This window comes from Duganella sp. Root1480D1 (assembly GCF_001427305.1).
GTDB lineage: Bacteria > Pseudomonadota > Gammaproteobacteria > Burkholderiales > Burkholderiaceae_D > Rugamonas.
In genome coordinates this window covers 112964-225226 of the sequence record NZ_LMFZ01000034.1, presented here as the reverse complement: position 1 = coordinate 225226, position 112263 = coordinate 112964, and the positions used below count along the sequence as shown (strand labels likewise).

Here is a 112263-nt window from a genome sequence, read left to right as displayed (position 1 = left end):
ATGAGGTGACGGTGACGGCAAGTATCGGTATTTCCGTGTTCCCCGAGGATGGCAGCGACCCCGATACCCTGATCCAATATGCCGACACGGCGATGTACCGCGCCAAGGAGGCCGGCCGCGACGCATTCCGCTTCTTCACCGCGGAGATGAACGCACAATCGCTGGCGCGGCTCGACATGGAAAATGCCTTGCGCCGGGCGATCGACAACAGCGAATTCCGGCTGTTCTACCAGCCCAAGGTGCATATCGCTTCCGGGCGCATCAGCGGCGCCGAGGTATTGCTGCGCTGGGAGCGGCCCGGCCACGGCATGGTGTCGCCGGCGCTGTTCATCCCATTGCTGGAGGAGACTGGCCTGATCGTGCGGGTGGGAAGCTGGGTGATCCACGAATCCTGCCGCAAGATCGCGGAGTGGGCCAAGGGCGATGTCGGACCGGTGCACTTGTCGGTCAACGTGTCCGGCATCCAGTTCTTTGTCGGCGGGCTGGAAGAGGAGGTGATGCGGGCCATCAAGGAGAACGATATCTCGCCGGAGCTGCTGGAGCTGGAACTGACCGAAAGCTCGCTGATGTCCAACGCCGAAGAAACCATCACCGTGCTGCAGAACCTGAAGGCGCTGGGAGTAAAGATTTCGATCGACGATTTCGGCACCGGTTACTCCTCGCTGGCTTACCTGAAGCGCTTCCCGATCGATAAGCTGAAAATCGACATTGCCTTCGTGCGCGAAGTGACCAGCAACCCGGACGATGCGGCGATTGTGCTGGCCATTATCAATATGGCGCACAGCCTGAAGTTGAAGGTGATTGCGGAGGGGGTGGAAAAGGACGCGCAACTTTCCTACCTGCGGCGCCACGATTGCGACGAGATGCAGGGTTATTATTTCAGCCGGCCCTTGCCGGAGATCGACTTCGTGCAGATGCTGCGCGAAGGCCGTCACCTGCAAACGCCGTCCGACGAAAATATCGTCGACCAGCAAACCTTGCTGATTGTCGATGATGATGCCTTCATGCTCGATGTGCTGAGCGACTTCCTGGCGCAGGACGGCTACCGGATCCTGACGGCGCAGACAGCGGCTGAAGGCTTTGACGTGCTGGCACGGCACCGCGTGCAGGTGATTCTGTGCGACCAGTGCATGCCGATGATGACCGGCACCGAATTCATGGAACGGGTGAAGAACCTGGCGCCGGACACCTTCCGGATCATGCTGTCGGCCTATGCCGACCTGACGCCGATCATGGCGGCCATCAACCACGGCGCAATCGACCGCTTCTACACCAAGCCGTGGAAGGGGGCTGTGCTGCGCGAGAATATCCGCGAAGGCTTCCGGCTGCACTCCCAGATCAGGGCGCCGCAATACCTGAATTGACCTGCCTTTAGAATCCAGGTTCTAGAGTGCCCGCCGTACAATGGCTCCAGAATAATTACAGGAGCCACCGCCATGGGTAAAAAGACGAAATCGTTTGAGGAAAGCGAAGAACGGCTGACCAAGGCAGTACGCGAATCGGCGCAGGAAATCTGGAAGGCGGGGCTGGGGGCTTTCACCGACCTTCAAAAACGTGCCCGTGCCGGTGAAGGCGACCGCGCCGGCCATGTTCAGGAAACGGTCAACTCGCTGGAAAAGGTGTTCGAGGAGCGGGTTACCCGGGCACTGGACTCGATTGGCGTGCCGATGCGGCAGGATATCAACGCCCTGATCGACCGGATGGACGAATTGAGCCGCCAGGTCGAAGAATTGAAGGCTTTGGTGAAAAAGCCAGTCAAAAAGGCGACAACGAAAAAAGCGTAACTTCTGGAAAACTTCTAATAGTGATATCCTTGCAGGGGAAACAATAGAGCCCCCCTGTTATGCTACAAAAAGCGCCAAGACGAACCCGCGAACGCATCCTGGAACTCTCGCTGCGCTTGTTTAACGAGTTCGGCGAGCCCAATATCACGACCACTGTCATTGCCGAGGAGATGAATATCTCCCCGGGGAACCTCTATTACCATTTCAGGAACAAGGACGACATCGTCAATTCCATCTTCGTCCAGTTCAAGGCCGAAGCAGAGCGCATGCTGCAGGTGCCAAGCGGCCGCCGCTCGAACGTGGAGGATGTGTGGCTGTACCTGCACCTGATGTTTGAGCTGATCTGGCGCTACCGCTTCTTCTACCGCGACCTGAACGACCTGCTGTCGCGCAACCGCAAGCTGGAACTGGAGTTCAAGGAACTGCTGGCCCACAAGATCAAGGTGGCGCGCAACCTGTGCCTGGACCTGCGCAGCGAAGGTTCGCTGGAGGCCAGCGACATGGCAATCGATGCCATGTCTGTAAACATGGTGGTGGTGGCGACTTATTGGCTGTCCTACGAATACGTGCGCAACCCGCGCAAATACTCGGAGCAGCAATCGATGGCCGATGCGCTGGCGCGCGGCTGCTACCAGGTGCTGTCCCAGATCGGGCCTTACCTGCGCGGCGAAACCCATCTGCTGTTCCAGAAACTGTCCGAAGAATACCTGAAGAAGCTCAAATGAAATCGATTTGCGTGTATTGCGGCGCCAATGCCGGCGCTTCCCCTCGTTACGCCGAACAGGCGCGCGCGCTGGCAGAAGCGCTGGTGGAGCAGAACCTGTCGCTGGTGTATGGCGGCGGCAATGTGGGCTTGATGGGCGTGATCGCTGACGAAGTACTGCGCCTTGGCGGCGAGGTGACCGGCGTGATCCCGACTGCGCTGGTGGAGCGCGAAGTGGGGCACACGGGCCTGACGCGCCAGTTCATCGTCAAGGACATGCACGAGCGCAAAGCCATGATGGCGCAGTTGTCGGATGGCTTTATCGCCATGCCGGGCGGCATGGGCACGCTGGAAGAACTGTTCGAGATGCTGACCTGGTCGCAGCTTGGCATCCACAGCAAGCCGGTTGGCCTGTTGAACGTGGATGGCTTTTACGACAAGCTGGTTGGCTTCATCGAACATGCCCGCGACGAGGGCTTCATCAAGCCGCAGCATGCGGCCCTGGTGCGCGTGAATGCGTCGCCAGCGGCGCTGGTCCATAGCCTCAAATGCTGAACAAGGACGAAGCCGAGCGGTTGGCGGCGCAAGTCCTGGCGACTGAGCGCGGCAGGCGGCCGCCACGCCGGCAGCGCATCGTATGGTGCATGTGGCTGTGGCGCGTCCTTTCCCCCGACTTGCGCCGGCTGCCCTCAGAAGCGGGGCGCGACCTGGCTTATGACGCGGTGGCTGAAGCCAATGGCCACTGGACGTTCAAGGTGCTGTCCGCGCTGATGCCGCTGGTGGTGATCATCGTCTTGGACAGGATGCGGCTGCCGCTGGGAGTGGGACTGTCTGCCTGTCTGGCAGTTCCGGCGTTGCACACCTGGCTGGCGTGGCGCGGCATCGAGCACCGCCTACCAGAGTCGCTCGCCGCTCGCGTCGAGGTGGGTGAGGTATAGGCGGGTGTCGAACTCGTACTGGTGGTAGTTCGGCTCCATATAGGTGCACAGCTTATAGAACGCCTTGTCGTGTTGTTTTTCTTTTACGTGGGCCAGCTCGTGCACCGCAATCATCCGCAGGAATTCCAGCGGTACCTCCCTGAACATCGTCGCGACGCGGATTTCGTGCTTTGCTTTCAGCTTTCCGCCCTGGACGCGTGACACGGAGGTGTGCAGGCCGAGCGCGTGGTTGATCACGTGGATCTTGCTGTCGAATGCCACTTTGTCGATCGGCGCCGCATTGCGCAGGAACTCGTTGCGCAACTCCTGGACGTAGTCGTACAGTGCACGGTCATTGCGGATGTCGTGGGCTTTTGGATAACGTTGCAGCAGCACTTCGCCAAGGCGGCCCTGGTCCATCACCTGGCGGACCTGGGAAAGTGTCTGTTCTGAGTATGCGCTGAGGTATTTCATGGCGGGCCGAATGGTATCATGCCCGCATGCGCACCCACGTCAATTCGGTGGGACTGCTGGTGGTCAGCGACCCCGTATTGAACTTCAGCTATCCCGCCCACATCCCACGAGAATGCATCGATGCCTTGCCGTCGCTGCCGGGCATTTACATCTTCCGCGATGCTGCCGGCAAGCCGGTGTATATCGGCAAGAGCGTGAATATCCGCACTCGGGTGCTATCGCATATGCGCACCGCGGAGGAAATGCAAATGCTGGCGCGCGCCGCCACCATCGACTTCGAGCGCACTGGCGGCGAGATTGGCGCCTTGCTGCGCGAATCGGAGCTGGTGAAACGGCACCAGCCGGTGTTCAATTCCAAGCTGCGCCGGTTGCGCGAGATGTGTTCGATCAGCATGGCGGGCGAGGTTCCCGAAATCGTGTTCGCGCGTGAGCTGGATTTTGCGCTGGCCGAGCAGCTTTATGGGCTGTTTGGCAGCAAGAAGGCCGCCATCGAAACGCTGCGCGACGTGGTCCATGCGCGTGGCTTGTGCTCGGTCGCGGCGGGGTTGGAGAAGGGCGTGCCGGGAAGGCCGTGCTTTGCGCGGCAAGTGGCACGCTGCAAAGGCGCTTGCACTGGCGAGGAGTCGGCGGCGAACCATGCGGTGCGCGTGCGGCTGGCATTGGAACCGCTACGCGTGACGCGCTGGCCGTTCGCCGGTGCGGTGGCAATCGTCGAAGAATCGGCCGGCCTGCACCAGCGCGCGATCGTCGACCGCTGGTGCTACCTGGGCGTCGACAAGCCGCGGGCAGCCGCTGCGAGCTTCGATATCGATGTGTACAATATTCTGGTGCGCCCGCTGCAGTCGGGCAGCTTACGCATCGAGGAGCTTTGAATGGCGTTGAAGTTCAATGTATTCGGCACGCGCATCCATATCGAGCGCCAGGGCAGCCAGTGGGCTGCTTTCTATCCCGGTTCGGACGGCAAGCGCCGCCCGGCCGATTTCGTCATCCCGCATGACGTGGAGGAGGCCGACCTGGCGCTCTATCTCGGCGATCTTTTCCACGAAGAGGCGCGGCCGGCTTATCCAGAAGTGGTCAGGGTAGCCTGATCGAGCCGTCAATGCAGGTGATCGCGTTGCCGCCGACGCGGATTACGTCATCGCTGATCGATAGCCTTATTTTCCCTGACCGGCCAACGCGAACGCCTTGCGATGCCAGGAACTCTCGGCCAGAGAGGTCGGCCTGGCCAGTGTGGCGCAAGTAAGCGGCGAGGCTGCCGTTGCCACTGCCGCAGACCGGGTCTTCGCTGACGCCATGCGCCGGCGCGAAGGCTCGCACTTCTATCTGTGCCTCGGTGCGCGCTGCATGCGGGCCGAAAATCACGACGCCGGTATGACGGCCTTTGATGTCCTGCACTTTCATTCGTGCCAGGTCCGGCACGCAATCCAGTACGGCCGTTGCGCTTGGTAATTGGGCGATCACCCAGCGTGCACCGACGTCGACCAGGTGAGGTGCGATGCCTTGTGCCAGCGGTGTCTTGAGAATGGCATGCAGTTCATCGGCCTGCGCGGCATCGAGGGCCGTGCAGCTCGGCTTGGGAAGGTCGAAGGAAATCCACCGCGCGCCGTCCGTCGCCGTTTCCACTGTCAGACGAACCAGCCCGGCAGGGCATTGCTGGAGCAGGGCGCCATCGCGCGCAGCAATCGTGCCGGCTTCCAGCAATGCGTGTGCGGTGCCGATGGTGGGATGCCCGGCGAAGGGCATTTCGCCGCCGGGCGTGAAAATGCGCACGTTGTAGTCTGCGCCCAGGGCCGTGGCAGGTAGCACGAAGGCGGTCTCGGACAGGTTGGTCCAGCTGGCGATTTGCTGCATCTGCGCCGTGGATAGCCCGGTCCCGTCCAGCACGACGGCGACTGGATTGCCCTTGAACGGTGTACTGGTGAACACGTCAACAGTTTTGATGGGAACGGTTTTCATGCATCCAGTGTACGTGCCGCTTGCCGCGCGCTAAAGCGACACTTGGGTAATCCCGGGCCAATACTGTATCGGCCCGGCGCCCGCTACACCTCCGCGTCGCGGGCGGATTCGAAGCGGCTGCGGGTCAGGTCTTCATTGCGTTCGCCGAAGGCATAGTTGGCTTCCAGCCACATCACATTGATGATGGCGGCAAAGACGGCGACGCAGATGCCCAGGATCCAGGTGAAGTACCACATGGCTGATTCCTTTCAATAAGCAGTATGTTCGTTTTCGTGGATGTGGGCGCTGGTCACCTTGCCGCGCACCACGCGGTAGACCCAGCTTGTGTACATCACGATGATCGGCAGCATGACCACTACCACCCAGAACATCACGGCCAGCGTCTTGTGGCTGGAAGTGGCGTCCCACGCAGTCAGGCTGTGCGAGGGCACCAGCGAAGACGGCAGAACGAAGGGGAACATGGCGCCGCCGGCCGTCAGCAGGATGCCGGCGACGCTCATGCCGCTGGCAAGGAAGGCTGCAAGCGTGCGGCGTGCGGCGCTAAGCGCCAACACCAGTACAGCACCGAGGACTGCGGCGGCGGGGAAGGCCAGCGTGAGCGGCCAGCGCGAATAATTGTCCATCCAGGCGCCGGCAGCAACGACCACGGTTTTCGCCGGTGGCATGAAAGCGGTGCCGGCATCGGGCATGGCGGTGATGCGGTAGCCCGGCAAGCCAGTGGCGACCCATATGCCAGCGGCGGCGAACAGTACGATGGTCAGCACGGCGGCGGCCATTGCCATGCGGCGCGCGCGGTCGGCAATCACGCCTTCCGTTTTCTGGTGCAGGAAAGTGGCGCCGTGCATGGCCAGCATGGCGACGGCCAGTAGGCCGGACAGCAAGCCGAACGGATTGAGCAACTGGAAGAAATTGCCGGTGTATTCAAGGCGCAGCAGGTCGTCGTAGCGGAACGGTATGCCTTGCAGCACATTGCCCATGCCAACGCCCAGGATCAGCGGCGGCACAAAGCCACCGATGAACAGGCCCCAGTCCCAGGTGTTGCGCCAGCGCGGGTCGGCGATCTTGCTGCGGTAGTCAAAGCCCACAGGCCGGAAGAACAGGGCGAACAGCGCCACGATCAGCGCAATGTACAGGCTGGAGAAAGCGGCAGCATAGACCAGCGGCCAGGCGGCGAACAGCGTGCCGCCGGCGGCGATGAACCAGGTCTGGTTGCCTTCCCAGGTCGGGCCGATGGTGTTGATGATGACGCGGCGTTCGGTGTCGTCCTTGCCGAGGAAGGGCAGGGACATGCCGACGCCGAAATCAAAGCCGTCGGTCAGCGCAAAGCCCAGCAGCAGCACGGCGACGAAGCACCACCAGATTACTTTGTAAGTCTCGTAATCGAAGATCATGATTGTTGCTCCCAGTGGTATTTGCCGGTGTGCAGGGCGCTTGGCCCGAGGCGGGCGTACTTGAACATCAGCTTCAACTCAATCACCAGCAACACCGTATAGAACAGCGCGAAGCCGGCGAGGCTGAAATACAGGTTCGATGGCTGGATGCTGGAGGCCGACAGGTGAGTCGGCAGGATGCCGGCAATCGTCCACGGCTGGCGACCGTATTCCGCCACGATCCAGCCCAGCTCCGCGGCAATCCACGGCAGCGGAATCGCAAACACGGCCAGCTTGAGCAGCCAGCGCTGGGGCGCCAGGCGTTGGCGGATCAGGAAGTAGAACGAAGCGCTGAAGATGAACAGGAAAGTCAGCCCCAGGCCCACCATGCCGCGGAAGGCCCAGAACAACGGTGCTACTTTAGGGATGGTGTCGTCCACCGCCATCTTGATTTGCACGTCCGTGGCGTCGATCACGTTTGGCGTGTATTTCTTCAGCAGCAAGCCGTACCCCAGGTCTTCCTGCAAGGCCTGGAAGGCGGCCACGGCTTCCGGCGACTTGTCGCCTGATTTGAGGCGGGTCAGTGCGGCATAGGCTTTCATGCCGTTGCGGATACGGATTTCGTGTTCGTCTTTAAGATCCTTGATGCCGGTGACTTGCTTGTCGACCGAGCGGGTGGCGATCAGGCCCAGCACGTAAGGAATCTTCACCGCGTAGTCGGTGCGCTGCTCCTTATCATTGGGCAGGCCGAAGACGGTGATGCCGGCAGGGGCGGGGACTGTATGCCATTCGGCCTCAATCGCCGCCAGCTTGACCTTGTTCACTTCGCCCGCCGTGTAGCCCGATTCGTCGCCCAGCACAATCACGGACAGCGTCGACGCCAGGCCGAAACCGGCGGCGATCGCGAACGAGCGCAGCGCAAAGGCCACGTCGCGCGCCTTCAGCAAGTACCAGGCCGAAACGCCAAGCACGAACATCGAGGCTGTCACATAGCCTGCCGCCACGGTATGCACGAACTTCACCTGCGCCACCGGATTGAAGATCACGTCGGCGATGCTGGTCAGCTCCATGCGCATGGTTTCGTAATTGAACTGCGCACCGACCGGGTGGTTCATCCAGCCGTTGGCGATCAGGATCCACAGCGCGGACAGGCTGGAGCCCAGCGCCACCAGGAAGGTGACGAACAAATGCTGGCGCCGGGACAGCTTGTTCCAACCGAAGAAGAACAGGCCGACAAAGGTCGATTCAAGGAAGAAGGCCATCATGCCTTCAATCGCCAGCGGCGTGCCGAAGATATCGCCCACGTAGTGCGAGTAGTAGGCCCAGTTGGTGCCGAACTGGAATTCCAGCGTGATGCCGGTGGTGACGCCCATGGCAAAGTTGATGCCGAACAGCTTGCCCCAGAACTTGGTCATGTCGCGATAAATTTCGCGGCCGGTCATCACATAGACCGACTCCATGATCACCAGGATCCAGGACAATCCCAGCGTGAGGGGGACAAACAGGAAATGGTAGAGAGCCGTGAGCCCGAACTGCAGCCGGGACAAGGCAACAACTTCATCGACGGGTGCCATTATTCACCTTTTCGGTAAGGGTTGGCGCGGGGGCCGCGAGCAGGTGCTTCTCCACTTGCCCGGTCGGCAGCCGCATTTTCTTGGTTTGGGGATGCGAGAAAAAGGCGTACCACAGGCCATACAACAGCAAGGCCTTGACGGCCAGCGCGATCGTGATTGACAGTGCCAGGCTGCGGCGGCCGGGGGGCTTCATTTGGTGTCCTCTTCGGCCTCGCTGCGGCTGGAGCGGAATTTGCCGCGCACCACGTCGCCCACATCGAGCAGCTTCTTGACGGTGGAGCCCATTTTCATCAGCGAGACCAGTGTGTCCGGCGAGAGCCTCTGTACGTCATCGAACCAGGAGCTGGAAAGCTCGATCAGTTCATACATTTCACGCATGCGTTCCTGGGCGTAGCGGTCTTCAGCCGTGGAGGCGGATTCCAGCATGGCGTCGCGCAGCATCGACAAGGTCGGTTCGACCTCGCGGCGGCGGCGCTCTTCCAGCAGGGCCTTGAAGATGTCCCAGACGTCTTTCGGCGGTTCGAAATATTCGCGGCGGTCGTTCGGCTGGTGCAGCAGCTTGACCAGGCGCCAGGATTGCAGCTCCTTCAAGCCCATGGAGACGTTGGAGCGCGAAAATTCCAGGTGTTCGGCGATTTCGTCGGCGTTCAGCGGGCGGTTGCTGACGTAAAGCAGGGCATAGATTTGCCCGACAGTGCGGTTGATCCCCCAGCGGCTACCCATTTCGCCAAAGTGGAGGATGAATTTCTGTGCGAGAGGGCTCAGGTTTACCATTTCTTGATCTTCTTCCTTGAGTTTTTGAATTTTCAGTATTTCCTGAAATTATAAAACGATCCAAAAAACTTTGCGCTGTATAATCTTGTATATTGCGCTTTTGGAAAGGAAAGCTGATGAAACGTATCACTGCTGTCTTGCTGTTGAGCGCCGCTGGCGCCGCCTTTGCTGCAGATATCACTGTATCCGCCGCAGCCAGTCTCAACAACGCTTTCCGTGAGGCAGCAGCCGCGTTCGAGGCAGCCCACCCCGGCAACAAGGTCCTGTTGAATTTTGCCGCTTCCGATGCACTGGTCGCCCAGATTGCGAAGGGTGCGCCGGTCGACGTGTTCGCATCCGCCGACCAGGAGGCCATGGACAAGGCACAGCCGCATGTGGCACCCGGCAGCCGCCGCGACTTCGCCAGCAACCGGCTGGTGGTGGCAGTACCATTCGGCAGCAAGCTGGACTTGCGTGTGCTGGCCGATTTGCGCCAGCCGGCGCTGCAGCGCCTGACCACGGGTAACCCAGCCAGCGTGCCGGTAGGCCGTTATACCAAAGCTGCATTGGAGAAGGTGGGCCTGTGGGGCGAACTGGGACCGAAGTTCGTGTTCGGCACCAATGTGCGCCAGAGCCTTGATTACATCGCACGCGGCGAGGTCGAGGCGGGGCTGGTGTACCAGACCGACGTCGCTTCGCAGCCGGAAAAGGTGCGCACGGCGATGGTGGTGCCGACCGCGACGCCAATCACTTATCCGCTGGCCGTGATCAAGGATGGGCCGAATGCAGCTGGCGGCCGCGCCTTTGCGGAATTCATCATGTCGCCGGGCGGCCAGTCCATCCTGGCCCGCTTCGGATTCGGGAAACCATAAAACATGGATGCTGCGTTGATTGCCCTTGGCTTGTCACTGAAGGTGGCGTTGTGGGCTACCTTGATCGACCTGGTACTGGGCGTCGGCTTTGGCTACCTGTTGGCGCGCGGCCGCTTTCCCGGTCGCGATGTGCTGGACGCCTTGCTTACGCTGCCGATGGTGATGCCGCCGACGGTTCTGGGTTATTACCTGCTGGTGCTGATCGGCCGCAATGGCCCGATCGGGCATTGGCTGCAGCAGCATTTCGGCATCAACCTGATCTTCACCTGGCAGGGCGCGGTCATTGCGGCGGCGGTGGTGGCGTTCCCGCTGGTGTTGAAAGGCGCACGCTCGGCGTTTGAAGCAGTGGACGTGCAACTGGAGCAGGCCGCCCGCGTGCTTGGCGTGCCGCCGCTAGCCGTGTTCCTGCGCGTCAGCTTGCCGCTGGCGTGGCGCGGTGTGCTGGCAGGCACCTTGCTGGCGTTCGCGCGTTCGATGGGCGAATTCGGCGCCACGCTGATGGTGGCAGGCAGTATTCCCGGCAAGACGCAGACCCTGTCGATTGCCGTGTATGAGGCGGTGCAGGCCGGCCAGGACGATACGGCCAACCTGTTGGTGATCATCACGTCGCTCACCTGCATCATCGTGCTGGTGGCGGCCAACCGGTTGGTGCCGAACCGCGCGCAGGGGGCGGCATGACAATCAGCGTGAACATCCGCAAGGCCCTGCGTGCCGGACCACGCAGCTTCCAGTTGGATGCGCAGTTCGAATCGGCCAGCAAGCGCGTAGTCATCTACGGCGCTTCGGGCGCGGGCAAGAGCCAGATGCTGAAGGCGATTGCCGGCTTGTCGCAGCCGGACAGCGGCATGATCGAACTGGACGGGCGAAAGCTGTTCGATAGCAGCGCAGGCATCGATGTGCCGGCGCGCAAACGGCGCGTGGGTTACCTGTTCCAGGACTATGCGCTGTTCCCGCACTTGAACGTGCGGCAGAACATCGGCTTCGGCCTGAATCGCGGCTGGTTCAATCCGGCGCCGCGGGGTGAACCGGAAGCGGTGCGCTATTGGCTGGAAGCTTTCGGCCTGGCCGATGTGGCGCACCAGCGGCCCATGGAATTGTCCGGGGGGCAGCGGCAGCGCGTGGCGCTGGCGCGTGCGCTGGTGGCGGAGCCGAGCGCCTTGCTGCTCGATGAACCATTCGCCGCGCTGGACCCGGCCCTGCGCGTGCGCATGCGCGCCGAGCTCGATAGCCTGCAACGGCGGCTCGATATCCCGATGCTGCTGATTACGCACGATCCTGACGATGCCGCTACTTTCGGCGGCCATGTACTGACGATGTCGGACGGCCGTGTGGCCGGGGAGGGCACGAATGGTTAAGCAGGTCGCACTGCAAGGCGAAGTATGGATCACGCTCGATGGCCAGGACTTTGGCGGGCACCAGCGCGTGGAGCTGCTGGCAAGCATCGCGCAACATGGCTCGATCACGCAAGGCGCCAAGGCCATCGGCATGAGCTACAAGGCTGCCTGGGATGCGATCGACGCGATGAACAACCTGGCAGGCGAGCCGCTGCTGGAGCGTTCCGCCGGCGGCAAGGGCGGCGGCGGAACGCGGCTCACGCATCGGGGTGCGCAACTGGTGGCGAACTTCCGCCGCATCGAATACGAACACACCGTGTTCATGAAACACCTGAGCCGCCAATCGCAAGGGTTGGCAGATGATTACCTCCTGTTGCAATCAATGAAAATGAAAACCAGCGCGCGCAATCAATTCTCGGGCACCGTGGCCAGCATCAAGCCGGGCGCGGTCAATGATGAAATCATCCTGCGCATTGTTGGAGGGCAGGAGATTGTTGCAATCATCACACACGAGAGCACGGAAAGCCTGTGTTTGCAAGAAGGAACTGAAGCTTTCGCTTTAGTTAAGGCTTCTTCGATCATTCTGGCGACCGGCGAAACCGGCAAACTGTCGGCGCGAAATCAACTGCGCGGCACGGTATGCCGCGTGCAGCCTGGCGCCGTTAATTCCGAGGTGACCATTGCCTTGCCTGGCGGAGGCACCATCGCCGCCACCGTCACGCGCGACAGCGAACTGTCGATGGAGCTTGAAGTCGGCATCGAAGCGACGGCCCTGTTCAAGGCATCCAGCGTAATCATAGGTGTTCCGATATGAATTCCGTTATGCAACTTTATTAGGATTTGCTAAGCTAGTCCACTTTTCGGGCCCGCCCCGTCCTTTGTGGGAAATGAAATGGAACTGCTAGCAAAATATTTCCGATGCCAGGGGCGCATCAATCGTCGCACCTGGCTGACACGCATCGTCGCACTTGCCCTGGTCTGCCTGGCCTTCGGCATGCTTGCCAATGAGTTGCTGGGCGACCCCGGCGCCGCCGTGTTTGCGCTGGCCTTCACCTGGGGCGCGCTGGCCGTGTCCACCCAGCGCCTGCACGATATCGGCCGCTCCGGCCCGAGCCTTCTTTTGCTGTTGATCCCTGTCCTGGGCCCGCTCTGGGTACTGCTCCTGCTTTGCCGCCGCGGCGGTGAAGGCAAGAACCGTTACGGCGATGACCCGCTGTCGCGCCACGATTACCTGCAAGTGAACATCGCAAAGTAAGACTATGCCAACCGTAAACGACGTTACCCAGCTCAACCCGATCAATGTCTACGCCGTAGCGACACCAAGCACCACGGCGGACCTGCAGGATGCACTGCGCAAGACCAGCCTGCCGATTTCCATCGGCGGCGGCCATTTCAGCATGGGCGGCCACACGGCCAGCCCGGGCAGCCTGCACCTTGATTTGCGCGGCATGAACCGCGTGCTCGAATTCTCGCCGGCGGACCGCCTGATCCGCGTGCAGGCCGGCATTCGCTGGTGCGATATCCAGCGCTTCATCGACCCGCACGGTCTGTCGGTGAAGATCATGCAGACCTATGCCAACTTCACCGTCGGCGGTGCGCTGTCGGTCAATGCCCACGGGCGTTATATGGGCCTGGGGCCGGTGGTGTTGTCGGTGCGTTCGATTACGCTGGTGCTGGCCAGCGGCGAAGTGCGCGAGGCAAGCCCGCAGCAGAACAGCGAACTGTTTTACGCAGCCATCGGCGGCTATGGCGCGATCGGCATCATCGCCGAGGCGGAGCTGGAACTGGTGCCGAACACGCGCGTTCAGCGCGGCAGCGTGAAGATGGCGACCAAGGATTATCCTGCCTGGTTCGACGTGAATGTGCGCGGCCGCAAGGAAATCACCTTCCATAACGCCGACCTGTATCCGCCGTATTACAACCGGGCGCGCGCCGTGACCTGGACCGTGACCGACCTGCCGGCCGACAAGCCGCGCCTGCAGCCGTTGAACCGCGCCTACCTGGCGGAACTGTATTTCCTGTGGTCGGTCTCCGAATCGCCGTTCGGCAAATGGCGCCGCGAATACCTGCTCGACCCGCTGCTATACCGCAAGAAGAAGGTCCACTGGCGCAATTACGAGGCGGGCTACGATACGGCGGAACTGGAGCCGCTGGGCCGCACGGAGCGCACCTATGTGTTGCAGGAGTATTTCGTGCCATGCACGCGCATGGACGAATTCGTGCCGAAGTTGTCGGCCATCCTCAGCAAGCACAAGGTCAACACGATCAATATCTCGATTCGCCACGCGCTGTCCGATCCTGGTACCTTGCTGTCGTGGGCGCGCGGGGAAACCTTCGCCTTCGTGCTGTACCACAAGCAGCGCACGCGCGACAATGCGCGCGAACGTGTTGGCGTTTGGACGCGCGAACTGATCGACGCCGTGCTGGAATGCGGCGGTACTTACTACCTGCCATACCAGCTGCACGGTACGCACGAACAATTCCACCGCGCCTACCCGCGCGCGAAAGAACTGTTTGCCATGAAGCGCGAGCTCGACCCCGAGTACCGCCTGCGCGGCGCGTTGTGGGACAAGTACTATGCGCCGACGCTGGACCTGAACCCGGATGGCGAGGCCGCGCGCCGTTCGCTGTTCCACTCGGTGTACGGCAGCGAACGCGAGGCGGACAAGTTCTACGCCTTCTTGCAGAACATCTTCAACCTGTTCCCGGAAGACCGTTTCCATACCCTGATTCGCAAGGCAACCACGGAAAACCACGACGAGGAATCGATCTACCGCGCCTTGCAGGCCGGCCTGCCGGGCATCGCGCCGCCGCTGTCGCTGCTGCGCTATGCGCTGCCGTCGCTGGTGGTGCAGAAGGAGGAGATGGGCGCCCAGGCCAAGCGCCTGCTGGGCGACCAGGTGCTGAAAGACTACGTGGAAATCGGCACCACCGGCCGCTACGTCAACGCGCTGCGCAAGCACCTGAAATTGAGGGGCAAGGTGACGCTGGTGCACGACAAGGCGCCCGGTTATTCACCGGTCGACATCGTGGAACGCGGCGGCCTGCTGCAGGTCGGCAAATTCGTGCACATGAAGGACTATGCGCCGATCGAACTGCCGGAACAAAGCGCGGACCTGGTGAGCTGCTTCGTCGGCCTGCACCACATGGAACCGCAGAAGCTGGAGCCGTTCCTGGCCTCGGTGGCAAGCATCGTGCGCCCTGGCGGCTATTTCGTGGTGCGCGACCACGACGTGAAAGACCGCACAATGGACGATTTCGTCAGCCTGGCGCATTGCGTGTTCAATGCCGGCCTGGGCGAACCGTGGGCCGTCAATTCGTCGGAGCTGCGCTTCTTCGCTTCGGTCGACGAGTGGATCAAACGCGTGGAGGCGGCGGGTTTCCAGCACACGGGCGAACGCATCGTGCAGGATGGCGATCCGTCCGCGAATGTCCTGATGGCTTTCAAACGGATCTGATATGCGCAAACTCTTGCTGGCATTGAGCCTGCTGGCCGCTTGCCTGACCAGTTCCGCAGAGAGCCCGATTGCGCCGGAGCAGCGGCGCAGCGTGGAGCAGACCTTCCTGACTTTCCCGGAGTGGTTCCTGGTGCACAGCCCGGCCGAATACGCCCGCTATGTGAAGAAGCATCCGGCGCATAATTTCCCCTTCCTCGGACATGTCGGCCAGATCTGGACCGGTTATGAGGCGGTGGCCGAGGAGCAGGTGCGCGCCAAATACCCGGGCAACGTCGGCTATCACGTGATGATTGGCGTAATCGGCGGCAGCACCACGGTGGAATACGGCCTGCGCTCGCTGTACGAAAATACCCTGGGCCGCATCAGCTGGGCGACGGCTTCCACGCTGACGCCGGAAGATGAATATGGCGCGCACGTGGCGCAGGACTATGTCGACTTCATCCGGAAAGAACCGTGGTACCTGTACGACTTCGGCGCCAAGCTGAAAGGGCTGTGGTCTGAAACGCCGCTGTTCGGCGCCAATATGCTGCGCAAGCTGGAACGGCGCTATGCGCTGACCACCGAGTACCTGGTCAAGGCGGCTTATGGCCAGTTGATCAAGCTGGGAACCCGCGCGGCCTACGAGCCGGCCCTGATGACGACGCAGGTGGTTGCCGACCACGAGCCTTACGACCTGGCCGACATGCCGAACGTCAAGCTGCTGCGCATGCTGGATGATGGCCGCGCTGTGCTGGAACTGCCGCGCTATTACGACTTCCGCCTGGCGGCAACGCGCCTTGGCCTGCAGGATGTGCAATTGCAGGACATCGCAGGCAACAGCGGCGTGATCCTGGTGACGGTACTGACGCGCGGCCAGGGAACTGCGGCGCCGCCGGACACGCGGGTGCTGTTCGAACAGCCGATCCTGACCGAACCTGGACGCAAGCGGGTCGCGCTGGTGTTGCCAGTGGCTGCACTGTCACGCTACCTGGTCGACGCACCGCGCCAGGGAGTGGAAGTCGAGCACGTGTATGACTATTAAGCGCCTGCTGACGTATGCACTGCTGGCGCTGGCCGGCGGCGTGGCCGTCGTGGGCACGGTAGCCGTTTGGCAGGCGGAAGCACGCCAGACCGGCAAGCGCGAGGCACTCGCTCCCGAAGGGGGCGAGTTCGTCGATGCGGGCGATGCGCAGGTATTCATGCAGCGTTCCGGCAGCCGCGATGCGCCGGCGGTGGTGTTCCTGCACGGTACCGGCTCGTGGAGCGAAACCTGGCGGGCCTCGATGGCAACCGCCACCAGCCTTGGCTACCAGGCGATTGCCCTGGACATGCCGCCGTTCGGCTATTCGATCCCGCCCGCATCGGGCGAATACGACAAGCAGCAACAGGCAGCGCGGCTGCGCAGGGCGCTGGATAATGCCGGCATTCGCCGCGCCGTGTTCGTGGCACATTCCTTTGGTGCGGCGCCGTTGATGGAAGCCTTGCTGTCCACGCCGGACGAGGGCAGGGTACAGGCCCTGGTGCTGGTCGATGCCGCGCTGGGCCTGGACCAGGCCCAGGGGCAGGGCGACAGCATGCTGCAATCGCTCCTGCGCTGGCGCTGGATCAGCCAACCGCTGGCGGCCGGCTTCCTGACCAACCCGGCACACACGGAAAAGCTGCTGAAAAGCTTCGTCAGCGAAAAAGACAAAGTCACGCCGGCCTGGCTGCAGGTTTACCAGCAGCCGCTGGCGCTGGAAGCCAGCTATCGGCACGTTGCGGCCTGGCTGCCGGAATTGCTGGCGCGGCGTGGCCATGCAGCCAGCGATTTCCCTGACGCCTATGGCCGAATCGCCTGGCCGGTGACCTTGCTGTGGGGCGAGACCGACACGATCACGCCCCTGTCGCAGGCGGAAAACCTGCAACGCCTGATACCCGGCGCGCAAATCGTGCGCATCCCGCGCGCAGGGCATATCCCGCAGGTCGAGGAACCGGAACTGTTCCAGGAGGCGTTGGCACGTATCCTGCGGGATGCCAAGCCCCGCCGCTGAGCGTACCTGCCTTAGCCTGCTTCGTTCTTTCCTCCTTGCCGGTTGCCGTTGCGTGCGGTTTGCCGGCTCTCGCCACCCTTGCGCCCGATTTCCGCCATGTGCTCGCGGTTGCGGCTCACCACTTCGCCGCCTTTTTGACCGGCGCGGCGTGCTTCTTCCGAGGTGAACTCATGCGCCGTGCCTTTCTGGTGCGCGGCCTGGCCGCCCTTGCTGGCAATCATGCGCTGGGTTTCCTTATCCATCGCCGCGAAGCCGCGCTTGCCATTGCCGATCCTGACCTGCTCGTCCTGTGTAGCCATGATCCACCTCCCTCAATGTGCCCAACAACCGGGCGCGGGCCCGGGCCGGAAGCAGCGTCGCGGCTGCTTCTTGGGCTTTGAGGGAAGGCCGATGGTAAAAGTTCAAATTATTTTTCGCGCTCAGGAGCCGGCCTGGCCAGTGGCCGAACGTTCGCCTTCCGCTTCGGCGGTGTTGTTGCCGCGCACGGGCTGGGCGCCGAAATCGTGCTCCAGTTCTTCCTTGCGGTCTTTCAACTGTTCGCACAGTTGCAGCAGGTCGGCATCGCTTTGCCGCACTTTGGGGAACATTTCCTGTTCTTCCTCGGTCACGTGATGCTCCACGCATTCACGCAATTTCTGCACCGCGCCATCCAGTTCGCTGTCGCCGGTCGCCATGCCGCGGATATGTTCGACCAGTTCCTTGATGGTGCCGTGTTCTTCCAGCGCTTCGTCGACTTGCTGTTGCTGGCTCGTTTCGGCGCGCACGGCAGGATAGAAGATTTCTTCTTCGATCGTGGCGTGGATGGTCAGGTCCATGCAGATCTGCTGCGCCAGGTCGTGCTTCAAGCCCTGGTGCGAGGCATCGCATTTTTCAAACTCGCGAAATAGTTTCTTGACCTTGTCGTGGTCGGAGGTGAGGAGCGCCACGGCATCCTTGGCCGTGGCGTTTTGGTTTTGCTGGCTCATGCTGGCTCCTTCGCTGCGTCGGTTGAGCCGCGCCGCCGCAGGAGGTGCAATCAAGCGACTTGCAGCACCAGCTTGCCGAAGTTCTTGCCTTCGAACAGCATCGTCAGCGCCTGCGGGAATTTTTCAATGCCTTGCACGACATCTTCCCGGCTCTTGATCTTGCCTTCCTGCAGCCATTTGCCGAGCGCGGCAACGGCTACGTGGTAGCGGTCGGCGTAGTCGAACACGACCATGCCTTCCATGCGCGCGCGGTTCACCAGCAGGGACAGGTAATTGGCTGGGCCTTTGACCGCTGTCGTATTGTTGTACTGCGAAATTGCGCCGCAGATCACAATCCGGGCCTTCAGGTTGATGCGCGTGAGAACGATGTCGAGGATATCGCCACCAACGTTGTCAAAGTATACGTCAACGCCATTTGGACAGTGTTCCTTCAGGCCGGCACGCACGTCGCCGCCCTTGTAGTCGATGCAGGCGTCAAAGCCGAGTTCATTGACCACGAAATCGCATTTTTCTTTGCCGCCGGCAATGCCGACCACGCGGCAGCCAAGCTGCTTGGCCACCTGGCCGACCGTCTGGCCGACCGCGCCTGCCGCACCGGACACGACCACGGTTTCACCGGCTTTTGGCTGGCCCACTTCGAGCAGGCCGAAGTAGGCGGTCATGCCGGGCATGCCGAGGGTATTGAGCCAGGTGGTGGCCGGGGCCAGGCGGGTGTCGATCTGGTGCAGGCCGGCATGGCGGTCGTCGGCTGCGCCGATCCAGTACTGCTGCACGCCGAAGCCGCCGCCGATCTTGTCGCCGACGGCGAAGCGCGGCGATCTGGAGGCCACCACTTCACCCAGGCCGCCGGCGCGCATCACTTCGCCGATGCCGACCGGGCGGATATAAGATTTGGCGTCGTTCATCCAGCCGCGCATGGCGGGGTCGAGCGACAGGTAGAGCGTCTTGACCAGCACTTCACCGTCGGCCAGCTCGCGCACCGGCTCCTTGGTGATTTGCCAGTCGCTGTCCTTGGGCAGGCCGACCGGGCGGGCGGCGAGGCGGAACTGGGTGTTCTCCATTTTTGCTCCTTTTTAGAAATAGTACGGTCATTCTATTCCGGAATTTGCCAGCCGTGGCAATGTTCATGCGACAATACCGTCCCGCCCATGACCTGAAAGCGCCATGAACCACCCAGAATACATCCTTACGCTCTCTTGCCACGACCAACGCGGCATCGTCCATCGTGTATCGGGATTCCTGGCTGAACATGGCTGCAACATCATCGATTCCGCCCAGTTTGGTGACGCGGAAACGCAACGTTTCTTCATGCGCGTGCACTTTGCGCGCGAAGATGCCGCGTTCAGCGATGCCGTACTGCGCGAGGATTTCGCCAAGGTGGCGGCGAGCATGGGCATGGAATGGGCGCTGCACGATGCGCATGCCAAGCCGCGTGTGATGTTGATGGTGTCCAAGATCGGCCATTGCCTGAACGACCTGCTGTTCCGCTACAAGAGCGGGTTGCTGCCGGTCGAAATCCCGGCCATCGTGTCCAACCATATGGACTTTTACCAGCTCGCGGCCAGCTACAACATCCCGTTCCACCACCTGCCGCTGGCGACCGGTGCTCCCGAATCGGCCAAGCTGGCGCAGGAAGCGCGCATCGTGGAGTTGATGGAAACCCATAACGTGGACCTGGTGGTCCTGGCGCGCTACATGCAGATCCTGTCGCCGTCGATGTGCGAGCGCCTGAAAGGGAAGGCGATCAATATCCACCATTCCTTCCTGCCAAGCTTCAAGGGCGCCAAGCCGTATGCGCAGGCGCACAAGCGCGGGGTAAAGCTGATTGGCGCCACCGCCCACTTCGTGACCGGCGACCTGGATGAGGGGCCGATCATCGAGCAGGACGTGGAGCGTGTCGACCACGCCATGGACTCGGATGCGCTGACCGCGATCGGCCGCGATGTTGAATGTGTGGTGCTGGCGCGCGCTGTGAAATGGTTCGTCGAGCACCGCATCCTGCTGAACGGCGACCGAACTGTAATCTTCAAATAATTAGTAATGGCACTGAAATCAACGATCTACAAGGCGGAACTGTCCATCGCGGACATGGACCGCAACTACTACGCAACCCATATGCTGACCCTGGCGCGCCATCCGTCCGAAACCGATGAACGCCTGATGGTGCGCATCGTCGCCTTCGCGATCCACGCCGATGAAGCGCTGGTGAACGCCAAAGGCATTTCCGATACCGAAGAACCGGACCTGTGGCAGATGGACCTGACCGGTGCGATCCAGCTGTGGATCGAAGTCGGCCAGCCGGACGAACGCCGCATCCTGAAGGCTGCCGGCCGCTCGGATAAGGTGATGGTGTACTCCTACAGCTCCGCCTCGCATGTGTGGTGGAAGCAGCTCGCCAGCAAGGTCGATCGCGCCAAGAATGTCAGCGTGGTGAACATCGACGCCGAGGCCAGCGCCGCGCTGGAGAAAATGGCGCAGCGCTCCATGCAGCTCCAGTGCACCATCCAGGACGGCCAGATCTGGCTGACCGACGGCACGACGACCGTGGAAATCCTGCGCGAAGTCTGGAAGGCTTGACACAAACTGGCCGCTGAGGCGGGGAGGGCGGCGGCAAACAGCTGTGCAGCGGCGAATCGGTGGCAGAATGAGGTGATCATGGTGCGCTACCTTATTGCCTTTTTATTCATCGTCCAAGGGCCTGCGGCCCAGGCGGTGACCCAGGCTGAAGTCATGGCCGGTTCGGCGAAACTGTATCGCGAGCAGATCGACGAGTTGCGCAAGGGTTATCGCCTTGACGACGACGAGCGCTTCGGCGCGCGGGTGGCTGCCCTGGCGCGCCCGCTGATTGCGCAAGCGAAGCGCGAGTTCCCGGAATCGGCTGCTTGGGACTGGGAGCTGCACACCACTAGCGATGGCGACGCCAATGCCTTCGCCATGGCGGGCGGCAAAATGCTGGTCAGCCGGGCCTATGTCGACGCGCTGGCTCTGGGCGATGCGGAACTGGCCATGCTGCTGGCGCATGAAATCATGCACGCCGTGCTGCGCCACAACCTGAAGGAATTCGAAGAAGCTTTAAGGCTTGAGCCGGCCCGTGCGGCGCAACCGTTCGCAGAGTTTGAATACGATATCGACCACGATAATGCGCTGATGCGCAAGCTGGCGGGCTTCAACCAGCAGCAGGAAATGGAGGCCGACCGCGAAGGCCTGCAGTTTGCAGTGCGCGCCGGATGGGCGCCGCAGGCACTGGTTGCCTATTTCCGCAAGCTGGCAAAGCATAGTCACTATCCCAATTTCGAACGCTTCGACCATCCTTCCCCCGCCAGCCGCTGGCAGGCTGCGCGTGCGCTGGCTGCGCAAATGGAAGCAGCGCGCTAGGCTATAATGCCCGCCATGCAAATGAAATCGTCAACCCGCCTGCGCTGGATCTGGATTGCGTGCTTCGCCATCCTGATGAACGCGCTCGCCCCGGCGATTTCGCACGCGGTGAACGGCAAGCCACGTACCTGGGAAATCTGCCTGAACGATGGCACGCGGGTGAGCGGTGTCGGCGAGCTCGATTACGCCACCTTTGTCGCGGTAACCGACCGCAGCAAGCGGCAATCCCCGGCGCAACCGATGGCGCAGATGGACATGGAAGACTGTTCCTACTGCTTGCCGCACGCGGGCTGGTTTGGCCTGCCGCCGTCCGACCTTGCGTTGCCGCTGCCGCTCGCAGGCGCCACGCTGCACCCAACCCTGTTCTACCAGTCGCCACAACCACTGCCGGTGTGGTCGGCGTCCAATCCGCGAGGACCGCCTGCGCACGCCTGATTTCGTCCCCTATTTAACGAATCAAGGAGTGAAAAATGAAAAAGCAGTTCTTCGCGTTCGCAATGTCGATCGCTCTCGCCGCCTCCGCTGCGGCACAAGTCTCCGTGCGCGAGCCATGGATTCGCGCGACCGTGCCGGCCGCGCAGGCGACCGGCGCCTTCATGGAACTGGTTTCCAAGCAGGATGCACGCCTGGTCGAGGTGCGCTCTCCGGCGGCCGGCATCATTGAAATCCACCAGATGGCGATGCAGGGCGACCGCATGATGATGTCGGCAGTCGACGGCATCGACCTCCCGGCAGGCAAAACCGTGGCGCTGGCATCCGGCGGCTACCACATCATGATGATGGACCTGAAGCGCCAGATGAAGGCCGGCGAAACCGTGCCGATGACGCTGGTGATCCAGGGCAAGGGCAAGAAGCAGGAGACCGTGGAAGTGCAAGTGCCGGTCAAGCCACTGTCCTACACAGCTCCCAAACACTGAGGGGCCGACCATGAAAAAATACCTGATGGCCGCAGCGCTGCTCGCGGCAACGTCTGCGCACGCCCATATCTCGCTGGAACAGCGCGAGTTTGCGGCGGGCAGCTACCAGAAGCTGGTGTTCCGTGTCGGCCATGGCTGCAACGGCAGCCCCACGGTGGCGGTCAGCATCCGCCTGCCGGAAGGAGTTGCGCCGATGCGGCCGATGCTGAAGAACGGCTGGAGCATCGAACGCACGCCAGATAGCCTGACCTGGCGCGGCGGCCCGCTGCCCGACGACTTCTACGAGGAGTTTGTGATGTTCGGCAAATTGCCTGCTGCCGGCAACCACACTTTCAAGATCGTCCAGTCCTGCCAGTTCGGTACCGCGAACTGGGAAGCGACCCTCGAAACGCGCTAAGGACCGATCATGAGAATCCAATACAAACCGCTGGCAGCGATGCTGGCGGCGATGGGCTTCGCTTGCCCGGCCCACGCGGACCACGTGGTGACAATCAATGGGGGCCGCCCGACTTCGCTGCCGACCCAGATCCCGACCACCATCGAGGGCATCACCGGCGCGCAGGTGGAAGACCGCATCAACGCCTTCGACAGTGAAGATGCGCTGAAATACCTGCCAAGCCTGAATGTGCGCAAGCGCTTTATTGGCGACTACGACCATGCGGTGCTGGCCAGCCGTGCTTCCGGCACCGGCAACAGCGCGCGTTCGCTGGTATACGCGGATGGCATCCTGCTCTCCAACCTGCTGGGCAACGGCGCCACCTACACGCCGCGCTGGGGCCTCGTCACGCCAGAGGAGATCGAACGCGTCGACGTGCTGTATGGCCCGTTCTCGGCGGCGTATCCGGGCAATTCGGTGGGCGCCGTGGTGGATTTCCAGACGCGCATGCCAAGCAAGCTGGAAGCGCATGCCAAGCTGTCATGGGTGGGCCAGGATTTCGCGCAGTACGCGACCGATTCGCGCCATACCGGCCGCCAGTACAGCGCCTCGCTTGGCGACCGATCCGGTGGGTTGTCGTGGTGGATGAACTTGTCGCGCCTTGACAGCAACGGCCAGCCAATCGGCTTCGCCAACAAGCTGCTGTCGGCCGGCGCTACGCCGAAGCCGGGCGAACAGGCCGGCGTGCCGGTGACAGGCGCAGTCGCGGATCGCAACCCGTCCGGCAAGGATTGGTACATCCTTGGCAGCACTGGCCAGGTGAACACAGTGCAGGACCACGCGAAACTGAAGCTGGCTTACGACTTCTCGCCAACCCTGCGCGCCAGCTACACGCTGGGCTGGTGGCAAAACGACGTGGTGCGCAGCGCCGAAAGCTATTTGCGCGATGGTGCCGGCAATGCGGTGACCAGCGGTGCAATCAATATCGGCGGCAAGCGCTTTACGCTGCTGCCTTCCGACTTTGCCGGTGCGCGGGCGGACCTTGAGCATGTGATGCACGGCCTGTCGCTGAAGACCCATGGACGCGGCAGCTTTAACTGGGAAGTCTCCGGCAGTGCTTACGACTATTCTCGCGACCTGGCGCGCGTGCCGACCGGAAGCGGGCAGGGCAACCTGACGGATATGGGCGGCAGCGGCTGGAATACGCTGGCGTTGCGCGGCAATTGGCGTGCCGGCGCGGCGCACCAGGTGGAGTTCGGCGTGCAGCGCGAGAGCGCCAAGCTGCGCACGCATGTGACCAGTGTGGCGGACTGGATTGCGGGCGAGGGCGGCAAGCATGTGTCGACCTTCAATGGCAATACGCGGCTGGAGAGCTTGTATGCTCAGGATACCTGGCGCTTGTCGTCGGAATGGAAGGCGACGCTGGGCCTGCGGCACGAAACGTGGAGCGCGTATGGCGGCGAGATTTCGGGCGCGGCCGGCAAGCTGCTGCCGTTCAGCGACCGTCGCGAGCAGGCCCGGTCGCCAAAAGCTGCGCTGGCATGGCGGGTGGATGAAGCCTGGACGCTGAAAGCTTCCACCGGCCGCGCAGTGCGCAATCCGACTGCAGCGGAGCTATTCCAGGGCTCGATCGTGGACGACAAGATCGTCAATACCGATCCGAACCTGCGTGCTGAGAAGTCGTGGACCGGCGAGTTGACGGCGGAGCATATGACGGCGCAGGGCAGCCTGCGTGCCACGCTGTTCGGCGAAGTCACGCGTGATGCGCTGTATTCGCAGCCGCTGACTGCTACTGTCAACACGGTGCAGAACGTGGGCAAGATTCGCACATGGGGACTGGAGTTGTCGCAGCAGGCCGATCATGTCCTGACGCACGGGCTGACGCTGCAAAGCAGTCTTACCTATGCAGACTCGGAGATCGCCGCGAACGACGCGATGCCTTCCAGCGTGGGCAAGCGGCAGCCGCGCGTGCCGAAGTGGCGTGCCAATGCGCTGGCCTCATACCACGTCGGCCAGCATTGGACCGGGACTTTCGGCGTGCGCTATAGCGGCAAGCAATTCGGCACGCTTGATAACAGCGACCCGAGTGGCTCTACGTATATGGGGGTATCGGACTACCTGGTCGCCGATGTGCGTGTGCGCTACCGCTTCAACCGCCAGTGGACGGCATCGGTCGGCATAGACAACCTGAGTGGCGAAAAGTACTGGGCCTTCCATCCCTATGCCCAGCGCACCGTCAGCGCCGACCTCAAGTTCGACCTCTGACGCCCGCCAGAATTGCTGGGGGAAGGTGGCCCGTGAAGCTTGTGGCGACACGGGCCGGGACAAACTTTGATCAGTTCGGGCCGCCAGCCAGGCGCTTGACGCTGCCGGAACCCATGACACTCTTGGTCAGTTGCGGCTCGCCGTAATAGCTCACGTCACCCGAGCCGGCCACGCTGACGGACAGAGACTGCTTGGCCCACACCACTGCCTGGCCCGAGCCGCCGATGCTGACCGCGGCTTCGCGCGTCGCCAGTTGTCCTGTGCTGACTTTGCCGGAACCGCCGATCGACACCTTCAGCTTGTCGGCCGAACCGCTCGCTTTCAGGTTACCGCTGCCGCCCAGCGAAACCGTGACCGATTCGCCTTCGATATTGCGCAGGTTCATGGAGCCTGAGCCGCCGACATTGAAGGACAGCTTGCCGCCGCGCAGGCCTTCCGCATCAACCGAGCCCGAGCCGCCAACCGAAATGCGCTCCAGTTTCTTGGCGGTGATCACCACCTTCAGGTTGCGGGTATCGAACTGCAGGTTCGGGCGGATCGGGCGGATTTGCAGGGTGCCATCTTCCACCACGGATTCAATCAGCGGCAGGATGTTGTCATCCGACTCGATGGACACGCTTTCCGTATTGCCGATGCGGACTTCAACGCTGCCAGGCAGGCCCAGGCCAAGGCCGGTGAAATTGGCCGCTTCGCGTGCCTGCCTGGAGATCTTGCCATTGCCCTGCACCCGTTCACCGGCAAACCAGCCCAGCGGGGCGGCCGACACCACGGCGACCGGCGCGGCCACAGCAAAAACGGAAGCGGCGATCAGGGCGTTGCGCACTGCAGCAGACATCTTCATCTTGTTTCTCCTCTGTGAATCAGTATTCGATGGTCACATCGTATCGAAGCCGGCGCCATAGTGCCCGTCCGGTGCGACAGGACGCCGCCTTGCGGGAACAGAATGCAAAATGCCGGGGACAGGGCGTCGCTCCTGTATCATCTCGCCCATGCTTACAATCATCATCAAACAAGGCAAGGAGAAGTCCATCCTTGCCGGCGATCCTTATATTTACTTGTCCGCCGTCGAGCGCGTCGAAGGGCGTCCGGCCGAAAAAAACAAGCCTGGCGCCACCGCCACGGTGGTCAGCTCGTCCCGTAAATTCCTGGCCCGTGCCGCCTATAACGCCAAATCGCAGATTGCGGCCCGCGTCTGGACCCTGCGCGAGGACGAGCCGGTCGACCACGCCATGGTGAAGCGCCGTGTGCGTGCCGCCATCGCGCGACGCATCCACTCGCTGCAATCGGCACGGCCAGATGAGCTGGTGCCGATCGTGCTTGGCGACGAAGACGGCTTGTCAGGACTGCTGGTGCAAAGCTATGGCGGCAAGGACGGCTACCTGGTTTGCCAGTTCCAGTCGGCGGCGGTCGAAGCGTGGAAGATCGGCATTGTGCAGGCCCTGATCGCGGAAACTGGTTGTCAAAATGTATATGAGCGAGCGGATAAGCTGATCCGGGAAGGCGAGGGCTTGCATGTGAAATCGCGCGCGCTGGCCGGCGAAGAACCGCCGCCAAGGCTGACCGTGAGCGAGCGCGACCGCCGTTTCCCCTACGATATCCGTACCGGATTTGAGTATCCGAAATAAATGTTGTTCACCAGCCACTTACATTCCATAGAGCAAATGCAATAGAATCATGCGTACCAATTGGAGAGCACAGGCACTATGGAATACTCGCAAATTCGCACCCTGACGTATATCGAGAACGAAGACCACCCGGTCTTTGGCACCCTCGTCGAGCAAATCCTGCACCTGTTAAATTCCAAGCTGGTCTTCTCCGACATCCTGATCCACCAGAACAGCCCCTTGCTGCTGCGCCAGCCAAAGGGCCTGGTGGCGGTGACCGATTCACCGATTACGCGCGAAGAGCTGGAAGAATTCTTTGAAGTGGTGGAGCCGAACTGGCGCGAACGCATCCAGGACCGCGCGTTCGACCGCGCCATCGACCTGCATACCGCGCGCATCCGCGCCAACTGCTTCAGCTTCCAGGGTAAGAAACGCCTGGGTTGCGTGATCCGCCGCTTCCCGAAGGAACCGCTGCTGCTGTCCGGCCTGGGCCTGCGCCCGACGGAGGAGACGTTCGCGCAGCTCTCCAGTGGCCTGGTACTGATCATTGGCGATACCTGCCAGGGCAAGTCGACCACCATCGCCTCCATGCTGGACGATATCAACAAGAACCGTTCGGGCCACATCATCACCATCGAAGACCCGGTGGAGACCCTGATCCCGCAGCGCAAATGCGTGATCACCCAGCGTGAAGTGGGCTTTGACGGCGACGTGGAAACCTTCGACCTGGGCGCCAAGGATGCGCTGCGCGAACGTCCGGACGTGATTGTGATCGGCGAAATCCGTGACGCGGAAACCGCGCACGAAGCGCTGGCGCTGGCCGAATCGGGCCCGCTGGTGCTGGCCTCCTTGCACGCACGCTCGACCGAACTGGGCCTGCAAAAGATGATTCGCCTGCTGGGCAATACCGAGCCGCAGCGCCAGGCGCTGGCGCACGCCCTGCGCGGCGTGCTGTGCCAGGCATTGATGCCCGCGATGGATGGCGACCGCTACTACCTGGCCACCGAAAGCCTGACCGTCAATCCGGAAGTTGCTGCCGTGATCGAAAACGGCAACGTCGCCGACCTGCGCAATGTGATGGAACGCAAAGCAGCGCCTGGCTGCTACACCATGAACGAATGCCTGCGCAAGCTGCTGGCCGAAAAGAAAGTCAGCGTAGAAGACGCCCGCCACGCCACCACCGACCGCCTCGGCTTCGCCGACATGGTGTAACTACAGCCGAACCCGTGTCACACCTTGGGGTCACACCCCAAGTGTGACACGGGCTCAACTGGTACCGGAAGAGCTCGTGTCACACCTGGGGTGTGACCCCATGGTGTGACACGAACTGATCCGTGGTTATTCCAAGGGCACGTTGCGGTAGCGGTTGACCGTTGTGCTTTCTACTGGCGGGGCGTTGTTGCCCCAGGCGGCGCGCAGGTAGGAGACCACTTGCGCCACTTCCACATCATTCAGTGAATGGCTGAACGGCGGCATGCCGTAGGGACGCGGGTTGCCTGCCGTGCCGGGGGCAAAGCCGCCATTCAGCACTATGCGGATCGGGTTCACTGCTTCATCCATCGTCAGGGCGCGATTGCCGGCCAGGGGCGGGTAGTGCGGGGCGATGCCTTCGCCTTTTTCGCCGTGGCAGTCCACGCATTGCTTGCCGTAGATCTTCTCGCCGGCGGCCAGCCAGGCGGCGGCTTCTGGTTCCTTCGAGCGCTCGTATGGCTCGCGATTGCCGCTTTCGTTCGGCAGCGATTTCAGATAGACCGCCATGGCGCGCGCATCTTCATCGTTCAGGTGCTGCAGGCTTTCGCGCACCACTTCCGCCATCGGGCCAAATACGGTGGCGCGCTGCGAGACACCGGTTTTCAGCAAGTCGGTAATGTCTTTTACTTCCCAGTCACCCAGACCTGCCTCTCGGTCCGAGGTGAGCGAGGGCGCATACCAGCCCAGCACCGGAATCAGGCCACCCGACAAGCCTTTGTCGCTGGCGCCAAGGGCATTGCGTTCGCTGTGGCAGGCGATGCAGTGGCCGGGACCCTGCACCAGGTAGGCGCCGCGATTCCATTCGGCGGACTTGCCGGCGTCGGGCGTGTACACGGCGGGCTTGAAGTAAAGGGCGCGCCATACTGCCAGCAAGGCTTGCTGGTTGTACGGGAAGCGCAGGGTGTGCGGCTGGCTGGCCAGCTTTACCGGCGTGATGGTCTGGAAGTAGGCATACATGGCGTCCGAGTCGTCGCGCGTCATCGCGGTGTAATTCGTGTAGGGGAAGGCCGGGTACAGCAGGCGACCATCCCTGGCTTTGCCGTTGTGCAGGGCGTTCCAGAAGTCGTCGGCGCTCCAGTTGCCGATGCCGGTTTCCTTGTCGGCAGTGATGTTTGGCGACATCACGTTGCCGAACGGAGTTTGCAGGGCGCGGCCGCCGGCAAACGCGGCGCCGCCGCGCGTCGTGTGGCAAGCCATGCAGTCGCCGGCTTTGGCGAGGTAGGCGCCGCGCGCGACTTTTTCCTGCATCGGCATGTTTTTCGAGGCGGCGCTTGGCGCCGGGCCGGTGTCGTGCTTGGGCCAGATGAAGCCGACCGCCGCGACAAGCAGCAGCAACGGCGCGGCGATGGCGATTTTCGTATTCCGCTTCATGATCTTTTCTATTTATTTGGGAACGCCGCCGCATTCCATCGGCAGTGGCTTGGGCAGGGTAGTGGCCGGACGGGCGTTTGGATCGGCCGGTTGCGCGGCCAGCCAGCCGGATACGGCGGCGACGTCGGCGTCGCTCAAACGGTTGGCCACTTCCGCCATGCAGTCAGGCGCATGCGCCTTGCGTTTCTGGTTGCGCCAGGTGCCGAATTGCGCGTTGATGTAATCGCGCGGCAGGCCAATCAGCCCGGGGATGGCTGGCGCTACACCGGTCATCGCGTCGCCGTGGCAGGCAATGCAGGCCGGCACTTTGCGCGATGGATCGCCCTGGTGCACCAGCACGCGGCCACGCTCGATCATCTGTTGCGTGGCGCTGGAGGCTGCTGGCGGCGGGTAGGGCGCGTGCTGTTCGGAGAAGTATTGCGCGATTTCGCGCAGGTAGGCGTCCGGCAGTTGTTCGACCATATAGGTCATCATCGGGTACTGGCGGCGGCCTTCCTTGAAGTTCAGGAGCTGGTTGTACAGGTAGCCGGCGGGCTTGCCGGCGATGCGTGGGAAGAAGGCGTCGCCTTGCTCATTGGTCTTGTGGCAGGCGATGCAGGCGGCAACGCGCTGCTCGACGGTGTCCGCCAGGCTGGCCGGAGCGGCCAGGGCGGAGGTGGCCACAAGCGCGCTGCTAAATGAGAGAATGCGGTGGAAAAGTCGCATGATGAATCCGTTTTTCTTGTGATGGGTCAAGGATACGCCTGCGGGACAAAGAATAACAGGCTCAGAAAGGCCCTGGAATGAGGGTATCAGTTTGAAGCTTTACGAAGCGCTAGCCGACGAATTGGCAGGTTTGATGGCCTCCGGCGTGCTGCGGCCGGGCGAAAAGCTGCCTTCGGTACGGCAGCAGCAGGAACGGCGAGGCGTCAGTCCGTCCACGGTGTTCCAGGCTTATTACCAGCTCGAGGCGCGCGGCCTGATCGAGTCGCGTCCGCGTTCGGGATATTACGTTGCTGCGCGGCGCTTTGCGGCGGGGCCGGAGCCGGAAGTATCGCGGCCTGACGCGGCTTCCACGCTGGTCGACGTCAGTGAGCTGGTGTTCCAGGTGCTGGAGGCCAGCCGGGCGCCGGGCAATGTGCCTTTCGGTTCGGCTTTCCCCAGCCCGTTGCTGTTCCCGCTCGATAAGCTAGGGCGTGCGGTCGCGGCCAGCATGCGCCATGTCGACCCCTGGAGCACGATTGCCGACCTGCCGCCGGGGAATGCGGAGTTGCGGAGGCAGATCGCCTTGCGCTACCAGCTCGACGGCCTGCAGGTGTCGCCCGACGATATCGTTATCACCAATGGTGCGTTGGAGGCGTTGAACCTGTGCCTGCAGGCGGTGGCGCGGCCGGGCGATACGGTGCTGGTGGAGTCGCCCAGTTTTTATGCGGCCTTGCAGGCGCTGGAGCGTATCGGCTTGAAGGCGGTCGAGGTGGCGACGCATCCGCGCGAAGGGATCGACCTTGGTGCACTGGCGATGGCGTTGGCGCAGCACGAACCGAGCGCTTGCTGGCTGATGACCAGTTTCCAGAATCCACTCGGCAGCCTGATGCCGGCGGAGAAAAAGCAGGCGTTGGTAGAGCTTCTTGCGGCGCATGATGTGCCATTGATTGAGGACGACGTGTACGGCGAGCTGTATTTTGGCGCCCAGCGGCCGGCGCTGTCCAAGCGCTTCGACAGCAAGGGCATCGTCATGCATTGCAGCTCGTTTTCGAAATGCCTGGCGCCGGGATTCCGTGTCGGTTGGGCAGTCGCAGGGCGTTTTGCGCGGCAGGTTGAGCGGCTGAAGCTGACTACCTCGCTGTCGGCCGCGATGCCGTCGCAGTTGGCGCTGGCGGAGTATCTGGGGCAGGGTGGGTATGAGCGGCATTTGCGGCAGTTGCGCGGCGCGCTGGCAGGGCAACAGCAGCAAATGCTGGCGGCGATCGCAGCGCACTTTCCTGAGGGGACGCGGGTGACGCAGCCGCAGGGCGGGTATTTCTTGTGGGTGGTGTTGCCGGAGTCAGTCGATGCGCTGGAACTGCATCGGCAGGCGCTGGGGCTGGGGATCAGCATTGCGCCGGGGCCGATGTTCAGTGCGAAGCGGGAGTTTGGTAATTGTATTCGGCTGAATTATGGGCATCTCTGGGATGAGAGGCAGGCGGCCGCGATTGCTTCTCTCGGGATGCTGGCTAAAAACCGGTAAATCGGGGCCAGATCCGCAGGGTCAGGCCCTTGGGCCTGGCACTGGTTTGCCGGGTTTGGGGCGCTTGGGCGGCTTGATCGGCGGCAGTACGTTGCCGATGCCGATCCAGTGGCGATACACGCGCAAGGCGACCTGCGCGTCGTCCGCGGCGTACAGGATCTGCTTTTCGTTCAGGCGCGGCGTGGCCCAGTTGGTGGTGGAGATCTTTTTGGACTTGGTCAGCGCCTGGCCGAAATACTTGGCTACCGCGCTCTTGGCCCCCAGGTCATTCTTCTGTCCCGGCGCGCGCAGCAGCACACCCAGGTCGACCACTTTGAGCGGCTCGATCCCCAGCTTGGCACGCACGCGCTTGATGTCGTCGGACAGCCCGAAACCGATCTTCAGCGTCATGTCCGATTCAAGAATCGCCTTGACCGCGGCCAAATGGGGGAAGGCATCGCCAACCTGGAACAACCAGGCGCGGCGGTCGTCGGCAAACTGGATCAGGTGCGGGCCGTCCGAACTTTCACCCTTGACGAAAGTAGGTTTGGATTCGGTGTCGAAACCAATAGCATCCGCCGCCAGCAAGGCCGCTTGTGCAGCCTCCGCATCGGCGGCGGTCTTTACGAGCCTGACGTCGGCCAGCCGGATGCCTTCGTAAGGAGGCAGCTCGGGGACCGCTTCTGGCGCGTCGCTCATTACTTCCTGGAGAATTTTGCGGTCAGCGCCTGCAGCTTTTCCGCGCGGCGGCGGTCGGCCTCTTCGGCGGCGGCAGCTTCGCGTTCGGCAGCGCGTTCGGCCTTGCGGCGTTCCACTTCTTTCTTGTAGCGTTCCGCCAGGGTTTCCTTGGCGTGCTTGCGGTGTTCGTCGGTGACTTCGGCGCCGGTGCTGCCATCCAGGTTGTAGCGGACAGTGGCTTTCTCCATCACGCGCAGGTAGCGCTGCGAGGAAGTGTGGATGCCCAGGGCAGCGCGCATCAGCTTGCGGTTAAGTTCCGGCATCGCTGCGATGAGCTGCTTGTCGATGCCGATCGACAGCGGCAGGCTGTCGCGGAACGGGGCATACTGTTGCTGCAATTGCTTGAGCAGGGCGCGCGCGGAATTTGGGGCGGCAGGTGCGGCGGCTTGGCCTTCGGCCGGCTGCTGAGGGGTAGTGCTAGTGTTCATCGACTTCATAGGTTAATCAAGAGCCGCCAGCATACCACGACGCAGGTCCACGGCGCATTGTGTTTTCGCTCATGATGTGGTTTTGATATCGAATTAATGGGTGCAGTCCAGCCCAAAACCTTGTATAATGGCAGACGCGCCAAATGCAGGACGGTGCGAATTCAGATTGGTAAAGAGTTTTCGGCCGGGGCCGCGCTGCCCTGAGTAGTCCAGTTCCAGGGCATGTGCCCTCTCTAATCACTGAATCATCGGAATCGAGCCCGGTCATGCGGGCTTTTTCTTTTCCCGATTATCCCTGAAACCGGGCCATCGCGAGCCTTCGAAAAGTGCACCTTCGGGCGCGCTGAGAGAGATATTGAATGACGAAACCTAAGACCCTGACGTTGTCCGCCAAGAAGTCCACTGGCTCCTCCACTACCAGCGCTCCGTTGGCCGTGCCAAAGACCAGCCTTTCGTATGTGATCGACAACGCTCAAGAGGAAGCAGGAAAAGTCACCGTAGTAAAGAAATCCCGCCGCCTGGCAGCCGTGCCGGTCGAGGAAGCGCCGGTGGAGGCCGTTGCCGACGAACCGGTCGGCAAGACGCGCGCCCGCAAGACCGCTGCTGCCAAGCCGGTGTCGCTGGCTGTCGTCGCTGAAGAAGCGCCGGCCCCGGCGCCCGCCAAGCGCGGCCGCAAGCCTAAGGCTGCCGAACCGGCGCCGGTGACTGTGACGACCGGCCCTGCCGCCGTGACCGAAGTGCGCGACGCCGCCGTGCTGGCATCGATCGACACCTCCGGCTACCTGCTGCCGCAAGTGAAGGTGCCGGGCCGCCGCGGCCGCAAGCCAAGCGAGTTCACCCCGGAAAACGATGAAGTGGCGGCACTGAATGCCGTGGAGCGCGCCGAACTGAAGGCAGCGTCCAAGGCGCGCGAGCGCAAGGCGAAGGGTATCGATGCTTTCGGCATGACCGATGGCGCCAATGCGGAGGAGCTGGAAAAGCGCCGCACCCAGTTCAAGAACCTGATCAACCTGGGCAAGGACCGCGGCTACCTGACCTACGCCGAGATCAACGACCACCTGCCGGAAAACATCGTCGATCCGGAAGCGATCGAAGGCATCATCGCGACCTTCAACGACATGGGCATCGCCGTGTACGAGCGCGCACCGGATGCGGAAGCGCTGCTGCTGTCCGATAACGTGCCGACCGCAGCCAGCGACGATGAAGTGGAAGCCGCTGCCGCCACCGCGCTGTCGACCGTCGATTCCGATTTCGGCCGTACCACCGACCCGGTCCGCATGTACATGCGCGAAATGGGCGCTGTGGCGCTGCTGACGCGCGAAGGCGAAATCGAGATCGCCAAGCGTATCGAAGGCGGCCTGCGCGACATGATCCAGGCGATTTCCGCTTGCCCGACCACCATCTCCGAGATCCTGGCCCTGGCCGAGAAGATCGAAAAAGACGAGATGAAGGTGGACGACGTGGTGGACGGCTTTGTCGACCTGAACGAAGACGCGCACACCCCTGCGCCAGCCAAGGTTCCTGCTGCAGCTTCCGACGATGAAGACGAGGAAGAAGAGCTGGACGAAGAGGAAGAAGACGGTGACGTGAACGGCGGCGCCGCCGGCTACTCGACCGAACAGCTGGCGCAACTGAAAGATGATGCGCTGGCTAAATTCGCCCTGATCTCGAGCCAGTTCGACAAGATGCGCAAGGCCACTTACGGCAATGCCGTCTACGTCAAGGCGCAGGACATCATCTCCAACGAGTTGCTGGGCATCCGCTTCACCGCGAAAGTGGTGGAAAAGCTGTGCGACACCCTGCGCGGCCAGATGGAACAGGTGCGTTCGATTGAGCGCGCCGTGCTGGAACTGTGCGTGAACCGCTGCGGCATGCCGCGCGCGCACTTCATCAAGGTCTTCCCGGGCAACGAAACCGACCTGGATTGGGTCGACGGTGAAGTGGCTGCCGGCTATCCGTACAGCGCGGTGCTGGGCCGTAACGTCCCTGCCATCAAGGAACTGCAGAACAAGATGATCGACCTGCAGGAGCGCGTGGCGCTGCCGCTGGCCGACCTGCGCAAGATCAACAAGCAGATGGCTGCCGGCGAAAAGCGTGCCCGTACCGCCAAGCGTGAAATGACCGTGGCCAACCTGCGCCTGGTGATTTCGATCGCGAAGAAGTACATCAATCGCGGCCTGCAGTTCCTGGACCTGATCCAGGAAGGCAATATCGGCCTGCTGAAGGCGGTCGACAAGTTCGAATACCGCCGCGGCTACAAGTTCTCGACCTACGCGACCTGGTGGATCCGCCAGGCGATCACGCGTTCGATCGCGGACATGGCCCGTACCATCCGCGTGCCGGTGCACATGATCGAGACCATCAACAAGATGAACCGCATTTCGCGCCAGATCATGCAGGAAACCGGTTCCGAGCCGGACATGGCAACCCTGGCGCTGAAGATGGAAATGCCGGAGTCCAAGGTGCGCGAGATCATGAAGATCGCCAAGGAGCCGATTTCCATGGAAACCCCGATGGGCGAGGACGGCGATTCGCAGCTGGGCGACTTCATCGAAGACAACACCACGCTGGCGCCGCTGGACGCTGCATTGCACGCTTCGATGCGCAATGTGATCAAGGAAGTGCTGGATTCCCTGACCCCGCGCGAAGCCAAGGTGCTGCGCATGCGTTACGGCGTTGAGATGTCGAACGACCACACGCTGGAGGAAGTGGGCAAGCAGTTCGACGTGACCCGCGAGCGTATCCGCCAGATCGAAGCGAAGGCAATGAGCAAGCTGCGCCAGCCTTCGCGTTCGGACAAGCTGAAGACGTTCCTGACGGAGAAGTAATCGCCCGTCGGCGCGAAAGAAAAGGAGGCCTCGGCCTCCTTTTTTATTTCGCCGCCCTGGTGACGACGCAGAATTTCGTTTCGCTGCAGTCGGATATCGGGCAATAACCAAGAATGCTTGACTGAAAAACTAGCACGCATCTACACTGTGTTTTCTTTCGATTAACTGCTCCAAGCCAGCATGAACTTCTTTTCCAACCTGTCTCCAGTGCTCATCCCGGTGCTTGCAATGTGCGTTCCGATCATTGGCGTCGTTGCCTGGGCCGTCGTAAAAATTGCACGGCTTCAGATGCTGCATGAGACCATCCGGCAAATGAGCGCGAATGGCCAGCCGATCCCTCCCGAACTCATTGCACAAATCGTCGAACGTAAGTCTTCTTGATGGTGGCCCGGTAATCAGATGGCCTAAGTTTCTTAACCTTCTTGGGGGCGAATGTGAGGTCGCGTATGGCGAAAGTCGTCTCGCCCTTTGCCTCCTGGCGAAATTCGCCAAGGTGGTTTCCGGTAGGGCCAATTTCGTCGGCGAAGCTAACTGAGATGGCAACGGACTCTGAGTGATTCTGCAAATAGCGTTTTACCGAATCGCCAAGCGACACTTTGATGGCAAAGTTGGAAGGGCTGCGTCATACAGTACCTCGGCCGACTCCACCGCGCCGGTGAGCAATTCAAGGTTAGCCCAATCAAGCAGCATGGCTGCCATCATTGGATCTGGCGCAGCAACGAACTCGACTCGCTCCAGCAATTGGGATCAGGACAGCAGAGAGATTGATTAGATTTTCGAACGCGATTTTCGCGTGGCGGCCATGGTTGCTCGCGACCAGGCGATCAAACTTTCCTTGTCGGTCTTGGTGACCAGGTAAGGCTTAAGATTGTGCCCTGTGCTACTTACTGGCGAAATGCTCTCGCCCCGATGGTTTGTGCCAATCTCGTTGATGCAGGCTCTGCCTGGAATAAAACAGCAAGAGCGGCTGTCAGAATGAACAGGGATGATTTACATTCCCAAGGTGTGATTCTCTCATCCTTATGCGATGGACAGCATCAGGCGTTTGCTGAAGTCGATGCCTTCCCGCAGGTGTTCGCGGACTTTGTAGAGGAAGAAGGTGGCCAGTAACGCGAGCAGACCGTAGGTCAGCATGTCCACCGGCGCCGGCCATCCGATCGATTCAAGCTGGTTGTGCGCGACGCGGGCGGCGCGCATTTGCCTGGCCATGGCGCCAGCGCCGATGATCTGGCCGTCGTCGGTGATGCGGCGGGCGAGGTCGAACTGACCGAAATTGTCGCGCACTTGCATCTGGCCTTTGCTGTAAACGAAGACGAGTGGCGCTTCGCGGCCCCAGACCCGCACGTTGCCGACGATGTCACCGTTATTATTGATGGCGGTGGCGAAGCTGTTGCCACGGCTCATCATCACGCCAAGGTCCACGGTACGCAGGCCGTCGTAACTGAAGGCGTGCCAGCTGCGGTCCTGCATCTGCATGGTGCCGACTACCACGCCGTTGTCGTTAATTGCCATGGCTACGCTGTGGCGGTCGCCGACGTCCGGGATCTCGATCTTGCCGATGCCCGGTTTGTAAATGAAGGCGCGGCGGAAGCCGTTGGCGCGGTCGGCGGCACCAACGACGACGTCATGCGCGTTGATGCCGAGCGCGTAGCTGTTCTTGCCGCCGAAGGTGCCGAGGTCCAGCATGGTGATGCCGGTGTCGATGAAGGCGTGGTAGCTGCCGTCATAAGTGTCGGCGTGGCCGACAATGTGGCCCTGTTCATTGATTGCGGTGCCGGCGCTGCTGGCGCCACCCAGCGTGTCGAGTTCTCGCAGGCCGCTGCGCTTGTCGAAGCGGTAAGCGTGCCAGGTGTAGTCCGCTGCCTGGGCTGAGCCGGTGACGACCCCGGCACCGTTGATCGCGGCTGCAGTGCTTTCTTCGCCGCCGAAGGTGCCGATGTTATAGCGCTGGCCGCCGGAGCGTAAAAAAGCTTGCCGGGCGCCGTAGCCGGTAATCGACTCGAGGACGGTGTCGCCGGCCGGATTCATGTCCTTGGCAACGATGGATTCGGACATCGAACCGCCAAACGGGCCGGCCTGGGCTGCGCTGGCGCACAGCATTGCTGCAAGCGCCAACACCGGCGCAAGGCGCGTGGCCAACTTCAGGGACGCGCCGCGCATCATGCGAACGACAGCATCTTGAAGCCGAAGTCGATGCCTTTGCGAATACGCTCGCGCGCTTTGAAGGCTGCTACTCCCGCAATGATCGCCAGGAAGCCAAGCGTAAGCCAGTCAACCGGTTTGAGGCCGCGATCTTTTTCACTGGCCGAATCGACGGAGCCGGATTTCAGTACGTGGCCGGTGTAGGAGGAACCGATTACCTGGCCTTCTTCTGTAATGTCGCGAGTCAGGTATAGGCTCTTATAGGCCGAGCGCACCTGCATTTGGCCATTCTTGTAGATGAAGGTGTGAGGTGCGTCGTGGTCTTTGATGCGCACAGTGCCGACGATGTCGCCGTGGTTGTTAATGCCGTTGGCAAAACTGGAGCCGTGGGAGATCATGGCACCCAGGTCGATCATGCGGCCGTTCTCATACATGAAGGCGTGCCAGCTACGGTTCGGCATCTCGGACGCGCCGACCACCACGCCCTGGTCGTTCACGCCGGTCGCAACGCTGATGCGGCCGCCCAGCGTAGGCAGCTCGATCATGCCGCTGCCCGGCTTGTACAGGAATGCGCGGCGGTAGCCGTCCGCCAGCTGTGCGGCGCCGACTACATAGCCGTCGCCGTTGATGGCTGTGGCGTAGCTGTTTTTGCCGCCAAGGGTGCCCAGGTCCAGCATGCCGATGCCGTTGTCAACGAAGGCGTGGTAGTTGCCGTCTGCGGTGTCGGCGTAACCGACGATATGACCGGATTGATTGAGTGCGGTGCCGACGCTGCTGCTGCCGCCCAGTGTACCGAGGTCGCGAATGCCTTGCGCTTCGTCGTAGCGGAATGCGTGCCAGGCGTTGCTGGCGGTGAGTGCGCCGCCGGTGACGACGCCCTGGTTGTTGATGGCGTTGGCGGTGCTGTCGCTCCCGCCCAGGGTGCCGATTTCGATATGGCGGCCTTGCGACATCAGGATTGCTCGGCGGCGGCCGTCTTCGTCCTTGATTTCGCCCACCCATTCACCTGCTGCGTTAATGCCCGTCATGGTACTGGACTCTGTTTTCCGTTCCCCCATCGGGCCTTTGGCGTAGGCGGTTGCGAAGGGCAGGGTCAGTGCGATGATCAGCGCAAGCGAAGCAGGCTTCATAGGCAGTCTCCGGTAAATAAGAATTGTTCCGGAGACTATATCTGAGAATTAGTAAAAAATATTCTCAAATTGTAATGATCAAACTTTGCGCACGAACTCCGATTTCAGGCTCATGGCGCCGAAGCCTTCGATCTTGCAGTCGATATCGTGGTCGCTGTCGACCAGGCGGATGTTCTTGACCTTGGTGCCCTGTTTGATCACGCCGCCGGAGCCTTTTGGCTTCAGGTCCTTGATCACGGTGACGGTGTCGCCATCTTGCAGGATGGTGCCGACGGCGTCCTTGTAGACGCGCGCGGTGTCGCCGGCTGCTTCGGCGGCCTGCTTTGGCCATTCGTGGGCGCATTCAGGGCAAACATAGTTGTCGCCGTCTTCGTAGGTATACTCGGACTGGCATTTTGGGCAGGCTGGGAAATTAGACATTGGAACTCACATGCTGGAATTGGAAAACCCGATCTGGGCAGCGCTAAGCAGCGCACAGCAACATTTTAACATTCCGACCGGTGCGGCCCGGCGCTATCCGGCCGACGTGGCCCCGTTTTGCGCTGTGGCGGAGCAGGGCGTTCCGTTAAGCGCCGAGGACCTGGCGGGCATCCCGGACGGCAGCTATTACTTCCTCGGCCCGATGCCGGCGCTGCCTGAAGGGTGGTTGTTGCAGCCGCTGTCCGGCGTGCTGCAGATGGTCTATGAAGGCGGCCTGGTGGCGGCGCCGGAAAGTTCAATGATCCGTGTGCTGGCGGCCAATGATCCGGCAATGGTGGAGCTGACCAATATCGCCTTTCCCGGCTATTTCCGCCCACGCACCGGCGAGATGGGCCAGTACGCCGGCATCCACGATGGGGGGAGCCGGCTGGTGGCTTTGAGCGGTGAGCGCATGGACCTTGGCCATATGCGCGAAGTGAGCGCGGTTTGCACGCATCCCGAATTCACGGGACGCGGCTATGCGCGCCAGCTCGTGGAATTCATCATGCACGGCATGCAGCAGCAGGGCGTGCGCCCCATGCTGCATGTGGGCGCGGCCAACGCCCGTGCCCAGGCGCTGTACCGCTCGATGGGATATGTGGCAACCCGCGAGCTTCCCCACGCGCGGCTTATTTGCCCGGGCTGACGTTGCCGATACCCTTGGCCGACTTGTTGATGTGTTTCGGGTCGCCGTAATAGGTGAAGTTGCCCATGCCTTCGACGATCAGGTTCAGGGTGTCGCTGGCGTAGAGGCTGATGTCGCCCATGCCGGTGAAGTTGACGTCGGCGCGTTCAGCATGCAGGTCCTTGAGGTCGGCCTGGCCAACGCCTTGGCCTTTCATGCGCAGCAGCTTGACCTTGCCGCTGGCGTATAGCGCGCCAGCGCCTTCGAAGCTGATGTCGATGCGTTCGCCATTGATATTGGTGACGCGCGATTCACCCGCGCCCAGGACCCGGAAGCTGGTCAGCGCCGGCACAGTCACGGTGATCTTGTCACCTTCCTTCACATTGGTCGAACCCTTGTTGGCGTTTTCGTAGACGACGCGCAGTACGCCGCCTTCGACCACGGTGCTGACTTTGTCGATGTATTCCTTGCGGCCGCTGACCTTGACGGACTGCTCCTTGCCAACGTCAACGTAGACGCTGATCGGGCCTTTGACATTGATGCCGTAGAAGGTGTCGAACTTGCGGACCTGGTCGTCGGCCAGGGCGAGGGAGGGCAAAAGCAGTGCAGCTAACAGCGTCAAGCGAAACATACGATCTCCTCAAATCAGAGCGCATGATTATGACTTAGTTATGGCTTTTTTGCTAAGCGGGCCCGGAATTTTTCCGGGCCCGTTTGCCAGTGCGGTTCTTAGCCGGTGTTGCGCAGGCCTGCCGCAACGCCATTGATGGACAGGTGGATGCCGCGGTTGACGCGCGGATCGGCCCGGTCTTCTTCATTACCCAGTGCGCGGCGGCGCTTGATCAGTTCCACCTGCAAGTGGTTCAGCGGATCAAGGTAAGGGAAGCGGTTGGTGATGGAACGGGCCAGCAGCGGGTTGCCGGCCAGGCGGTCGCGGGTGCCGGTGATCGATTCCAGGCAGTCGAGGGTCTGGTGATACTCCTCGGTGATGCGCTTGAAGATGCGTTCACGCAGTTCCTTGTCCCTCACCAGCTCGGCGTAACGCGAGGCGATCGCCAGGTCGGTCTTGGCCAGCACCATGTCCATGTTGGACAGCAGGGTGGCAAAGAACGGCCAGTGCTGGAACATGTCGCGCAATTGCGCCGTGCGCTCTTCCTTGTTGCCGGCGGCGATCCAGGCGCCGATGGCGGAGCCGAAACCGTACCAGCCCGGCAGCAGCAGGCGGCACTGGCCCCAGCTGAAGCCCCAGGGGATAGCGCGCAAGTCTTCGATGCGGCGCGTCGACTTGCGGGAAGCCGGGCGCGAGCCGAGGTTCAGTTCCGCGATTTCCGCAATCGGGGTGGCCGCGAAGAAGTAGTCGGTGAAGCCCGGGGTTTCGTACACCAGGTTGCGGTAGGCCTTGTAGGCCAGCTCGGAGATCTCGGCCATCACGGTTTCGAAACCGGCCAGGCGCGGGCCGTGGCAGGCGTCGGCCGGCGGCGGCATCAGGCTCGCTTCCAGGGTGGAGCAGACCAGCAGCTCCAGGTTGCGGCGGCCGATTTCGGCATTGGAGAACTTGGAGGCGATGATTTCGCCCTGTTCGGTCAAGCGCAGTTGGCCGTTGACGGTGCCTTTCGGCTGCGCCAGGATGGCCTCGTAGCTTGGACCGCCGCCGCGGCCGACGGTGCCGCCGCGGCCGTGGAACAGGCGCAGCTTGACGCCGGCCTTGGCGAAGATTTCCACCAGGGCCAGTTCCGCCTTGTACAGCTCCCAGTTGGAGGTCATGAAGCCGCCGTCCTTGTTGGAGTCGGAGTAGCCCAGCATGACTTCCTGGATCTGGCCCTGTTTGGCGATCAGCTTCTGTACCATTGGCACCGCCATCAGCGATTCCATGATGCCGGCGGCGCGCTGCAGGTCGGGGATGGTCTCGAACAGCGGGATCACCATCAGGTCCGAAGTGCGCTCGCCGTCGGCGCCCTGGCGCAGCAGGCCGGTTTCCTGCTGCAGTACGAACACTTCCAGCAGGTCGGATACGGTCTCGGTGTGCGAAATGATGTAGTTGCGGATGGCGCGCTTGCCGTAACGCTGGCGGATGTCGTGCGCAGTGCGCAGGATGGTCAGCTCGGAAGTCGTCTCGTCCGAGTATTCGATGTAAGGCGAGTAGAGCAGGCGTGGTTGCGCTAACTCCGCCAGCAGCAGCTTGACCTTGGCTTCTTCATCCAGCGACGGGTAGTCGGCTTGCACGCCGGCCTTGGCAAACAGCTCCGCCAGCACGCGTTCGTGGATGTCGGACGACTGGCGCATGTCGAGCGACGCCAGGTGGAAGCCGAAGATGTCGGCGGCACGCTTCAGGGTGGTCAGGCGCGGGCGGGCCAGCACGGAACCGTGGTTGGCGTCCAGCGACTCGATCAGCACCTGCAGGTCGGCCGAGAAATCGGCAGGGCACGGGTAAGGCTCGGCGTGGCCAACTTCCTTGCGCAGGATATTGGTCGCACCCAGGGCGCGCGCGGTGCTTGCCAGGCGGGCGTACATGCCGATCAGGGCGCGGCGGTAAGGTTCGTCGCTGCGGTGGTCGGAAGTATCGGTCGAGGCGTCGGACAGCGCTTGCAGCGCAGGCGAGCAGCCAATCATCAGGGTCGACACCGACAGCTCGGCGCCCAGGGCGTGGGTTTCGTCGAGGTAGAAGTCGAGGATGGTGGTGGCCTGGCGCTCCAGCGCGTGCTGCATGGTGCCGGCGTTGACGTTCGGGTTGCCGTCGCGGTCACCGCCGATCCAGCTGCCCATCTGCACGTAGGAACCGTCGATCGCGGCCGGTGCGGACTGGCCGTAATGCTCGGCGATCTCCGATTCGATATCGTCGTACAGGGCCGGCAGCTCGCGCAGGAAAGTAATGCGGTAGTAGGACAGGGCGTTGTCGATTTCATCCGCCACGGTCAGCTTGGAGTAGCGCAGCATGCGGGTCTGCCACAGGGTGGCGATGCGGGCGCGCAGCATGTGCAGGTTGGTGCTGCGTTCCTTCGGCGTCAGCGGCAGGTCACGCTGGGCCAGCAGGCGGGCGATATCGTGTTCCGCGTCCAGGATGGACTTGCGCTGCACCTCGGTCGGGTGGGCAGTCAGGACGGGGCTGATCAGGGCTTCCTTGAAGAAGCTGGTCACGGTGTCCAGTTCGACGCCGGATTCTTTCAGCTTGTCGAGTGCAAAGCTGATGCTGCCTTTTTGCGGTGCCGAGCCGGCCAGCAAGTGGGCGCGGCGGCGGCGGATGTGGTGCTGGTCTTCCGCAATATTGGCCAGGTGGGAGAAGTAGGAGAAGGCGCGTACCACCGTGATGGTCTGTTCGCGCGTCAGGATCTTCAGCATGCCGTCCAGTTCCTTGGCGGCGCCGGCGTCGGCTTCACGGCGGAAGCGGACGGCGGTCTGGCGGATGGTTTCGACGACGGCGAATACTTCCTCTCCTTCCTGTTCCCGCAGGACGTCGCCCAACAGGCGGCCCAGCAGGCGGATGTCTTCTTTCAACGGCGCGTCTTTATCGGCGCTCTGGTTTGCTTCGTCTGTTGCACTTACTTGATTTGCCATAGTTAATCAGTCAAAAGATAAGAATGGTCGTGCAAAAGGCTTGTGGCCGCAGTCTGCATAGGGGCGCGCATGCTAGAATTTGTGGTCCCAATCATGCGCAATAAACTGGTGAACGCCGGTTTGGCGCTAGCAACAGCGAAAGAACTGGTTTTGAATACTCCTGAAATGGCCCGACAGCTCCCTTCCAAATTGGTGATCGCTTCGCGCGAAAGCCGCCTTGCCATGTGGCAGGCCGAACACGTCCGCGCTCGCTTGTCCCAATTATATCCGCAGTGCAGCATTGAGATCCTGGGCATGACAACCCGCGGCGACCAGATCCTGGACCGGGCATTGTCGAAGGTGGGCGGCAAGGGGCTGTTTGTGAAGGAACTGGAAGTGGCGATGGAAGAAGGCCGCGCCGACCTGGCCGTCCATTCGCTGAAGGATGTGCCGATGGAGCTGCCGGAAGGTTTTGCGCTGGCCGCCGTGCTGGAGCGCGAAGATCCGCGCGATGCCTTCGTTTCGAACGATTATTCCTCGCTGGCCGAGCTGCCAGCCGGCGCCGTCGTCGGCACCAGCAGCCTGCGCCGCCAGGCCCTGATTTCGGCGCGCTACCCGCACCTGGTGATCAAGCCTTTGCGCGGCAACCTGGATACCCGCCTGGGCAAGCTCGATCGTGGCGATTACGCTGCCATTATCCTGGCCGCAGCCGGCCTGAAACGCCTTGGCCTGCCGCAGCGCATCAAATCGCTGCTGGCGCCGGAAGATTCGCTGCCGGCCGCAGGGCAGGGCGCCATGGCGATCGAGATCGCGGTGCGTAACGATGGCCTGGACCTGAAAGCGATCCTGGCGCCGCTCAACGACCTGCCTACCGCGCAAGCCGTGACGGCGGAACGCAAGGTGTCCAAGGTGTTTGGCGGATCCTGCCAGGTGCCGCTGGCAGCCTTCGCCACCGTCGACGGCGGCCGGATGCACCTGCGCGCCATGGTTGCCACGCCGGACGGCACCCGTGTCGCGCGCGCCGAAGTGAACGGCGCCGCGGCGGATGCCGAAGCGCTGGGCGCCAACGTCGCCGAGCAGTTGCGCGCCCAGGATGCCGAGGCAATCCTCGCTGTCTGCCAGGCCGAGCAAGCCGACGCCATGAACCCTAACGCCGCCCCGACCGCAGGTGTCTGACCCAGCGGGTCAGACATCGGTTTACCGGTTTTGATGCCACGCCCAGTCGTCCTCACCCGCCCGATCGCACAGGCCGAACCGCTGGCCAGCCGCATCCGCGCCCTCGGCCGCGAGGTCGAGGTGCTGCCGCTGCTCGACATCAGTCCTCTGCCGGACCAGGCGCCGTTGCGCGAGGCCCTGGCCAGCCTGGCCAGTTACCAGCTGGCCGCCTTCGTATCGCCCAATGCGATTGACGCAGCCTTCGCCCACATCCGCAGATGGCCACCAGGCCTGCAAGCCGCGGTTGTAGGAGAGGCCAGCCGCCAGGCGTTGCTCGCCCAAGGCGTCCCCGCCAGCCTGATCGCCAGCCCCGCCGACCCGGCCCATAGCGACACCGAACACCTGCTGCAAGCCCTCGACCTGCCAGCCCTGCGCGGCGCCAAGGTACTGATCGTGCGCGGAGAATCAGGCCGCGAACTGATGGCCGACTCCTTCCGCGCCGCCGGCGCCGAGGTGACGGTGCTGCCGTCCTACCGCCGTGCCGTGCCGCAGATGACGCCAGCGCTGGCCGCGCGCTTGACAGAGCTGGCCGCCACGCCCGCCGACTGGATCATCACCAGCTCGGAAGCCCTGCGCGGCCTTGTCGGGCTGCTCAAAGAATTAAACAAGTTGACAATCGTTGCAATGTTGCAACATCATCACCTGATCGTGCCCCATTCCCGTATTGCTGAAACGGCAAGAGATTTGGGTTTCCCGAATGTGACTCTCACAGGATCTGGCGACGAACGGGTGCTCGCCGCGTTACAATCACGTCCATGAACGATTTGCCTAACCAAACTGACAACAAAGACGTCCCGCCAAATCCGCAAACTGCGCCGGCCGTCGAGACTCCAAATGCCGCCCCGACTACGCCAGCGACCCCGCCGGCCCAGGAGCGCGACGCGCTACGCCAGCCGCTGACGATCGCCGTGGTGGTGCTTGGCATCCTGCTGGCAGCGCAAGCCTTCTATTCGAAAAACCAGGTGTTCCGCCTGCGTGAAGAAATGGCGCGCCGGCTGCAGCAGGGCGATTCGCTGAACGGGCAGACCAGCCAGTTGGCGAAAAACGTCCAGGAGACGACCAAGGAAATCCAGCTCAAGGTAGGCGTGCTGGAAAACCGCCAGCAGGAAGCGCAGGCGCAGCAGCTGGCGCTGGAGCAGCTGTACCAGGACATGTCGAAGAACCGCGACGAGTGGGCGCTGGCCGAAATCGAGCAAGTGCTGTCCACCGCCAGCCAGCAACTGCAACTGGCCGGCAACGTGCCGGGCGCGCTGATCGCGCTGCAAAACGCCGACCGCAGCCTGTCCCGTTCCGACAAGCCGCAATTCATCACCATCCGCCGCGCGATCGCCAAGGACATCGAACGCCTGAAGGCGCTGCCGAACGTCGACAACGTCGGCCTGGCGGTGCGCCTGGATAACGTGATCGCCCAGGTCGATGGCCTGCCGATGCTGTCCGATGCCAAGCCAACCCCGCCAGCGCCGCCGGAGCGCAAGACCCATGCGCCGGCACCGGCCAAGGGCAAAGGCAAGGATGCCGCCGCCAAGGACGCGGCGTCGGCACCGGCAGAAGACGAAAATAGCTGGGGCAACCGCCTGAAGACCGTATGGCAGGACTGGAGCAGCGATATGTGGTCGGAAGTGTCGACCCTGATCCGCGTGCGCCGCGTTGAAACGCCGGACGCCATCATGCTGGCGCCGGAAGAAGCCTACTTCCTGCGCGAGAACCTGAAACTGCGCCTGCTGAACGCACGCATGGCCCTGTTGTCCCGCAACGAAGCCGCCTTCCGCGCCGACCTGCTGGCCGCACAGGAATCGCTGGCGCGCTACTTCGACACCAAGACCGCCCAGACCAAGACTGCGCAGCAGCTGCTGCGCCAACTGCAGGGCAGCAACCTGCAGATCGAAATGCCGACGCTGGCCGATAGCCTGAACGCGGTGCGTAACTACAAGGCGAAGCCATAATGCGTCTCTTTATCTGGCTCGTTGTGATGATGGCTGCGGCCATCGGTATCGCCGTGACGGCACGCTTCAACCCGGGCAATGTGGTGCTGTTCTACCCGCCGTACCGCGTTGACCTGTCGCTCAACTTCTTCATGGTGCTGCTGGTTGCAGCCTTCCTGCTGGTGCATTTCCTGGTGCGCGCCTTCAACGCGACCGTCGACATGCCGCGCAAAGTGGCAGCCTACCGCCAGAACAAGCGTGAGCGCGACGGCAACAAAGGCCTGCGCGATGCGCTCAAAGCCCTGTTCGAAGGCCGCTTCGGCCATGCCGAGAAAGCCGCACTGCGCGCCGCCGAACTGCCGGAAAACGCCGGCGTCGCCGCCCTGATCGGCGCCCGCGCCGCCCACCGCATGCGCCAGCAAGCCCGCCGCGACCAGTGGCTGGCCCGCATCGCCAGCGACAACAGCATGAAAACCGCGCGCCTGATGACCGTGACCGAACTGCTGGTCGACGACCACCAGCCGGAAGCGGCGCTGGAAGCGGTGCGCGAGCTGAATGCCAGCGGCACCCGCCATATCCACGCCCTGCAATGGTCGCTGAAGGCAGAGCAGCAAGCCAAGAACTGGCCGGAAGTGCTGCGCCTGGTGCGCCTGCTGGACAAGCACAAGGCCCTGCATCCGGCCCTGTCGGCGCGCCTGCGCGAACTGGCATACGACGACCTGCTGTCCGATAACTCGCACGACGCGGAATCGCTGCAGCGCGTCTGGAGCACCATCCCGAACGCTGACCGCCTCAAGCCATACGTGGCATGCCGTGCTGCTACTGCGCTGAACGCGCGCGGCCTGCACGACGAAGCCCGCGTCGTGTGCGAAGAATCGCTGGCCGCCAACTGGGACGAACGCGTGCTGCGCGCCTACCGCGACGCCGCTGCGCCGGTCGGATCCGCCGCGCTGCTGGTGCAGATTGAACACTGCGAAGGCTGGGTGCACGAGCGCCCGAACGACGCCGAACTGGCACTGACCCTGGGCTCCCTGTGCCTGAAGCAGAAGCTGTGGGGCAAGGGCCAGCGCTACCTGGAGCAAGCCCTGTCCGACGCCTCCGAATCGCGCATGGTGCGCGAATCCCACCTCAAGCTGGCGCAGTTGCACGAAGCGCTGTCCCAGCCCGAAGAAGCGGCGAACCACTATCGCCAGTGCGCCTTGGCAACTATCTTGTGACGGTGCTGCGCCGCACAAACGGCGCGCACTTCGCTATAATTGCAAGGTTAGACTGTCCAAAAAAGCATTAACTCGAGGAAAAACATGAGCCTGAACAAAGTACCGGCCGGCAAAGACCTGCCGAACGATTTCAACGTGATTATCGAGATCCCGATGAACGCGGATCCGATCAAGTACGAAGTGGACAAGGAATCCGGCGCCATCTTCGTCGACCGTTTCATGGGCACCGCCATGCACTACCCATGCAACTACGGCTACATCCCGAACACCCTGTCCAACGACGGCGACCCGGTCGACGTGCTGGTGATCACCCCATTCCCGCTGATCCCTGGCGTGGTGGTACGTTGCCGCGCCATCGGCGTGCTGAAGATGACCGACGAATCCGGCGAAGACGCGAAAGTGCTGGCCGTTCCAGTCGATAAGATCCTGCCGATCTACAAGCACTGGCAGAAGCCGGAAGACCTGCAAGACCTGCGCCTGCAGCAGATCCAGCACTTCTTCGAACACTACAAAGACCTGGAACCAGGCAAATGGGTCAAGGTCGACGGCTGGCACGGCCCTGAAGAAGCCAAAAAGGAAATCATGCACGGCGTGGCACAATTCGCCCAGCAAGAAGGCAAGTAAGCCTTAGACAGCCCTGTCGAAGAAAGCGCCCCGCGGGGCGCTTTTTTTGTATAGTCGTTGCGTGTACCCTGGCAGGAGGACGCAAGATGGAAGGATCATTGTCGATCTGGGCGAAGAGCGCCCCCGTCGCCGCAATGCCGGAACTGAGCGGCGAACTGCAGGCCGACACCTGCATCATCGGAGGCGGCATTGCCGGCCTCACTACCGCATACCTGCTGTCGCTGGAGGGCCGGCGCGTGGTATTGCTGGAAGCACGGGAACTGGGCAGCGGCGAAACCGGCCGCACCACGGCCCACCTGATGCCGCCGGATGAGTGGTACCACTGCATCGAGCAGAATTTCGGCTCAGTGAACGCCAGGCTGGTCGCCGCCGGCCAGATGGCGGCCATCGACCAGGTGGCATCCATCGTGGGCAGCGAAGGGCTGGACTGCGAGTTCGAACGGCTCGATGGCTACCTGTACTCCGCGACTGGCGACCCCAATGAAATCCGCCGCGAATGCGAAGCAGCAACACGCGCCGGGCTGGAAGCCGAACTGTTGCCCCAGGTGCCCGGGCTGCCGTTTGAAAGCGGCACCTGCGTGCGCTACGCCCAGCTGGCGCAATTCCACCCGCTGCAATACCTGGACGGGCTGGCAGGCTGCATCCGCCGCCGCGACGGCCGCATTTTCTGCAGCAGCCGGGCCACCGGCATCGAGCGGGTCGGGGACAAGTTGCACGTGACGACAGCGAATGGGCGCGTGCTGGCCAATGCCGTGGTGGTGGCCACCAATTCTCCGTTCAACAATCGTGTGGTGCTTCATACCAAGCAGAATGGTTATCGCACTTATGTGATAGGCGTTGAAGTCCCGCACGGATCGTTGCCGCCCTTGCTGCTGTGGGATACCGGCGATCCTTATTACTACGTCCGGCTTGAATCGAGTGGCGCAAGCCCTGGGCATGACGTGCTGATTGTGGGCGGCTGCGATCATAAAGTCGGGCAGGACGACGATCCGCGCCACCGCCACGGCCAGCTTGAAGCATGGACGCGGCAGCATTTCCCGATGGCAGGCGCGGTGACGCTGCGTTGGTCCGGGGAAGTCATGGAGCCTGCGGACGGCTTGCCGTTCCTGGGCCGCAATCCGGCCGACGACAGCCAGGTGTACGTGATCAGCGGCGATTCCGGCACCGGCATGACCAACTGCACGCTTGGTGCGATGATCGTGCGCGACCTGGTCATCGGGAGGGAAAACCCCTGGGCCGAGCTGTATGACCCGGCGCGCAAGCCATTCCACGGCATGAAGGAATTCATGCAGGAGCAGGTGAACACGCTGGCGCGGTACGGCGATTGGCTGCGCGGCGGCGATGTGGAGTCGGCGGTGGAGATCGCACCGGGGCAGGGCGCAATCCTGAATCGCGGCGCCAGAAAACTGGCAGTTTATCGCGACGACGATGGCGGCTTGCATGCGATGTCAGCGGCCTGCACCCACCTTGGCTGCGCGGTTAGCTGGAATCCGGCCGAACGGTCCTGGGACTGCCCTTGCCACGGCTCGCGCTTTTCAGCCGAGGGCTCGGTGTTGCACGGTCCTGCCAATACGGCGCTGGCGGCCGAAGAGCTGGACGATGACGAAGCCGGCATCCAGCCGGTGCCGGGACAGCATGGAAGCAGCCAGCGCGCGCCACGCTAGCGGCGGAAAGGCGTGTGCTCGTTCAGTTCATCGAGGTAGGCATCGATGCCGCCTGCCTCTCGCTCCAGGAAGCGTTCCACTGCGTCGCTGAACGCGGCGTGGGCCAGCCAGTGCGCCGAGTAGGTTTTTTGCGGCAGGAAGCCACGCGCCATCTTGTGCTCGCCCTGCGCGCCCCCTTCAAAGGTCTTGATGCCGTTGGCAATGCAGAATTCGAGCGGCTGGTAGTAAGCGGTTTCGAAATGCAGGCAGGGGATATGTTCCATCGCGCCCCAGTAGCGGCCATAGAGCGTGTCCGCGGTGTGGATGACCAGCGATGAGGCGACTGGCTCGCCATTGCGCTCGGCGACCACCAGCAGCAGGTTTTGCGGCATGGTACGGGCCAGGCGCAGCCAGAAATCCAGGTTCAGGTAGGGCGAAGAGCGGTGCTCGGCATAGGTATTGCTGTAGCAGCGATGGAAGAAGCGCCAGTCCTGCTCGCTGGTTTCGTGGCCGCGCAACTGGCGCATGGCGATGCCGGCTTCCTTTACTTTGCGGCGCTCGGCGCGGATGTTCTTGCGCTTCTTGTGCTCCAGCGTGTCAAGGAACCGGTCGAAATTTTCGTAGCCCTGGTTCAGCCAATGGAATTGCACGCCGGTGCGCAGCATGAAGCCGGCCCCGCGCAGCTGTTCCGCCTCGTCCTCCGGTGGATAGAGGATGTGGGTGGAAGACATGCCGGCCACGCCTTGCTGCTCACACAAAAAGGCCAGCAAGGCCTTGCGTGCTGCAGCGTCGCGCGCCAGCAGGCGCGAGCCCGTAACGGGCGTGAACGGGATGGCGGACAGCAGCTTCGGGTAGTACTCGATACCGTTGCGGTGATAGGCATCGGCCCAGGCCCAGTCGAAAACATACTCGCCGTAGGAGTGCGACTTGACGTAGAGCGGCATGGCTGCGGCCAGACTGCCGCCATCCCAAACGGCCAGGAATTGCGGCTGCCACCCCGTTTCCGCACACGCGCTGCCCGATTCGTGCAAGGCGTGCAGGAAAGCGTGCGACAGGAAAGGATTGCCCGCCGTAAGCCGGTCCCATGCGGCAGGGGCGACATCGGCGAGGGAAGAAAGGACGCTGGTACGGTATTCCATCCGGCCATTCTAGCCAATTACGGCCCAGCCCGTGTCACACCATGGGGTCACACCCCAAGTGTGACACGGGCTCGGCCATACGCTGGGGCGGGGGCAATGTTAAAATCTTCGCCATCACCATTGGCCTTGCTGAGTTATGCCGCATTCCTTCCATAATTTGTACAACCATGATTTCGCCCGGGTGGCGGTTGGCGTGCCGCGCTGCCGGGTGGCCGATCCGCTGTTCAATGCGGCGCAAACGATCGAACTGGCGGAGGAGGCGGCTGCGAAAGGTGCGGTGCTGGTGGCGTTCCCGGAATTGGGATTGTCGGCCTATTCCTGCGACGACCTGTTCCACCAGCGCGCATTGCTGGATGGCGTGCTCCAGGCGCTGGCTGCGGTCGTCGAGGCTTCGAGCCGCATTCCAACGGCCATGGTGGTGGGCGCGCCGCTGCGCATCGACCACCAGTTGTTCAATTGCGCGATTGTAGTGTCGGGCGGCGTGATTCGCGGCGTGGTGCCGAAGTCTTACCTGCCGAACTACGGCGAGTTCTACGAGGCGCGCCAGTTCAGCGCCGCCGATGAGGCGATTTCCACTGAAATTTCGCTGCTCGGCCAGCAAGTGCCGTTCGGCGCCAACCAGCTTTTCGAGCTGGAGAACCTACCGCTGTTCAAATTCCATATCGAGATTTGCGAGGACGTGTGGGTGCCGATCCCGCCATCTTCCTTTGCCGCGCTGGCCGGGGCCACCGTGCTGGTCAACCTGTCGGCTTCGAATATCCTGGTCGGCAAGGCCGATTACCGCCGCCAACTGGTCGGCCAGCAGTCGGCGCGCTGCCTCGCGGCTTACCTGTATTCGTCGGCCGGGCGCGGCGAGTCGACCACCGACCTGGCCTGGGACGGCCAGGCGCTGATCTACGAGAATGGCGAAATGCTGGCGGAGTCGGAGCGCTTCGCTGAAGAATCGCACATGGTGTTTGCCGACGTCGACCTGGAGCGCCTGTCGCGTGAGCGCATGCGCACCACGACGTTCGGCCATTCGACCCGTCGCCATAAGAACGAAGTGGCGCAGTTCCGCACCGCGCGCTTCCCGGTCGAACTGCCGTCGCACCGCGTGCTGCCGCTGGAGCGCAATGTGGCGCGCTTCCCCTATGTGCCATCCAACCCGCAACTGCGCGACAAGCGCTGCAACGAGGTCTATAACATCCAGGTCAGCGCGCTGGTGCAGCGCCTGTCCTCCTCGGGCATCAAGAAGGTGGTGATCGGCGTTTCGGGCGGCCTGGATTCGACCCATGCGCTGCTGGTCTGCGCCAAGGCGATGGACAAGCTTGGCCTGCCGCGCACCAATATCATCGCGGCCACCATGCCGGGCTTTGCCACCAGCAGCCGCACGCTGGACCAGGCGCGCGCGCTGATGCAATTCGTTGGCTGCACCGCGACGGAAGTGGATATCCGCCCAAGCTGCATCCAGATGCTGAAGGACCTTGGCCATCCGTACAGTGAGGGCAAGGAGCAATACGACATCACCTTCGAGAACGTGCAGGCAGGCGAGCGTACCAACCACCTGTTCCGCATGGCGAACCACCACAACGGCATCGTGATCGGTACCGGCGACCTGAGCGAGCTGGCGCTGGGCTGGTGTACCTACGGCGTGGGCGACCATATGTCGCACTACAACGTCAATGCCAGCGTGCCCAAGACCCTGATCACTCACCTGGTGCGCTGGGTGGCCGAGAGCAAGCAGTTCGGCGACGTCAATTCCAGCGTGCTGCTGGCCGTGGTGAATACCGAAATCAGTCCCGAGCTGGTACCGGGCAAGTCCGGCGACACAGCGCCGGCGCAAGTCACGCAGGATTTCATCGGCCCATACGAACTGCAGGACTTCAACCTGTACTACACGCTGCGGTTCGGCTTCTCGCCTGCCAAGGTGGCCTTCCTGGCGCACCATGCGTGGCGCGACCGCGACGTGGGGCAGTGGCCGGAAGACGAGCATGTGGCGCGCAACCAGTACGAGCTGAAAGACATCAAACACAACCTGGGCATCTTCCTCAAGCGCTTCTTCCAGACTTCCCAGTTCAAGCGCACCTGCGTGCCGAACGCGCCGAAAGTCGGTTCCGGCGGTTCGCTGTCGCCGCGCGGCGACTGGCGCGCGCCAAGCGACTCGGAAGCTGCTGCCTGGCTGGAAAACCTGAAGACCGTGCCTGACGCTTAAACCACTATAAGGAGAACGCAATGAAGCAAATTACCGCCATCATCAAGCCATTCAAGCTGGACGAAGTGCGCGAATCGCTGGCTGAAGTGAACGTGACTGGCCTGACCGTGACCGAGGTAAAGGGCTTTGGCCGCCAGAAGGGCCACACCGAGCTGTATCGCGGCGCGGAATATGTGGTCGATTTCCTGCCGAAGGTGAAGGTGGAGGTGGTGGTGGACGACAGCGTGGTCGATACCGCTGTCGATGCGATCATCAAGGCGGCCCGCACCGGCAAGATCGGCGACGGCAAGATCTTCGTGCAGAACATCGAGCAGGTGATACGCATCCGTACCGGCGAAACCGGCGCCGAGGCGGTCTGATCAGGCCGCAGTTTCAGCGATATGTACGCAGTCCCGGCCAGCGTTCTTGGCCGCATATAAGGCCCGGTCGGCGCGCGCCAGCAGCGTGTCCGGACCGGTGTCTCCCGTCTCCAGGCAGGCAATGCCGATGCTCAGCTTGAGCGGCACGGCCTGATCTTCATGCCGCACCTGCAGCGCCTGGGTGCCCGTGCGCAGGCGCTCCGCCACGATCTTCGCTTCATTAATCCCTGTTGACGGCAGCAGGATGGCAAATTCCTCGCCGCCCAGGCGTGCCGCCAGGTCGCTGCGCCTGCAAGCGGTGGCGCAATGGCGTCCGATGGCAATGATCGCCCGGTCTCCGGTGGGGTGGCCAAAGCGGTCGTTGACCGACTTGAAGTGGTCGATATCGATCATCAGCAGTGCGAGCTTGTGCCCATAACGCCGCGAGCGTTCAATTTCCATCACGGCGCGCGCCATGAACTGGCGGCGGTTGGCGATGCCGGTCAGGAAATCGGTGGTTGCAATCTCGTGCAGTTCCCGGTTACGGTCCTCAATGGTTTTTTCCAGTTGCAGACTTTCCACTTCCAATGCATCGGCCAGGGCCTGCAGCGAAGCGCGCGCATTGTCGCTCTCGATGCGGAACTGGGCGGCGATGACCAGGATCGTCAGGGCGCCGCGCAGCAGTTCGCCGACTGGAGTCGCGCTGGCGCTGCCTGCCGTGACAAACAGCAGATGCCAGGCCGCGTCGATGCCGAACAACGCGCACAAAATGGTGCGGCCATTGCGCGGCGCGTGGATGGAAAGAAGTGCGATGGCGGCCAGCAGCAGTGGAATGCGGATCGTTGCGCCCAAGGCTGCCGCGTCCAGGTGAGCGCCGGGATAACTGGCCCAGGCATGAAGCAGGGTGGCCGCCAGCAAGAACGCCAGCCAAGGCCGGGGCATGAGCAGGCATGGTGCCGGATCTGGCATATAGCACAGCGCGCCGCGCAGCAGCAGCACGGCATTGGCGGCGACCAGCACATTGGGCAGGACCACTGTCAGCGCGACCGGCCATTGCCCGTGCATGCCGGCCAGTATCCAGGCCGCGCCCTGGCAAATGGCTGCCAGGCTCCAGTTCGAACCTGCCGAACGTCCATCGCGAACCGCATGCAGGCCGATGAAGGCGATGCCGATCGCAAGGCACGCGATGCCGAGGGTCAGGTTGCAGGTTCCAAGGTGCAGGGTATTCACGCGGCCTCCACCCGATTGCGGCCGCCGTCCTTGGCGCGATACAACGCAGCATCGGCGCGCGCAACCAGGCTTTCCATCGAGGTGTCATACGATTTGAGCGCAGCGATGCCAAAGCTGGCGGTGACCTGGTGCGGCACTCCGCTCAGTTCCGGCGGAATGGTGGCTATCGCGCGCCGCAAGCGTTCTGCTGCCAGGCGGGCCGCAATGGCGCTGGTCTCCGGCATCAACAGGGCAAATTCTTCGCCGCCAAGGCGGCCGGGCAGGTCGACGTTGCGGGCATTGGACTGGCAGGCTTGCGCAATCACCTGCAGCAGCTTGTCGCCCGCAGGATGGCCGAAGCGGTCGTTGATCTGCTTGAAGTGGTCGATGTCCAGCAGAAGGAACGTCAGAGGCAGGTGGTAGCGGCGGGCACGCTCGATTTCGTCGTTGCCGCGCTCCATGAAGTAGCGGCGGTTGGCGAGGCCGGTCATGCTGTCGGTAGTCGCTTGCCTGGTCAGCTCCGCGGTGCGTTCGGCCACCACGGTCTTCAACGTGTCGCGTTTTTCCTGCAGGCGGCCGGCATTGGCGGCAAGTTCGTCGCGAATCTTTTCGCTCTCCAGGCGGAACTGGAAGGCATTCACCAGCACGTGCAGGATGCCGCCCACCGAGACCATGACGGCGAACGAAGAGCCGCCCGCCAGGAAGGTGTCGACGTGCTCGCCCGAAAACGCGGCGGCGCCAAGGCGCACCAGGCTCCAGATGGCGGCCAGCGCCAGGATGTCGACCAGGTAGCGGGTGCCGGCGGGCAGGCCGGGGCGTTTGATCAGCATCAGCAAAGTGGCGCAGTAAAAGGCGGCGCGGTAGGCCGAGACCAATCCGATGCGGGCTTGCAGGCTGGGCTGGCCGTAACTGAACCAGGCGAAGCCCGCGACTGCCGCCGCGACCCACAAGGCGTAATACCGGTCGCTGTAACGCGTCCCGACCAGCATCGCCGTGCCGCGATGGATGAAGACCAGGCTGACAACCGAAAGCGCGTTGTCGGCGATGGTTCCGATGTAGCCGGGGAGGGTGGCGGAATGCGCAACAAGCAGGGCCGCCGCACCGCCGGCCAGGGCCGACATGGCCCATTGGCCGCCGGGCGTGCCGGCCAGGGCGGGGCCATGCAAGCCACGGAAGGCGCAGGCAATCAGGATCGACAGGAAGCCGACCAGGCTAGTTGCAGTAGCGACATCAAAGGTAAACACGGACAGGCCAGCGCAGTATGGAAAGTTGCGCTATTGTATCAGTTGTTTCTTGATGGTAAGTTTTAACTTTCCAATTGAAAGTCTCGTGGCAATAGCCTTAGGGCCGGCTGATCTTCAGGTCGAAACGCCAGGCCAGCAGGCGCATCACGGTGATCAGGCCTGCGCTGGACCACAACGCCACGTCATCCGATACCTGGGTATATTGCAGCGCGATGTAGAACCAGCAACCGAAGAAGGCGCAGATCGCATACGGTTTCCCGTCGCGGAATACCATCGGCACCTCGTTACAGATAATGTCCCGCAGTACCCCGCCGAAAATACCGGTGACCACGCCCATCATCACGGCCACGAAGATCGGCATGTCGGCCGCCAGCGCCTGCGCCACGCTGGCGACGGCGAACAGGCCGAGGCCGACGGCGTCGGCAATCACGATCAGCCGCTCGGAAACGATGTGGCGGATATGTTTGAAAAAGGGCGCCGCGACCAGTGCCACCACGAACAGCAGGATGGTGTATTCCTGGTGCGCCACCCAGAACAGCGGACGCTTGTCGAGCAGGATGTCGCGCACGGTACCGCCGCCAAACGCGGTGATGAAGGCGACGATGAATACGCCCACGATGTCCATGCGCTTGCGGCGCGCTTCGATAAATCCGGAGAAGGCCCCAACCAGGATTGCCACGACCTCGATGATGGTGATGAGGGAGACGGCGGGGACTATTTTCATTTTCTTGTTGGCGGAGAAAGACAAGCCAAAGGTTAGCATTCCGCTAGCAAAACCTGCAAGCCATGCATACTTGATCGTGCAAGTGCGGATGTGATGGTGGCCCTGGGTGCAACCAGGGCCTCTCCGCCGATGCGGGATTGATCAGCGCTGGGGCGCGAGGGCGGAGCGCAGCAGCACCATGATGGCGCCTTCGCCGCCCTCTTCGGCGCGGGCCTGGCAGAAGGCGATCACGCCATCGGTCTGTACTAGCCAGGAGTGGACCATGGATTTCAGTACCGGCTCSCCGCCGCGCGAGCCGAAGCCGCGGCCGTAGATCACGCACACGCAGCGGTAGTTGCGGCGCTTGGCCTTGAGCAGGAAGTCGTCCACCGCCTGGCGCGCCTCGTCGCGGCGCTTGCCGTGCAGGTCCAGTTCATCCTGCACCGGCCAGTGGCCCTTGCGCATTTTCTTCATCACGTCCGGGCCAATGCCGGGCGCGCTGTAGTTCAGCGAAGGGTCTTCTTCCATGTAATGGTCGACGTCGAACATATCCGACAGCATCGACTCGCGCAGCACGGCTGCGTCGTCCGCCGCCTGCTCCTCGGCCGTTTGCGGCTTGCGCGGACCGGATGGGGCGGGGCGGCCCGCCGCGGCCGGGCCCTTGGCGGGCGGCGGCACATAGCGGTCGGACGGCTTCATCTTCTGCACGCCGGCCATGGAGGACTGGAACACGTTGGCAGCGGCGGCAGCGGCCTTTTGCTGCCTGGCGCGCTCTTTCTGCTCGGCCGCGCGCTGCTCTTCCTGCTCCTTGAGCTGTTTGCCCAGTCCCTTCAGGTCGGCGAAGCTTTTCACTCTTGCGCTTCCAGGTAGCGTTGCGCGTCCAGTGCGGCCATGCAGCCGGTGCCGGCCGAGGTGATGGCCTGGCGGTAGATGTGGTCCTGCACGTCGCCGGCAGCGAACACGCCTGGCACGGAGGTGGCGGTTGCCATGCCTTCGGTGCCGGTGCGGGTCTTGATATAGCCATCCTTCATTTCAAGCTGGCCTTCGAAGATGCCGGTGTTCGGCTTGTGGCCGATGGCGATGAACAGGCCGTGCACGGCCACGTCGGTCATCTCGCCGTTATTGTGCTTGACGGTGATGGCGTTGACGCCGGACTGGTCGCCCTTCACCTCGTGCAGGGTGGAGTTCAGTTTCAGTTCGATCTTGCCTTCGGCGACCTTGGCCATCAGGCGGTCCACCAGGATAGGCTCGGCGCGGAACTTCTCGCGGCGGTGCACCAGGGTGACCTTGGTGGCGATGTTCGACAGGTACAGGGCTTCTTCGACAGCGGTATTGCCGCCGCCAACCACGGCCACTTCCTGGCCACGGTAGAAGAAGCCGTCGCAGGTGGCGCAAGCGGATACGCCGCGGCCCATGAATTCCTGCTCGGTCGGCAGGCCCAGGTACTGGGCCGAGGCGCCGGTGGCGATGATCAGGGTGTCGCAAGTGTAGGTATTGCTGTCGCCCACCAGGCGGATCGGTTTTTCGTTCAGGTGCGTGGTGTGGATGTGGTCAAACACGATTTCGGTCTTGAAGCGCTCTGCGTGCTGCAGGAAGCGCTGCATCAGGTCCGGGCCCTGCACGCCCATCGGGTCGGCCGGCCAGTTTTCCACGTCGGTAGTGGTCATCAGTTGGCCGCCTTGCTCGACGCCGGTCACCAGCATCGGGTTCAGGTTAGCGCGGGCAGCGTAAATCGCGGCGCTGTAGCCTGCAGGACCGGAGCCGAGAATCAGGACTTTGGCGTGTTTGGTAGTAGTCATGGCGGATTCTTTACCTAGTTAGTATGTCTCGAATATGGGTGCGGACAGGAATGCTACAAGTCCGGGCCCAAGCAAACCGAAATTATATGCGAAGCGTGCATTTCACATGTACCGTGGGGCCGTTTTGGCTTGATATGCCTTAGAATAAGCGCAATTATGGAATTTTTGCCTCCAAGCAATGAGTAAGAAGAGTCAAAAGAGTCAAGAGACAACTTCTGGTTACACTCGCAATGTCACCGAACGCCAGCCTTTACCCAATCGGCTGGTGCGACTGCTGTCGGAGGCGCGCTTTTTCGCGCTGTTTGTCGTCTGCGTCTACTTCATCCTGATCCTGGCGAGCTATAACCGGCTGGACCCGGGTTGGTCGCACAATAATGTGGTGCCCAAGGTGTTCAACCTGGGCGGCCGCGGCGGCGCCTGGCTGTCGGATCTGATGCTGTTCATCTTCGGCTTTTCAGCCTGGTGGTGGTGCATCTATATGCTGCGCGTGGTGTGGCAGGGCTACCGCCGCCTGACCCGCAAATTCGTGCTGGAGAAGGAGGAAGATCCTGAGCATAAGCAGGAAGGCTTGATCCGCGTGATCGGCTTCGGCCTGATGCTGGCCGGCTCGATGGGCCTGGAATTCCTGCGCCTGTACACCATGAAGGTACAGTTGCCGCGCGCGCCGGGCGGCGTGCTGGGTGAGTTGATCGGCCACGGCGCCCACGTGGGCCTGGGCTTTACCGGCGCCACGCTGCTGTTGCTGCTGTTATTCGGTACCGGTTTCAGCCTGTTCTTCCACGTCTCGTGGATGTCGGTTGCGGAACGGATCGGTGAGGTGATCGAGATGGGCATCGACTGGATTCGCGCCCGCATGGAAGACCGCGAAGACCGTCGCCACGGCGACGTGGCCGTCGTCAAGCGCGAAGAGAAAGTCGTCAAAGAGCGCGTCAAGCACGAGGAAAAGCATCCGAAGCCGGTCGACCTGCCGCCGGATGCGCCGCCTGCGCCTATCGTCAAGATCGAGCCGCAAATCACCCAGGTGGTGCAGTCCGAGCGCGTGATCAAGGAAAAGCAGGGCACCCTGTTCCAGGAAATCGAGAACACTACGCTGCCGCCGCTGTCGTTGCTGGACGATGCGCCGCCGCAGCAGGAAACCGTGGCCGTGGAAACGCTGGAGTTCACCAGCCGCCTGATCGAGAAGAAGCTGTCCGACTTTGGTGTAGAAGCCAAGGTGGTGGCAGCCTATCCGGGTCCGGTCGTGACGCGCTACGAAATCGAACCCGCTACCGGCGTGAAGGGCAGCCAGATCGTCAACCTGGCGCGCGACCTGGCCCGTTCGCTGTCGCTGACGTCCATCCGCGTGGTGGAAACCATCCCTGGCAAGAATTACATGGCGCTGGAGCTGCCGAATCCGAAGCGCCAGATCGTGCGCCTGACCGAGATCCTCGGCTCCAAGGTCTATAACGACAACCATTCGCCGCTGACCGTAGCGCTGGGCAAGGACATCGCAGGCAAGCCGGTCGTGGCCGACCTGGCCAAGATGCCGCACTTGCTGGTGGCCGGTACCACCGGTTCCGGTAAGTCGGTGGGTATTAACGCCACCATCCTGTCGCTGCTGTACAAGGCCGACCCGCATGATGTGCGCATGATCCTGATCGACCCCAAGATGCTGGAAATGTCGGTGTACGAAGGCATCCCGCACCTGCTGGCGCCCGTCGTGACCGATATGCGCCAGGCCGGCCACGCCCTGAACTGGGCGGTGAACGAGATGGAACGCCGCTACAAGCTGATGTCCAAGCTGGGCGTGCGTAACCTGGCCGGCTACAACGCCAAGATCGCCGAAGCCGAGAAGCGCGAAGAGAAGATCCCGAACCCATTCTCGATCACGCCTGATGCGCCGGAACCGCTGGAAAAACTGCCAACCATCGTCATCATCATCGATGAATTGGCCGACCTGATGATGGTGGTCGGCAAGAAGGTGGAAGAGCTGATCGCCCGTATCGCGCAGAAAGCCCGTGCGGCCGGCCTGCACTTGATTCTGGCAACCCAGCGCCCATCTGTAGACGTGATTACGGGCCTGATCAAGGCCAATATCCCGACGCGTATTGCGTTCCAGGTATCGTCCAAGATCGACTCGCGCACCATTCTTGACCAGATGGGGGCGGAAGCACTGCTTGGCATGGGTGACATGCTGTACATGCCGCCTGGTACCGGCTTGCCGGTCCGGGTGCACGGCGCCTTTGTATCGGATGACGAAGTGCACCGTGTGGTGAAGCATTTGAAAGCCCAGGGCGAGCCGAATTACATCGAGGGCATCCTTGAAGGCGGCACGCTGGAAGAGGGCGGTGGCGATGCGCTGGCTGGCGCTGGCGGCGGCGGGGACAGCGAGTCCGACCCGATGTACGACCAGGCCGTGCAAGTCGTGCTGAAGCACCGCAAGGCTTCGATCTCACTGGTGCAGCGCCACTTGCGCATTGGCTACAACCGGGCCGCGCGCCTGCTGGAACAGATGGAAAACAGCGGTGTTGTATCGGCCATGCAGTCGAACGGCAACCGCGAAATCATTGCACCTACCGCGTCGGCGGAATAAGGAATTCTATGAAGCACACCAAGTTGATGGCGGCCGTTGCCGCCGGCCTGCTGTTTGCAGGTTCCGCCAGCGCTGCGGCGCTGGAGCAGTTCAAGGCTTTCGTGGCCAGCACCAAGGCAGCCAAGGGCGAATTCATACAGAAGGTGGTGGCGCAGGGCAGCAAGGACAAACTGTCGTCCGGCAGCTTCACCTTTGCCCGTCCGGGTAAGTTCATCTGGTCTTACACCAAGCCTTACGACCAGGTGCTGCAGGCCGATGGCGAGCAACTGTATATCTTCGACAAGGACCTGAACCAGGTTACGGTGCGCAAGCTGGGCGATGCGCTGGGTTCTTCCCCTGCCGCCATCCTGTTCGGCTCCAATGACCTGGAAAAGAACTTTGCCCTGTCCGAAGCGGGTTCGCGCGACGGCCTGGAGTGGCTGAAAGCCACCCCGAAGGCCAAAGACGCCAGCTTCGAGCAAATCCAGATCGGACTGAAAAACGGCGTGCCGGAAGCGATGGAGCTGAAAGACAGCTTTGGCCAGACTTCCATCCTGTCGTTCAAGAAGTTTGAAAAAAATCCAGCGCTGAATGCAACGTCCTTTAAATTTGTCATGCCCAAGGGCGCGGACGTCATCAACAATTAAGGCATGAGGAATTCCCTGACATTGCTCGCGCTGGCCTGCGCCGGCGCCAGTGCCAGCGCTGCAGACTTCGGAAACGACGATCTGGTGCGCCAGGGCCGGCTCGTTTTTGAAAAGACGTTCACCCAGGCCGAGCAAGATCGCCTTACACCGCTGGTTGTTGGTGCTTTGGATAATATCGTCGCCTTCTATGGCGAGCGAAAAGGTACTACGCCCGATTTCTTTTTCTGCAAAAGTACCGATTGCGCGCGCCACCTGGCGGGAAAAGATTGGCGCTCCTTCACCACCATCAAGCCCCGCTATTACTACGACGGAAAATACTACTTCGAGCGCACCAGCGTGGTGATCAACCATCTGGTGGGTAACCCCAAGATTGGCGATGCCAGGTTGCAGTCCGTCCTGACCCATGAGCTGTCGCACGTTGAGATATACACGCGGGCGGGCGGGCGCTCGATGCCGGCCTGGTTCAACGAAGGCCTGTCGACTGTGGCTGAGGGCCGCAGCTGCCAACCAGGAACACAGGGCATTGAAGACCTGAACAAACTGGCAGACACGCGCGAGTGGCATGACTACACGCGGCCGAATGGCGGCAAGGGAGATGCCACCTATTGCCAGGCCACCCTGGAAGTCCAGGCCTGGGCTGGACAACATGGGGGCTTTGCCGCTGTTTTCGACTTGCTGGCCAAGCTGCCAAAGAAAAACTTCAATTCCCTTTATGGCGGCCTGGTAACGCAACATGCGCCAGTGGCCAATCCTACCGGCGTGGAAAAGAATGACGGCTGACCTGTTCGCACCTGAGCCCACCCCGCCGCTGGCCGAAGCGATGCGCCCGCACAGCGTGGCGGACGTGATCGGCCAGAGCCACCTGCTGGGCGAGGGCAAGCCGCTTAACCTGCTGTTCAAGTCCGGCAAGCCGCATTCGATGATCCTGTGGGGCCCGCCGGGCGTGGGCAAGACCACGTTGGCCCGCCTGTCCGCACGCGCCTTCGATTGCGAGTTCATCGCCATTTCCGCCGTGCTGGGCGGGGTAAAGGATATCCGCGCCGCCATCGAACAGGCGGAGCAGTTCGTCGCCAACGGCAAGCAGACCATCCTGTTCATCGACGAGATCCACCGCTTCAACAAGGCGCAGCAGGATGCGCTGCTGCCTTACGTGGAATCCGGCCTGGTGACCCTGATCGGCGCCACCACCGAAAACCCCTCCTTCGAAGTCAATTCCGCACTGCTGTCGCGCGCGCAGGTCTATGTGTTGAAGGCGCTGACGGAAGAGGAGATGCGCCAGTTGCTGGCGCGCGCCCGCGAACGCTCGATGCCGGACCTGGAGTTCGACGAACTGGCGATCGATACCCTGATCGGCTATGCCGACGGCGATGCGCGCCGCTTCCTGAACTTGCTGGAACAGACCAAGACTGCCGCAGCCACTGCGCGCACCAACAAGGTCACCGGCGAATTCGTGCAGAACGCGCTGACGCTGAACGCGCGCCGTTTCGACAAAGGCGGCGACAATTTCTACGACCAGATCTCGGCCCTGCACAAATCAGTGCGCGGCTCCAATCCGGACGGCGCCCTGTACTGGTTCTGCCGCATGATCGACGGCGGCGCCGATCCGCGCTACCTGGCGCGCCGCATCGTGCGCATGGCGTGGGAAGATATCGGCCTGGCCGATCCGCGCGCGCTGACCATGGTGAACGACGCTGCCGAAACCTATGAACGGCTCGGATCGCCGGAAGGTGAACTGGCGCTGGCCCAGGCCGTGATCTACCTGGCCATCGCGGCCAAGAGTAACGCCGGCTATAACGCCTACAACGCCGCCATGGCCTTCGTGCGCCGCGACAAGTCGCGCGAAGTGCCGGTCCATCTGCGCAATGCGCCGACCAAGTTGATGAAGGAGCTGGGCTACGGCCACGAATATCGTTATGCCCACGACGAGCCGGACGCGTATGCCGCCGGCGAAACCTACCTGCCGGACGGCATGGCGGAACCGGGCTGGTACCAGCCAGTCCCGCGCGGTCTGGAATCCAAGATCGCCGACAAGCTGGCCTTCCTGCGTGAGCTGGACCGTAAGGCGCGGGACGATAAATGAGCAGCCGGGCCTTCGTGGTCGCTGCAATCCTGTTGCTGTCGACATTGTGTGCGGTGAACTTCGCCGGCGATCATTACTTCGCAAAATGCCATGGCGACAATCGCGCCGACCGCTTCGTCGATGCGGAATTGAGCTGTTCACAGGCAGTGAAATGGGCGGGGTGGCTTGAGTGGTTGAGCCCAGGCCGGTATACGCGGGCATTAGGCGAAGCGGGTGTGGCTGAATTAATGGCGACCCACCTGGCGCCATCGCGTGAGCACCTGCAACAGGCCCTCGACCGCTACGAGGCAATGGGCCTGGGTGACTCGCCGGAGCGCGCGACCGTCATGGACTACTTCGCAATTCTCAATTGGCATGAAGCCAAATTAATCGAGGGCGAACAGTGGGCGCGTCGCGCTGTCGAGATGTTCGACCGGCAGGGGTTCCCGTGTAACGCAAGCCGGCTGGACGCCATCTTCAATGTTGCCTTGTTCATGAAGAGCAATCTCGACAACGCTGGCGCATTGGCTTACCTCGAAGCAAAAAAAGCCAGCATCCTGCAGTGCACCGACCAAGCGATGAGCATTGGCGTTTTCTGGCGCGGTTTAGGCGATATGCAAGAGGCTAATAGCCAATCCAAGGCTGCGCTGGAGTCTTTCGACATGGCCATCGCAAGCTTCGAAGAGGCGGGAGGCGCGGATGCAGTTCAGAATGCGTTCGCCCTCGTATCCCGGGCAAACTTATATAACGAAATGCGCAAGCTAGACCTCGCCCGTGCCGATATCAACGCCGCCTTGCCGATACTTGAGGCGGGTGTGGGGCCACGTTCCGAGCCATATGCCCTGGCATTGACGACCCGGGCGGATAGCTTCCGATTGGAGAAACGCTTGCCCGAGGCCCTGGAAGAATATGCGAAGGCCGAGCGCATCCTGGCCGAAGTGTTTGGCAAGCGTCATCCGCGCTATGCGGACGTGCTGCGGGACCAAGCCGGCGTGCTGTACGATGCCGGGAACGGCGCCCAAGCCTTGGCCAAGTTTCAGGAGGCGCTCTCGATTTGCATCGAGAATTTTGGCGAGAAAGATGAGAGGACTGAAGCTGTGCGCAGCGAAATTGGCGTCGTGCAGCGCCAGTATGGCAAGCCTGGTTGACACGGTAGGATGATTGTCCTACGCTTGTCAGCATGAATAAACAGGCAACAAGCACCCGCGAACGCATCGTCGATACAGCCGACCGGCTGTTTTATGAAAACGGTTACGGCCACACCAGCTTCGCCGACATCGCCGCGGCGGTCGAGCTCTCGCGCGGCAATTTTTACTACCACTTCAAGACGAAGGACGAGATCCTGGCGGCCGTGATCGAACTGCGCCAGCAGAAGACACAAGCCATGCTCGATGCCTGGGCCGCACAGACGCCGCAAGCGGCTGCGCGCATCGGCCGTTTCATCGACATGATGGCGATGAATGCGCCATCGATCCGCCGCAGCGGCTGCCCGGTTGGCACGCTGTGCACTGAACTTGCCAAGCTCGAGCATCCGGCGCTGCCACAGGCAAATACGCTGTTCACGCTATTCCGTGACTGGCTGCGGGCGCAGTTCGAGCAGCTCGGCGCCAAGGCCGCCGCCGATGCCGACCGCCTGGCCATGCACCTGCTGGCACGCAGCCAGGGCATTGCCACACTTGCCAATGCTTTCGACGACGGGGCATTTATCCAGCACGAGGTTTCGCAATTGCACCAATGGCTGCATGCCGTTTCCAGATAAGCAGGATGGCCGGCCTCGCAAGCGGCAGTCGCTATCAGACGGCAATTGTAGGAATTTTCCTATTATCTGTAGATAAACTAGTGCAAACCCCTACGGGACTTTACATTCTTATTGCCTAACGTTACGATGTTGTAAATATTCTAATGGAGGGCGGAATGGCGGAGCGTCTGACAGTCGATGGAGTAACGGTCCATGTCGATGGCGAGGGTGAAGATGCCATCATGATGATTCATGGCTGGCCTTACGACCGGACCCTGTGGGATGCCCAGGTTGCAGCATTTTCTCCCAGCTATCGCTGCGTCCGGTTCAGCTTCCCAAGCCAAAACGCCAAAGGCAGCCATACCATTGACGAGGTATCGAAACTCTACGCCGATACCGTGCACGCCGTGAATGGCGGCCGTCCCGTGATCCTGATGCTGAGCGACTGGGGTTGTGTTTTCGGCTACCAGTTCGCATTGCGCTATCCGGAGCTGGTGAGCCGGGTGATCAGCGTTGGCATTGGAGGCTCCAGCCAGATGACTTACCGCGCTTCGCTGGACTGGAAAACCCGCCTGCGGCTGGCATTTGCCCATCGCCGCCTGAAAGCATCCAGCGGCAACAGCCGCGCGGCACGCGAAGCCTGCACGCGACTGCAACTGCCTCATGCGGTCACCTGGCTGCGCGCCAGCACGCCGGCGGTAGGAACGCTGCCGTTCAAGTTGCGCTGGCCCATGCTGTACATCTATGGCAAGCGCAAGCCGTTCTCCTTCCACACCCGCAGTTTCGAAGCGGCCGTGCAATCCAAGCCGGACAGCAGGGTGATTGCATTCCGCAGCGGCCATTGGGTCATGCGCGAACAGCCTGAGGCCTTTAATAGTGCCGTCATGGGCTGGCTGGAGCAGGGCCGCACGGTTTGACGTTCGATTGCACCACGAGGAATTCGGCCGTATAGTGCCGGATCGCCAATATTTCGTTGGTGCAATTAAACTTTGCTGATGAAACTCTTCAAGACTTCTCTCCTGCTGTCCATATTGGCAGTTTCTTTCGACGCCTCGGCCGCCGAGCGCCTCTATTTACAAACGCCGGTGCAATTCGCTCCAGGTACATTTGCGCCTCAAGCCGTCAGGAACCAGTGTGAACTTGAGCGTCATCTCGTAGATGATGTCTCGACCCGGGTTAATAAGCATTATGGGCGCGTTGAATTGGCAACTAGCAGCGACGACGTCGGTAACGACAAAGTCATCAAGATCACGATCACCAACGCCTGGGGCGCAGGCGGCGGCGGATGGTCAGGCCCCAAGTCATTAGAGGTACTTGCTGAACTCACGCAAGGCGGCAGCAGGCTGTCGTCCGCATCGTTCCGGCGCTCGACGATGGGCTTGGGAGGAATATTCAGCGGAACCTGCCCTATGTTCCATAAGGTGACCAAGGAGTTGGGCGCGGACGTGGCCGATTGGCTGAAGGATGGCGCGCCTTCGAAGGGCGCCCCTGTCGAGGAACAGAAGCCCGCTGAATAAAGCGGCCTGCCAGGCGGCTGCGCAGCTGAAAATCTGCATTTCATCCCGTGTTTTTTGCGCTTCGTCGCAAGTGCAAGGCAGGGCAGGGAGGCTTTAGGTACAGTGTAACCATGGAAGCACGGAAGTAGTTCAACACTGACCTGAAGGAGAACATCATGAAAGCACTGAAAAACATGGAAGCGATCTTCGTTATCGCAGCAGCCCTGGCCACCGTCACCAGCTTTGCCACCGCCACCACTCCGGTGCTGCACGTAGCCGCCGACCCGGTCGTCGCCAAAGTGGACACCAGCATTCCAACCGTGGTGGTCGCCGCCAAACGCCTGACCGCAGCCGAAAAAGCAGCACTGATCTGACAGCACAACGCCGGAGGGCGTAAAACTCGGTTGTTGTGCTGTCATCTTGGTACAATTGCTCCTTTCGACTAATACTCGTGGCAGCAGCAAAACATGATCGACATCCAACTTCTCCGTAAAGACATTGATACTGTCGCCGCCAAACTGGCGACCCGCAAATTCCAGCTCGACGTAGCTGGCTTCAATGCCCTGGAAGGCGAGCGCAAAGCCATCCAGATGCGCACCGAAGAACTGCAAAGCAAGCGCAACTCGCTGGCCAAGCAGATCGGTATGATGAAGGGCAAAGGGGAAGACACCACCGCCGTGATGGCCGAAGCAGCAGGCCTGGGCGATGAACTGAAGGCCAACGAGATCAAGCTGGCCGACGTGCAGTTGAAGATGAATACTTTCCTGCAGGCCGTACCGAACCTGCCGCACGAATCCGTGCCAGCAGGCGCCGACGAAACCGGCAACGTGGAAGTCCGCAAATTCGGCACTCCGCGCAGCTTCGACTTCGAAGTCAAAGACCATGCCGACGTAGGCGCCGCACTGGGCCTGGACTTCGAGACCGCCACCAAACTGACCGGTTCCCGCTTCAGCGTCATGAAGGGCGGCATCGCACGCCTGCACCGCGCACTGGCGCAGTTCATGCTGGATACCCACACCGACAAACACGGCTACACCGAGTGCTATACCCCATACATGGTCAACGCCGAGTCCCTGCTGGGCACTGGCCAGTTGCCGAAGTTCGAAGCCGACCTGTTCTCGGTGAAGAAGGGTGGCGCGGAAGGCGAAGGCCAGAACTTCTACCTGATCCCGACCTCGGAAGTTTCGCTGACCAATATGGTGCGCGACGAGATCGTGGCCGTCGAGACGCTGCCGATCAAGGTCACCGCCCACACGCCATGCTTCCGTTCCGAAGCCGGTTCCGCCGGCCGCGATACCAAGGGCATGATTCGCCAGCACCAGTTCGACAAAGTTGAACTGGTCCAGGTGGTGCATCCTGAGAAATCGTATGAAGCGCTGGAAGAGATGGTCGGCCATGCCGAAACCATCCTGCAGGCGCTGGGCCTGCCTTACCGCGTGATGCAACTGTGCACCGGCGACATGGGCTTTGGCGCAGCCAAGACCTATGACCTGGAAGTGTGGCTGCCAGCGCAGAACACCTATCGTGAGATTTCCTCGCTGTCGAACTGCGAAGCGTTCCAGGCGCGCCGCATGCAGGCTCGCTTCCGCAATGCTGCGGGCAAGCCGGAACTGCTGCACACCCTGAACGGCTCCGGCCTGGCAGTGGGCCGCACCCTGGTCGCCGTGCTGGAAAACTACCAGCAGGCTGACGGCTCGGTGGAAATTCCAGCCGCGCTGCAGCCGTATATGGGCGGCCTGACCAAGCTCGTAGCATAAAGTTGAAAATAGCCCTTCCATTTTTAAAAAGGGCTGCTATAATCTTGGCTCTCAACGGCGACCACCGTTAAATGCAGTACCTGGAGAGGTGGCAGAGTGGTCGAATGTACCTGACTCGAAATCAGGCGTAGGGTGTCCCCCTACCGTGGGTTCGAATCCCACCCTCTCCGCCAGAATACGAAAAACGGCCTCGGAAACGAGGCCGTTTTTTTTTCGTCTGCTCTTTGGGGAAAGCTAGACCAATGCCCAGGTAAGCCCACCGCAATCCACTTGCCAGGTGGTTGAAGAACTGCGCCACGTGTACCCAACGCGCACTATTGAGGCAGATATCCCGTCAGGCATTGAGCTCTTATGCGATGGGCAGCGGATGGCCCAGTTGCTATCCAATCTGCTGAAAGACGCCATCGTTCATGGCCGCCCGAGCGAACCTGTATCGGCACGCGTGAAGTGGAGTTCGGAAATCTTCGAGATGGCAGTGACGAACGCCGGCCCTGTAATCCCGCCCGAAACCCGGGTCCACCTGTTTAAGCCATTTTGGCGAAGTTCGACTTCAGCGACAAAGAAGGAACTAGGACTAGGCCTATACATTGCTTCAGAGATCGCACGATCGCATGGCGGGAAACTGAACCTGACATCATCCGGAGGCGAGATTACTTTTACATACCGCGTCTGGAACCAGTCGGCCGCCAGAACACTGAAAGGGCCCTTCGGCACTTAGCGCTATCTAGAGCGCGTTAAGGCTAAAGGGCCCTTTCGCATTTTTCTGGATCGAATTTTTGCCTGACATAAGCCTGGCTGCAGACTGAATCGATGTCAGTTCGCGATCCACGTGTATTGGACAGTGGTCCAGCCCGGTGCACGGCCGCTGTCTTTGGCTGCAGCCCCGAACTTGCAGGTGCCGCCGGCGCGCAGCGAGGCCTTGTCGAGCTCGCGGTAGCCGCTTGTAGCGACTACTTTTTTGTCTTTCACTGAACCATCTGCACCAACCAGCAAGGCCAGGCGGACGGTACCTTGCAGGCCATCATCGATCCACGTCACCGGGTAGTCGGGAATGCCGCAGCTGTCCGATGTTGGGGCGGTAGCCGTTTCAGCGGCGTTGGCGGCAAACCCGGTCATCGACAGGGCGAAAGCGATAGCAATAGCGTGCAGTTTACCAATCATGATGAGCTCCAGTAGGCGGGGTTGAAAACATCGTTTGGGTGAATTCAATATACTGCGTTGCACCATATTGCAAAAATTTATTTTTAGAATCGTAATTATTCATATTGTGAATAGCTATGCCGAGAACCATCATGCAGGTCATGTGAGGGGCCGCCCGGCGCCCCTTGCATCATAGAGTGCGGAGTCACGTTGACTGAATATCGGGCGTAGCGCACACCGTATCCCATGGGCATCGGAGCTCAGGGGCTGCCCCCGGATTAATGTCCGGGGGCAGCTGACATCAGATGCCTTCTTTCGTAGGCATGATGACGATCTGTTGCATGTTCACGTGCTTAGGCATCGAGACAATGAACCCGACGGTTTCAGCAATGTCTTCCGCTTTCAGAAAGTCGATCGACTTGGACGCGTTTTCCAGCCAGTCAATCGCGCCTTGGAAGGTGAAGTGGCTTTGCAGTTCAGTCTCTGTGATGCCAGGCTCGATTACCGATACGCGGATGTTCTTAGGGCCCAGTTCGACGCGCAGATGTCGAGTCAGGTGACTGACGAACGCTTTGGTAGCCGAGTACACTGCGAAGTAGCCAAATACGTACTGGCCAGCAATGGACGAGGTGTTAATCAGGTCGACAACCTTGCCTTGCGCTGCGGCTTCTTCCATTTGCGGAATGAAGGCCTGGATAACTCGCATTGCGCCGGTAACGTTCAGGTCGATCTGGGCTTCCCACTCACGTTGTGGCTGGGCGCCAATGGCGCCTGGCAGCATCAACCCGGCATTGTTGAATATCAGGTCCGCGTTGCCCAGTTGTGTACGCACAGCTGCCGCAGCGGCCTCGACAGATGACTGGTTGGTCACGTCGGTGACCAGGGCGATTGCTTCGCTGCCCAGTTGCTGAATCTCTGCAGCGACGGTATCCAGAGCCTCCTTGCGGCGTGCCAACAGTGCGACTTTCGCACCGCGAGAAGCCAACAGCAGAGCGGTAGCACGGCCCATGCCGCTCGATGCACCGGTAACCACAGCTACGCGGCCAGTCAGATCTTTAGTGATGGTGTTCATGTTGAATCTCTTTCGGAGTTAGTGATGTGTCGGGTGACAGGGAGCACTTTAGGGAAGGCTCAACCCACCCGGTAGTTACTGCTCGGAGGTTTCAAAGACAACCGTAGGTTGCTAATCGGGGAGGGGTTGCTAAACTACAAGGCAAATTGACGAACATCTGAAGGGCAGCCGTGGACGAACTTCGAGCGATCTCAACCTTTATCCGAGCAGCTGAACTAGGTAGCTTTAACAAAGCTGCAACCGCCCAGGGAACCACTCCGCAAGCAGTCAGCAAGAATATCAGGCAGCTTGAGCATTACCTGGGCGTGCGGCTATTCCACCGAACAACCCGGCAGAACGCGCTGACTGAAGATGGTCAGTTATTGCTCGATTCAGTACGTGCCAGCATGGAAGGCTTCGCAGGGGCGTTAAATCGTGTAAAGAATTCGGCAAGGGGCGACGAGGGTCTAATCCGCATTAGTGCTGGTGGTGCGGTAGGGCGCAAGGTTCTGATGCCATTGGTTGCGGAGTTCAGCAGCCTTTACCCTGGCGTGATCTTCGACTTGGTGCTTGAAGACCGCAGTACCGATACTGTTGGCGAGCGCATCGACCTTGGCTTTAAAGCCGGCAATGCACCTACTTCACAAGTTGTCTCGCGATGGCTATTCCCGATTCAATTAGTCGTCTGTGCGACGAAGAAGTACTTGAAGACGCACGGAGTTCCTCAGACTATCGATGACTTGGCAAAGCATAGATGCATCGGGTATCGGCAACCGGGAACTGGCCGACCTGTTCCTTGGGAATTCCAAATCGACGGAGAAACTTCGTACCGGTCAATGGACTTTATCGTCTGCTGTAGTGACCCGGAGGCAGAAATGCACGCTGTACTGAGCGGGATCGGCATTGGCCAAATCGATAGCATCAACGCGACCGCAGAACTTCGAGCGGGGACGCTCGTACCGCTCCTGATTCCTAGCACAAGCGATCGCATGGGACTCTATTTGTACTATGCGCAACGTACCGATATGCCGAGCCGAGCACGTCGTTTTATTGACTTTGCAGCCGAACGGCTGCATGGTGGAACGAACTTCCATATGCCGGACAAAGAGCTATATGCGATAAGACGGAAGGGCCAAAAATCAAAAGATCCCGGCTAGCCGCGAGCACTGCGCCGTGCTGCCGGGCCGTGGTTTCTTGTCGATACCGGCGAATGGCAGCACCACGGCAGTACGAACGCTACGCACTGGGATAAATGGGTGCTACAGACACCCTCTTTTCGTCAGACCCATTTTCCGCAGGCGCATGCAGGCCGCAACTTCTAATGATGCTTGTCCGACTTGTGACCCTCGTCCTTGTCTGGTTTATCGGGCTTGTCCGGTCGGCCACCGTGTCTGGGCTCCGCGCTGTGTGCAAATTCGCGCGTGTCGGAATGGCGTTGCACTGGAGCTGGCTCGTTACGGTTAGGCTCACTTCGAACAGGTGCGCGTTCCTGCCAGGCAGTCGGGGCGTCACGAGGCGGCGGTGGCCGGCTTTCTGGCGCAGGCTCGCGCCTGTTTGGATGCATCGTATTGCCGGGTGATTCGGCTGGGGCAACCATTTGCACGCGGTCCCGGTCCTGGTGAGGTGGATTTGGCCGCGCATGCGGCCGGTTTCGCGACTCGCCTACATGTCCCTGCCATCCCTGGCGTACTTGAGGATCATGCGGCTTGTAACGGTAATGCTGTTGTGCGAGGTTGCGCCGCTGCGCATCATCGGGATAGTTGGTTCGTGTGAAGCGTTGCTGATAGCTTGGCAGAGGGGCAGGAGCTGGAGCAGCGGCGCGATTCCATCGCTGCCAGTTGGCGTGCCGGCTTGCCCAGTCAGGACCCCAGACGCGGTCCCAGCGTGGTGCCGTATCGATGGCCCAACTCCTGAAGATCACGGGCGGATATCGGTAATAACGCACGGGCACGCGCAGAATGAAGAGCGGCACGTTGTCGATGGCAACCAGATCCCAAGGGCCGTCGAACCATGGGCTTGCATACCATTCGTCGTCAACGTAAACCCAATACAGGCCATCGTAGAAGAAGTAATTGGCATGCAAGCGCGGCGCGTAATACACCGGGTAGCCGGGAACACGCTGCAAGACGGGATACTGGACTACTTCGATGGAAATGTTGACGCTGGCACTTGCGGGAGGCAGCATGAAATTGAGTGCCGCCATCGCCAGTATGGTGATTAGTTTGTGCATGGAGTCCCCCTTGGCACGGGGTCGTGGCAAACGCGATCAGCTTCGCCGCAGCCACAATGATGTCAGAATAGGGCGGCCTGTATTGTCGTGTCTGTACGGTGGCGCACTGATAAGTCAGGGAATGGGGCCAGGCGATAGCGGATCTGGTCTAATGCGCCGATTGCCGGGACATGTGGCGGCGATCTTTAACCAGGTCGACGCCTAATAGTTGCTGCCGGACTTTGTCGTTGGGGCGTCGGAATACGGTTTGCACGAGGGAGGGGGCTAATCCCGATAGCAGAGCATTGCGCAAACCTGAATCTGCACCGAACGCGGCTCGTGTGAGCAGCGCCGAGGAAACCTTCTCAGCCGTCAAATAGTCCGTGCGCCTTGTCATGAAGCCAGCATACATGCGCTGCGGTATGCAGGACTGTTGCTTACATAACCGTATTCATCAGCATGGTCGCCAATGAGGTCAATGTTTCGGAGTCCCTGACGCCTGGGCCAGGAATTTTCTGGCGGTGGCCTGGATTTCACATAGCCCGCTATCGTGAGGGCGATAGTGCGGCGGTTCGCAAATCACACCGCCTGGCCAGGCGGGCAGGGAGATCAGGAGCAATGAGCCTTTGCTCACCAATTTCAATATACTGGACATGCGCAGTCTTAATCGCGCCGGCTGCGGTAGCTTTGCGGGGCCAGGCTTTCTTGCGGCGCCAGGGCCTGCAGGCGTTTGTACAGCACGCGGGTCTCCAGCAGGTTCCAGACCCGCAGCATCGCTTCCAGCGTGTCGAATGGCTTGGTCAGGAAGTCTTTCGCTCCAAGAGACAGGGCACGCAGCTTGGCTTCGCTGGTGGCGTCGGCGGTAATGACCAGCACCGGACGGAAATCGAAGGGGTTTCCACGGCGCTTGAGTTGTTCCAGCACCGCATAGCCATCGATCTCGGGCATCATCAAATCAAGGATGATCAGGTCGGGATCGAAAGCGTTGTACAGGCCAAGCGCCATCCTGGCATCTGTCGTGCAAACCACTTGCGTCAGTCCTTCGCCGATAAGCAGGTCCTCCAGCAGGCGCAGGTTGGCCGGCTGGTCATCGATGATCAGGATGCGTGAGGCGAGTACTTCGTTTTCCATCATGGCGATTGTTCGATCTTGTCCAACAGGGCGTAAAAGTCCGGTACCTTGAGAGGCTGGTCCAGGTGCTGCCAGCTCGCGCCAGCCGTTCCTGTTGCGGCACCCAGCAATACCGGGGTGGGGCCCGTTGCCTCTCCGCCGGCTGCAACGAAGGAGTCGGCCAGCCTTGCTCCAAGCAGCAGTAAATCCGGCTGCATTTCTTGTGCGATTTCGGCGCCGCCGGCAGCATCTTCAGCAATAGCCAGGCGCCAGCGCTGGCGCCGTTGCAGCAGGGTGCTGACCAGGATGCGGGTCGAAGCATCGTCTTCGATGAGTAAGGCGCGATGGGTGGCCTTGTCCCCGGACGGGACAGGCGGCGAGGATGCGCAGGGCAGTGCAACGGTTGCAGCCGCGCTATCCAATACGGCGGGCAGCGTGAGGGTAAAGCGGCTGCCCCTGCCGGGACGTGCGGAGTGGCTGATATCACCGCGCATCACCTGCATCAATGCCTTCGACACAGCGAGGCCCAGGCCAGCTCCCTCGGTCCGGCTGCGTTCAGCTCCGAGCCGGTCGAATGGCGCGAACAGGCGATGCAGGTGGGAAGGTGGAATGCCGGCACCATCGTCATCGATATCGATGCAAACTGTGTTGCCGTCGATGCGCCAGCCAATATCGACGGCGCCGCCGGGTGCACCGTATTTGACGGCATTGGACAGCACGTTAAGCAATACCTGCAACAGGCGCTGGCGGTCCGCCAGCACTGTGCAGGCTGGCGCAAGATTGGCGCGCAATTGGACCGAGCGTTTGCCGGCCATCGGCTGTACCAGGGCCAGCGCCTCTGCCACCAAAGGCGCCAGGGAAACCGGTGCATTGTCCAGTGCCAGCTTGCCGGCTTCGATGCTGCCTATGTCGAGTACTTCGTTGATCAGCGATAGCAAATGCTGGCCGGCAGTGCTGATCTGCGCCGCATGTTCACGGTTGCGCGGTTCGCGGCAATCGGCTACCAGCAACTGCGCATAACCGAGGATGGCGTGCAACGGCGTGCGCAATTCGTGGCTGGTGCGAGCCAGGAATTCCGTCTTGGCCACGCTGGCCGCCTGCGCAGCCGACGCCCGCCCCGCCAGCAGCAAACTGGCCTGGTGCAGGCGTTCGGCCAGTTGTCCCAGTTCGTCGGTGTTGTCGGGAGCCAGCGCCAACGGCAGGTCGCGTGTCAGGCGTTCCGCGTTCTCCGCTGCCAGGCGAACCCGCCGTACCAGGCCAATGATGAATAGCAGCGTTGCCAGCGCGCCGGCCAGGCCAACCGGAATGATGGCCATTGTTGTCCAGAGATTGCGGTTCGTCGCCTGCTGCAGTTCTTCCGTGCGTTGCGCCACCAGGGCGGCTTCGCGCCGGTTCATGGCGGAGATTTCTGCGCGCAACTGGTCGAGGATCTGTTTGCTGCGCAGCAGGTGCTCCTGCAATTCGGCCTCGCTGGCATTGCGCTGGCCGCGCAACTGGTCAAGGCTGGCCAGCTTCGCCTGGAGCAGCGGCAGTACGCGCTGCAGGCTTGCACGCTGAGCGGGATCGCTCACGGTGGCCTGCAAGTTGGCCAGGGTTGCGGGTAATCGCTCGCTGGCCGCGCGGTAGGGCGTCAGGAAGTCGTCGCGTCCAGTCAGCAGGTAGCCGCGCACGCCGGTTGCCGCTTCGGCGATCAGCATATGCAGGTGCTGGATCTCGCTTTGCGCTCGCATGGTGCGCATCATGTCTGTAGTCGCGATGGCGGTATTGCGCTCCAGCCGGTAGCTGGTGATCGCCGAAGCGAGCAGCAGAACGGTGGAGGCGGCGATGACGACGCCGCCTTTCCATGCCAGCGGCCAGTGGCGCGGGTGCTGCCTGCGGTCCGGGATCGTCATGGACCGAACCCGTAGTCGGCTGCGCGCACGGCGGCCTGGGTCCGGTCGCCCACCTCCAGTTTATGCAAAATGCGTTCGACATGAACTTTGACCGTGCCGGTCGCGATGCCCAATTGCTCGCCCATCGCCGCATTTGTCATGCCGCTTGGCAGGAGCGCGAATACCTGCAACTCGCGCGGGGTCAGCACTTCGCTGATCTCCGCCAGGCCGGGCCGCACCGGCCTCGCAGTCGTTTGTTTCGAGGCTGCCAGGGCCGCAGCCAGGAGCGTGGCCACGGCCTGCAAAGTCGCTATGTCCTCCTGGTTCGGCGGTGGTGCGGGCTGCGCGCTGAGCAGGCCGAGAACGCCGCGGTTCTTGCCGTCGAAGTGCAATGGCACCAGTACTTCCAGCCCCACCTGCGGGTCGCGGCTGATACGCAGGGTACTGCTTACGCCATGCCCGATGACCGGCACCTGCTGGCTGGGCTGCATGGTGGCGGCCAGTGCATGCCGGGGCATGATGCGCGCGCCAATGGGGGATACCGCACCTTGGGCGGCGCAGACATGCAGACCATCGTCCTTCGCTTCCAGGAGCACGCCGTCTTCGAGGGAAAGGAAGGCCAGCGTTTTGGCCAGTACGCTGGCCAGCGCCTTGGGGCGGGCACCATCGCTCGCCAGAATTGCAGCCGCATCGGTCAGCAAGCGCCACCGCGCAGCGCTGCTTTCGCCGAAGCGGTACCGGCGGCGTGTGTTGCGCGCATTGTCGGCGGAGGCCACGGGAGAATTTGATGGAGGGGTCACGTGCAGGTTTGCAAAAAATGTCGTCCTGATTATATGCCAGTCGGCATAGACCATCACCGCCGGCCGGCAGATTTTTATTTTCTCCGGCCCTCGCATACTGGGTTCTCTTCAATCATCAAAAGGAAACCAAAATGAAGTCCCTGCTGTTTGTTGCTGCCCTGCTTGCCGGTCCTGCCGTCCATGCCGCCGAAGCGGCTGTCTCGTATCAAGGCGTGGCGGCGGCCCCCGCTACGGCGGCCGAGAAGGAAATTGCGGCCTTGTTCGACCGCTGGAATGCGGCCCTGGCGACAGGAAAGACCAGTGAGGTCGTCAAACTGTACGCGGCCAATGGCGTGCTGCAGCCAACCGTGTCGAACAAGATCCGCGCCACTCCGGAGGAAATTGCCGACTATTTCGACCATTTCCTGGCATTGAAGCCGAAAGGCACGATCAACTATCGCCAGATCCGGGTGCTGGACGAGAATACGGCCGTGGATAGCGGCGCCTATACCTTCGACATCGTCAAGAACGGCAAGCCGGCCAAGGTAAGGGCGCGCTATACCTACGTTTATGAAAAAATCAACGGCGCATGGAAGATCATGAACCATCATTCCTCGGCCATGCCGGAGGCTACCAAGGATAATTGATCGCTGCGGGGGGAGGGTGTCACGGGCCGATTTCAGCGGGTTTCTGCCGCCGGATGCGACTTTGGGTATGATTAGCATTCCGACTTGCTACCGTGACTGAACTTTAGCTTCGATATGACATCTACTCCCCAATTCGATTCCAGCCTGCCACTCGACATGATTATCTTCGGCGGGGTGGGCGATCTCGCCATGCGCAAATTGCTGCCCGCGCTGTATATGGCGCACCTGCATGGCAACCTGCCGCCCGGGACCCGCATCATTTCCACGGGCCGCCAGGAATATGACCGCACGGCTTACCTGGCTTTCGTCGAGGAGCACTCGCGGCCTTTCATCAGCACCGAAAACTTCACCGACGAGGCATGGCGCAGCTTCCAGCAATTGCTGGAGTTCGTGCGCATCGATGTGGAAAAAGACGGCATGGCGCCGCTGGCAAAAGTTTCGCGCCAGGGCGCGGAACGGGTGTTCTACCTGGCCACCGCGCCTTCACTTTTCACCACCATTTGCGACAAATTGTCCGAAGCCGGCCTGGTCGACCGTAATGCACGCGTGGTGCTCGAGAAGCCGCTGGGACGCGACCTGGCGTCCGCAGTAGAGATCAATGAAGCGGTCGGCAAGCATTTCGACGAATCGCAGATTTACCGCATCGATCATTACCTGGGCAAGGAAACTGTGCAAAACCTGATGGTGCTGCGCTTTGGTAACTCGATCCTCGAGCCGCTGTGGCGCGCACCAAATATCACCAGCGTGCAGATTACGGTTGCCGAAGAAGTGGGCGTGGGCAGCCGCGCCGGCTTCTACGACAGTGCGGGCGCCATGCGCGACATGGTGCAGAACCACCTGCTGCAGTTGCTGTGCATCGTCGCGATGGAGCCGCCTGCCTCGCTGGCGCCGGATGCGGTGCGCGACGAGAAGCTCAAGGTCCTGCGCTCGCTGCGCCGCTTCAGCCTGGCCTCCATTGCGCGCGATACCGTTCGTGGCCAATACGTGCGCGGCGTGAGCGGCAACCAGGAAGTGCCTGGCTACCTGGAAGAGCGCAATGTGCCGGCCGGCAGCAATACCGAGACCTTCGTGGCCATGCGCGCCTATGTCGACACCTGGCGCTGGTCCAAGGTGCCGTTCTACCTTCGCACCGGCAAGCGTATGGCACGCCGCTCGTCCAAGATCGTGATTGAGTTCGCGAATCCTCCGTTCCCCTTATTCCCGGAGACGCCGGGCGGCGTGGCCAACCGGCTGGTAATCGAACTGCAGCCGGAGGAAGCGATCAAGCTGCAGCTCATGGCAAAGCAGCCCGGCAGCGGCATGCAGATGCAGCAGGTTGCGCTGAACCTGGACCTGCAATCCGCTTTCTCGCAGCGCAGGGCCGAAGCCTATGAGCGCTTGCTGATCGACGTGGTGCGTGGCCGCCTGACCCATTTCATGCGCCGCGATGAGCTGGAAGCGGCCTGGGAATGGGCCGATCCGATCATCAACGGCTGGAGCACGCTGGCCGAGAAGCCGTATCCTTACGCGGCCGGTACCTGGGGGCCATCCGAGTCGTTTGCGCTGCTGGCGCGCGATGGCTTCAGCTGGGTGGAGTAGGCCGGGCGAGGCGGTTTTTTACCGACGCGGCATAACGCTCGCTGACCGGCAATTGCGCTCCGCCGGCCAGCGTCAATTCGTGGCTGCCTTCCTGAAGTTGGCGAATGGCCAGCATCGCGCTGCTGCGCACAAGGATGCGGCGATGGATGCGAAGGAATTGCGCGGGGTCCAGGTAGCGTTCCAGCTCCGACAGGGTGCTTCTGTGCAGGAAGGTGCGTTGCGGCAGGTGCAGTTCGACATAGTTGCCGGCCGATTCAACCCATAGCACGTCCGCCAGGTTGACGCGGTCGATCCTGCCGACCGAACGCACGGCCAGTTCGCTCCAATACCCGGGGGAAGGAGCGACGAAACCACGCAGTGCTTGCGTATAGGCCGCTCGCTGGTCGAGCAGTTTGCTGGCGCGTTCGAGCGCCAGCTGCAGCCGGCGTTCGTCCACCGGCTTGACGATGTAGTCGAGCGCGTGCACGTCAAATGCTTCCAGCGCGTGCCCCCGGTGGGCGGTCACGAACACGATCAATGGCGGCGCTTCGCGGCGGCTTAGTTCAAGTGCAAAGTCCAGGCCGGACTCCACGGGCATCTGCACGTCGAGCAGCACGATATCCGCACTGCCGTTTTCCAGGAAGGTGCGCGCGGCCGCCGCACTGGCGCATTCCGCGGCAACTTCCCAGCCCGGCAATGCCTGCAAGGCAAACCGGAGATTGGTGCGGGCATGGCCCTCGTCGTCTACGATGAGCGCTTTCATTGTTGCGACCTGCAGGGGAGCGAAAGCTCCGCCAGGAAGCGGTGCCCGGCGCGCCTGGTCACCAGGCTGGCTGCGTCGCCGTAGGCCAGTTGAAGGCGTGCGCGGATGCCGCGCAGGCCGATTCCCAAGCCTGCGGAGGGTGCACCCTGGGGGCTGGCGGGATTTGAGACCCGCACTTTAAGCTGGTTGTCCTGCCGCGTGAAGGTGATCTCAATATCGCTGGCGCCTGCATGGCATTCAAGGTCGTGGCGCAGGGCGTTCTCGACCAATGGCTGGAGCAGCATCGGTGGACAATCGATGCCGTCGTCGAGCAAATGGGCGCCTTCGATGCGCACTTGCAGGCGCTCGCCAAAACGCAGGCGTTGCAAGTCCAGGTAATGCTGAACGAATTCCAGCTCCTTGCTGGCGTCCACCCAGTCGTTTTCGCTGCTTGCCAGGGCATATTCCAGCAGGTCGCCGAGACGGGACAGACCGTCCAGCGCGAGTGCCTTGTCGTCCATGCGCACCATGGCGCCGATCGCGCTCAGCGTGTTGAAAATGAAGTGCGGCTCGAGCTGGCCGCGCAGTGCGGCGAGCCGCTGGCGCTCAAGAGATAGCAGGGCCAGTGCCAGTTGCTGGTCTTGCTGCCGCCGTTGGCGCCAAAGCAGGATGGCTACTACGACACCAAAGGCCATCGTCAGCAGCACATACTCGACGAACCATTCGAGCTTGTCCATGGTGATGACGTAGTTCCAGGCATTCCCGAGCGTCGGTGCAATGCCGAATTTGAAGCAGCGGCGGAAGGCCAGACCAAGCATCGCGCTGGGCCAGCACACTACGAGATAGGCGAGGTAGCCCAGGCCGACGCGCCGCATGCTGGCGAGCCATGCGGGATGGCGGCGGTAGAGCATGTACAGCAAATAGCTCTGGACCATCATCACTGAATAGCCGAACCACCAGCCGGCAGTCATTTGCCAGTAGCTGCGGGTATCGCCGCTGTCGATTCGATCGCCGTAGGTGGTGATGCCGGCCAGCGCGCAGACCAGCGTCCATAGCGCTACGTTGGCGAGCAAGGCGCGCAGCCAGCTTGGCATTGAAAGTAGTCGTTCCATGGCGCCGCAGTATATCAGCCGCATTTGGGCATTCGTCCCGGTGGTGCGGGTGTTCATCACAATCCACATCTTTTTTCCGGAACTCTCGCCAACAATGCGCATCGTTCTTCCACAACCTGGTTATTACGATGCGAATCCTGCTTTCCCTGTTGTTAGTTCCGCTTTTCGCCAGCGCCGAAAACGACGTGCCGCGTGTCGAGGTCAAGGCGGCCAGCGCCTTGCAGCAACGCCGCGACGACGGTGCCGGCCGGGTCGTCGTCTCACGCGAAGAGCTTTTGCGCTACGGCGATTCCACCTTGGCAGATACCCTGCGGCGCCAGCCTGGAGTGACGGTAAGCGGCGGACAGGTGCAGTTGCGCGGGCTTGGCGGCGGGCGCACGCAGTTCCTGCTGAATGGCGAACCCGCACCGCCGGGGTTTTCGCCCGATAGCCTGGCGCCAGAACTCATAGAACGCATCGAAATCCTGCGCAGCGCAAGTGCCGACAGTAGCGCCCAGGGTATTGCCGGCAGCATCAACATCGTATTGCGCCGAAGCGGTGGACGCGCCAGGTCGCTGGCCACGCTGGCCGGAAAGCAGTCCGGCGCCGGCTGGTCACCGGATGCTTCGTTCGATCTTTCGCGCCCTGGAGAGGATTATTCCGGCAACCTGTCGCTACAGGCATCGCGTGGGAAAAGCGCAGCTGCCAGCGGCATCTTCGAGAGCACACCGTCGTCCATGCGACTCACTGCTGAAGATGATTTTTCGAGCATTGAGCGGCTGGGACTTGCCCCACGCCTGAACTGGAAATTCGATGGCGGAACGAAGATGGCATGGCAAAGCCTGCTCGATCATGCCCGCAATCGCAACCGTGGAACTGCCCGGGAAACCGTCCTGTCTGGCGAATCGAGCGATTACCCGGTGAGCGCATACGGTGCCGGCGCCCGCACAGAGATCGTTCGCAGCGACGTCGAGGCCAGCCATCCGCTTGGCGAAGCAAGCCGCATTGAATGGAAAGCCGGAGTGGCGCATAACCGGCGCAACAGCGATTACGTTTTCAACGGCAGTAACGCGGCGGGAGATGCGCTCTGGCAGCGCCACGTCATCTCCAGCGCGGCGGATGACGGTGCCAGCAGCAGCGGCAAGCTGCGCCTGGGAGCCGGCGGCGGGCACGTGCTGGCAGCAGGGTGGGAAGGCTCGGTAGCGCGGCGCGCCGAATGGCGGCGACAGGAAGATGCCAGTGCGGCAGGAGTGCCGCTCGGTGAACTTGACCAGCGCTATACGGCCCGCGTGCGGCGGCTCGCCATGTACGCACAAGACGAATGGACGGTATCGCCCGTGCTCGATGCATATCTTGGCTTGCGCTGGGAGGGTCTGCGCACCTTGACCAATGGACGCGACCTGGCGAACACCGGCAGCAGCTCCAGTGTGTGGAGCCCGGTGGCGCACCTGCTATGGCGCTTGCCCGGTTCGCGCGACCAGTTGCGGCTTGGCCTGGCGCGCAGCTATAAGGCGCCCAACACGCGCGACCTGGTGCCGCGCCGCTTCACCGTCAACAATGGCAACGGCCCGGCAAATCCCGACGTTCAGGGCAACCCGGCCCTGCGCCCCGAACTGGCGTGGGGAATCGATGCCGCTTACGAAAGGTATTTTGACAGGGAAAGCATGGTCAGCGTGGCCGCTTATCATCGGCGCATCGCCAATGTCATCCAGCAGGTGCTGTTCGAGGACAAGGGGAAGTGGGTGGCTACACCCAGCAACATCGGTGGCGCGGTCACGCAAGGCCTGGAGTTTGACGGCCGCCTGGCGCTCGGCCCGGGGTCCATGGCGCGGCTGGGCTTGACGCGCAACTGGTCGCACGTGGAATCCGTAACGGGGCCCGGAAACCGTCTTGGCGAGCAGGTGCCGCTGACTGTCAACGCCGGCTTCGATTTCCGCTTCGGCGGCGGTATGACGGCTGGCTTCAATTGGAACCTGCAGAAAGGTGCCCTGGCGCACACCTCGGTCTTTCAATGGAGCGGGCGGAACACCGAACGCCGCCTCGATTTGCAGGCCAGCTGGCTGCTGCGTCCGGGCCTGGCCTTGCGTGCCACTGCAAGCAATGCCTTGAATCCTGACGCACGCAGCACTCAGATATTCGAGGACGGGCGCCGCTATGCCGTGCGAGAAGTGACAGGCAGCGGGCAGCGCACGTTCAAGCTGGCTGCGGAAGTCGCACTGTGACGATACAATTGCGGCCGTCCAAACAATTGGAGTAATGAAATTAAGAAGCTTGCACTGATTTTTGCACTGATTTGCAATCAAGCCTGCGCAGACACTGTGATCGGCGTTTCCGACGGCGACACGCTGACTGTGTTGAGCAAAGGCCATCCTGTCAAAGTTCGCCTTGCGAATATCGATGCGCCGGAAAAGAAGCAGCCTTTTGGCGCGCGCTCGAAGCAGTCTCTGTCGGACCTTTGCTTTGGCCGCGATGCGACGCTCGATTCCGGGAAACAGGACCGCTACGGACGCACCGTGGCAGTGGTGCACTGCGGCGATGTCAATGCCAATGTGGCGCAAGTTCGCAAAGGCATGGCTTGGGTCTATCCCCAGTACAACCATGATCCATCGCTGCCTGCAATCGAGGCCGCCGCGCGCAATTCCCGGGTCGGCTTATGGTCCGAGCGCGACCCGCTGGAGCCATGGCTGTTCCGCAAAGAGCGCAAGGCACGCAGCAGCTACCTGAACTAAGCGCTTCGGCCTTCGAACAGGTCTTTCATCTCGCGCAGGCCGGCGGTCAGGCATTCGACCGTTGCCGACACCTTCGGCACGCCACGCAACTGGCGTGGCGTGAGCAGCCATAGTTGCGAACGGAAGTCCGTCAACAGCGATGAAACACGGCGCAAGCGCGGGTTGGCGTCGCCCAGGTGGCAAGGCAATATGCCTACGCCAAGTCCCTCTTCAAGCAGCCTGCATACAGCCAGGGTGCTTGAGCAGCGCACAACCGCGCGCCGCATCAACCCTTCCGCTTCAAGCCATTTCGATGACGCCAGGTGCCCCAGCGATTCGTCGACCGTGACCCAAGCCTGCTGGTGCAGGTTTTCTTCGGATACGTTGGGCCAGCCTGCCGGCGCGTAGATCGCCACCTCGATATTGCAAACTACGCGGCCAATCAAGTCGCCATCCGGCTCGCCGCCGGATCGCAGGGCGATGTCGGCTTCGCGTTGGCGCACGTTCGCCAGGTTTTCGCCGACCTGCAGATTGATCGTGATATCGGGAAGCTCGCGCCGGCAGTGCGCCAGCAGCGGCGGTACGATGCGTGGCATCAGGACCTCGGTCGTCGCCAGGGTCAGGCGGCCGGCCGTTCCCAGCTCGGCGTCCCGCTCCAGGTCGCGCAGGCGCAAGTCGAATTCCTCCGCGAGCGCCAGCAACTGCGTCGCCGCTGCGGTTGGCTGGTATCCCTGGCGGCTACGCTCAAATAAGGTGGCGCCGAGGCTGGCCTCGATATCGCGAATGCGGCGGACTAGGGTTGGATGGCTGGAACCTAAGGCTTCGGCGGCTTTGGACAGGGAGCCGTGGCGGGCAACGGCAAGAATCACCTGGTAATCGTTCCAGGCGAGTCGGCTGGTCGGGAATTTGCTCATCGCCGCATTCTATCGCGTTGTTCAATTTTGAAAGCGCGTTGTTCATTTGATGGCTGTTGGCCGGTGTCTCCGGTGGCGACAATGGTGCCATTCAACCACTCATCAAAGGAAAGAAAATGATACGCAAGTTCCTGCTCGCCGTTGCCATGCTGATCGCCGTATCCGCTCACGGGGCCGAGAATGCCGCCTGCGGCGCGCCTGAATACATGCAGTTCGACTTCTGGGTCGGCAACTGGGAAGCGTTCGACCGCGGCGGCAAGCTGCTTGGCCACACGGTGATCGAGAAGGTTGAACAGGGCTGCGTCTTGCAGGAATGGTGGCGCGGTAATGGCACGGAAAACGGCGCAGGCACAAGCCTCAGCATGTATGACCGCAAGCACAAGCTTTGGCGCCATGTCTGGACCAGTGCACGCGGCAACTTCGCGCCAATCGATGGCGGCTGGCAGGGGGACCGTATGCTGATGACCGGCTACTTCATTAACGACAAGGGCGAGCGGGAATTCCATCGCACGGTTTGGAAGCCAATTCCTGGCGGCGTGCACCATGTGTGGGATGCCAGCACAGATGGCGGCGTGACCTGGACTGTCCTGCACGAAGCATGGCTGCGCCGTACCGACAAGGTCCTGGTGAAGTAGGGCGCCTGCAGCCGCCGGCAAACTGTTTTACTATTGTCCGGCTGACTACACCCAACTCAAAAGGACCAAGATGGCGGAATTCAAATTGCACTGCTTTGCTGCTTCCGGCAACTCGTACAAGGTTGCCCTATTCCTGGCCTTGGCCAAGGCGGACTGGGAACCCGTGGTAGTGGACTATTTCGGCGGCGAGACGCGCACGGAGAGCTGGCGCGAGAACCTCAACGAAATGGGAGAGATCCCGGTATTGGAACATAAGGGCCTGAAGATCAGCCAGTCTGGCGTGATCCTCGACTACCTGGCCGAGGTGACTGGCCAATTCGGGCCCCGCAACGAGGACGAAAAGCGCGACATCTGGCGCTGGATCCTGTTCGACAACCACAAGTTCACCAGCTATTACGCCACTTTGCGCTTCATGGTCGGCCTGCAGAAGACTAGCGATTCGGCGGTTACCCAGTTCCTGCGCGATCGGGCAATTGGTGCCTACCGTATCGTCGACAAACACCTGGCCGGCTCCAGGTTCCTGGTCGGCGACCGGCTCACCATCGCGGACCTGTCGCTGATTGGTTATGTCTACATGCCTGAAGAAACCGGCATCGACATGGGCGAGTTCCCCCACATCGCGGCCTGGAAGGAGCGCATCAGCGATCTTCCGGGTTGGCGCCATCCGCATGACCTCATGCCGGGAAAAAAAGCGTTCTGATTCACTTGGAATGAACTTTTTGGAGGCATGCCGGTATTAACTCAGCATCGTAATTAACTGAGGAATCCGACATGCCACAACACTCCCGACTGCTCATTCTTGGTTCCGGCCCTGCTGGCTACACCGCCGCTGTCTACGCTGCCCGCGCCAATTTGCAGCCGACGTTAATTACGGGACTGGAGCAAGGCGGCCAGTTGATGACCACAACCGATGTGGAGAACTGGCCGGCCGACCCGCTGGGCGTGCAGGGGCCGGACCTGATGCAGCGCTTCCGCGACCATGCGGAACGCTTCGGCACCCGCCTCATATTCGACCACGTCCACAGCGCCCACCTGCATGAGCGCCCGATCCGGCTGGTCGGCGATGCCGGCGAATATACATGCGATGCCTTGATCATCGCTACCGGCGCCTCGGCCCAGTACCTCGGGCTCGCATCGGAGCAGGCTTTCATGGGCCGCGGTGTTTCGGCTTGCGCCACTTGCGATGGCTTCTTTTACCGGGGCCGCGAGGTGCTGGTGGTCGGCGGCGGCAATACCGCGGTGGAGGAGGCGCTTTACCTTTCCAACATTGCTGCACGGGTGACGTTGGTGCACCGGCGCGAACGGTTCCGCGCCGAACCTATCCTGGTCGATCGCCTGATGTCGAAGGTCGCCGAGGGAAGGGTCGTGTTGAAGCTCAACGCCAACCTGCACGAGGTGCGAGGAGACGATGGCGGTGTGACCGGCGCCGTTCTGGGCCACGCCAGCGGCGAATTGGAACAGTTGGCGGTGCATGGCGTTTTCATCGCCATCGGACATAAGCCGAATACCGGCATATTCCAGGGCCAGCTCGTCATGCAGGACGGCTACATCAAGACGAAGTCCGGCCTGGGCGGCATGGCAACCTTGACCTCGATAGATGGCGTGTTTGCCGCTGGAGATGTGCAGGACCACGTCTACAGGCAAGCAATTACGAGTGCGGGGACTGGCTGCATGGCTGCGCTGGATGCGCAGCGCTACCTGGAGCAGCTTTCCACATAAGTCAAGGACGGACGCGGGGCCGAAAGCGCTTATTCGGCGAGGAAGGCCTTCATCGCCCTGGTCGGCTTGCCGTCATCGCCCCAGGCGCTGAGCGGGTACTTGCTCCAGCTTCGTGCGCCCAGCGGTTCCCAGTAGATGACGCCCAGGCCCTTCTGGCCGGGAACCGCTTTGACTTTGCGCTGCACGGCAACCAGCATGTCATAGGTGTTTTGCGCGCGGCGGTCTTCACCGCCGACTTCCACTACCATGACTTCCTTGCCATAGCGCGCGGCCATGTCGTTCATATTGCGGGCAAGGTCGCCAATCGACTTCTTGTAATCCGGTTTGCCGGGCAGCCAGTAGGGGTAGTAGGACATGCCGATCACGTCGTAGCGCGCGCCGTTGGCTGTTGCGTTGTCGAACCAGGTCCTGAAACGCTTGCTGTCGTTGCCGCGATCGAGGTGCAGGATGACTTTGGATGAAGGGCTCACGGACTTGATGGCATCGTAGCCCTGGTTGATTAACTGCGCCAGTTGTGGCCAGTTGTTGGTGCTGCCTTCCGGGTAGATCATTCCGCCTGGTGTTTCATTGCCTACCTGGACCCATTCCGGCGTGACGCCAGCCGCCTTGAGGGCGCTCATCACATCGTTGGTATAACTGTAGACGTCTTCCAGCAGGCGAGGGAAGTCATGGCCAGCCCAGGCTGCAGGCTTTTTCTGCTGCGACGGGTCGGCCCAGCTATCGCTGTAATGGAAGTTGATCATTACGCGCATGCCCATTTGCTGCGCGCGGACGGCCATGGCGATGGTTTCATCCTTGTTGTTATGGCCATTGGTCCGGTCCTCCGAGGGATTTACCCAGGTGCGCAGGCGTACCGTGTTGATGCCGTTGTCCTTGAGAATTTGCAGTGCGTCTTCCCGCTTGCCCTGGTCGTTGTAGAACTTGTAGCCGCTTGCCTCCATCTGCTGCAGCCAGCCGATGTCGGCGCCTTTTGCAAACTGCCCGGCCCAGGCGGGCATCGCGGCTGCCGCCAACAAGGCAAGCAGCACCCGGAATTTTTTCATCTCGTCTCCCTGTCATTCATTCGGGCACGATGCTAGCGCAAGGCCATCGCCCCGAGGTATGCTGAAAGTCGCTCGGTCCATGAAGGTTTGATATGGACTCGGCGCCGCGCATGCGTTCACGAATCCTGATAGGATTTGTCGGATGAAAAAACCCCACTTGCTCATTTCCCTGGCTCTTGTAGCTGCTCCCGTGCTGTGCGGAGCTCAACAGCCGCAAATTGCACCAGGGCCGATGGCGCGGCTGAAGGATCGGGCGCCATGATCGACCTCCTCGAACGTCGATTCCACGAGCATATGGCCCGGCATGATGGGCTGGCCTGGAATGTTGTGCGTGCGCGCCTGGATGAAAATCCAGAGAAGTTGCGCGTGCTGGAGGAAATGGAGCGTACCGGTGGCGAGCCGGATGTGGTGGGCGTGGATCCGGATAGCGGCGAGATTGTCTTCTGCGACTGTTCGCCGGAAAGCCCGGCAGGCCGCCGTAGCCTGTGCTTCGACAAGGCCGCGCTGGATGCGCGCAAAGAGAACAAGCCATCCGGCAGTGCGCTGGAAGTGGCGAAAGCGATCGGCATCACGCTGCTGACAGAAGCCGAATACCGCTACCTGCAAACGCTGGGTGAATTCGACAGCAAGACTTCAAGCTGGGTGCAAACCCCGGCCGATATCCGCAAGCTTGGCGGCGCCTTGTTCTGCGACCGGCGCTACGGCCACGTCTTCCTGTATCACAACGGCGCAGAGTCGTATTACGCAGCGCGCGGCTTGCGCGGCATCCTCAGGGTTTAAGGCGGCAGGTAGCGCTCCAGCGTCTGCATCATCTCGTCGATGTCCAGCGGCTTGGGAATGAAATCGTCCATCCCGGCTGCCAGGCAGTCGGCGCGTTCGGATTCCATGACGCCGGCGGTCATCGCCACGATCGGCAGTGTCAGGCCCAACTCCTGGCGGATGATGCGGGTGGCCGTATAGCCGTCCATGACCGGCATCTGCACGTCCATCAGGACCAGGCGGTAGGCCCCAGGCGCCTCGCGCAGCATGCGCACGGCTTCTTCGCCATTGTTGGCCACTTCGATGCTGGCACCGGCGCGCTCCAGGATGCCGACTGCGACCAACTGGTTCATCGCATTGTCTTCAACCAGCAGCAGGCGGCCGCTCAAGCGCTGGGTTGGCGCGATATCCGTTTGAACCTGCGGCATCTCGGCCTGGTCCAACGCCTCATGCACCGCGTCGTACAGCGCCGAAGCGGTAATCGGTTTGGTGACCAGGCCCTCGCGATCCGCCTCTTCTTCGAGGATCTTGCTGCGTTCGTAGGCGCTGACCATGAGTATCACGGGGGCAGCCCGCTCCTGTGGGTGGCGCAGCGAATCGATATAGCGCTGGTCCTCATCGGGCACGCTCCAGTCGGCGAGTATCACATCGTAGGGCAAGTCGCGCTGGGCAGCGAGGGCAAGCATCTTTTTCGCTTCCGCGCCGGAGGAAGCGACGTCGACGCCCCAGCCCCACGCTTGCAGTGTTTTGGACAGGTAGACGCGGCTGGTGAAATGGTCGTCCAGCACCAGTACGCGCAGCGGCCGCGAGCCTGCGCCGGCTGGTGCTTGCTGCTGGCCGGCAGGTACGCTGCCGAACGGCAGAGTGACGGTAAAGGTGCTGCCTTCGCCGGGCCGGCTATCGAGCGCGATGCTGCCACCTTGCAGTTCGACGAGCCGCTGGCAGATCACCAAGCCAAGCCCGGTACCGCCATACTTACGGGTGACAGATTCGTCAGCCTGGGCAAAGGGTGCAAACAAATTGAGTTTCTGTTCCAGCGAAATGCCGATGCCTGTATCGCGCACGATAAAGCGCATGACGGAGCGCTGCTCGTCGCACTCCGCACATTCAACCTTCAGGCTGACTTCGCCCTTCGCCGTGAACTTGATCGCATTGCTGGTCAGGTTGACCAGTACCTGCTGCAAGCGCAAGGGATCGCCAACCAGCATGCGCGGAACGTCAGGCTCCACGCCGATCACCAGTTCCAACTCCTTCTCGCCGGCATTCACGCTCATAATGGTCGACACGGAATGCAGCACCGCATCGAGCTCAAAGCGGGTGGCGTTGAGCTGGATCTTGCCCGCTTCGATTTTGGAAAAGTCGAGGATATCGTTCAGCAGTGCCAACAGGGACTGGCCGGACGTGCGCAGCATCGTCAGGTAGCGCCGCTGCTCCAGCGACAGCAGGGTGGTGGTCATCAGGTGCGCCATGCCGAGCACGGCGTTCATCGGCGTGCGCAATTCATGGCTCATATTGGCGAGGAAGGAGCTTTTTGCCGCGTTGGCCGCCTGTGCTTCCTTGACGGCGTCGCGCAAGGCGGCCTGCGATTTTTTCAGCTCGGTCACGTCGCGCAGCACGCCGACGAAGCGGTACTTGCCCTCATCGATGATGGCGCTGATGGTCAGTTCGACCGTGAACCGGCTGCCATCCTTGCGCAGGGCCGGCAGCTCGACCGCTCCCTTGCCGATCACGTGCGGCGCGCCGCCCGACAGGAAGCGCTGCATGCCCTGCTGGTGTGCGTCGCGCATGGATTCGGGCATCAAGAGCTGAATTCCGGCGCCGATCGCTTCTTCTGCCGAATAGCCGAAAATCTGGCTGGCAGCGCGGTTGAAAGTTTCGATCCGGCCTTCCTCGTTGATGGTGACAATCCCTTCGCCAACGCTGTCGACTACGGTACTGATGCGCAGGTTGGCATCTTCCAGCTGGTCGGTGCGTTCGTGGATCAGGCCTTCGAGCTGACGGATTTTCCCGCTGATGAACCATGCAAGGCCAAAGCCGGCCAGCAGCAAAGCCAGCACGATCCAGGTCAGCCAGGTGACGGAGGCCAGCAGCTCCTGCAGGATGGTGGCGCGCGGCACACCCACGGCGACCGCCCAGCCGCTGCGGCTTGAACGGGTGAAGACCGTATAAACGGGAATGCCTTCCAGTGTGGTGGATTCGAACACGTCTTCATTCACCTCCGACAGCCGCTTAACCAGGCTGTCCGAGCCGGGCTTGCCGACAAAACGCTCGGCCTCATGGGTGCGGGCGATGATCGTCCCTTGCCGGTCAAAGATGGCGATGACGCGGTCCTTCGGCAGGGTGCCTGAAGTGAGCACGCGCCCGAGACGGGCCGGCTGGTAGCCGACCGAGAGGCAATACACAACCTGGCCGCCCCGTATCACCGGCACGTGGACTGCGACCAGCGGCTGGCCGGTGACGCCGCCAATGAAGACGTCCGACACTACTACTTGTCCCGTTTCGAATACGCGCTGGATCCGTTCACGGCTGCCGGGATCGGGAATTGGCTGGCCGAAGGGGCGCAAGGTATTCAGCAATTGCACCGAGTCGCGCGTGCTGAGGACGATGTTCGAGCCGGGAAAACCGGCATTGACGATGCCCATGGCTTTACGGTGGAAGCCGGCCAGGTCGCCATGGTCAAGTTCAGCGGACATGGCCAGCGCGCGCGCCGCAACGATACCGAGGTCGAGATCCCGGTCAACCGCTTGCATCATCGACCGCACCACGAACAGGGAGTCCCGTTCAACCTGCGCCCGCTCGCGGGTATAAAAGTGCTGGATCAGCAGGCCGAAGCCCAGGGTTGCCGGTAGCGCGCATGCCAGCACGAGTGCGAACAGCATGCGGCGGATGGTGGGCCGTCTTGGTTGCCTGGTTGGAGCCAAGTTGCATCTTCCTTCGGGTGAGCAAGTTGTAAGTTGGTCATGGCATTGTACAGTCGTAGGCTTCTACCGGGCGCTGAATACCGACCGTGCGCATGGCCCGGTGGGCGACGTCGGCAATATTGGGTGTTGCCTCAGCCCAGCGGTTGAACGGCGTGGACAAGATGGCAATGATGTCGGGATCGGCTATGCCGGCTGTTGCCAGGTAGGCCCAGGCATATACACCGCCGTAGACGAAGTCGATACAGTGGGCGTTCAGGATGAGGGAAGGTGTGGGCGTGCGCATGCTGTTTCATATCGAAGCTAGCGCACAAGAGCAGGGTGCAGCGAAAGTCAGGGCGGCGGCATGCGGGTCGGGGCGTGCCGTGGCCAGAGTCATTGCACTCTAGCATGCCACACGCCCTCGCATCAAGTTTTTGCACGTTGCCGCATCCGACGCATGAGCCAACTCCCCGTGCTGTTGTCGGAAAAGATGACAGTCGGCCACTGCTGCAACCGCCACTCAACTACGCCATGCGAGGATATATTCTTCGGCCAGCGAATGGCCTTCGATCATGGCGGCGCGGGCGTTCGAAAATGGCGGAGTTGCTTGTTCTGCCTTCCTGTCCTGCCAGCTCAGGTGCGCCCAGTATCCCGATTCGTCGTGAAAAACTGTCACCGTGTAAGTGAAGCCATCAACAGTAGCCGTGCTCTCGGCTTCCAGGTCGCTTGGGACGAGTTCATTCATCCGATCCCCTCCTTTAACCAAGCTGATGTACTTTACCCCGGCCAGGCAAAAAGATCTGTGCGTCCTTGCACGGATAAGCTCAAACTGCCTCGCGCGGCGGCAGGAAGAAGCTGCGCGGCGACTGGCGGAAACGCTGCCATACCAGGCCAGCCAGGGCCCGGCCGCGTCCGAAACTGACGCGGCGCGAGCGCAGTGCAACCAGCAGGGCCAGCGTGAAGCTGACCGCCAGGTTGGTCAGCGCGATCAACACAATGCCTGACAGCGACAGCAGCCATTGCTCGGTGGTGAGCTGGTAGTCCAGCCCGACCAGCGCGAAGGCGAAATTGGCGCTGGAGAAGGTAACGTGGCGGATATCGATCGGCAGGCCCAGCACATAACCGAGGGTACCGATCGTGCCCAGCATGATGCCGAAGAAGAAATTGCCCGCCAGCGCGCCGAGGTTGCGGCCAATGTAGTCGGTGACGCGCGCCAGGCGGTGTTCACCGAGCAGCCACCGCAGCCAGCGCAACTGTCGCAAGCGCGCTGCGATATCGTTATAGGCTGCCTTGTTGTCGTAATAGCCCGAGATCAAGCCCGCCAGGAACAGGCACACGCCGGCGATGGCGGCGTGCGGCAGTGCCAGGCTGTGGAGCGGGTCGATATCGTGCAGCAGGTGTTGAGCTTTTTCAGCGCCGGCCAGGTGCTGGCCGAAGGCGGCCTGCCATGCCACGGCAATGGCGAAAGCGGTAGGCATGGCCAGTGCCACGTTGCCGACGATCGCCACGAACTGCGAGCGCAGCACCCTGACCACCAGCTCCGCCAGTTCATCGAGTTTTTTCTGGCCTTCGTCGATGGCGGCGGCAATGCGCGCGGCCGTCATTGCCGGCTGCTTGGTCGCCACGGTGAAATGCAGCACGTGGATCAGCATGAAGCCGAGGGAATAATTCAGGCTATACAGCGCCGCATAGCCGATCGGGGCAAGCAGCAGGCGGGCCATCAGTACCTTGAGGGTGGCCATGAAGCCGACAATGAAGCCGGCGCCGGCCGCGGAGCGCATCATGGATAGCCATTCGGTGCGGCTGCTGGCCACGTAGTGTTCCCCCGAACGGCCGGCATGTTCCGTTACCTGCAACGCCAGCAATTCGGTATTGGTCTGGAACAGGTCGGTGAGGCTCAATTTGCGGTTGTCCGCTTCCACCAGTTGCCGGAACAGGGCGAGCGCAGTGGGCAGGGCTTGCTGCAGCGCCGGCGCCTCCAGCAGGTCCAGCAGGATGCGCAGGCGGTCGATGCTTTGCGTCAGGCGCAGAAGCAGGCGGGTCAGGCTGACCGACACCCCTTGCACGGACGCTGCTTTTCGCACGCGTCCGATAATCTCTTCACACTGGCTGAGAAGCACATCGAGGTGGCGGGCGTCCGGAACCTCGGCCTGCGCGTCGACCAGGCGGGCACGCCAGGCTTCCGTGAGCTGCACCACTTCGGCATTCTGGCGCAGGAAGGGCGACTCGAAGCGTTCGATGTCCGGATGGATTCGCACCAGTTCGGGCTCCAGGCCGATGGCGCTGATACGGTAGGACAGCACCTGGATGGCTTCCAGCAGTTCGCCCAGCACCTGGCCTTGCAGCCAGCCATGCTGTGGCAATTGGAGAGCTTCGAGCAGGTCCAGCCAGACCGCTGGCTCGACGCCATTGACCCACTTGTAATCGTCGCGGTGATTGAAGACCTGGCCGAATACGTCCTTCAGGTACGCGTCGTTAATGGTCGGCGGCAGCCATTTGTGGTTCAGGCGGCGCCATAGTTCGCCAAAGAAGCCCTGGTTCTGCAAGACACCGGTATCGGTCAGCAGGTGCACCAGCTTGCGCTGTCCAATGACTTCGGCGAGGTATTCGCGCAACGCTTGCGCCCATTCGGGCCGCGTGGCAAGAAGGTGCGCCAGGGCGCGCAGGCGGTTGGTAGCCTGCTGCAGGTCGCTGGCGTGCTTGGGGCGCACCGTGCCAACCAGTTCCTGCAGCAGGGACGTATCGCGCGACGAGGGCGCGGCCTCGATGTGCGCCAGTATGCTGTCCATCATCATTCGCGAAAGCATACTGGCGTTCGCGAGGATTGTCCAATCAGGACCTTAGGGTAGCCTTAAGGCGTTTGCCGCCGATGGTCACGTTTTCCAGCCTGAGATCGGATACGTTGTACAGCCAGATCGGTTGCGTGGCATTGACGGGGTTGCCGAAGTCGCAGTTGCTGATGGTGACCCGCCGCACCGGCAGCACAGTTGGCGCCGGCTGCGGCCCGTTGTAGTCGCTGGCGACCGGGCCGAGGATGGCGATGGCCTGGTAGCACGAACCGGTAGTGCGGCCTTTTTTCACATTGCCGACAGTGATGTTTTCGATGTGGACGTCGGATACCTCCGGCGGCCGGATCCGCACGCTGTCGGCCGACGGCTGGTAGTCGCAGTCGAAGGAGATGACTGCTCCGGCGGCGGTGGCCAGTCCCTCGGTGTCGATCGGTGAGCCGGGCAGCAGCGCGTAATGCGATGCGCTAAGCTGCACACCGTTCGGGATCTCCACGTTCCTGACGTAAAAGTGGCGCAGGTACCCGCCGCGGTTCATATTGGTCTTGAGGCGGATAGCGATATTCAGCGGGTCGGTTTGCCAGTGCACGTTCTCGAACACCAGGTTGCGCGCGTAGACATGCTCGATGCCGCCGGCCATTTCGGAGCCGAGCGTGACTGCGCCGTGGCCGCTGTGCATGGTGCAGCCCTGGATCACGATATTGCGCGTCGGCCCGTATTGGATGTCGCGGTTCTTGCCGGCCTTGATGGCGATGCAGTCGTCGCCCGAATCGAAGACGCAATCCTCCACCAGCACGTGGTCGCAGGACTCGGGGTCGAAGCCGTCGCTGTTCGGGCCACGGCTTTCGGCGTGGACCTTGCGGATCACCAGGTTGCGGCAGTTGACCGGGTGATGCTGCCAGAACGGCGTGTTCTTCACGTGGTAGCCTTCAAGCAAAACATTGGCGCAGTTGATGAAGTGGATCATCGGCGGCCGCAGGTAGTGGCCCTTGCCGAATACGCGCAGCTCCACCGGCACGCCGGCTTCGGACAGGGCAGGGAGGTAGCGTTCGTCGCTGCGCCATTTGTCGCCATCGCCTTCGATCAGCTTGCGCTGGGCGGCATTCAGGGCGGGAGCGATTTCCGACAGCGGTTTGTTGAGCGGGTTGGGGACCACTTGCGTGGGCTGGCCTTCCTTGTAGCCGGGCGCGGTGGTTTGCGAGACGGCGTTCATGGTTCGGTTCCTGCCTTTCCAGGACCACCAGCAATCGCCGGCTTCGTTGAAGGCGACGCCGCCCTGGCCATCCAGTATTGAAGTCCAGTCTTCGCCGGTCAGCGCGACGTTCCTGGCGTTGAGGGCGTAGATCATCGGCGAGTAGTTCAGGCAGTCGTTGCTTTGCCAGCGTGAGAGCGTGAGCTTGCCGTTAGGGCCGCAGTCGAAGTCGCCGCTGCGGGCGTAGTGTTCGGGATTTTGAGAGAACAGGATATGGGCGCCGGCCTGCAGGTGGACGTGCACGTTGGAGCGCAGCACCAGCGGGCCGGCGCAGTACCAATGGCCTTTCGGGATGACCACGCGGCCGCCGCCTGCCGCGGCGCATGCCTCGATGGCGGCCTTGAAGCCGGCGTAGCAGTCGTGGGCGTTGTCGGCCTGGGTCGGCACCAGTTCCTGGTCGTCGTGGGTGACCCAGGCTTTGACTTGCTTCGTCTCGCACGGCAGCGCGCCGAAATTCGTGACCAGGAAGTCTTCGTTGCGAAAGGTGACCGGCGCACGCAGCGCGGCGACGATGGCATCGGCGCGGCGCCAAGCGGCGGCGCGGGCTGCCGCGGTTCCGGCGGCAGGCGTATTGGCCGATGTAGCGGATCGTGCGCCTGCGGCAGCAAGCGCCGGCAGCCATTGCGGGGCGAGGAGGGCGGCGGTGCCAGCTCGCAGCAGGCTGCGGCGGCGCAATTGTCGTGATGCGTTCAAAGTCAAACTCCTAAGCTGAGAAGGTTCGGGTAACGCGCCCCAGGTGCACGCGCATGGCTTTGCGGGCGGCGGCCGGGTCGTGGCTGGCGATGGCCTGCAAGATCGCGCGGTGGTCGCCCAGGGTTTCCTTGCGCAGCTCTTCGGTCTGGAAGTGCTCCTTGAGCTTATGCCACAGGTGGCCGCGCTGATCCCATAAGTGATTCATCACGCCAACCAGCGCGCTGTTGCCGGTGGCATTGGCAATCGCCATATGGAAGTTGCGGTCGGCCTGCTCATTGGTGGCCACGTCGTCGTGGTCGCGCTCCATGGCTTCCACCGCGACCAGGATGGCGTCGATGGCGCGGTCGGTCGCGACCTGCGCGGCGTTGGCGGCGATTTCCGATTCGATCACGCGCCGTGCGGACAGCACTTCGAACGGCCCTGGCCCGGCTTCCGGCAGGGGCGAGTGGCCTGGACGGTCGCATATATAAACGCCGGAATTGCTGCGCACTTCCACCACGCCGGTCAGCTCCAGCGCGATCAGGCCCTCGCGCAGCGAAGCCCGGCTCACCTCCAGCCTGGTCGAGAGCTCCCGTTCCGACGGCAGGCGATCGCCGCATGCAAATCCTTCGGTGGCGATCATCGCCTGGATCTTGTCCGCCACCTGTTTATATAGCCTGGTCTCCATGCGGCTGATTTTAAAGTGGTCAGGCCAAAACAACAATCTGGACCGACCAAAAGTGGCTTTTTTGCACAATCTTGGAATTTTTGCTTGTGAAATTGGCCTAACCACTTTAGTCTGTGGTTATACCAAAACCGAAAATCGATCAAACCAATTTGATCGTACAAATGGAGGAGACTCATGAATTACGTTCCAGGCCCTCAGGCCAAACGCGCCGTGCTGGCAGCAGCAGTGGCAGCGGCCGTCCTGCAGATGGCAAACCAGGCAGCCGCACAAACCGCCGCCCCGGCAGACGAGCCAATGGCGGCCGTGGTGGTGACTGGCTCCCTGATCCGCCGCGTTGCGAATGAGGGCGCCACCCCGCTGGTCACCATCAAGTCCAGCGAGCTCCAGGCACGCGGCAACACCGAACTGAAAGACCTGGTGCTGGAAATGCCGCAATCGCTGTCGCTGGGTACCAATAGCGGCGCGGCCGGCCCGATCATCAACCTGCGCGGCCTGGGCCCGATGCGTACCCTGACGCTGTTGAACGGGCGCCGCCTGGCCAACGAACCGCTGCAGGACCAATACGTCTCCGTCAACGTGATCCCGCGCATGGCGCTGGACCGCGTGGAAACCCTGAACGGCGGCGCCGCTTCGACCTACGGTGCCGATGCCATCGGTGGCGTGCAGAACTTCCTGACCAAGCGCGGCTTCGAAGGCGGGGCGGTCAAGGCCGAATACGCGCCGACGGAAAAGGGCGGCGCCGATTCCAGGAGCTTTGGCATGATCCTGGGCGCCGGCAACCTGTCGCGCGACGGCTGGAATGCCTATGTGGCGATTGACTACCAGAAGAAAGATGCGCTGTTCCAGGGCGACCGTCCGGAGCAGCACGACCCCGCCATCCTGCGCACGCTGGGCCTGGGCATCACGCCTGACGCACGCAACCCGACCCCGGTCGCCAACTTCGGCTTTGCCCGCAACGCCAACTCGAACTACAACCCGACATTCGCCACCGGTTGCCTGGCGCCATACGCCACCCCGACCCTGGGCAACAACAGCACCGCCGCAACGCCGGTCTATGCACCAGGCTGCGCGCGTAATCCGCTGTACTGGAATGCAGTCACCGACGGCAGCGAGATCACCAACATCAGCGGCCGCGCCAGCATGAACCTGCCGGGTGGCCACAAGATCGACGTCGACCTGCTGCACTCCGAATTCACGGTGCAGAAATACCGCGGCATGCAGGTGCCGGGCACCACCCAGCCGTTCACCACCTATTCGCTGCCGGCGACCAGCAAATACTATCCAGGCAAAGGCATCACCCCGGCCGTGCCGGTGGTTGGCAGCAATACCGGCAGCAATACGCCGGCCATGTTCATCGACCCGGCCAAGACGCCGGCCACGGTCAGCAACCTGAACATGAACAACCGGACCATCTACTTCCAGTGGGGCCCTGCCGAACTTGGCCCGGCATACCGCAACGACGAGCAGACCAACGACCGCATCGTGTTGACGGCCGAAGGCGAAGTGCTGGGCTGGGACTACCGGGCCGGCCTGAATTATGGCGAATCGAAGCGCGACACCCGCGCCGGCGCCGGCTACATTTCCTACACCAGGGCGCAGGAAGGCTTCAACAACGGCACCCTGAACCCATTCGGGCTGCAGGACGCGGCCGGCCTGGCTTACCTGCAAAGCATCGAGGCGGACGACTATACCTACCGCCTGAACAAGGCCTTCAACCAGAGCGTGGACCTGACGCTGTCCAAGGGCCTGTGGGACCTGCCAGGCGGTCCGCTGACCCTGGCGGTATCCGGCGAATTGCGCCGCGACGGGGCGCAAACCTTCAATGCGCCGCTGGACTATGTACTGAAGAAGGCCGACGGCAGCTACAACATCGACGCCTCCGGCAACGTGGTGCAGTCCGACCTGGTGGGCGAGACCCCGCAAGGCGTAGCCAAGAAGATCCACCGCACGATCGCATCGCTGTTGATGGAAGCGGAAGCGCCGGTCACCGACAAGTTCCTGCTGAATGCAGCAGTGCGTGCCGACCGCTACTACGACCTGAAACAGACCACCGTCAATCCGAAACTGGCTGCGCGCTGGCAGCCGTTCCAGCAACTGGTCCTGCGTGGTAACGTGAATACCGGCTTCCGTGCGCCGTCGATCATCGACATCCAGAACCCGACGCCGGAAGTGCGCAACCAGGTGATGGACGATCCGGTCCTGTGCCCGAGCACTCAGCCGCTGGTAGCCGGTACCGGAACGCCGAAAGCGGGCTACACCTATGACCAGGTGTGCAACGTCGCCACCAACTACTGGACCAAGTCGCCGAACAACGCCTTCCTGAAACCGGAAAAATCGCGCGGCTTCTCCTTCGGCTTCGCGCTGGAGCCGGTGAAAGACCTGTCGATCACCGTCGATTACTGGGGCCTGAAGCTGCGCGACGTACTGGGCGCCGTGACCATCGCCGAGATCCAGCAGAACCCAGCCAAGTACGACGTGAACTTCGTGCGTAATGCGGACGGCACCATCGACCACATCGTGGCGAGCCAGGCGAACCGCGGCCAGACCCGCATCCGCGGCCTGGACCTGTCGGCCAGCTACCGCTTCCCGAAAACCAGCTTCGGCAACTTCGACGCGAAACTGGATGGCACGTATATGGACAAGTACGAGTTCCAGTCGGAGAAAGACGGTCCTTGGCTGAGCAACGTCGGCATCATCACCAACGATGGCCGCTACGGCGGCTCGGGCCCGAACTCAGGCCTGGCCGGCCTGCCGCAGATCAATCCACGCTGGAAGCATACCGCGTCGATTACCCACACCTACGGTGCCTGGGCAACCACGCTGTCGCAGCGCTATAACTCGGGCGTAACCGACGTTACCCCGCGCGCCGGCTCGACCCTGACCAAAGTGGAGGCCTACAAGCAGTACAACGTGAACGTGAACTACACTGGCTTCAAGAACACGACCATCAGCTTCGGCGTCAACAACCTGACCGGGGAATGGCCGCCACTGACCTCCAACAGCACCTACAGCGGGGGGTATGTGACTTCGCTGGCTGATATGTTGGGACGTGTGTATCGCTTCTCCGTGGAGTTCAAGTTCTAAGATGCTGCTACGCTCCTTGCTGCTTGCCTGGTTCATGCTGCTGCCGGCAGCAGGGGCGTATGCTGCGCCGCCCGGGCAGGGCGCCGTGAAACTCGTGCCCGCGGCGGAAGCCGCGGCCCCGAGTTCCGGCCCGTACTTCGTTGAGGCACGCCTGCGCGCTGCGCCAGGCGTGGTAGGGCAGGGTTATGTCATCGCACGCTATGGGGATGACCGCAACTGGCTTGGCTTCGGCCTCGATGTCGCGCCGGCCGGCAAGCTGGCGGTAAACATCGTGCGCCAGATCGACGGCCAGCCGAAATTCCTCAAGCAAGTCCGTATCGAGCCCGATGCGGGCGACCCTTTCTACACTATCCGCCTCGATGTGGATGGCGCGGCCCTCACGGCCTACCTTAATGGCACGCGCCTGATCGGCGTTGACGAGCCCAATTCGCTGCCGCCGCGCATTGGCCTGCTGTCACAAGGCGGTGAATTTGAATTCCGGGGCTTGCGCGCAGGCGATATTACGCAAGCCCCAACCAGCATTGGCCTGGTTCACCGGCATAAGCAGCTAACCCTGCAGGCTGGCGAGGCGCCGCAGCGCTATGCGGTGCGTGCATCCAGCCGCGATGGCTTGCGGACTTTGCCTTTCTCCGCCGTCTCGAGCGATTCTTCCGTACTCGAGGCCAGCGTGGATGGCGACGCGCTTGTGCTGGCGCCGCGCGGTGCCGGAAAGGCGGCAGTCACGCTCGCCAGCAGGGAAGATCCGAACGTGGCGCTGACGCTGGCGGTGCGCGTCGGGCCGGCTTTCGCTGCATCGTCGCGTCGTAGCACCGTGGCTGCCGGCATGGCATCACCCGCCGCGGGGGAGCAAGACGTTCCTGTCGACACCCGCCTGCAACTGCACTTCGACCAGGCGCCAACCCTGGGCGACACCGGTTCGATACGCATCGTGCGCTCGAAAGACAAGGTAACGGTCGACGTCATCCGCCCCGGCTTGGAGCTGGACGAGATCGGCGCCACCCGTGATGGCGTGAAGCGCGTCGTTCGCTACAAGGCCATTACCGTGGACGGCGCGACAGCAACAATCCGCCCTCACGATGGAAAGCTGGCCTACGACACGGAATATTACGTGGTGGTGGACGGCAATGTATTCCCTGGCGCTCTGCTGGGCGGTGCACCGTTTGACGGCGTAGGCAAGCCAGGCGCCTGGGCGTTCCGCACGCGCGGGCAGGCGCCGCGCGACACCATCTTGCGCGTCGCCCTAGCCGGCAAGGCCGATTTCCGCACCGTGCAGGGCGCCCTGAATCATGCCATGCAGGACTTCCCGCGCGAACAATCCGTGACTATTCGCCTCGCCGATGGCAAGCATGAGGGTTTGCTTTACCTGCGCGGCAAAGACAATGTCACCCTGCGCGGCGAAAGCCGCCACGGATCTGTCATCACCGGCGAAAACAGCGACGGCATCAACCCCGGCAGCGGCGCCGGCCAGCAGCCGCTGGCACCCGGAGCGACTGGCGGACGCTCGGTATTCCTGGTGGAAGACGCCGACCTGCTGCGCCTTGATACGCTAACCCTCGCCAATACCACGTGGCGCAGCAAGACCATTGGCGCGCAAGCGGAAGCGCTCAACTTCAGCAGCGAAGGCCGCCTCATTGCCAACCAGGCCGACTTTATCAGCGAGCAGGACACCATCCAGCTCAAGGGCTATGCATGGTTTTACCGCAGCCTTGTCGCGGGCAATGTGGATTTCATCTGGGGCTACAATCGAGCGGCCCTGTTCGAAGAATCCGAGATCCGCTCCGTTGGCGACAGCGCCAACCCATCGAGCGGGGGCTACCTCGTGCAGGCGCGAACCGTGGCCGAAGGCGATCCCGGTTTCGTCTTCCTGAACAGCCGCCTGACGCATGGCCCCGGGCCGGCCGGCAATGATGTGCCGTCGGGAGCGACTTTCCTGGCGCGGCCGGGCGTTGTGACGGCATGGGACAACGTCCGATATATCAATTGCAGCGTCGGCCCGCATATCAACGTGCAGGGCTGGCACGGAAAGCCGCGCGGCGGCAAGGGCTGGGAAGAGGGCGGCAGTACGGACCTTGCCGGCAAGCCTCTCGACCTGTCGCAGCGTGTGGCGGGACAGGTGCTGGCGCCGCCCGAGGCCGCGCGCTACGACAGCCGCTCCAAAGTTTTCGCGCAATTTGCAAACGGAAAAGGATGGAGTCCCCAGCCATGACTCGCCGCAAGCTGCTGAAGAGCGCCGTTGCCTTCGCGTTCCTTGCCATTGGAGCCGCGGCGCAGGCGCAAGATGCGGACCCAGTCCAACGTTGGGGCAGCAAGGAGCTTACGCTGGCCGGGCCGAGCGACGGCAATCCTTTCATGGAGGTGGAACTCTCCGCCACTTTCCGCCAGGGCGCGCGCAGCCTGGCGGTTGAGGGCTTTTACGATGGCGATGGCCAGTACAAATTGCACTTCATGCCCGACGCCACCGGCGAATGGGAATACGAAACCCGCAGCAATCGCGCGGCGCTGAATGGGCGGCGTGGAAAATTCACGGTGGTCGCGGCGCAACCCGGCAACCACGGCCCGGTGCGGGTGAAGGGGATACATCACTTCGGCTATGAAGACGGCACGCCGTTCTGGCAAGTCGGCACCACCAGTTACGGCTGGACCCATCAGCCGGAGCCTGTTGAACGCCAGACGCTGGCGACTCTCGCCGCCGGGCCGTTCAACAAGATCCGGATGCTGGTATTCCCGAACCAGGATGTCAGGCACCAGCCGCCGCGCTTCCCGTTTGAAGGGTCGCCGCCCAAGGCCTGGGACTTCACGCGCTTCAATCCCGAATTTTTCCGGCACCTGGAGCAGCGCGTCGCCGACCTGCGCGCGCTTGGCATCGAGGCCGACGTCATCCTGTTCCACCCTTACGACAAAGGCTTCTGGGGCTTCGACCAGATGCCGGCCGAAGTCAACGAACGCTACCTGCGTTATGTGGTGGCGCGGCTTGCGTCCTACCGCAACGTATGGTGGTCGATGGCGAACGAGTTCGACTACCTCGCCAGGAAGCAGATGACCGAGTGGGACCGCTATTTCGAAATCGTCCAGGCACGCGATCCCTACCAGCACCTGCGCTCGATCCATAATGCCATGGTGCTGTACAACCATACCAAGCCTTGGGTAACGCACGTCAGCGTGCAAAGCGGCGCCATTGCCGAGGATTTCGAACGTGCAGTACTGTTCCGCGACGTGTACTCGAAGCCCGTGGTCTACGATGAAGTGAAGTACGAGGGCAATATCGAGCGCCGCTGGGGCCAGTTGTCGGGGCAGGAATTGGTGCTGCGGTTCTGGATGGGGGCCATTGCCGGCACCTACGTCGGCCATAGCGAGATTTTCAGGGACCCTGGCGATATGTCATGGCTGGGGAATGGCGGCGCCATGCGCGGACAGAGTCCCCCGCGGCTGGCGTTCTTCCGCAAGATCCTGTCCGACAGTCCGGCCGAAGGGCTGGAACCGATCGACAAGTGGCAGGGAAATCCCTTCGCCGGCAAGCCCGGCCAATATTACCTGGGCTATTTCGGCCGCCAGTCGCCGGCTGCCTGGCCGTTCGTGCTCGCCAAGCCAGGCCTGGCAGACGGCATGAAGTTCAAGGCCGAAGTAATCGATACCTGGAACATGACGGTCACGCCAGTGGACGGAATATTCGACATCCGCAAACGCGACAACTACAGTTTTGCCGACAAGGATGGCCGCAGCATCGTACTGCCCGGTCGCCCCTATATGGCCCTGCGCATTACGAGGTTGCCATGAGGCGGAGCCCTGCATCCGCTGCCAAGGGGCTGCGCTTCCTGCCGGAGGAACTTGCGCGAGAGGCCGCCGCAGCGGCGATATTGCGCATTGTGTTGACGGCGGCGCTGGCGGGGGCTGCCGCTTCCTTGCCGTTGCCGGCGGAGGCTGCGTTAATCGGCTACATGACGCCGGCCGAACCGCTGACCGAAGCGCGCATCGCTACCGTCCCCGACCTGGTCCGGCGCCTATCCTGGCAAGCCTATCTCACACGGTCGCAGGCCGCGATGGCGGCTGACAAAGCCGCATTGTCTGCGGAACGCAAGCCTGGCGAGACCGCGCCGCCGGCATCGAGCCCGGGCAGCGTGAACAGCATGCCGCTCAAGCGCAGCGCTGGCTGGTATGCGACGGCGCAAGCGCGCCGCATTGCCGACAATATCGTCAGCTTCCAGACGCCAGCCGGCGGCTGGGGCAAGAATGCCGACCGCAGCGGCCAGCCACGCCGGCGCGGCCAGGCATACGTCGCAGCGGAAGGGAAAGAGTCCTGGGCCTTCGTCGGCACGATCGACAATGGCGCCACCACCACCGAACTGCAATTCCTCGCCCGCGTTCAAGCCAGCCTGCCGGGCGAGGAGGGCATAGCCTACCGCGCCAGTGCGCTGAAAGGCATCCGTTACCTGCTGGATGCCCAATACCCTAATGGCGGTTGGCCGCAAGTTTACCCATTGCAAGGCGGTTACCATGACGCCATCACCTTCAACGACGACGCGATGGTGGCGGCGATCGAGGTGCTGCGGCGCGCTGCAGACCGAGACGCAGATTACGCATTCGTACCGCCGGCTCTGGCGCTTGAAGCGCAAGCGTCGGCAGAACGCGGTATCGCCGCCATCCTCGCAAGCCAGGTCACGGTAGATGGCACGCTCACCGCCTGGTGCCAGCAGCATGACGCCATCACGCTGGCCCCGGTGGGTGCGCGTAACTTCGAGCCCGCTGCCCTGGCCAGCGCCGAAAGCGTCGGTATCCTGCAACTGCTCAAGCGCTTGCCAAAGCAAGCGCCGCAGGCTGCCGCTGCGGTGAGCGCGGGCATCGCATGGCTGCGCAGCACTGCGCTGCCGGCTCCCGGTGGCGGCCGCCAATGGGCGCGCTTCTACGGCATGGCAACGATGAAACCCATTTTCGGTGACCGCGACCGCAGCATCCACGACAAGGTCGGCGACCTCAGCCCTGAACGCCGCAGCGGCTACGCCTGGTACGTCACCAACCCCACGAAATTGCTCGACGAAAATTGATAATTAGTTAAAAATGTCGGCTATCTTTGTTGTGGGAGATTCGCTTGGAAAGCTCGAAGGGACATAAGATCGCGGCCGGCGCCGGCCTGACGCTGGCAGGGCTGCTGGCGTACCTGCTTCTGTGGCCAGTGCCCGCCGAACCGGTTTCTTGGACTCCGCAACAGGCGCCTGGATACGTCGGCGCGCACGCGCCAAATACCAAATTGGCCGGCCTGCAGAAAATCGACATCGGCGCCGAGCAGGGTCCCGAGCACCTGGCGATGGGCCCGGACGGTAAATTGTACGCTGCCGTCGCCGGCGGAAAAATCCTGCGTATGGCGCCAGACGGCAGCCAGCGCGAAGTGTTCGCCAGCACCGGCGGCCGCGTGCTGGGCTTCGACTTCGACGCCGGCGGGCGCCTGATCGCGGCCGACGCAATGAAAGGCCTGCTGGCGATTACGACGGATGGCAAAGTCACGGTGCTGACTGCGCAAGTCGCGCAAGGCGATCCAATCCGCTATGCCGACGGCATCGTCGTAGCGCCCAGCGGTATGATCTACTTCACCGATGCCTCGACCCGTTTCGCACCCGCTGAATGGGGCGGCACGTTCGAGGCCAGCGTGCTGGATATCCTCGAACAGTCGTCGACCGGCCGCGTGCTGGCCTACGATCCTTCGAACGGCTCCACGCGCATCCTCGCAGGCGGCCTGTCGTTCGCCAATGGCATTGCCCTTTCCGGCGACGGCCGCACGCTGTTCGTCAACGAGACTGGCCGCTACCGCATCTGGAAAATCGATGCGCAAAGCGGCAAGCGCGACGTCCTGTTCGACAACCTGCCAGGCTATCCCGATAACCTGATGCGCGGACGGGATGGCAAGATCTGGGTTGGCCTGGTCAAGCCGCGCAATCCGACCATCGACAAGCTGGCGCAGAAGCCCTTCATGCGCAAGCTCACGCTACGCCTGCCGCGCGCGCTGTGGCCGGTGCCGAAAGCCTACGGCCACGTGTTCGCCTTCAGTGAAGAAGGAAAAGTGCTGTCAGACTTGCAGGACCCGTCCGGCGCTTATCCGGAAACCACGGCAGTCCTCGAGACGCAGGACCGCCTTTATATCCAGAGCCTGCACGCGGCCTATATCGGCTGGATGCCGCGTCCCTGACCGGACGGCGCATCATCCGCCTGCGTCGGCGCCGGCTGCGGCGGGACCGGTGCAGGAACGACGATCGTGGTGGTGTTCACAGCGCTGGTAACGCGCTGCTGGACGACCTGCATGGCGATCGCCTTGCGCGGCGGTTCGGGCGGGGCGGCTTGGGAAACATGGTATCTCCTGTAGGGCAATTGGATACAAATTGGGCGCCATTGGCAAATTTACAAGCCCATAATGTTGCCAATACGCCCAACGGGAACCGTGCGTTGGATAGTTGTGTTTATAATTCCTTACGACAACTTGCCTCCTAGCCATGTACCGGATACCGACTCCCTTGCTGTTGCTGGCCGTGCTGTCCGTTGCGCCTGGTGCGCGCGCCGAAGGTCTGGCCGATGGCGACCTTGCCGACCTCACACTGGAACAACTGAATGAGATTGTCGTCACCTCGGTGTCGCGGCAGGAGGAGCGGCTAAGCAACGCTGCCGCTTCGCTGTTCGTCATCAGCGCCACAGATATCCGGCGCAGCGGTGCGCGCAACCTGCCTGAAGCACTGCGCCTGGCGCCAAACCTGGAGGTGGCGCGCGTCGATGCGCGCAACTATGCGATCAGCGCGCGCGGCTTCAACAGCCCCTTTGCCAACAAGCTGCTGGTGTTGATCGACGGCCGCAGCGTCTACTCGCCTTTCTTCTCCGCCGTGTTCTGGGACGCCCAGTCGGTGGTGATGGAGGATATCGAGCGCATTGAGGTGATCAGCGGTCCCGGCTCCACCATCTGGGGCGTGAATGCGGTCAACGGCGTGATCAACGTCATCACGCGCAATGCGAAAGACAGCCAGGGCGCACTGCTGTCGGTCGCTGCTTCGAGTGGCGAAGGCGATGCCAGCCTGCGTTTCGGCGGCCGCCTGTCGAATAGCGGCTACTACCGCGCCTATGCCCAATACATGGCCGCCGAGGATACGGACACCGAAGCCGGCGTCAACAGGTTCACCGGCATGCAGCGGCGCCAGGCTGGCTTCCGCGCGGACTGGGGCCTGGATCAAGGCAGCTTCACGGTGTCGGGCGATGCCTACCAGGCTAACCTTGGGCAGCTCGGCACACGCGATATCCGCCTGTCCGGGGCCAACCTGGTCGGGCGCTATATGCGCCAACTGGCCAACGATAACGCCCTGCGCCTGCAACTGGTACTGGACCACACGGAACGCAACCAGCCCGGCGCCTACGTCGACCGCCTCGATACGGTGGAACTGGAGGGCCAGCACGACGTGCGCCTCGGGGTCCACAAGCTGTCGTGGGGCGGCGGCTATCGCCACTCGCGTGACGACAATACGCCTGGCCCAAGCTTCGGCTTCTGGCCCTATGAACGCAATATGCACTGGGGGAACCTGTTCGCCCAGGACGAAATGGCGCTTACGGACAAACTGCGCGTCACCGGCGGCGTGAAGGCGGAACACAACACCTACACCGGCACGGAATGGCTGCCCACCTTGCGCCTGGCCTGGAGCACGGACACTGCGCACACGGTCTGGAGTGCACTGTCGCGCACCGTGCGCGCACCGGCGCGCAGCGACCGCGATTTCGTGCTGCCGCCGCAGCCGATCATGATTGGCGGCGTGCCGCGCTTCAGCGTTGGCACCAGTCCCGAATTCGAATCCGAAGTCGCCAATGTGCTGGAGCTGGGCTACCGCGCGCAGCCGGCGCAGAACTGGTCCTACTCCGTCGCTGCCTGGTACGCCGACTACGACAAGCTGCGCACGCTGGAGCCGAATACCACGGCCGGCCCTTACCGCGGCATCCTCGAATTTCGCAACCTGGCGCAAGGGCGCACGCGTGGGCTCGAATTGTGGGCGCGCTGGCAGCCCATGCTGCGCTGGCGCCTGAATGCCGGGCTGGTCGTGCAGGACATCGACACCAGCCTCAAGCCTGGCAGCAAAGCGGTCTCCGCCGCCGGCCTGGCGATCAACGACCCGCACAGCTACTGGCAGTTGCGTTCTTCCCACGAAATTGGCGAGCACATCCAGCTCGACTGGACATTACGTTACAACGGCAGCATGCCCGCGCCCCACGTTCCGTCGTATCATGAGCTGGATGCGAACCTGGTGTGGAAAGCCACAAGGAATATTGACGTCGCGCTCGCTGGACAGAACCTGCTGCATGCACGGCATGGCGAGTGGGGCGGTTATCCCGACCGCAATGTGTTCGAGCGGCGGGCAATCCTGAAATTGACGATGCGATACTAACGAAATGGTAAGCGCAAGCCTTACTTTGTTTGCCTTGCCGCCTTTGGTGGCGGGCAGTTGGCGGAATCGCCTGTTGGCGCTGGCCATGATGCTGTTCGCCTTCAGCTGCCTGGCGGTAGGCTCCCAGCAGGGCGGCACCACGCCAGTGCTGGAGCGCAGCGTCAAGGCTGCTTTCCTATATAAATTTCTCGGTTACATGGAGTTTCCCGCGGACCCCGGGCCGACCCTGGTGGTGGGCGTGCTAGGGGCGGAGGACGTGGCGGCGGAACTGGCGCAGATCACCAATGGCCGCAATGTCGGCAACCGCAGCATCAGCGTGCGCAAGCTTGGCGAAGGCGATACGCTGACCGGGCTGAACCTGCTATTCATCGGCGGCGATGCCGCCTTGCCGGAAGCGGCGCAGCGCACGGCGGAAAAGAACGGCACGGTGATCGTCACCGAGCGGGATGGTGGCTTGCAAAATGGGAGCGTCATCAACTTCCGCCTGGTCGATGAGCGCGTGCGCTTTGAAGTATCGCTGCCGGCGGCCGAACGCTGCAATGTGCGCCTCAGCTCACGCCTGTTGTCCGTCGCCTACTACGTGCAGAAAGGCGGGCAGTAATGATCACCAAGGCGGCGGGATCGGTTCGTATCAAACTGATCCTGACGGCACTGGCCACAACCTTTGTCGCGCTGGTCGTGACGACGGTGTCGATGCTGGTGTACGACCTGCAAAGTTTCCAGCAGGGCTGGGTCGACGACCTCACTACCCAGGCCGAACTGGTCGCCACGGCCTCGGCGCCGGCACTCTCCTTCAATGATCCGCGCGCGGCGCGCCAGAACCTGGGGCTGCTGCGCGTGCGGCCGCAAATCGAGGCCGGTGCGATCTACACGGCCAACGGCGCACTATTTGCCTCGTATGTGCACGCACCTTCCGAGATGCCGTCCCTGCCGCAGAAGCCCGGCCCGCTTGGCTATGCGATTGAAGGCGGGCATATGGTGGTGACCCACCCGATCGTCGAAGAAGGCGAGCGCATCGGCACGGTCTACCTGAGCGCCTCCTACCGCCTGCTGGACCGCGTGCAAAGCTATGCCCTGATCCTGCTGGGCGTGACGCTGGGCAGCTTGCTGCTGGCGGCCGTCGTCGCGCACCGGCTGCAGCAGACCATTACGCGGCCGCTGCTGGCGATGACCGACGTGGCGCGCGCCGTGATGCAGCGGCGCGATTATTCGCTGCGCGTGGGCGAGCGTGCCAGCGGTGAGATCGGCACCCTGATCGATGCCTTCAACGACATGCTGGCGGAAATCGCGCGCCGTGCCAATGCGCTGCAAGACGCCAACCGCACGCTGGAGCACGAGATGACCGTGCGCCAGGGCGCCGAACGCGCGCTGCTGCAGGCAGACCGCCGCAAGGACGAATTCCTCGCCACGCTGGCGCACGAGCTGCGCAACCCGCTGGCGCCGCTCCGCACCGGCCTTGACATCATGCGCATCAATGCCAGCGACCAGGTGGCCTGCGAGCGTGCCCGTTCCATCATGGAGCGCCAGTTGAAGCAGATGGTGCGGCTGGTGGACGACCTGCTGGACGTCTCGCGCATCAACACCGGCAAGCTGACCATCCGCCGCGAGCAGCTCATGCTGCAGGATGTGATCAACGATGCGCTGGAACTGGCGCGGCCTTTCATCGCCTCGCAGGGCCATACGCTGCACGTGCAGGTGCCGGACCAGGCGGTCTACCTGGTAGGCGACGCGACGCGGCTGGCGCAGGTCATTTCCAACCTGCTGCACAACGCCGCCAAGTACACGGCGCGCGGCGGCAGCATTGCTTTGGAAGCCGAGCTGCGCGCTGGGCAAGTCGAGCTGCGTGTGCGCGACAACGGCATCGGCATTGCACCGGCGCTGCTGCACGATATCTTCGAGATGTTCATCCAGGCCGATTCTTCGCTCGAGCGCAGCACGGCGGGGCTGGGGGTTGGTCTGTCGCTGGCACGCAAGCTGGTGGAGCTGCACGGCGGCACCATTCGCGCCGACAGTGGCGGCGCAGGGCAGGGCAGCACCTTTACCGTCACCTTGCCGCTGCTGGCCGATGCCAGCGTCGCTGCGCCGGCAGCGCAAGCCTTGCCGGCCGATGCGCGCCTGCACCGCATCCTGCTGGCGGACGATAATGTGGATTTCGTCAACGGCATTGGCGGCTTGTTGCGCTCGATGGGCCACCAGGTGCATATTTCGCACGACGGCAAGCAGGCACTGGCCGCGGCCGAAGCGTTCGCGCCCGAATTTGCCTTCCTCGATATCGGCTTGCCGGAATTGAACGGCTACGACCTGGCGCGTTCGCTGAAGCGCTTGCCGGCGCTGCGGCATACGGTGCTGGTGGCGGTCACCGGCTGGGGCCAGCAGAAGGACCGCCAGCAAGCGTTCGAAGCCGGCTTCCACCATCATCTGGTGAAGCCCGTCAGTATTGACCAGCTCCAGGAAATCCTGGCGCAGACTGGCCCTTGATATATCCGGAAAGCGCCCGATCTGCTTTAACAGGCAATGTTAATCGAGGAGTAAGGCCATGCGAGCGCATATTACACCCGACCCGGAAACACCACCGCCTGAGCCGGAAAAGGATCCACCGCCGGACGAGCAGCCGCGGCCGAGCGAGCCGCCTATCGAGGAACCGGTGCCGAAACCCCCGCCGATGCAGGCTTGACGCCTGGTTCGGGCAAGGGCGGGATCTGGCGAATCTGCTCGTCGGTATCCTGCTCGCCCGGCGTTTTTTCGCCGCTGCCGATGTCGGCTTCTTCAATGAAATGGCGGCCTTTTTCCGGCTGTGATTTTGCTGGCTGTTCCATGCTGGACCCTCCTTGTTGCCGATGCTACCAGCGCCCCGCGCTCGTTGTCGCTTGCTTGCTAAAAGGTAATAAGTGTTGCGCTGATAGAATATATTTTGCGCTGTCACGAGCGGGTCATGATCCGCTATCTATAATAGGTCATCGACACACGCTTTTTCTTCGTCGGAGGCCGCGATGGGCAATTCCCTGCACAACAAGATCTACCTTAAACGCCGTATTGACCTGCACAGCCGCCGTGTCCAGGCGCTGGTCTGTGCGAGTGCCGTCACAGGGCTGGCGCTGATGTGGCTGGCGCTGCGCACGCTCAAGTAAGCTTGCCGCCTCCGGTGCGGGCGCGTACCATGATGGGTTGCAAAGGCACCATCATGGAATACGAGCAATGAAAAACGAAAAACTGAGCACCGACGAATTCAACGCGCTGGAAGAGATTGCCCGCGGCATCAAGGGCAAGCCCAGCGCTTGCGTTGGCCGCAACAGCAAACGCCTGTCCGGCATCAAGTTCATCAAATTCGAGCGCAGCGGCGCCATCATCCTGACCGATGCCGGCCGCCAGCAGCTGTTCCTGCGCCGCTGCGTGATGGCACTGCGTGCACTGGCCGACGCGCCGGGTGCGGTGGCGGATAAGGACGTGGCCCTGTTCCTGGGCAAGAAATCACACATCGTGGCGACGGAAGATGGTTTTGCCATCACCGAAAAAGGCCGCGAGTCGCTGGCCGACATCGAAGCGCAGGGCATGTAAGCCTCCATGTCCAGCCACCTGCTCAGCGAAGGCCAGCCTAGCCGCAGCGCGCTGATGGTAGCGCGC

At 62.1% G+C, this 112263-nt stretch carries 110 protein-coding genes and 1 tRNA gene (2 of these 111 only partly in view); 68 read left to right on the top strand and 43 right to left on the bottom strand.

Going from position 1 to position 112263, the window contains the following annotated elements; translation table 11 throughout:
• The 5 genes from ASD58_RS21910 to ASD58_RS21890 form a co-directional block, all read left to right on the top strand.
• Positions 1 to 1364 carry the final stretch of an EAL domain-containing protein gene (locus ASD58_RS21910; RefSeq protein ID WP_057263339.1) on the top strand. 2257 nt of this gene lie to the left of the window's left edge, so 1364 of the gene's 3621 nt are visible here — the last part of the coding sequence; its start codon lies off the left edge, out of view; its stop codon occupies positions 1362 to 1364.
• Between the two features lie 72 nt (positions 1365 to 1436).
• Positions 1437 to 1784 (top strand): phasin family protein, encoded by a 348-nt coding sequence (locus tag ASD58_RS21905; protein ID WP_057263338.1) that lies wholly within the window; start codon positions 1437 to 1439, stop codon positions 1782 to 1784.
• A 59-nt stretch (positions 1785 to 1843) separates the two neighbouring features.
• Positions 1844 to 2509: a TetR/AcrR family transcriptional regulator gene (locus tag ASD58_RS21900; protein ID WP_057263337.1), complete on the top strand. Its 666-nt coding sequence runs from the start codon at positions 1844 to 1846 to the stop codon at positions 2507 to 2509.
• Positions 2506 to 3042 (top strand): TIGR00730 family Rossman fold protein, encoded by a 537-nt coding sequence (locus ASD58_RS21895; protein ID WP_057263336.1) that lies wholly within the window; start codon positions 2506 to 2508, stop codon positions 3040 to 3042. The genes ASD58_RS21900 and ASD58_RS21895 overlap by 4 nt, the downstream gene beginning before the upstream one ends.
• Complete coding sequence (locus ASD58_RS21890; RefSeq protein WP_057263335.1) at positions 3036 to 3425, top strand: hypothetical protein; 390 nt, start codon at positions 3036 to 3038, stop codon at positions 3423 to 3425. Before ASD58_RS21895 ends, ASD58_RS21890 begins: the two co-directional genes overlap by 7 nt.
• Here the strand turns inward: ASD58_RS21890 and ASD58_RS21885 are convergent.
• Entirely contained in the window at positions 3381 to 3878 is a 498-nt protein-coding gene (locus ASD58_RS21885) for a YgjP-like metallopeptidase domain-containing protein (RefSeq protein ID WP_057263334.1), read from the bottom strand. The genes ASD58_RS21890 and ASD58_RS21885 overlap by 45 nt on opposite strands.
• Before the next feature lie 26 nt (positions 3879 to 3904).
• On the opposite strand from ASD58_RS21885, the gene ASD58_RS21880 reads away from it, so the two are divergent.
• Both ASD58_RS21880 and ASD58_RS21875 read left to right on the top strand, forming a co-directional pair.
• On the top strand, positions 3905 to 4750 hold the full coding sequence (locus tag ASD58_RS21880) for a nucleotide excision repair endonuclease (protein WP_057263333.1): 846 nt from the start codon (positions 3905 to 3907) through the stop codon (positions 4748 to 4750).
• Complete coding sequence (locus ASD58_RS21875) at positions 4751 to 4966, top strand: hypothetical protein (RefSeq protein ID WP_057263332.1); 216 nt, start codon at positions 4751 to 4753, stop codon at positions 4964 to 4966. It abuts the gene before it with no gap.
• Here ASD58_RS21875 and ASD58_RS21870 read toward each other — a convergent pair.
• The 6 genes from ASD58_RS21870 to ASD58_RS21845 form a co-directional block, all read right to left on the bottom strand.
• Positions 4953 to 5834: a PhzF family phenazine biosynthesis protein gene (locus tag ASD58_RS21870; protein ID WP_057263331.1), complete on the bottom strand. Its 882-nt coding sequence runs from the start codon at positions 5832 to 5834 to the stop codon at positions 4953 to 4955. The two genes, ASD58_RS21875 and ASD58_RS21870, sit on opposite strands and share 14 nt — an antisense overlap.
• An 83-nt stretch (positions 5835 to 5917) precedes the next feature.
• A complete protein-coding gene (gene cydX / locus ASD58_RS21865; RefSeq protein WP_057263330.1) occupies positions 5918 to 6070 on the bottom strand; it encodes a cytochrome bd-I oxidase subunit CydX in 153 nt (50 codons plus the stop codon).
• 12 nt (positions 6071 to 6082) lie between these two features.
• Positions 6083 to 7225 (bottom strand): cytochrome d ubiquinol oxidase subunit II, encoded by a 1143-nt coding sequence (gene cydB, locus ASD58_RS21860; RefSeq protein ID WP_057263329.1) that lies wholly within the window; start codon positions 7223 to 7225, stop codon positions 6083 to 6085.
• The gene (locus ASD58_RS21855) at positions 7222 to 8778 is read right to left on the bottom strand and encodes a cytochrome ubiquinol oxidase subunit I (RefSeq protein ID WP_057263328.1); all 1557 of its coding nucleotides are present in this window, start codon (positions 8776 to 8778) and stop codon (positions 7222 to 7224) included. Before ASD58_RS21855 ends, cydB begins: the two co-directional genes overlap by 4 nt.
• On the bottom strand, positions 8762 to 8971 hold the full coding sequence (gene cydP / locus ASD58_RS21850) for a cytochrome oxidase putative small subunit CydP (RefSeq protein ID WP_057263327.1): 210 nt from the start codon (positions 8969 to 8971) through the stop codon (positions 8762 to 8764). Before cydP ends, ASD58_RS21855 begins: the two co-directional genes overlap by 17 nt.
• Positions 8968 to 9552: a GbsR/MarR family transcriptional regulator gene (locus ASD58_RS21845; protein WP_057263326.1), complete on the bottom strand. Its 585-nt coding sequence runs from the start codon at positions 9550 to 9552 to the stop codon at positions 8968 to 8970. The genes cydP and ASD58_RS21845 overlap by 4 nt, the downstream gene beginning before the upstream one ends.
• 116 nt (positions 9553 to 9668) lie before the next feature.
• Between ASD58_RS21845 and modA the strand changes: the two genes are divergently transcribed.
• The 8 genes from modA to ASD58_RS21805 all read left to right on the top strand — a co-directional run bounded on the left by modA (position 9669) and on the right by ASD58_RS21805 (position 17204).
• A complete protein-coding gene (gene modA / locus ASD58_RS21840; RefSeq protein WP_057263325.1) occupies positions 9669 to 10403 on the top strand; it encodes a molybdate ABC transporter substrate-binding protein in 735 nt (244 codons plus the stop codon).
• A 3-nt stretch (positions 10404 to 10406) separates the two neighbouring features.
• Positions 10407 to 11081: a molybdate ABC transporter permease subunit gene (gene modB, locus ASD58_RS21835; RefSeq protein ID WP_057263324.1), complete on the top strand. Its 675-nt coding sequence runs from the start codon at positions 10407 to 10409 to the stop codon at positions 11079 to 11081.
• Positions 11078 to 11758: an ABC transporter ATP-binding protein gene (locus ASD58_RS21830; protein ID WP_057263323.1), complete on the top strand. Its 681-nt coding sequence runs from the start codon at positions 11078 to 11080 to the stop codon at positions 11756 to 11758. The genes modB and ASD58_RS21830 overlap by 4 nt, the downstream gene beginning before the upstream one ends.
• On the top strand, positions 11751 to 12551 hold the full coding sequence (locus tag ASD58_RS21825) for a TOBE domain-containing protein (protein WP_057263322.1): 801 nt from the start codon (positions 11751 to 11753) through the stop codon (positions 12549 to 12551). The genes ASD58_RS21830 and ASD58_RS21825 overlap by 8 nt, the downstream gene beginning before the upstream one ends.
• A gap of 78 nt (positions 12552 to 12629) precedes the next feature.
• Positions 12630 to 12992, top strand: coding sequence for a DUF805 domain-containing protein (locus tag ASD58_RS21820; RefSeq protein WP_057263321.1), 363 nt, complete (start codon positions 12630 to 12632; stop codon positions 12990 to 12992).
• 4 nt (positions 12993 to 12996) lie between these two features.
• Entirely contained in the window at positions 12997 to 15195 is a 2199-nt protein-coding gene (locus ASD58_RS21815) for an FAD-binding protein (protein WP_057263320.1), read from the top strand.
• Position 15196: 1 nt separating this feature from the next.
• Positions 15197 to 16216 (top strand): hypothetical protein, encoded by a 1020-nt coding sequence (locus tag ASD58_RS21810; protein WP_057263319.1) that lies wholly within the window; start codon positions 15197 to 15199, stop codon positions 16214 to 16216.
• Positions 16206 to 17204, top strand: coding sequence for an alpha/beta fold hydrolase (locus ASD58_RS21805; RefSeq protein ID WP_057263318.1), 999 nt, complete (start codon positions 16206 to 16208; stop codon positions 17202 to 17204). Before ASD58_RS21810 ends, ASD58_RS21805 begins: the two co-directional genes overlap by 11 nt.
• A gap of 11 nt (positions 17205 to 17215) precedes the next feature.
• Here the strand turns inward: ASD58_RS21805 and ASD58_RS21800 are convergent, their stop codons facing one another.
• The 3 genes from ASD58_RS21800 to ASD58_RS21790 all read right to left on the bottom strand — a co-directional run bounded on the left by ASD58_RS21800 (position 17216) and on the right by ASD58_RS21790 (position 19230).
• Complete coding sequence (locus ASD58_RS21800; protein ID WP_057263317.1) at positions 17216 to 17503, bottom strand: KGG domain-containing protein; 288 nt, start codon at positions 17501 to 17503, stop codon at positions 17216 to 17218.
• 120 nt (positions 17504 to 17623) lie between these two features.
• Entirely contained in the window at positions 17624 to 18169 is a 546-nt protein-coding gene (locus ASD58_RS21795) for a hemerythrin domain-containing protein (protein WP_082565600.1), read from the bottom strand.
• Positions 18170 to 18219: 50 nt separating this feature from the next.
• The gene (locus ASD58_RS21790) at positions 18220 to 19230 is read right to left on the bottom strand and encodes an NADP-dependent oxidoreductase (protein ID WP_057263316.1); all 1011 of its coding nucleotides are present in this window, start codon (positions 19228 to 19230) and stop codon (positions 18220 to 18222) included.
• Between the two features lie 103 nt (positions 19231 to 19333).
• Here ASD58_RS21790 and purU point away from each other — a divergent pair, with 103 nt between their 5' ends.
• The 7 genes from purU (at position 19334) to ASD58_RS21755 (ending at position 25102) form a co-directional block, all read left to right on the top strand.
• On the top strand, positions 19334 to 20203 hold the full coding sequence (gene purU, locus ASD58_RS21785; protein WP_057263315.1) for a formyltetrahydrofolate deformylase: 870 nt from the start codon (positions 19334 to 19336) through the stop codon (positions 20201 to 20203).
• 6 nt (positions 20204 to 20209) lie between these two features.
• Positions 20210 to 20746: a YaeQ family protein gene (locus ASD58_RS21780; protein ID WP_057263314.1), complete on the top strand. Its 537-nt coding sequence runs from the start codon at positions 20210 to 20212 to the stop codon at positions 20744 to 20746.
• A 78-nt stretch (positions 20747 to 20824) separates the two neighbouring features.
• Positions 20825 to 21544, top strand: coding sequence for a M48 family metalloprotease (locus ASD58_RS21775; protein WP_057263313.1), 720 nt, complete (start codon positions 20825 to 20827; stop codon positions 21542 to 21544).
• Between the two features lie 21 nt (positions 21545 to 21565).
• Positions 21566 to 21979 carry a DUF2946 domain-containing protein gene (locus ASD58_RS21770; protein ID WP_162253047.1) on the top strand — a complete coding sequence of 138 codons (414 nt, stop codon included), beginning with the start codon at positions 21566 to 21568 and terminating at the stop codon, positions 21977 to 21979.
• 35 nt (positions 21980 to 22014) lie between these two features.
• A complete protein-coding gene (locus ASD58_RS21765) occupies positions 22015 to 22461 on the top strand; it encodes a copper chaperone PCu(A)C (protein WP_057263311.1) in 447 nt (148 codons plus the stop codon).
• Positions 22462 to 22471: 10 nt separating this feature from the next.
• Positions 22472 to 22858, top strand: a complete 387-nt coding sequence (locus ASD58_RS21760) for a YcnI family protein (protein ID WP_057263310.1) — start codon at positions 22472 to 22474, stop codon at positions 22856 to 22858.
• A 9-nt stretch (positions 22859 to 22867) separates the two neighbouring features.
• A complete protein-coding gene (locus ASD58_RS21755) occupies positions 22868 to 25102 on the top strand; it encodes a TonB-dependent receptor (RefSeq protein WP_057263309.1) in 2235 nt (744 codons plus the stop codon).
• Between the two features lie 70 nt (positions 25103 to 25172).
• Here ASD58_RS21755 and ASD58_RS21750 read toward each other — a convergent pair whose 3' ends face one another.
• Positions 25173 to 25943 carry a head GIN domain-containing protein gene (locus ASD58_RS21750; RefSeq protein ID WP_057263308.1) on the bottom strand — a complete coding sequence of 257 codons (771 nt, stop codon included), beginning with the start codon at positions 25941 to 25943 and terminating at the stop codon, positions 25173 to 25175.
• 148 nt (positions 25944 to 26091) lie between these two features.
• On the opposite strand from ASD58_RS21750, the gene ASD58_RS21745 reads away from it, so the two are divergent.
• Together ASD58_RS21745 and ASD58_RS21740 are read left to right on the top strand one after the other, a co-directional pair.
• Positions 26092 to 26727, top strand: coding sequence for a hypothetical protein (locus ASD58_RS21745; RefSeq protein WP_057263307.1), 636 nt, complete (start codon positions 26092 to 26094; stop codon positions 26725 to 26727).
• 78 nt (positions 26728 to 26805) lie between these two features.
• Positions 26806 to 27918, top strand: coding sequence for a type IV pilus twitching motility protein PilT (locus ASD58_RS21740; RefSeq protein ID WP_057263306.1), 1113 nt, complete (start codon positions 26806 to 26808; stop codon positions 27916 to 27918).
• A 126-nt stretch (positions 27919 to 28044) separates the two neighbouring features.
• Here ASD58_RS21740 and ASD58_RS21735 read toward each other — a convergent pair whose 3' ends face one another.
• Both ASD58_RS21735 and ASD58_RS21730 read right to left on the bottom strand, forming a co-directional pair.
• A complete protein-coding gene (locus ASD58_RS21735; RefSeq protein WP_057263305.1) occupies positions 28045 to 29328 on the bottom strand; it encodes a cytochrome c in 1284 nt (427 codons plus the stop codon).
• Positions 29329 to 29340: 12 nt separating this feature from the next.
• Positions 29341 to 30033 carry a c-type cytochrome gene (locus ASD58_RS21730; RefSeq protein ID WP_057263526.1) on the bottom strand — a complete coding sequence of 231 codons (693 nt, stop codon included), beginning with the start codon at positions 30031 to 30033 and terminating at the stop codon, positions 29341 to 29343.
• Positions 30034 to 30124: 91 nt separating this feature from the next.
• Between ASD58_RS21730 and ASD58_RS21725 the strand changes: the two genes are divergently transcribed.
• Entirely contained in the window at positions 30125 to 31534 is a 1410-nt protein-coding gene (locus tag ASD58_RS21725) for a PLP-dependent aminotransferase family protein (protein ID WP_057263304.1), read from the top strand.
• A 21-nt stretch (positions 31535 to 31555) separates the two neighbouring features.
• Here the strand turns inward: ASD58_RS21725 and ASD58_RS21720 are convergent, their stop codons facing one another.
• Positions 31556 to 32212 (bottom strand): 3'-5' exonuclease, encoded by a 657-nt coding sequence (locus ASD58_RS21720; RefSeq protein WP_057263303.1) that lies wholly within the window; start codon positions 32210 to 32212, stop codon positions 31556 to 31558.
• Positions 32212 to 32688, bottom strand: a complete 477-nt coding sequence (locus ASD58_RS21715; RefSeq protein ID WP_057263302.1) for a ProQ/FINO family protein — start codon at positions 32686 to 32688, stop codon at positions 32212 to 32214. The genes ASD58_RS21720 and ASD58_RS21715 overlap by 1 nt, the downstream gene beginning before the upstream one ends.
• Positions 32689 to 33038: 350 nt before the next feature.
• Between ASD58_RS21715 and rpoD the strand changes: the two genes are divergently transcribed.
• Together rpoD and ASD58_RS31445 are read left to right on the top strand one after the other, a co-directional pair.
• Positions 33039 to 35507 carry an RNA polymerase sigma factor RpoD gene (gene rpoD / locus ASD58_RS21710; RefSeq protein ID WP_057263301.1) on the top strand — a complete coding sequence of 823 codons (2469 nt, stop codon included), beginning with the start codon at positions 33039 to 33041 and terminating at the stop codon, positions 35505 to 35507.
• A 180-nt stretch (positions 35508 to 35687) separates the two neighbouring features.
• Entirely contained in the window at positions 35688 to 35888 is a 201-nt protein-coding gene (locus ASD58_RS31445; RefSeq protein ID WP_156401418.1) for a hypothetical protein, read from the top strand.
• A 639-nt stretch (positions 35889 to 36527) separates the two neighbouring features.
• Here ASD58_RS31445 and ASD58_RS21700 read toward each other — a convergent pair.
• The 3 genes from ASD58_RS21700 to ASD58_RS21690 form a co-directional block, all read right to left on the bottom strand.
• Complete coding sequence (locus tag ASD58_RS21700; protein ID WP_057263299.1) at positions 36528 to 37670, bottom strand: DUF3466 family protein; 1143 nt, start codon at positions 37668 to 37670, stop codon at positions 36528 to 36530.
• Positions 37667 to 38779, bottom strand: coding sequence for an HAF repeat-containing protein (locus ASD58_RS21695; protein ID WP_057263298.1), 1113 nt, complete (start codon positions 38777 to 38779; stop codon positions 37667 to 37669). Before ASD58_RS21695 ends, ASD58_RS21700 begins: the two co-directional genes overlap by 4 nt.
• Positions 38780 to 38857: 78 nt before the next feature.
• Positions 38858 to 39199, bottom strand: coding sequence for a zinc ribbon domain-containing protein YjdM (locus ASD58_RS21690; RefSeq protein ID WP_057263297.1), 342 nt, complete (start codon positions 39197 to 39199; stop codon positions 38858 to 38860).
• A 10-nt stretch (positions 39200 to 39209) separates the two neighbouring features.
• On the opposite strand from ASD58_RS21690, the gene ASD58_RS21685 reads away from it, so the two are divergent.
• Positions 39210 to 39884 (top strand): GNAT family N-acetyltransferase, encoded by a 675-nt coding sequence (locus ASD58_RS21685; protein ID WP_057263296.1) that lies wholly within the window; start codon positions 39210 to 39212, stop codon positions 39882 to 39884.
• On the opposite strand, the gene ASD58_RS21680 is transcribed toward ASD58_RS21685, so the two are convergent.
• Together ASD58_RS21680 and ppc are read right to left on the bottom strand one after the other, a co-directional pair.
• Entirely contained in the window at positions 39868 to 40494 is a 627-nt protein-coding gene (locus tag ASD58_RS21680; protein ID WP_057263295.1) for a head GIN domain-containing protein, read from the bottom strand. The genes ASD58_RS21685 and ASD58_RS21680 overlap by 17 nt on opposite strands.
• Before the next feature lie 98 nt (positions 40495 to 40592).
• On the bottom strand, positions 40593 to 43415 hold the full coding sequence (gene ppc, locus ASD58_RS21675; RefSeq protein WP_057263294.1) for a phosphoenolpyruvate carboxylase: 2823 nt from the start codon (positions 43413 to 43415) through the stop codon (positions 40593 to 40595).
• Positions 43416 to 43580: 165 nt separating this feature from the next.
• Between ppc and hemC the strand changes: the two genes are divergently transcribed.
• From hemC to ASD58_RS21645, 6 genes are all read left to right on the top strand, one after another.
• The gene (gene hemC / locus ASD58_RS21670; protein ID WP_057263525.1) at positions 43581 to 44570 is read left to right on the top strand and encodes a hydroxymethylbilane synthase; all 990 of its coding nucleotides are present in this window, start codon (positions 43581 to 43583) and stop codon (positions 44568 to 44570) included.
• 33 nt (positions 44571 to 44603) lie between these two features.
• Positions 44604 to 45368, top strand: coding sequence for a uroporphyrinogen-III synthase (locus ASD58_RS21665; RefSeq protein WP_057263293.1), 765 nt, complete (start codon positions 44604 to 44606; stop codon positions 45366 to 45368).
• On the top strand, positions 45365 to 46552 hold the full coding sequence (locus tag ASD58_RS21660; protein ID WP_057263292.1) for a uroporphyrinogen-III C-methyltransferase: 1188 nt from the start codon (positions 45365 to 45367) through the stop codon (positions 46550 to 46552). The genes ASD58_RS21665 and ASD58_RS21660 overlap by 4 nt, the downstream gene beginning before the upstream one ends.
• The gene (locus ASD58_RS21655) at positions 46552 to 47748 is read left to right on the top strand and encodes a heme biosynthesis protein HemY (RefSeq protein ID WP_082565599.1); all 1197 of its coding nucleotides are present in this window, start codon (positions 46552 to 46554) and stop codon (positions 47746 to 47748) included. The genes ASD58_RS21660 and ASD58_RS21655 overlap by 1 nt, the downstream gene beginning before the upstream one ends.
• Before the next feature lie 84 nt (positions 47749 to 47832).
• Positions 47833 to 48372 (top strand): inorganic diphosphatase, encoded by a 540-nt coding sequence (gene ppa / locus ASD58_RS21650; protein WP_057263291.1) that lies wholly within the window; start codon positions 47833 to 47835, stop codon positions 48370 to 48372.
• An 86-nt stretch (positions 48373 to 48458) separates the two neighbouring features.
• Entirely contained in the window at positions 48459 to 50036 is a 1578-nt protein-coding gene (locus tag ASD58_RS21645; RefSeq protein WP_057263290.1) for an FAD-dependent oxidoreductase, read from the top strand.
• On the opposite strand, the gene ASD58_RS21640 is transcribed toward ASD58_RS21645, so the two are convergent.
• Positions 50033 to 51154 carry a GNAT family N-acetyltransferase gene (locus ASD58_RS21640; RefSeq protein ID WP_057263289.1) on the bottom strand — a complete coding sequence of 374 codons (1122 nt, stop codon included), beginning with the start codon at positions 51152 to 51154 and terminating at the stop codon, positions 50033 to 50035. The genes ASD58_RS21645 and ASD58_RS21640 overlap by 4 nt on opposite strands.
• A gap of 136 nt (positions 51155 to 51290) precedes the next feature.
• Between ASD58_RS21640 and ASD58_RS21635 the strand changes: the two genes are divergently transcribed.
• Together ASD58_RS21635 and ASD58_RS21630 are read left to right on the top strand one after the other, a co-directional pair.
• Positions 51291 to 53345 (top strand): NAD(+) synthase, encoded by a 2055-nt coding sequence (locus tag ASD58_RS21635; protein ID WP_057263288.1) that lies wholly within the window; start codon positions 51291 to 51293, stop codon positions 53343 to 53345.
• Between the two features lie 20 nt (positions 53346 to 53365).
• Positions 53366 to 53704 (top strand): P-II family nitrogen regulator, encoded by a 339-nt coding sequence (locus tag ASD58_RS21630; protein ID WP_057263287.1) that lies wholly within the window; start codon positions 53366 to 53368, stop codon positions 53702 to 53704.
• On the opposite strand, the gene ASD58_RS21625 is transcribed toward ASD58_RS21630, so the two are convergent.
• From ASD58_RS21625 to trxB (ASD58_RS21605), 5 genes are all read right to left on the bottom strand, one after another.
• On the bottom strand, positions 53705 to 54913 hold the full coding sequence (locus tag ASD58_RS21625; protein ID WP_057263286.1) for a GGDEF domain-containing protein: 1209 nt from the start codon (positions 54911 to 54913) through the stop codon (positions 53705 to 53707). It abuts the gene before it with no gap.
• Positions 54910 to 56136, bottom strand: coding sequence for a GGDEF domain-containing protein (locus tag ASD58_RS21620; protein ID WP_057263285.1), 1227 nt, complete (start codon positions 56134 to 56136; stop codon positions 54910 to 54912). Before ASD58_RS21620 ends, ASD58_RS21625 begins: the two co-directional genes overlap by 4 nt.
• Positions 56137 to 56233: 97 nt before the next feature.
• Positions 56234 to 56860, bottom strand: a complete 627-nt coding sequence (locus ASD58_RS21615; protein ID WP_057263523.1) for a trimeric intracellular cation channel family protein — start codon at positions 56858 to 56860, stop codon at positions 56234 to 56236.
• A gap of 141 nt (positions 56861 to 57001) precedes the next feature.
• Positions 57002 to 57691, bottom strand: a complete 690-nt coding sequence (locus tag ASD58_RS21610; protein WP_057263284.1) for a Smr/MutS family protein — start codon at positions 57689 to 57691, stop codon at positions 57002 to 57004.
• Complete coding sequence (trxB, locus tag ASD58_RS21605; protein ID WP_057263283.1) at positions 57688 to 58638, bottom strand: thioredoxin-disulfide reductase; 951 nt, start codon at positions 58636 to 58638, stop codon at positions 57688 to 57690. The genes ASD58_RS21610 and trxB (ASD58_RS21605) overlap by 4 nt, the downstream gene beginning before the upstream one ends.
• A gap of 178 nt (positions 58639 to 58816) precedes the next feature.
• Between trxB (ASD58_RS21605) and ASD58_RS21600 the strand changes: the two genes are divergently transcribed.
• The 12 genes from ASD58_RS21600 to ASD58_RS32910 all read left to right on the top strand — a co-directional run bounded on the left by ASD58_RS21600 (position 58817) and on the right by ASD58_RS32910 (position 69604).
• Entirely contained in the window at positions 58817 to 61210 is a 2394-nt protein-coding gene (locus ASD58_RS21600; RefSeq protein ID WP_057263282.1) for a DNA translocase FtsK, read from the top strand.
• Between the two features lie 8 nt (positions 61211 to 61218).
• Positions 61219 to 61836 (top strand): outer membrane lipoprotein chaperone LolA, encoded by a 618-nt coding sequence (gene lolA, locus ASD58_RS21595; protein WP_057263281.1) that lies wholly within the window; start codon positions 61219 to 61221, stop codon positions 61834 to 61836.
• 21 nt (positions 61837 to 61857) lie between these two features.
• Positions 61858 to 62616 carry a hypothetical protein gene (locus tag ASD58_RS21590; protein WP_057263280.1) on the top strand — a complete coding sequence of 253 codons (759 nt, stop codon included), beginning with the start codon at positions 61858 to 61860 and terminating at the stop codon, positions 62614 to 62616.
• Positions 62606 to 63916 (top strand): replication-associated recombination protein A, encoded by a 1311-nt coding sequence (locus tag ASD58_RS21585; RefSeq protein ID WP_057263279.1) that lies wholly within the window; start codon positions 62606 to 62608, stop codon positions 63914 to 63916. The genes ASD58_RS21590 and ASD58_RS21585 overlap by 11 nt, the downstream gene beginning before the upstream one ends.
• A complete protein-coding gene (locus ASD58_RS21580) occupies positions 63913 to 65043 on the top strand; it encodes a tetratricopeptide repeat protein (protein ID WP_057263278.1) in 1131 nt (376 codons plus the stop codon). The genes ASD58_RS21585 and ASD58_RS21580 overlap by 4 nt, the downstream gene beginning before the upstream one ends.
• 32 nt (positions 65044 to 65075) lie before the next feature.
• Positions 65076 to 65654: a TetR/AcrR family transcriptional regulator gene (locus tag ASD58_RS21575; protein ID WP_057263277.1), complete on the top strand. Its 579-nt coding sequence runs from the start codon at positions 65076 to 65078 to the stop codon at positions 65652 to 65654.
• A gap of 155 nt (positions 65655 to 65809) precedes the next feature.
• Entirely contained in the window at positions 65810 to 66550 is a 741-nt protein-coding gene (locus ASD58_RS21570; protein ID WP_057263276.1) for an alpha/beta fold hydrolase, read from the top strand.
• 78 nt (positions 66551 to 66628) lie between these two features.
• Positions 66629 to 67150 carry a hypothetical protein gene (locus ASD58_RS21565; RefSeq protein WP_156401417.1) on the top strand — a complete coding sequence of 174 codons (522 nt, stop codon included), beginning with the start codon at positions 66629 to 66631 and terminating at the stop codon, positions 67148 to 67150.
• A gap of 155 nt (positions 67151 to 67305) precedes the next feature.
• Entirely contained in the window at positions 67306 to 67503 is a 198-nt protein-coding gene (locus ASD58_RS21560) for a hypothetical protein (protein ID WP_057263274.1), read from the top strand.
• A gap of 93 nt (positions 67504 to 67596) precedes the next feature.
• Positions 67597 to 68886 carry a serine--tRNA ligase gene (gene serS / locus ASD58_RS21555; protein ID WP_057263273.1) on the top strand — a complete coding sequence of 430 codons (1290 nt, stop codon included), beginning with the start codon at positions 67597 to 67599 and terminating at the stop codon, positions 68884 to 68886.
• Between the two features lie 82 nt (positions 68887 to 68968).
• Positions 68969 to 69059, top strand: a tRNA-Ser gene (locus ASD58_RS21550).
• Between the two features lie 194 nt (positions 69060 to 69253).
• Positions 69254 to 69604, top strand: a complete 351-nt coding sequence (locus ASD58_RS32910) for a sensor histidine kinase (RefSeq protein WP_082565597.1) — start codon at positions 69254 to 69256, stop codon at positions 69602 to 69604.
• Positions 69605 to 69699: 95 nt separating this feature from the next.
• Here ASD58_RS32910 and ASD58_RS21545 read toward each other — a convergent pair whose 3' ends face one another.
• Together ASD58_RS21545 and ASD58_RS21540 are read right to left on the bottom strand one after the other, a co-directional pair.
• Positions 69700 to 70047, bottom strand: a complete 348-nt coding sequence (locus ASD58_RS21545) for an energy transducer TonB (protein ID WP_057263272.1) — start codon at positions 70045 to 70047, stop codon at positions 69700 to 69702.
• A 280-nt stretch (positions 70048 to 70327) separates the two neighbouring features.
• Entirely contained in the window at positions 70328 to 71098 is a 771-nt protein-coding gene (locus ASD58_RS21540; protein ID WP_057263271.1) for an SDR family oxidoreductase, read from the bottom strand.
• Between the two features lie 170 nt (positions 71099 to 71268).
• Here ASD58_RS21540 and ASD58_RS21535 point away from each other — a divergent pair, with 170 nt between their 5' ends.
• A complete protein-coding gene (locus ASD58_RS21535; RefSeq protein WP_057263270.1) occupies positions 71269 to 72234 on the top strand; it encodes a LysR family transcriptional regulator in 966 nt (321 codons plus the stop codon).
• Between the two features lie 161 nt (positions 72235 to 72395).
• Here the strand turns inward: ASD58_RS21535 and ASD58_RS31440 are convergent, their stop codons facing one another.
• The 4 genes from ASD58_RS31440 to ASD58_RS32655 form a co-directional block, all read right to left on the bottom strand.
• Positions 72396 to 73307 carry a hypothetical protein gene (locus tag ASD58_RS31440; RefSeq protein ID WP_156401416.1) on the bottom strand — a complete coding sequence of 304 codons (912 nt, stop codon included), beginning with the start codon at positions 73305 to 73307 and terminating at the stop codon, positions 72396 to 72398.
• 642 nt (positions 73308 to 73949) lie between these two features.
• Positions 73950 to 74420 (bottom strand): response regulator, encoded by a 471-nt coding sequence (locus ASD58_RS21525; protein ID WP_057263268.1) that lies wholly within the window; start codon positions 74418 to 74420, stop codon positions 73950 to 73952.
• Positions 74417 to 76288 (bottom strand): ATP-binding protein, encoded by a 1872-nt coding sequence (locus ASD58_RS21520; protein ID WP_057263267.1) that lies wholly within the window; start codon positions 76286 to 76288, stop codon positions 74417 to 74419. The genes ASD58_RS21525 and ASD58_RS21520 overlap by 4 nt, the downstream gene beginning before the upstream one ends.
• Entirely contained in the window at positions 76285 to 77067 is a 783-nt protein-coding gene (locus ASD58_RS32655; protein WP_057263522.1) for a response regulator transcription factor, read from the bottom strand. Before ASD58_RS32655 ends, ASD58_RS21520 begins: the two co-directional genes overlap by 4 nt.
• Positions 77068 to 77198: 131 nt before the next feature.
• Between ASD58_RS32655 and ASD58_RS21510 the strand changes: the two genes are divergently transcribed.
• Entirely contained in the window at positions 77199 to 77693 is a 495-nt protein-coding gene (locus tag ASD58_RS21510) for an SgcJ/EcaC family oxidoreductase (protein ID WP_057263266.1), read from the top strand.
• A gap of 114 nt (positions 77694 to 77807) precedes the next feature.
• Entirely contained in the window at positions 77808 to 79271 is a 1464-nt protein-coding gene (gene zwf / locus ASD58_RS21505; RefSeq protein WP_057263265.1) for a glucose-6-phosphate dehydrogenase, read from the top strand.
• Here zwf and ASD58_RS21500 read toward each other — a convergent pair.
• The gene (locus ASD58_RS21500) at positions 79255 to 80013 is read right to left on the bottom strand and encodes a LytTR family DNA-binding domain-containing protein (protein ID WP_057263264.1); all 759 of its coding nucleotides are present in this window, start codon (positions 80011 to 80013) and stop codon (positions 79255 to 79257) included. The two genes, zwf and ASD58_RS21500, sit on opposite strands and share 17 nt — an antisense overlap.
• Positions 80010 to 81104 (bottom strand): sensor histidine kinase, encoded by a 1095-nt coding sequence (locus ASD58_RS21495; RefSeq protein WP_162253046.1) that lies wholly within the window; start codon positions 81102 to 81104, stop codon positions 80010 to 80012. Before ASD58_RS21495 ends, ASD58_RS21500 begins: the two co-directional genes overlap by 4 nt.
• 128 nt (positions 81105 to 81232) lie before the next feature.
• On the opposite strand from ASD58_RS21495, the gene ASD58_RS21490 reads away from it, so the two are divergent.
• Positions 81233 to 83305 (top strand): TonB-dependent siderophore receptor, encoded by a 2073-nt coding sequence (locus ASD58_RS21490; RefSeq protein WP_057263262.1) that lies wholly within the window; start codon positions 81233 to 81235, stop codon positions 83303 to 83305.
• A gap of 96 nt (positions 83306 to 83401) precedes the next feature.
• Positions 83402 to 83812, top strand: a complete 411-nt coding sequence (locus ASD58_RS21485; RefSeq protein ID WP_082565594.1) for a thermonuclease family protein — start codon at positions 83402 to 83404, stop codon at positions 83810 to 83812.
• Here ASD58_RS21485 and ASD58_RS21480 read toward each other — a convergent pair.
• Positions 83809 to 84705 (bottom strand): LysR family transcriptional regulator, encoded by an 897-nt coding sequence (locus tag ASD58_RS21480; protein ID WP_057263260.1) that lies wholly within the window; start codon positions 84703 to 84705, stop codon positions 83809 to 83811. The two genes, ASD58_RS21485 and ASD58_RS21480, sit on opposite strands and share 4 nt — an antisense overlap.
• Positions 84706 to 84821: 116 nt before the next feature.
• Here ASD58_RS21480 and ASD58_RS21475 point away from each other — a divergent pair, with 116 nt between their 5' ends.
• The 3 genes from ASD58_RS21475 (at position 84822) to trxB (ASD58_RS21465) (ending at position 87059) form a co-directional block, all read left to right on the top strand.
• Positions 84822 to 85340, top strand: coding sequence for a hypothetical protein (locus ASD58_RS21475; protein WP_057263259.1), 519 nt, complete (start codon positions 84822 to 84824; stop codon positions 85338 to 85340).
• Positions 85341 to 85410: 70 nt separating this feature from the next.
• On the top strand, positions 85411 to 86040 hold the full coding sequence (locus ASD58_RS21470) for a glutathione S-transferase family protein (protein WP_057263258.1): 630 nt from the start codon (positions 85411 to 85413) through the stop codon (positions 86038 to 86040).
• Positions 86041 to 86111: 71 nt separating this feature from the next.
• A complete protein-coding gene (gene trxB / locus ASD58_RS21465) occupies positions 86112 to 87059 on the top strand; it encodes a thioredoxin-disulfide reductase (RefSeq protein WP_057263257.1) in 948 nt (315 codons plus the stop codon).
• A 29-nt stretch (positions 87060 to 87088) separates the two neighbouring features.
• Here trxB (ASD58_RS21465) and ASD58_RS21460 read toward each other — a convergent pair whose 3' ends face one another.
• Complete coding sequence (locus tag ASD58_RS21460; protein ID WP_057263256.1) at positions 87089 to 88102, bottom strand: glycosyl hydrolase 53 family protein; 1014 nt, start codon at positions 88100 to 88102, stop codon at positions 87089 to 87091.
• Between the two features lie 258 nt (positions 88103 to 88360).
• On the opposite strand from ASD58_RS21460, the gene ASD58_RS21455 reads away from it, so the two are divergent.
• Positions 88361 to 88882, top strand: a complete 522-nt coding sequence (locus ASD58_RS21455; protein WP_057263255.1) for a DUF4256 domain-containing protein — start codon at positions 88361 to 88363, stop codon at positions 88880 to 88882.
• Here the strand turns inward: ASD58_RS21455 and ASD58_RS21450 are convergent.
• The 6 genes from ASD58_RS21450 to ASD58_RS21425 all read right to left on the bottom strand — a co-directional run bounded on the left by ASD58_RS21450 (position 88879) and on the right by ASD58_RS21425 (position 97159).
• Positions 88879 to 91740: a response regulator gene (locus ASD58_RS21450; RefSeq protein ID WP_057263254.1), complete on the bottom strand. Its 2862-nt coding sequence runs from the start codon at positions 91738 to 91740 to the stop codon at positions 88879 to 88881. The genes ASD58_RS21455 and ASD58_RS21450 overlap by 4 nt on opposite strands.
• Positions 91741 to 91819: 79 nt before the next feature.
• Positions 91820 to 92065: a hypothetical protein gene (locus ASD58_RS21445; RefSeq protein ID WP_057263253.1), complete on the bottom strand. Its 246-nt coding sequence runs from the start codon at positions 92063 to 92065 to the stop codon at positions 91820 to 91822.
• A gap of 216 nt (positions 92066 to 92281) precedes the next feature.
• Positions 92282 to 92506 carry a hypothetical protein gene (locus ASD58_RS21440; RefSeq protein ID WP_057263252.1) on the bottom strand — a complete coding sequence of 75 codons (225 nt, stop codon included), beginning with the start codon at positions 92504 to 92506 and terminating at the stop codon, positions 92282 to 92284.
• Positions 92507 to 92585: 79 nt separating this feature from the next.
• Complete coding sequence (locus ASD58_RS21435; RefSeq protein WP_229210059.1) at positions 92586 to 94556, bottom strand: site-specific recombinase; 1971 nt, start codon at positions 94554 to 94556, stop codon at positions 92586 to 92588.
• A gap of 37 nt (positions 94557 to 94593) precedes the next feature.
• Positions 94594 to 96498, bottom strand: coding sequence for a glycoside hydrolase family 28 protein (locus ASD58_RS21430; RefSeq protein WP_082565593.1), 1905 nt, complete (start codon positions 96496 to 96498; stop codon positions 94594 to 94596).
• Between the two features lie 4 nt (positions 96499 to 96502).
• Positions 96503 to 97159 carry a FadR/GntR family transcriptional regulator gene (locus ASD58_RS21425; protein WP_082565592.1) on the bottom strand — a complete coding sequence of 219 codons (657 nt, stop codon included), beginning with the start codon at positions 97157 to 97159 and terminating at the stop codon, positions 96503 to 96505.
• 174 nt (positions 97160 to 97333) lie between these two features.
• On the opposite strand from ASD58_RS21425, the gene ASD58_RS21420 reads away from it, so the two are divergent.
• The 8 genes from ASD58_RS21420 (at position 97334) to ASD58_RS21385 (ending at position 111120) form a co-directional block, all read left to right on the top strand.
• Positions 97334 to 100243 carry a TonB-dependent receptor domain-containing protein gene (locus tag ASD58_RS21420; protein ID WP_057263250.1) on the top strand — a complete coding sequence of 970 codons (2910 nt, stop codon included), beginning with the start codon at positions 97334 to 97336 and terminating at the stop codon, positions 100241 to 100243.
• Between the two features lies 1 nt (position 100244).
• Positions 100245 to 102449, top strand: coding sequence for a pectinesterase family protein (locus ASD58_RS21415; RefSeq protein WP_057263249.1), 2205 nt, complete (start codon positions 100245 to 100247; stop codon positions 102447 to 102449).
• A complete protein-coding gene (locus ASD58_RS21410) occupies positions 102446 to 104017 on the top strand; it encodes a DUF5060 domain-containing protein (protein ID WP_057263248.1) in 1572 nt (523 codons plus the stop codon). Before ASD58_RS21415 ends, ASD58_RS21410 begins: the two co-directional genes overlap by 4 nt.
• Positions 104014 to 105282 (top strand): pectate lyase, encoded by a 1269-nt coding sequence (gene pelA / locus ASD58_RS21405; RefSeq protein WP_229210057.1) that lies wholly within the window; start codon positions 104014 to 104016, stop codon positions 105280 to 105282. Before ASD58_RS21410 ends, pelA begins: the two co-directional genes overlap by 4 nt.
• A gap of 44 nt (positions 105283 to 105326) precedes the next feature.
• The gene (locus ASD58_RS21400) at positions 105327 to 106418 is read left to right on the top strand and encodes an SMP-30/gluconolactonase/LRE family protein (protein ID WP_229210056.1); all 1092 of its coding nucleotides are present in this window, start codon (positions 105327 to 105329) and stop codon (positions 106416 to 106418) included.
• A gap of 301 nt (positions 106419 to 106719) precedes the next feature.
• Positions 106720 to 108642 (top strand): TonB-dependent siderophore receptor, encoded by a 1923-nt coding sequence (locus ASD58_RS21395; protein WP_082565590.1) that lies wholly within the window; start codon positions 106720 to 106722, stop codon positions 108640 to 108642.
• 85 nt (positions 108643 to 108727) lie between these two features.
• On the top strand, positions 108728 to 109243 hold the full coding sequence (locus ASD58_RS21390; protein WP_162253045.1) for a YfiR family protein: 516 nt from the start codon (positions 108728 to 108730) through the stop codon (positions 109241 to 109243).
• The gene (locus tag ASD58_RS21385) at positions 109243 to 111120 is read left to right on the top strand and encodes an ATP-binding protein (RefSeq protein ID WP_057263245.1); all 1878 of its coding nucleotides are present in this window, start codon (positions 109243 to 109245) and stop codon (positions 111118 to 111120) included. The genes ASD58_RS21390 and ASD58_RS21385 overlap by 1 nt, the downstream gene beginning before the upstream one ends.
• A gap of 152 nt (positions 111121 to 111272) precedes the next feature.
• Here ASD58_RS21385 and ASD58_RS21380 read toward each other — a convergent pair whose 3' ends face one another.
• Positions 111273 to 111458, bottom strand: a complete 186-nt coding sequence (locus tag ASD58_RS21380; protein WP_057263244.1) for a hypothetical protein — start codon at positions 111456 to 111458, stop codon at positions 111273 to 111275.
• A gap of 174 nt (positions 111459 to 111632) precedes the next feature.
• Here ASD58_RS21380 and ASD58_RS31940 point away from each other — a divergent pair, with 174 nt between their 5' ends.
• From ASD58_RS31940 to ASD58_RS21370, 3 genes are all read left to right on the top strand, one after another.
• Positions 111633 to 111770 (top strand): hypothetical protein, encoded by a 138-nt coding sequence (locus tag ASD58_RS31940; RefSeq protein WP_200951649.1) that lies wholly within the window; start codon positions 111633 to 111635, stop codon positions 111768 to 111770.
• A gap of 67 nt (positions 111771 to 111837) precedes the next feature.
• Positions 111838 to 112197, top strand: coding sequence for a hypothetical protein (locus tag ASD58_RS21375; protein ID WP_057263243.1), 360 nt, complete (start codon positions 111838 to 111840; stop codon positions 112195 to 112197).
• 6 nt (positions 112198 to 112203) lie between these two features.
• On the top strand, positions 112204 to 112263 hold the 5' end (the start) of the coding sequence (locus ASD58_RS21370; protein WP_057263242.1) for an SAM-dependent methyltransferase. Its footprint extends 804 nt past the window's final position; 60 of the gene's 864 nt are visible here — the first part of the coding sequence; its start codon is at positions 112204 to 112206; the stop codon falls past the right edge of the window.

What these genes read in the sequence shown, in the direction of transcription:
- purU (WP_057263315.1), top strand. Translation starts at nt 19,334, where the DNA reads ATGAACCACCCAGAATACATCCTTACGCTCTCTTGCCACGACCAACGC.
- ASD58_RS21475 (WP_057263259.1), top strand. Translation starts at nt 84,822, where the DNA reads ATGATACGCAAGTTCCTGCTCGCCGTTGCCATGCTGATCGCCGTATCC.
- ASD58_RS21630 (WP_057263287.1), top strand. Translation starts at nt 53,366, where the DNA reads ATGAAGCAAATTACCGCCATCATCAAGCCATTCAAGCTGGACGAAGTG.
- ASD58_RS21380 (WP_057263244.1), bottom strand. Translation starts at nt 111,458, where the DNA reads ATGGAACAGCCAGCAAAATCACAGCCGGAAAAAGGCCGCCATTTCATT.
- ASD58_RS21635 (WP_057263288.1), top strand. Translation starts at nt 51,291, where the DNA reads ATGCCGCATTCCTTCCATAATTTGTACAACCATGATTTCGCCCGGGTG.
- ASD58_RS21820 (WP_057263321.1), top strand. Translation starts at nt 12,630, where the DNA reads ATGGAACTGCTAGCAAAATATTTCCGATGCCAGGGGCGCATCAATCGT.
- ASD58_RS21580 (WP_057263278.1), top strand. Translation starts at nt 63,913, where the DNA reads ATGAGCAGCCGGGCCTTCGTGGTCGCTGCAATCCTGTTGCTGTCGACA.
- ASD58_RS21880 (WP_057263333.1), top strand. Translation starts at nt 3,905, where the DNA reads ATGCGCACCCACGTCAATTCGGTGGGACTGCTGGTGGTCAGCGACCCC.
- ASD58_RS21755 (WP_057263309.1), top strand. Translation starts at nt 22,868, where the DNA reads ATGAGAATCCAATACAAACCGCTGGCAGCGATGCTGGCGGCGATGGGC.
- modA (WP_057263325.1), top strand. Translation starts at nt 9,669, where the DNA reads ATGAAACGTATCACTGCTGTCTTGCTGTTGAGCGCCGCTGGCGCCGCC.
- ASD58_RS21425 (WP_082565592.1), bottom strand. Translation starts at nt 97,159, where the DNA reads ATGGAGACCAGGCTATATAAACAGGTGGCGGACAAGATCCAGGCGATG.
- ASD58_RS21895 (WP_057263336.1), top strand. Translation starts at nt 2,506, where the DNA reads ATGAAATCGATTTGCGTGTATTGCGGCGCCAATGCCGGCGCTTCCCCT.
- ASD58_RS21395 (WP_082565590.1), top strand. Translation starts at nt 106,720, where the DNA reads ATGTACCGGATACCGACTCCCTTGCTGTTGCTGGCCGTGCTGTCCGTT.
- ppa (WP_057263291.1), top strand. Translation starts at nt 47,833, where the DNA reads ATGAGCCTGAACAAAGTACCGGCCGGCAAAGACCTGCCGAACGATTTC.
- ASD58_RS21720 (WP_057263303.1), bottom strand. Translation starts at nt 32,212, where the DNA reads ATGAGCGACGCGCCAGAAGCGGTCCCCGAGCTGCCTCCTTACGAAGGC.
- ASD58_RS21490 (WP_057263262.1), top strand. Translation starts at nt 81,233, where the DNA reads ATGCGAATCCTGCTTTCCCTGTTGTTAGTTCCGCTTTTCGCCAGCGCC.
- ASD58_RS21665 (WP_057263293.1), top strand. Translation starts at nt 44,604, where the DNA reads ATGCCACGCCCAGTCGTCCTCACCCGCCCGATCGCACAGGCCGAACCG.
- ASD58_RS21495 (WP_162253046.1), bottom strand. Translation starts at nt 81,104, where the DNA reads ATGGAACGACTACTTTCAATGCCAAGCTGGCTGCGCGCCTTGCTCGCC.
- ASD58_RS21890 (WP_057263335.1), top strand. Translation starts at nt 3,036, where the DNA reads ATGCTGAACAAGGACGAAGCCGAGCGGTTGGCGGCGCAAGTCCTGGCG.
- ASD58_RS21455 (WP_057263255.1), top strand. Translation starts at nt 88,361, where the DNA reads ATGATCGACCTCCTCGAACGTCGATTCCACGAGCATATGGCCCGGCAT.
- ASD58_RS21765 (WP_057263311.1), top strand. Translation starts at nt 22,015, where the DNA reads ATGAAAAAGCAGTTCTTCGCGTTCGCAATGTCGATCGCTCTCGCCGCC.
- ASD58_RS21815 (WP_057263320.1), top strand. Translation starts at nt 12,997, where the DNA reads ATGCCAACCGTAAACGACGTTACCCAGCTCAACCCGATCAATGTCTAC.
- ASD58_RS21390 (WP_162253045.1), top strand. Translation starts at nt 108,728, where the DNA reads ATGATGCTGTTCGCCTTCAGCTGCCTGGCGGTAGGCTCCCAGCAGGGC.
- ASD58_RS21680 (WP_057263295.1), bottom strand. Translation starts at nt 40,494, where the DNA reads ATGTTTCGCTTGACGCTGTTAGCTGCACTGCTTTTGCCCTCCCTCGCC.
- ASD58_RS21470 (WP_057263258.1), top strand. Translation starts at nt 85,411, where the DNA reads ATGGCGGAATTCAAATTGCACTGCTTTGCTGCTTCCGGCAACTCGTAC.
- serS (WP_057263273.1), top strand. Translation starts at nt 67,597, where the DNA reads ATGATCGACATCCAACTTCTCCGTAAAGACATTGATACTGTCGCCGCC.
- ASD58_RS32910 (WP_082565597.1), top strand. Translation starts at nt 69,254, where the DNA reads ATGGCCCAGTTGCTATCCAATCTGCTGAAAGACGCCATCGTTCATGGC.
- ASD58_RS21615 (WP_057263523.1), bottom strand. Translation starts at nt 56,860, where the DNA reads ATGAAAATAGTCCCCGCCGTCTCCCTCATCACCATCATCGAGGTCGTG.
- trxB (WP_057263283.1), bottom strand. Translation starts at nt 58,638, where the DNA reads ATGACTACTACCAAACACGCCAAAGTCCTGATTCTCGGCTCCGGTCCT.
- ASD58_RS21450 (WP_057263254.1), bottom strand. Translation starts at nt 91,740, where the DNA reads ATGCTGTTCGCACTCGTGCTGGCATGCGCGCTACCGGCAACCCTGGGC.
- ASD58_RS21845 (WP_057263326.1), bottom strand. Translation starts at nt 9,552, where the DNA reads ATGGTAAACCTGAGCCCTCTCGCACAGAAATTCATCCTCCACTTTGGC.
- pelA (WP_229210057.1), top strand. Translation starts at nt 104,014, where the DNA reads ATGAGGCGGAGCCCTGCATCCGCTGCCAAGGGGCTGCGCTTCCTGCCG.
- ASD58_RS21585 (WP_057263279.1), top strand. Translation starts at nt 62,606, where the DNA reads ATGACGGCTGACCTGTTCGCACCTGAGCCCACCCCGCCGCTGGCCGAA.
- ASD58_RS21855 (WP_057263328.1), bottom strand. Translation starts at nt 8,778, where the DNA reads ATGGCACCCGTCGATGAAGTTGTTGCCTTGTCCCGGCTGCAGTTCGGG.
- ASD58_RS21435 (WP_229210059.1), bottom strand. Translation starts at nt 94,556, where the DNA reads ATGATGATGGACAGCATACTGGCGCACATCGAGGCCGCGCCCTCGTCG.
- zwf (WP_057263265.1), top strand. Translation starts at nt 77,808, where the DNA reads ATGACATCTACTCCCCAATTCGATTCCAGCCTGCCACTCGACATGATT.
- ASD58_RS21685 (WP_057263296.1), top strand. Translation starts at nt 39,210, where the DNA reads ATGCTGGAATTGGAAAACCCGATCTGGGCAGCGCTAAGCAGCGCACAG.
- ASD58_RS21520 (WP_057263267.1), bottom strand. Translation starts at nt 76,288, where the DNA reads ATGACGATCCCGGACCGCAGGCAGCACCCGCGCCACTGGCCGCTGGCA.
- hemC (WP_057263525.1), top strand. Translation starts at nt 43,581, where the DNA reads ATGGCCCGACAGCTCCCTTCCAAATTGGTGATCGCTTCGCGCGAAAGC.
- ASD58_RS21800 (WP_057263317.1), bottom strand. Translation starts at nt 17,503, where the DNA reads ATGGCTACACAGGACGAGCAGGTCAGGATCGGCAATGGCAAGCGCGGC.
- ASD58_RS21375 (WP_057263243.1), top strand. Translation starts at nt 111,838, where the DNA reads ATGAAAAACGAAAAACTGAGCACCGACGAATTCAACGCGCTGGAAGAG.
- ASD58_RS21810 (WP_057263319.1), top strand. Translation starts at nt 15,197, where the DNA reads ATGCGCAAACTCTTGCTGGCATTGAGCCTGCTGGCCGCTTGCCTGACC.
- ASD58_RS21760 (WP_057263310.1), top strand. Translation starts at nt 22,472, where the DNA reads ATGAAAAAATACCTGATGGCCGCAGCGCTGCTCGCGGCAACGTCTGCG.
- ASD58_RS21540 (WP_057263271.1), bottom strand. Translation starts at nt 71,098, where the DNA reads ATGAACACCATCACTAAAGATCTGACTGGCCGCGTAGCTGTGGTTACC.
- ASD58_RS21695 (WP_057263298.1), bottom strand. Translation starts at nt 38,779, where the DNA reads ATGAAGCCTGCTTCGCTTGCGCTGATCATCGCACTGACCCTGCCCTTC.
- ASD58_RS21825 (WP_057263322.1), top strand. Translation starts at nt 11,751, where the DNA reads ATGGTTAAGCAGGTCGCACTGCAAGGCGAAGTATGGATCACGCTCGAT.
- trxB (WP_057263257.1), top strand. Translation starts at nt 86,112, where the DNA reads ATGCCACAACACTCCCGACTGCTCATTCTTGGTTCCGGCCCTGCTGGC.
- cydB (WP_057263329.1), bottom strand. Translation starts at nt 7,225, where the DNA reads ATGATCTTCGATTACGAGACTTACAAAGTAATCTGGTGGTGCTTCGTC.
- ASD58_RS21715 (WP_057263302.1), bottom strand. Translation starts at nt 32,688, where the DNA reads ATGAAGTCGATGAACACTAGCACTACCCCTCAGCAGCCGGCCGAAGGC.
- ASD58_RS21575 (WP_057263277.1), top strand. Translation starts at nt 65,076, where the DNA reads ATGAATAAACAGGCAACAAGCACCCGCGAACGCATCGTCGATACAGCC.
- ASD58_RS21735 (WP_057263305.1), bottom strand. Translation starts at nt 29,328, where the DNA reads ATGAAGCGGAATACGAAAATCGCCATCGCCGCGCCGTTGCTGCTGCTT.
- ASD58_RS31940 (WP_200951649.1), top strand. Translation starts at nt 111,633, where the DNA reads ATGGGCAATTCCCTGCACAACAAGATCTACCTTAAACGCCGTATTGAC.
- ASD58_RS21790 (WP_057263316.1), bottom strand. Translation starts at nt 19,230, where the DNA reads ATGGAGAACACCCAGTTCCGCCTCGCCGCCCGCCCGGTCGGCCTGCCC.
- ASD58_RS21750 (WP_057263308.1), bottom strand. Translation starts at nt 25,943, where the DNA reads ATGAAGATGTCTGCTGCAGTGCGCAACGCCCTGATCGCCGCTTCCGTT.
- ASD58_RS21640 (WP_057263289.1), bottom strand. Translation starts at nt 51,154, where the DNA reads ATGGAATACCGTACCAGCGTCCTTTCTTCCCTCGCCGATGTCGCCCCT.
- ASD58_RS21830 (WP_057263323.1), top strand. Translation starts at nt 11,078, where the DNA reads ATGACAATCAGCGTGAACATCCGCAAGGCCCTGCGTGCCGGACCACGC.
- ASD58_RS21440 (WP_057263252.1), bottom strand. Translation starts at nt 92,506, where the DNA reads ATGAATGAACTCGTCCCAAGCGACCTGGAAGCCGAGAGCACGGCTACT.
- ASD58_RS21545 (WP_057263272.1), bottom strand. Translation starts at nt 70,047, where the DNA reads ATGATTGGTAAACTGCACGCTATTGCTATCGCTTTCGCCCTGTCGATG.
- ASD58_RS21560 (WP_057263274.1), top strand. Translation starts at nt 67,306, where the DNA reads ATGAAAGCACTGAAAAACATGGAAGCGATCTTCGTTATCGCAGCAGCC.
- ASD58_RS21875 (WP_057263332.1), top strand. Translation starts at nt 4,751, where the DNA reads ATGGCGTTGAAGTTCAATGTATTCGGCACGCGCATCCATATCGAGCGC.
- ASD58_RS21730 (WP_057263526.1), bottom strand. Translation starts at nt 30,033, where the DNA reads ATGCGACTTTTCCACCGCATTCTCTCATTTAGCAGCGCGCTTGTGGCC.
- ASD58_RS21740 (WP_057263306.1), top strand. Translation starts at nt 26,806, where the DNA reads ATGGAATACTCGCAAATTCGCACCCTGACGTATATCGAGAACGAAGAC.
- ASD58_RS21885 (WP_057263334.1), bottom strand. Translation starts at nt 3,878, where the DNA reads ATGAAATACCTCAGCGCATACTCAGAACAGACACTTTCCCAGGTCCGC.
- ASD58_RS21600 (WP_057263282.1), top strand. Translation starts at nt 58,817, where the DNA reads ATGAGTAAGAAGAGTCAAAAGAGTCAAGAGACAACTTCTGGTTACACT.
- rpoD (WP_057263301.1), top strand. Translation starts at nt 33,039, where the DNA reads ATGACGAAACCTAAGACCCTGACGTTGTCCGCCAAGAAGTCCACTGGC.
- ASD58_RS21385 (WP_057263245.1), top strand. Translation starts at nt 109,243, where the DNA reads ATGATCACCAAGGCGGCGGGATCGGTTCGTATCAAACTGATCCTGACG.
- cydP (WP_057263327.1), bottom strand. Translation starts at nt 8,971, where the DNA reads ATGAAGCCCCCCGGCCGCCGCAGCCTGGCACTGTCAATCACGATCGCG.
- ASD58_RS21415 (WP_057263249.1), top strand. Translation starts at nt 100,245, where the DNA reads ATGCTGCTACGCTCCTTGCTGCTTGCCTGGTTCATGCTGCTGCCGGCA.
- ASD58_RS21655 (WP_082565599.1), top strand. Translation starts at nt 46,552, where the DNA reads ATGCGTCTCTTTATCTGGCTCGTTGTGATGATGGCTGCGGCCATCGGT.
- ASD58_RS31440 (WP_156401416.1), bottom strand. Translation starts at nt 73,307, where the DNA reads ATGCACAAACTAATCACCATACTGGCGATGGCGGCACTCAATTTCATG.
- ASD58_RS21480 (WP_057263260.1), bottom strand. Translation starts at nt 84,705, where the DNA reads ATGAGCAAATTCCCGACCAGCCGACTCGCCTGGAACGATTACCAGGTG.
- cydX (WP_057263330.1), bottom strand. Translation starts at nt 6,070, where the DNA reads ATGTGGTACTTCACCTGGATCCTGGGCATCTGCGTCGCCGTCTTTGCC.
- ASD58_RS21645 (WP_057263290.1), top strand. Translation starts at nt 48,459, where the DNA reads ATGGAAGGATCATTGTCGATCTGGGCGAAGAGCGCCCCCGTCGCCGCA.
- ASD58_RS21420 (WP_057263250.1), top strand. Translation starts at nt 97,334, where the DNA reads ATGAATTACGTTCCAGGCCCTCAGGCCAAACGCGCCGTGCTGGCAGCA.
- ASD58_RS21795 (WP_082565600.1), bottom strand. Translation starts at nt 18,169, where the DNA reads ATGAGCCAGCAAAACCAAAACGCCACGGCCAAGGATGCCGTGGCGCTC.
- ASD58_RS21500 (WP_057263264.1), bottom strand. Translation starts at nt 80,013, where the DNA reads ATGAAAGCGCTCATCGTAGACGACGAGGGCCATGCCCGCACCAATCTC.
- ASD58_RS21900 (WP_057263337.1), top strand. Translation starts at nt 1,844, where the DNA reads ATGCTACAAAAAGCGCCAAGACGAACCCGCGAACGCATCCTGGAACTC.
- ASD58_RS21780 (WP_057263314.1), top strand. Translation starts at nt 20,210, where the DNA reads ATGGCACTGAAATCAACGATCTACAAGGCGGAACTGTCCATCGCGGAC.
- ASD58_RS21510 (WP_057263266.1), top strand. Translation starts at nt 77,199, where the DNA reads ATGAAGTCCCTGCTGTTTGTTGCTGCCCTGCTTGCCGGTCCTGCCGTC.
- ASD58_RS31445 (WP_156401418.1), top strand. Translation starts at nt 35,688, where the DNA reads ATGAACTTCTTTTCCAACCTGTCTCCAGTGCTCATCCCGGTGCTTGCA.
- ASD58_RS21565 (WP_156401417.1), top strand. Translation starts at nt 66,629, where the DNA reads ATGAAACTCTTCAAGACTTCTCTCCTGCTGTCCATATTGGCAGTTTCT.
- ppc (WP_057263294.1), bottom strand. Translation starts at nt 43,415, where the DNA reads ATGGCAAATCAAGTAAGTGCAACAGACGAAGCAAACCAGAGCGCCGAT.
- ASD58_RS21525 (WP_057263268.1), bottom strand. Translation starts at nt 74,420, where the DNA reads ATGATGGAAAACGAAGTACTCGCCTCACGCATCCTGATCATCGATGAC.
- ASD58_RS21570 (WP_057263276.1), top strand. Translation starts at nt 65,810, where the DNA reads ATGGCGGAGCGTCTGACAGTCGATGGAGTAACGGTCCATGTCGATGGC.
- ASD58_RS21805 (WP_057263318.1), top strand. Translation starts at nt 16,206, where the DNA reads ATGACTATTAAGCGCCTGCTGACGTATGCACTGCTGGCGCTGGCCGGC.
- lolA (WP_057263281.1), top strand. Translation starts at nt 61,219, where the DNA reads ATGAAGCACACCAAGTTGATGGCGGCCGTTGCCGCCGGCCTGCTGTTT.
- ASD58_RS21460 (WP_057263256.1), bottom strand. Translation starts at nt 88,102, where the DNA reads ATGAAAAAATTCCGGGTGCTGCTTGCCTTGTTGGCGGCAGCCGCGATG.
- ASD58_RS21410 (WP_057263248.1), top strand. Translation starts at nt 102,446, where the DNA reads ATGACTCGCCGCAAGCTGCTGAAGAGCGCCGTTGCCTTCGCGTTCCTT.
- ASD58_RS21700 (WP_057263299.1), bottom strand. Translation starts at nt 37,670, where the DNA reads ATGATGCGCGGCGCGTCCCTGAAGTTGGCCACGCGCCTTGCGCCGGTG.
- ASD58_RS21445 (WP_057263253.1), bottom strand. Translation starts at nt 92,065, where the DNA reads ATGCGCACGCCCACACCTTCCCTCATCCTGAACGCCCACTGTATCGAC.
- ASD58_RS21745 (WP_057263307.1), top strand. Translation starts at nt 26,092, where the DNA reads ATGCTTACAATCATCATCAAACAAGGCAAGGAGAAGTCCATCCTTGCC.
- ASD58_RS21905 (WP_057263338.1), top strand. Translation starts at nt 1,437, where the DNA reads ATGGGTAAAAAGACGAAATCGTTTGAGGAAAGCGAAGAACGGCTGACC.
- ASD58_RS21870 (WP_057263331.1), bottom strand. Translation starts at nt 5,834, where the DNA reads ATGAAAACCGTTCCCATCAAAACTGTTGACGTGTTCACCAGTACACCG.
- ASD58_RS21770 (WP_162253047.1), top strand. Translation starts at nt 21,566, where the DNA reads ATGAAATCGTCAACCCGCCTGCGCTGGATCTGGATTGCGTGCTTCGCC.
- ASD58_RS21775 (WP_057263313.1), top strand. Translation starts at nt 20,825, where the DNA reads ATGGTGCGCTACCTTATTGCCTTTTTATTCATCGTCCAAGGGCCTGCG.
- ASD58_RS21660 (WP_057263292.1), top strand. Translation starts at nt 45,365, where the DNA reads ATGAACGATTTGCCTAACCAAACTGACAACAAAGACGTCCCGCCAAAT.
- modB (WP_057263324.1), top strand. Translation starts at nt 10,407, where the DNA reads ATGGATGCTGCGTTGATTGCCCTTGGCTTGTCACTGAAGGTGGCGTTG.
- ASD58_RS21690 (WP_057263297.1), bottom strand. Translation starts at nt 39,199, where the DNA reads ATGTCTAATTTCCCAGCCTGCCCAAAATGCCAGTCCGAGTATACCTAC.